Here is a 115343-nt window from a genome sequence, read left to right as displayed (position 1 = left end):
TAATATGATGACGAGAAGTGTTGAAGGAACGTATAAGAGATTTGTCCATTTTGTTACTCAAAACAGGAAAAAGTCTTTTGAAGAGATTGATAATGTCGGGGGTGGTAGAGTATGGAGTGGTACCCGCGCTAAAGAAATCGGACTGGTAGATGAACTGGGAACGTTGAATGATGCTGTAAAATTTGCCGCACAAAAAGCAGGGTTGAAATCTTATAACGTAGATTCTTTCCCTAAGAAAATGTCTCCATTTGAGCAGATTTTCAAAGACCTTAACGAGGAAGATGTTTCTGCCAGAGTTATTAAGAGTAAAATAGGTAAATCCAATTATGAGATTTTACAACAGATTACAGATAAAAAATTACAGTCTGAAGTAAAAATGGAAATGCCTTACCAAATAAGAGTTAACTAACTAAATTATATTGTACACAAAAATCCCGGATCTGAATTTCAGATCCGGGATTTTATTTTTTTATCAGCATCAGCTAGCTTTTCTTCGTGGCCATTCCGTAGATCCAGAGGACAATCAAAGCGCCTCCGATTGCCAGAATCCAGCTTCTAGGATTCCAGAATGATTCAACATCTCCCCAGTGTAGAATATAAACTCCAATAGCTCCTCCTACAAATGCTCCCACAATTCCGAGGATAATAGTAATTAGCCATCCACCTCCTTGTGTTCCCGGCATAATCATTTTAGCAATTGCACCTGCAATAAGACCAAATAAGATCCATGTTAGTATTCCCATAGTTGCAAATTTTTTAATTGTTAATATTTATAAAATTGGTTTGTTTGCTAATATAAGAAAAACATGATATAAATCATCTTTTCTTGAAGAATGAGTCTACAAATTCCGTACCATTAAAAAGCTGTAAATCCTGCATTTTTTCGCCTACACCAATATATTTTACCGGTATTTGGAACTGATCGGAAATACCAATTACAACTCCTCCTTTAGCGGTTCCGTCTAATTTGGTTACAGCCAATGCGTTAACTTCTGTTGCAGCCGTAAATTGTTTTGCCTGTTCAAATGCATTTTGTCCTGTAGAGCCATCCAATACTAATAAAATCTCATGAGGAGCATCAGGAATCACCTTTTGCATCACTCTTTTGATTTTTGAAAGCTCATTCATCAGGTTGATCTTGTTGTGAAGTCTTCCTGCGGTATCAATAATCACTACATCTGCATTTTGAGCAACAGCACTTTGTACTGTATCAAATGCTACAGAAGCAGGGTCAGAACCCATTCCTTGTTTTACAATCGGAACGCCCACTCTTTCACTCCAGATCGTAAGCTGATCTACTGCAGCCGCTCTGAAGGTATCGGCAGCTCCTAATACCACATTTCTACCCTCTGATTTGAACTGGTGAGCCAGTTTCCCGATAGTTGTCGTTTTTCCAACACCATTTACTCCTACTACCATGATGACATAGGGTTTTTTGGAAGTATCAATATTTCCTGTTCCTGCATGAGGGTTTTCAAGAAGCAGTCCTGAAATTTCATCACGAAGAATTTGATCCAGCTCATTCACCCCCACATATTTATCGCGGGCAACACGCTCTTCGATTCTTTGTATGATTTTAATGGTAGTGGAAGCACCTACATCAGATGCAATAAGCACTTCTTCAAGATCATCCAGAACTTCATCATCTACTTTGCTTTTACCGACTACGGCCTTCGTCATTTTTTCAAAGAAACCCTGACTGGATTTCTCCAATCCTTTATCTAAAGTTTCTTTTTCTTCCTTTTTGAAAATATTTTTAAACCAACTCATAGTTTTAGTTTATTCTTATTTGTTTTTAATTACTGCTGTAGCTTCTACTTCTATAAGTACATCGTCTCTGAAAAGCCTGCTGACTTCTACAAGGCTGCTTACGGGAGGGTTTTGAATATTGACATACGCATCTCTCACTTTTCTGAAATCAGGGGTTTTAGAGATGTCTCTGATAAAGATTCCCATCTTTACAATGTCTTTTCCGGTACCTCCATATTCTTTCAGTATATTTTCTATATTTCTGAAAATTTGATGTGTTTGTTCTTCTACAGTATTTCCCACCAGGTTGCCTTTTGAATCTAAAGGAACCTGTCCAGATAATAAAATCATTTTAGAACTGCCACAATCAATGCTTACTGACTGTGATAATCCTTTAATGTTGAAAACTTCTGGTGAATTTTTATATTCTACAGGGTTCATTGTTTTCTGGCTGAATGAAAATAGAAAAGTTACTGTGCAAACGAGAGCAAAAGCCTTTTTCATATTTTACTGATTAATAATCTGGTGAACAAAGATAACAAAAAAACTACCCAAAAGATGAGTGTTTTTTTTTCATTATAGATAAAATGTGGACTTGTTTTTCAAAAAAAGGCCTGTTTTGTATGGATTTATGCTTCCTTTTTTAGCTTATTTTCATTTACCTAGTTGCATGTTATAATTCTACCTGATCTCCAAGTCTTGCGATGGCAAATCCATTAGCCAAAACAGTTTTAGTTTGTTTACTATCGGGAATCAGGAGTTTATTGGTATGATTAAAATGGATAAAGTGAATTTTCTTTTTGTCCTGAGGTGCTAAGCCTTTAAACAACTCCATGCTTTCTACAACAAAGGGATGTGGGATTTCAGAGATGTTTCTGAATCCTACTTCCTCGGCATCATAAAATGTAGCATCTAAAAATGCATAATCTACACTTTTGATAAGATCTGCAATATTATGTTTCCAGGTACTCCACTTATCAATATCCGGGATGAAGAGGGCTTTTTTATTAGGTCCTTTAATAATATATCCTACTGTTTCTGAATATTCATCGCGGTGAGGAACCTGTATGGGAGTTACGTTGAGATGAGTACTAAGCTGTACCGGTACTTCATTCTGTATTTCCTGGATTGCTATATTATTCAATGTGACCAATTGTGACCAGGGTCCATTATTTTCAAGATATTTCTTAAGTCGTGGCATCGCATAAACCGGGACATTTTTGGAGTTCATCGCTTCTCTTCCTAAAAACATCAATCCTGTGTAATGGCCAATATGGGCATGGGTGATAAAGATTCCATCGGGTGCTGTTTTATTTAAAGTAGCGGACTGTTCTTGTAACAGCTGAACTTGTTGTGTGAAATCCGGACTGATATCAAAAATATAGTTTTTCTGAAAATCATGATCTATAATTCCTAAGGAAGTTATTTTTCGATCTTGCTTGGGGTTCTTCCAAAGGGAAGCACAGCATTCTTTCTTGCAGCCTGCCTGTGGTGAGCCTGCATCCTGTACATTTCCCAGCACAATAAGGGTTACACCTTTATTTTTTATTTTCTCCCCAGCATTTGCATTTGAGTGAGAAGTCTGACCAAAGAAGGGAAGGCTTATAAGCAGAAAGACGAGTGATTTCATTTGAATATTTTTAGTAATAGCAAAAAAACTACTCAAAAATATGAGTAGTTTTTTATATTGTCAATAAAGTATTGATTATTTTTTTAAATAACCGTCTACTTCGTCTGCATTCATTACTTTTTCTTCGAAAACGTAAGCTCCTGATTTAGAAGACTTAATCATTTTCACAACTTTAGTCATTTTTTTTGACTGACCGCTTTGTAGGGTTGCTACTACTTTCTTTGCCATTGTAAATTATATTTATAAATTACTTGATTTCTTTATGAAGGGTAGATCTCTTAAGAACAGGATTGTATTTTTTCAATTCCAATCTTTCTGTAGTGTTCTTTTTATTTTTTGTAGAAATGTATCTAGACATTCCTGGCATACCACTTTCTTTGTGCTCTGTACATTCAAGGATTACTTGAACTCTATTTCCTTTTTTTGCCATGATTTATTAATTCTTTTTAATCAATCCGTTTCTAGTAGCTCTTTCAATAGCTTCTTCGATTCCAATCTTGTTAATCACTCTCAATCCATGAGCTGATACTTTCAGTGTAACGTGCTTATCTTGCTCCGGAAGGTAAAACTTCTTCTCTAATAAGTTAATTTCAAAACGACGCTTCGTTTTGTTATTAGCGTGAGAAACGTTGTTACCAACCATTGCACGCTTTCCTGTTATTTGGCAAATTCTTGACATATCTCGATGTTCTTATTTGTATAATATTTGAGAGTGCAAAATAACGAAGAATTTTTTAGATAGACAAATCTTTTACAAAATATTTGCAAATAAGTGATTGATTAATAATATTGAATTTTAAAATAGCCGAATTTCCAGAATGTCCCAGAAAATCAGGGCTGATATATTTCATACAGGCATTTTTTTAAGCTGAGAATTTAAAATCCTATCTTTGTTTTTAATTAATCTAAATAAAAATAGAGTGAAGAGAATTTATATTTTATTGTCTATACTTCCCGTTGCTATAACAGCTCAAAATTTCACGGAGATCCAAACCGGAATGAATAATTTCTATTATTCAGCGGCTGATATTGCGGATATAAATAATGACGGAAAGCTTGATATTGTGCTGAATGGAGCCATAGATTCTGATGGAGATGGAAATGTAGATACCACGTACAATGAAGTGTATAAAAATAACGGAACCACATTTTCTCCCTATGCAGGTCTTGATGGAGGAACACACCTGGGAGACATCAAATTCATCGATTATAATAATGACGGATTAATGGATATTATTTCTACCGGACTGAGTTATATGGATGTTGTAAATTACAAACACTATCGCTTTAAAAATACCGGGACAAATTTTGTATTGGAGGAAGAATTCCCAGGGAAAATCTACGGTTCTATGGAGGTTTTTGATTTTAACCATGACGGAAAACCGGATTATGCCATCAATGGGACTCAGTATCTTGACGGTCTTGGATTCAGGAATACCCTTGATTTTTATCAAAATACAGGGACAGGTTTCACAATCACTGAAAACTGGATAGACGGGACTCAAAACGGAAGCTTTAAAATGGTAGATCTAAATAATGACCACCTGCTGGATCTGGTTATCATAGGGTCAGATGTGAATACTGTACCGGTATCCCGGGTCTATATGAATCAGGGAGGAACATTGGTGCATACACAAGATCTTGAGCCTGTGGCAGGAGGTAAAATTGATTTTGCAGATTTTAATGCTGATGGGTTTCAGGATATTGTAATCATCGGGAAGGATGAAAATGACAACGGATATTTTGCTGTTTTAATGAATGACGGAACAGGAGTGCTTACACCACAGCTTCTTAGTATGCCAGATATTTCCGATGCGTCGGTTAGTCTTGGTGATTTAAATAATGACGGATATTACGACTTCATAGTTTCCGGAAATGAAAATTACAATGCTTTTGTAAAAACATACCTATATAACCCGAATACTCAGCAGTTTGCCGAAGAAACACCAACAGGTTTACATGGTCTGGGCGGTCCGGGAGTAGTACAATTATTTGATTTCAATAATGATAATCACCTGGATGTTTTATTGGGAGGATTCGACTGGGCAGCATCAGATTTGCCTTCATTGACAAAGGTTTTTAAAAATATTTCTGTTAAGACCAATGCAAAACCGACAGCACCTACTCAGTTGAATATGACAAAAAATGGAAACCGTTTTAATTTTACATGGAGTGGAGCATCTGATGATACAACACCGCTGAATGTGCTACGTTACGAAATTAAGGTAGGATCAACGCCGGGAGCTCAGGATATTGCCAGATATATGGTCACTACACCATCCTGGTTTCTTGATCTTGACCCGTCTATTCAGAATGTATATTGGAGTGTAAGATCAATTGATGCCTCAAAAGTGTATTCTGATCCTTCTGCTGAAAGTACATTGGGAACAAAGGAAATAAATACCGGTAAAAATCAATTGGCGATCTATCCCAACCCTGTATCGGATAAAGTATATATTAAAGGTGAAAAAGTTTCTGAAGCTGAACTCTATTCAATGGATGGAAAGAAGTTGAATATTACTTTAAATAGTGATCAGTCTATCGGAGTTTCACACTTACCCAAAGGAATATATTTATTAAAACTGAAGATAAAAAACGTAATAACCACGAAGAAACTTACGATTAAGTAATTGAATCATTCTATCTTCTATGTATGAGAAAAGCCAGACGTCCAGCTGGCTTTTCTTTGTTTATACTCATTATTTTAAGTCATAATAATTGAATTGTACAGAATAAAAAAGCCTGCGTTATCAGCAAAATCTGTGAGAAAATAGTAATCTCACAAATCCGGCTGATAACGCAGGTATTTATGGTGATGCATGTGGAATTAGTGCAATTTGTGGTTGAAAATTACGCTTTCTTTGTTTTTGATTTAAACCTTTCAATCAGATAATAAAACAATAAAAATCCTAACGCAAATATTGAAAATCTTGAAAGAAGATCTCCGGCTCTCGTATAGAATGTCATGGTATCATACAGGTTTACTTTAGCAAATAAAGCCGTTTGATCTCCGTAAAAAGTATCCGCTTCTACTTCACCTTTGGCATTGATATGAGCAGAAATACCACTATTAGCTGCGCGGGCAATTTCTCGTCTGGTTTCAATCGCTCTCAATCTTGCATAGGATAAAAGCTGTTTGTGTCCTTCTGTTACGCCCCACCATGAGTCGTTCGTCATAATACCCAGGAAGTTGGCTCCTTTTTTTACATAATCCGTGACAAATTCTCCATAAATGCTTTCATAACAGATGATCGGAGCTATTTTTCCTTTGTTATAAGGGTTTGAAAAGGCAACTCTTTCCTTATCTGTACTCAAAGAGGCTACTGTTCCACCTAAATTCAGCATAGCATCCCCCAAAAGAGGTTTTAAAACACTCATGTAAGGAAAGATTTCAACACCCGGAACCAGTTTTCCTTTGTGATAGACCTGTACTTTCTGATTCGGTGTAAGTTGAATAGCAGTGTTATAACTGGCTACCCAAACTCCCTGATTGATCTGATATGCTTCTTTGGGCATTGTTGAAGAATCAAAGTATAAATGATGTGATGAAATTCCGGTTGCAAAAACAGATCCCGGATGTTTGGATAAAAATCCTTTAATATTATTTAAAAGTAAACTCTTTTCGAAACCGGTTTCAGAGATAGAACCTCTTCCCGGAAGGGCCGTTTCGGGAGCAATATAGTAATCAATCTTAACAGTGGAATTCTTTTCAGCAAGTGCTAAAAGATCATTCTCAATAGTCAAGCTGTCTTTGGAGTATTTTTCGGCATATGGGTCAAGATCCGGCTGAAGCATCAGAACGTTAACCTGTCCTGATGGTTTTTCATTAAAATTATTGTATTTGACCAACGAAATAATCATTGGAACTGCAATCAGTCCCAGAACAATAGAAGAGTTCCTGATCAGATTTTTTCTTTTTCTCCCGGCCTCAAACGTTCTGAGGGTATAGAATATTAAAACGTTGATTAATAAAATCCAGAAGCTTCCCCCGGTTGCTCCTAAGGTATCATACCATTGAATCAGCTTTGGATATTCTGAAAATACATTTCCTAAATTCAGCCACGGCCATGTCAGTTCCCATCCCAGATGAAACTTTTCAAAACTCATCCAGATAGCTATTAAAAAGCCTAATCCCCAATAGGTTCCCTGTGCATTTTTATACCAATGGTAACACTGGAAAACCAAAGAATATAAAAGAGAATTAACCAGAACCGGAAATATTACAGCCATCATAGAATGACTTCCATCCGGATTCTTTGAGCCGTACAACCAGCCTGTAGTCACAATATTCCAGATGACAAAACAGAGATAGGAAAGTCCAAAAACCATCCAGCTTTTTCTTTTATAATCAGAAAATTTTGAAATTCCATGTTCCATCATCAGAAGAGGAACGAGGGCGAAAAATATAAAAAACGGAACTCCATAAGTTGGCCATGAAACCGACAGCAGCATTGCTGAAATAAGTGTAAGTAGAACGTATTTCATTAAATTATTTTAATATACAAATTTAATGTTTTTGAAATGAATATCTTAGCTCTTGATGTTAAAGAAAATTTATAAAATTATCATTATTCCTTACACCTTATTTTTGCTGTACCTGATGTTTCTGGGGATGGGCAGGTTCCAGTATGAAGATAATTTAATTACCGTTGAACCTGTTTTTTCCACGATAAAATTTATTCAGGGTACTCATGAATGGAAAAATATAGTGATGATTGTTCTGGGAAATGTTATCATGTTTATTCCGTTTGGATTTTTAGGCTGGGTTTTTCCTAAGTTCAAAAATCTTAAAACCTTACTTTTTACTTTTATTTCAGCGATCGTCATTGTGGAAGCGCTTCAATATTTTACCCGAATGGGAATATTTGAGGTAGACGATATCCTCCTGAATACTTTTGGAGTGTATTTGGGTTGGCTGCTGTGTAAAGGGGTTGAAAAAAGGTTTAGTTATTAAGTTCTTTAGCTCGTTTTTCGGCGTTGAGAATTCCCAGTTTTAAAATATCTTTAAAACTGTTTTCTTCAAATGTCTTTAACGCAGCTTCTGTTGTACCACCTTTTGATGCTACATCTTTAATTAATTCTTCGAGGCTTTTGTCGGAATTGTTAATCAAATGGTATGCACCCAGCATCGTTTGTTTTACAAAAAGTTTAGATAAATTTTCTTCAATTCCCATTTCCATTCCTGCCTTAATCATCGCATCAATGATGTAATAAAAGTAAGCCGGGCCGCTTCCTGATAGTGCGGTGACTCCATCTAAAAGTTCTTCGTTTTCTAAATATACAGATCGTCCCGTACTGTTCAGTAATCTTTCAATGTTGATTAACTGGCTGAAAGAAATACCATCTGCAGCGGTATAACCGGTGATTCCCATTCCAAGAAGGGTAGGAGAGTTAGGCATTGCTCTTACGACCAAAGGGTGGTGTAACGATTTTTGAATTTTTTCAATGTTGATCCCGGCCATAATGGATAATACCATTTGGTTTTCTTTTAGTTTAAAATGAATATTTTGAGCAACCGTTTGAAAATCCTGAGGTTTTACGGCAATGATAATCAGATCGGCATCGAGTTCTCTGACTTCTTCAAAGGTTGAAATTTTTGATTTGGGAAACTCTTCGGCTATTTTGGGAATTTTTGATTCGCTTCGTATAATCAGATGAAGGTTTTCCGGTTTGATCAATTCGTATTTTAAAAATGATTTTGAAAAGGAAAGTCCCATATTGCCGGCTCCAAGGATCGCTATTTTCATATTGTGCTTATATTTTTAGCTAAAATAATGATTTTATGGATAAAGCGGAAGTTGTGTGCGTTTTGTTGGTGAACGCAAAGACGCAATTAATATTTATTATGCTGCTTTAAGGCGCAAGAAAACCAAGGGTTTTCAGCAAGTGTTGTGTGTTACGACTTTTACCACGAATTATTTTATTGCAATCTGCGTTATTTGCAAAATCTGCGTGAAATAAAAATTATCGGTATTCTTGAATTTTATCGGAGATAAAATCTTTGCGCCTTACAACAGAATTATAAGTTGAAATTTCGCGTCTTTGCGCTTTTCCAACAGATAAATACCTTATTATGCACAATAAAAAAGGTGAATTTAACATTGAATTGCTTTTGTGTTTTGTTGGAAAAGCGCAAAGGCGCAATTAATATTTATTATGTTGCTTTAAGGTGCAAGAAAACCAAGGGTTTTCAGCAGGTATTGTACACTGTAGCTTTTTTATAACGAATTATTTTATAAGTGAATTTTTGAGACTGAAAAGGGTTTCTCGCAGATTACGGAGATAACGCAGATCTTTCTTCATGGTATCTGCGCTATCTGCAAAATCAGCGTGAGATGAAAATTATTTGTATTCTTGAATTTTATCGGCGATAAAATCTTTGCGCCGTACAACAAAATTGTAGGTTGAAATTTTGCGTCCTTGCACTTTTCCAACACCTAAATACTTGATTATGCACAATAAAAAAGATGAATTTAACATTGAATTGCTATTGTGTTTTGTTGGAAAAGCGCAAAGGCGCAATTAATATTTATTATGCTACTTTAAGGCGCAAGAAAACCAAGGGTTTTCAGCAAGTGTTGTGTGTTACGAATTTTACCACGAATTATTTTATTGCAATCTGCATTATTTGCAAAATCTGCGTGAAATAAAAATTATCGGTATTCTTGAATTTTATCGGAGATAAAATCTTTGCGCCTTACAACAGAATTGTAGGTTGAAATTTTGCGTCCTTGCGCTTTTTCAACAGATAAAGCCCGTAAGAATAAAAAAGACTGCATTCAATATTGAATCAGTCTTGTATTTTTTAAATGATATTTACTTCCCGTTCCAGTTCTATTCCGAACTTTTCTTTCACGGAGTTGATGATTTCCGTGGAAAAATCAAAAATTTCTTTTCCGGTTGCATTTCCTGTGGCATTAATGATAACCAATGATTGTAGTTTATGAGAAGCAACATTTCCGATTTGTTTTCCTTTCCATCCACATTGTTCAATCAGCCATCCGGCAGGAACTTTTACCACGGCTCCATTTGGATAGCCCTGAATGTTTTCAAATTTTTGTTTTAAACTTTCAAACTGTGCCAGAGGAATAGTCGGATTCTTAAAAAAGCTTCCTGCATTTCCGATTTCTTTAGGATCCGGTAATTTGCTCTGTCTGATATTGATCACTGCCCTGGAAACATCTTGAATGGTGGGATTTTTAATTCCCATATTTTCCAGTTCGGTTGTTATCGCTCCGTAGTCTGTTTTGATAAGATGGTCTTTTTGGGTCAGTTTAAAAGTGACTTCCAGAATGACATATTTCCCTTTCCCTTCTTGTTTAAAAATAGAATCTCTATAACCAAACCTGCACTGTTCAAGATTAAATGTTTTGATCTCAAGACTTTCTATATCTAATACCTTACAGTTTACAAAGAGATCTTTAATTTCAGTTCCGTACGCTCCGATATTTTGCATAGGAGATGTTCCTACATTTCCAGGAATTAAAGAGAGATTTTCCAGTCCGCCATAATTTTTCTGAAGACAATACATCACGAATTCATGCCAGTTTTCTCCAGCTTTTGCCGTTACAAGGACCTCATTTTCATTAATAATTTCTTCGGAAATACCTGTAAAGTGTAATTTAACTGCAAGACCTCCAAAGTCTTTTGTCAGTAAAATATTACTTCCTCCCCCCAGGAATAAGACCGGAAGGATATGGAGATTTGAAAAGTTAATAGCGTCCTTTAATTCTTCAATAGTATTAACTTCAGTGAAATATTTAGCTTTGGCATCAACGCCAAATGTATTGTAAGGTCGTAAGGAAAAATTTTCTTGCATGTTTTATTTGTATTCTTTGGGAAGAATGTTGTCTAATCGTTCTTTAAACTGTTGAAATTGCTTGTAATGGGTGGGATCTGCAAAAGAATTGACGTAGATATGAGCTTTTTTTGGAGTGCGTATCTGAAATGTTTCATCAATTCCGTCCACCGATTGCTGGCTCGGAGAACTTTTTATATGATCAAGATCTTTAACATTAATGGAAGATATAAGAAACTTCCAGATATCCGAATTGATGGATGAAGCCCATTCCTGATGAGTCGTATTGGCTGTAGCTCCCTTTTCTGCAAACACAGAATCTTTTGTGACTTTAATAATCTTATATTCACCCAAAGTTCCGCCGATATGAGAAACACTGATAAAGGTTATTTCATTCGGATTTTTAGAAACAGCGGGTTGTGGGGTCTTTTTTGTATCACAAGAAAAAGATGCCGACAGCAAAAGAATCGAAAACAGAATTTTCAGATGGATATTTTTTGTTGTCGGCATCATATATAATTTACAGGCTAAATTCTTCTCTGTACTTTTTTAAAGCTTCTTTCAGAATTTCAGCACTTCTTTTTAAATCATCTTCTTTTAATACGTAAGCAATTCTGACTTGTTTTTTTCCTAGTTCAGGATCGCTGTAGAATCCTCCTGCAGGAGCAACCATAATGGTTTCATTATTCAATGAATATTTTTCAAGCAACCATTGTGCAAATTTCTCAGTGTCATCTACCGGAAGTTCAGCAACACAGTAGAAGGCACCTTTTGGCTTAGGGCAGATTACTCCAGGAATAGCATTCAAAAGATCTACTAAGATATTTCTTCTGTGGGTATATTCTTCTCTTACAGCTCTGATATAAGGGCCGTCATTCTGGTGAGCTGCTGTTGCTGCGATTTGTCCCAAAAGAACCGGGCTCAGTCTTGCCTGTGCAAAAAGCATTGCTGCATTACGGATTTTGCTGGAACGGGTTACCATACATCCGATTCTTACTCCACACATAGAATAACGCTTGGATTCTGAGTCGATAATGATACAGTTTTCTGCCAGTTCCGGGAAGTCAAGCATTGATACTTGTTGCTTTCCGTCATATACATATTCTCTGTATACTTCGTCTGAGATGATAACGATATCGTATTTTAAAGCAATTTCTGCAAGCTTCTGAAGTTCTTCACGAGTGTAAAGATATCCTGTAGGGTTACCTGGATTACAGATGATGATCGCTCTTGTTTTTTCTGTGATTTTCTTTTCAAATTCCTCAACAGGAGGTAAGGCGAAACCTGTATCAATGGTAGAGGGAACTGCAACTACATTCACATCAAATGTGCTGGTGAAACCATTGTAGTTGGCATAATAAGGTTCAGGAATAATGACTTCATCTCCTTCGTCACATAATGTGGAAATCGCAAAGTTAAGTGCTTCGGAACCTCCGTTGGTTACCATGAAGTTATCAGGGGTCAAATCTGAAAAACCTAATGAATGATAATATTCAGTAAGGGCTTTTCTGTATTCAATATTCCCTTCAGAAAGCGCATATTCCAATACTTTTAAATCAATATTTTTTAAAGCATTTAAAGCTGTTTCCGGAGTTTCAATATCAGGCTGCCCGATATTAAGGTGATATACTTTTATTCCTTTCTGTTTTGCTTGTAATGCAAAAGGAACCAGTTTTCTTACCGGCGATGGCGGCATATGCAGTGCTCTGTTTGAAATATTCGGCATTGTTTAAAAATTTGTATGACAAAAATAAGATTTAATTTCTCAATAATAAAATTAAGAGACAAGAAGAAGTGTTTCATTGTTTTACAGAAGCCCTTTGTTAAACGGAAAATTCCTTTATGTTGAATGTCGATATTATGGTTGAATTTATTTTTAAGCTAATTATTTGTTATTAATAATCGTTTTATATTAATATTTTTCTTAATTTTCAAAACAAATGTGAATAATATGACAATAAATTTATTTTCTAGAGTACTACCTGTTATTGCTCTTTTTTCCGCATCTGCGATGATGGCTCAAAATTTTCAAACAATGCCGGTTCAGTCAGGATATACGGCAGATGTTATTGCTAATGGTATCGGTTCTTCTTTGAATTCCACTACAGTGGATGTAGACGGCGTTTCCTATAATTTTGTAGCAAGAGATTTTCAGCTTACGGCCGCAAGCACTCCTCTTACTTACGGTATTCCAACGAATGGGACGATTAATTCAGCTGTGGCTTCAACGCCAGGATTGACTTTTCAACTTGGAGATTTAAGTGGAAATAATTCCTTAAGAATTGCCACCAACACAGCAGGCAGCAATACGGGAACTATGGTATTTACAACTCCTGTGGCCGCTTTTAAACTGTATATGCTTTCCACGAGTGGGAGCGGATCTTCTACCGTAGACATCACCGTCAATTTTACGGATAATACTTCTCAGGTTTTTACCGCTCAAAGTATTACAGACTGGTATGGAGGAACCAATTTTGCTATTCAGGGAATAGGAAGAATTCTGAGAAATACGGATGTACTGGAAGCCAATAGTACCAACCCAAGACTGTATCAAACTGTTTTAAATATTGATGCGGCGAATCAGACTAAACCCATTCAAAGTGTTACGATAACAAAAACCAATAGTTCGGGTGTTGCCAATATATTTGCTTTCTCTGCAGATACCTACACAACTTGTGTTGCTCCAACCTTACAACCTGTATCCAATCTTACTTCCAACTCAGCTCAGGCTTCGTGGACGGTTCCTTCAGGCACCCAGGCGGCAAGCCATGATATCTATTACAGCACAAGTTCTACCGTCCCTAACAGTGGTACTACACCAAATTATCAGGGAGTGACAGGAACTTCTTATACGATAGGAAGTCTGGCATCAAGTACAACTTATTATTATTGGGTGAGAACAAATTGCAGTACCGGAACCAGCCAAAGTGCGTGGTCTTTCGCGGGATCATTTACAACATTGTGTGGTGCTATGGTGCCTGCATATACCAATAATTTCACCAGCTATCCGGGAACTTGCTGGGTGACTGCTCTTTCCGGTGGAACACCGGCAACAGGGCCTTCTGCAACTACATCATATTGGACACAGCGTAATTTTTTAAATACAGGCTCCAACGCATCAGCATCAATGAATGTGTATAGTGCCAACAGAACAGGCTGGCTTAAAACAGTACCGTTTGACCTTTCGGCGGGAGGGTATAGAGTGAAATTTAATTACGGGGTAACGACATATTCAGGAACAGCTGCTACCACGATGGGTTCTGATGATATTGTTAACTTCCTGGTTTCAGATGATGGAGGTACAACATGGACAATACTGGAAACATGGAATGCCAGTAAGACTCCTTCCAATACCTCTAACGTCTATTCTTATGATTTAGGAAATACGAGCCCGAATACTGTGTTTGCCTTTTACGGAACTTCAGGTGCCGTAAATGATTCTGCAGATTATAATTTCTACGTTGATGATTTTACAGTTGAAACTGCTCAACTTAGTACTTCGGAAGTGAAAAAGACAATTAGTAAAGTGAGTGTTCATCCTAATCCTTTTAAAGATATTTTATATTTGTCTGATACGAAGGATATAAAAAGAGTAACGGTAGGGGATGCTACAGGAAGAATTGTAAAGTCTGTTGAAGGTTCTGTAAAAGAACTTGATCTGAGTGCAATGAATACCGGATTGTATTTTGTAACCCTTTACTTTAAAGACGGTTCACAGTCTACAGTAAAAGCAATTAAAAAATAATTGTAAAGAAAAATAATTGTGAAGACAGTCATAGAATATGTGGCTGTCTTTTTTGTGAGAAATAAGAAAATGTATGATTTAATAACCTATTAAATTCGATGTTAATAAAATTATTATACATTTGCCCGAAAACTATAAAACCTATGAATAGACTGAAACTTTTTTTAATAACTCCAATATTCTGTATCCAATTTTCTAATGCTCAGCGAATTGATAAAGAGATTATTAGCTTCCAACTTTTAAAAGAGCCTGTTTTTGCTACAGAACTTGCTAGCAGGAACTATAAGATCACCGTACAGTCGCCCTATAATATTACAAAAGATGATGTTTTAAGGCAATCAAAAGAAGATTACCAGAGACAGGTAGATAATTATCAGACCAATGTAGAATCTGCCAAACTGGAACATACGGAAAGATTAAAAGATTACGATGCTGAAGTAAAAAAATTACAGGAAAAATATAAACTGGAATCTGCAGAATACAGCAAATTATCTGCAGTTGAAAAAATTGCAGCGACAAATGGAGCTCCGGTGTTAAGAATACCTTCAAGACCTGTTTTGAATATTCCTCCCGTACCGGTTTACAGACAACCCGACTTAAAAGATGCTTTGATCGTTGATAATAAGATCCTGGCTTCCCAGATGGATATCCTTGGTTTTTCTAAAGGTGGAAATTATCTGGATGTTACCATTGAAATGGAAAGAACCAATTTTCAGGATAATCAGGGAAAAACTTTTGCCAATCAGCCTACAAGAATTATCGGAAAGCAAAACGGAACTATAAAACTGGATAAAACATATTTTTCAGATTTTGCAGAAGTGGCAAGTGTTCCGACCAATGAAATCAACCTGAATGCTCAGGAAAAAAGATTTTTGCAAAGAACGATGGATCGTACGAGAAATATTCTTAATGATAATTTTGGATACCAGACCATCAATTCTACAGTAACGCTGGCAAGTGTAAAGAATAAAGGAGAATATGATGACCTGGAAAAGGCATACATCTATGTCACTACCAATTTGAAAAAACTTCAGGCAAAATCCGATTATGCACCGAATAAAGTCGCTATGGAAAATATGCAGAAGGGAATTGATATCTGGAAGAATTCTCTGACAAAGGTAAATTACCAGGATAAAAAAGCCGTTTATAACCAAAAGATCGGTGAGTATCTTTATTTTAACCTGATCAGATTACAGGTTGCTTTGGGTAATTATCAGGAAGCTGAAAAATACTTAAATGAACTACAGGAGCATTTGGTAGACATTAAATTATCCTACGATGCAAATCTTGAATTAAAAAGATTAGAAGAAAAAATCTATAATAACTAATAACTTAAAAATAACATGATTAAACAAATTATTGCTTCGGCATTAATTACAGCTTCTGTGTATTCTTTTGCACAAACAAAAGTGACGGAAGGAACAAAGTTCACTGTTGATGCCAACCTTGAAACCAATGATAAACTGGTGCTGGCAGATGATTACAATTCTTATATGTTCAGCGCAATCAATATAGACGGATTAATGAGAAACGTTTTTCCTCACAAAAAATTATTGATGAGAAAACTGGATCAGAATGGAAGTCTTGTGGATACCTACGTTAAAGATTATGCCAACAAAACAAACGGCGTACTTCACAACTATCTGGGGTCACAGCAGATTGATGATGATAAATTTGTAGCTTTTACAGAAGAATATTTTGGAAAAGAAAACAGAAAGGAAGTTTTCCAGCATGTGTTCAGTAAAAAAGATGGAACTTTTATCACAAAAAGTATTGCCAAATACAGCATTGAATCCACTAATAAATCAGGAACAACCTATGTTCTTTTTTCAGAAAACGGAAAATATGCTGCTGTTTTTAATGACAGATATTCCAACAAAAAAACGGATAATATCAATGATGTTCTGGTATTGGATCTGAGAACCCTTTCGCCAGTTTGGAACAAGGAAATTACCCTGAGTAATGATTATGTTGAAAAGTCTTTAACATTAACGAACTCCGGAAAGATCGTATTGCTGCGTAAGGCTGCCGGTTGGAAGGAAGCTTATAAACTGGAACTGGTTTCCAATAATGAAGATAAAGATCTTCCATTTGATGATAAATATATTCCTGAAAAGCTATATTCAATCAGTAAAAACGATAATGATTATCTGATTAGTTTTGGTAGAAAGAAGGCTGCCGTGACGATTGGAGCAAGCACTTTCGGGACTGTAATGTTCTATGATCTGAAATCAGGAAAAGCGGTCATCAGCAATACCAATCTTGGTGGTGATAAAGATATGAATGATGTGAAAGTGATCAAAACCATTATCAAAGGAGATGATATTTTGATGGCTATTCAGCAGGAAACTGTTACAAGACCATTACCCACAACGATGAATCGTTTTCCGGATCCTGTCTATAAACTGGAAGCAGGAATGCTGATGAAGTTTAATAAAGAAGGTGATGTGACGCAATTCGTTGCAACCGGAGCTTCCACGGGGAAAAGAATTCATGTAACCGAGGCAGGAAATAATCTTTATATTTCTACATTCTATCCTAAAGGTGCGTTTGGAAATACAGGATTTTCTATGAAGGTTTTTGATTTTGGCACTTTGAAATCTCAGGAAGTGAACCTCACTTATAAAGGGAGAAACTTTTTCCAAAACTTCGGATTTGCTGATGGTAATATGATTCAATATGTTCCGAATGTAAATAAAATGTTGTTCCTTGAAAAAAACGGGAAGGAAGTGCAGATGTTCAGTGTATACAATTTTATAAAATAATTGTATTTTAGATAAAAATAAAATATGCAGATTCAGGCAGTTACCATAGAAGATTACATTTCGAAAATTCCTGAAGAAAGACAGGAATCTTTTAAAAAACTTTTTGATACGATCAATGATAATCTGCCAAAAGGTTTTGAAGAAAATACCAGTTATGGAATGATAGGTTGGGCTGTTCCGTTAACAACTTATCCTGCAGGCTATCATTGTACTCCCGGTACTGCGTTGCCGTTTATTAATCTTGCCTCGCAGAAAAATTTTATAGCATTATACCATATGGGGTTATACTCAAGACCGGAACTTCTGGATTGGTTTGTGACAGAATATCCAAAACACTCGAAGAAAAAACTAGATATGGGTAAATCCTGCGTCCGGTTTAAAAAAACAGAAGATATTCCGTTTGAATTAATCGCCGAATTGAGTACTAAAATGACCGTTGATGACTGGATCAATATTTACGAATCTAACTATAAGAAATAAAAAAAGCCCTGAAATCATAGAGATTTCGGGGCTTTTTTGAATGAGGGCTAAGGTGGAAGCAAGAAGCTGGAAGTACTATTTGTGTTTATTGACTCCTTATCGTCTTTTAGAGAAGATTTTTTTAATTTAAAAAGGTTAATTAATTGGAGTCTTACTTATCGCCTGATTTTAAAAACTTTCTTTTTCCAGCTATTCTAAAACTCAATGTCCCAGATTCCTGTCCTGCGTTCCAGTTCAATCAAAGCAGCTGCATTATCTGCAAGTGCCTGGTAATAGTCTTTTCTTACATCATTATAAGTTCTTTGAGCATTCAGGACTTCGAGGATCGAGCTTTCTCCTCTTTTGTAACTGTAGGTGATTCCTTCCAATATACTTTTAGCTTCAGCAAGCATTCCGTTATGAAATTGCTTGACCTGTTTTTGAGTAGCCATATACTGTTGATAAGCCTGCATCACTTCAGCTCTTATTCCCTGTTCGATCTGTTGATACTCAACTTCTGCCTGTGAATGAGCCATTTCTGCTATTTTCAATCCTGCATTTCTCCTGTTGGAAAATTTTAATGGAATACTAAGACCTACCTTTACAGCATTTACTGTTGGGGAGGGAGCAATTTCATTCGTTGCTTCGGTATGTCGTTCAGCACCGGCACTCAGTCCCAGATCGATCATACGATTGGCTTTTTCAAGGTTGATCTGGCTTTTGGCGACTTGTGTATTTTGTTTGGCTGCCATTAAATCGGCTCTTTCATTCAATGCCTGCAGCATCAGGTCATCAATACTGAAATCTCTGTTGAATGCATTAAAATCACCATCAACATCTCTGCCTGTTATTTTGTTGTCACTTAGAAATACTGAGAGATTGGTTAATGCTTGTTGCTCGGCACTTTCAGCCTGATATACCTCATTCAGCAAGGATGCTGCTTCCAGTTTGCTTTGCTTTGATGTGACCAGTGATATGGTTCCTAAACGGTATCGGATACTGTCGGATTTTGCCAATTGCAGCATATTCTTGTAAGAATCCTGTTGCACCTCAAGTTGAGCCTTGGATTTTAAGGCATCAATATATCCTAAGCTCGCATCTGCTCTAAGGTTTCTAAAAAAGTCCTGCAGTTGTATTTTACTTAGCTCCGACTGGTTTTTCGCAAGATTTATCCGGGCTTTTCTTTTTCCTCCTAATTCCAGAGTCCATCCGATGGAGGAACCATAGACATAGCCCATGTTTTTATTCACACCGTTATTGGTGGTTTCTACTTCCAGTTGAGGATCAGGAAACATACCTGCAGTTTGAATAGCCGCTTCAGCCATACTTACGTTGTATTTCTGTGATGCATAGCCGAGATTTTTCTTTCCGACAAGGCTCAGGTATTCTTCAAATCGTAAAAGCTCTTTATCCTGCGCTTTTACCATTCCTGTCATACTCAGTACAGTGACTAATATGATGACAAAATGAATTTTAATCTTCATAGGTAGGAGTAAGTGCTTCATCTGATTCCAAATTTTGTTTTTTATTGCCACGTTCAGCCATAAAATAAATAGCAGGCAGAACGAAGAGTGTTAAAATAGTAGAGAACATCAGTCCGTAAACGATAACTGTTGCCAGTGGACGCTGTACATCTGAGCCAATTCCTGTTGCCAGCGATGCAGGGAATAAACCGATCACGGCAACGGTGGCTGTCATCAGTACCGGCCTGAAACGATCGTGAGCTCCTTTTATCACAGCATGTTTCAAGTCATGTCCTTTCTTACGCAGGTCGTTGATATGAGAAATCATAATCACACCATTCTGAATAGCAACTCCAAACAGAGCAATGAAGCCAACAGCCGAAGATACGTTAAGAGACATACCCCGGATATTGAGTGCCAGCATTCCACCAAATAATGCCAATGGAACAATAGACATCAGTACCAAAGCCTGCTTAAAGTCTCCAAATGCACCATACAATAACAGAAACATGATGGCCAATGCCAAAGGAACGATAAATGCCAATCTGGAATAAGCCCTGTTTTGGTTTTCGAACTGACCGCCCCATTTGATCGTATATTTCTCATGATCATATTTTATATCTTTCTCAATTTTATCCTGAGCTTTTTTCAGGAAAGATGAAAGATCGGTGCCTCTGAGGTTGAGTTTTACCGTGAGATGGCGTTTATTCATTTCTCTGGTAATAGTGCTTTCTCCGGTACTCAGTTTTACTTCTGCCACCTGGGATAAAGGAATTTTGGCTCCTGTTGCTGAGGTAAGCATGAGGTTTCCGATTTTGTCGGGAGTGTCTCGACTGTCTTCAGTGTAACGGCAGGAGATATCATAAACTTTGTTACCGATAAAAATCTGAGAAATGGCTTTTCCGCCCAGAGCGACTTCAATAAGGTCCGCCACATCAGCAACATTCAATCCGTACTGGGCAATTTTATCCCTGTCAGCAATAATCTGTAGCTGAGGTAATGGGGGTTCCTGGTCAATGGCAAGATCGGCAGAACCTGGAATTTTGTTCAATGTAGAAAGTATATTTTCGGCAATTCTTCTGGTTTCTTTGAAGTCTTCACCATATACTTTTACGACCAGCTCACTGTGGGCTCCGGAAATTTTATCCATTACCCCGTCGATCATCGGTTGCGAAAATCCGACGGTGAATCCCGGCATATCTTTATAATCAACAGCGAGCTCTTTAATTAAATCTGCTTTGGTTTTTCCTGAAGGCCATTCGCTGTACGGTTTTATTCCGACGGAAACTTCGAAGTGAGAGGCTGTCCATGGGTCGGTTCCATCATCATTTCGGCCGGCCTGAACCATCATATAAGTGATTTCAGAATGTTTTAAGGTTCTTGCCCGTAAAGTATCACTCATCTCTTTCGCTTTTGCCAGAGAAATACCCGGCGGAAGCTGTACTTGTAGCCAGATGGAGCCTTCATCAAGCTCAGGAAGGAAATCTTTTCCTACCGAATAGGATAAAATTCCTGCAGATAATAAAACGATACTTACCGGCAGAATAACTTTTTTAGGAGCCTGCATGATTTTCTCTATTCTTTTTCCATAGGCATTACTTATTTTTTCCAGCCATTTGTTATGATATATTTTTTGTGGTTTACGGTAGATCACATAAGCCAGACCGGGAATAAGCAGCAATGCAACGGCAAGTGCTCCCAGTAAAGCATAACCTACAGTGAATGCCATTGGGGTAAATAATTTTTCTCAACTCTTTCGAAAGCAAACAATGGAAGATAGGCCGTGATAATAATGATCGTGGAAAAGAAGATTGGTTTGGCAACTTCAACAACCCTTTTGGTAATGCTTTTTTCCTCCAGAGCTTCTTCAGGATTATCTTCTCTTTTTTTAAGAATCGTTTCCAGCATTACAATGGCCCCGTCTACAATAATTCCGAAGTCAATAGCACCAAGAGAAAGAAGGTTAGCGGGAATATTCGTAAAATGCATCAGGATAAACGCAAACAATAAAGAGAGCGGAATGGTGATTGCCACTAATAAAGCTCCCCGCCAACTGCCCAGAAAAACAATCAATACGATAATGACCAGCACGATTCCTTCGGTAAGCGTGTGAGAAACTGTAGTAAGAGTTGTTTTTACAAGATCTGTTCTATCCAGAAAAGGATGAATCTTTACTCCGGCAGGAAGTGTTTCATTATTTAATTCTTCAATGGCTTCGTGAACGCCTTCCAGAACCTGAGAAGGATTTTGCCCTCTTAATAAAAGTACGATCCCTTCAACGCTTTCGGAATAATTGCGTTTTCTGTCGGTATAGCCCAGAATTCCTTTTCTTTCAAGGTTTCCATATTTTAATGTTCCTACATCATTCAGAAATACAGGAACTCCGTTTTCGGTTTTTACCACGATTTTACCGAGGTCATTCAATTCTTTTACAAGACCTATTCCACGGATAACATAAGCGAGATTTCCCCGGGGAAGCATACTACCTCCGGCGCTGACATTATTTTTAGAAATAGTTTCTGTGACCTCAGATAATGAAAGTCCATATTGTTCAAGTTTGTGAGGATCCAGCTCGATCTGAAACTGTGTGGTAATTCCTCCGAAGTTGGTGACATCGGCAACCCCTGAAACCTGTTTGATACGGGGAATGATGACAAATTTTTGTAAATCTGTCAATTCACGCAGGCTGTGGTTATTACTTTCGATAATATAACGGTATACTTCGCCGATGGGAGATGTTAGTGGATCCAGCCCCGGTTGTGCCCCGTAAGGAAGAGTTACATCAGATAACCTTTCCTGTATACGTTGTCTCGCCCAATAATCATCAACACCATCATCAAAAACCATTGTGATAATAGAAAGTCCAAAAGTACTTTTGCTACGCATCACATGCATCCCCGGAAGACCATTCAATGAACGTTCTAATGGAATAGTAATTTGTTGCTCCACTTCTTCAGCAGCAAGCCCCGGAACCTGGGTGACCACCTGTGAGGTGACATCAGCGATATCAGGATATGCTTCTACTGATAATTTTGTCCAGGAATAATAGCCAAAGAAACCGAGTAATAGAAAGAGGGCGAGCATCAGCCATCTTTTCTGTATAGAGATTGTAAGTAATTGCTTCATAGTTCTCAAGTTTTGTATAAAGTTTTTAGAAGAAACAGAGGTTCTGTCGGTTCTTTATACATTTTTTAATATCGTTTACATTATTTAGCATCAAGCATATAGATTCCACCTTCTGTCATAATTGTTTCTCCTACCTTTAATCCCGAGGTAATTCTTACTGTTTTCTGATCTGTTTCTCCGGTCGTAACCGAACGTTTGGTAAATTGATTTTTCCCGGTTTTTACCCATACATATTGTGAACTGTCCTGTTGCATTAATGCGGTGACAGGAATCATAATTGTTCTTGTAGGAGTGGTGGAGAAATTAACCGTGGCGTACATCCCCGGTTTTAATTTTCTGTCCGGATTATCGCATTCAATAAGGACTTTTATACTTCGGGTGTTTTCATCCACGATTTCATTAATATGATATACTTTTCCGGTAATATTCCGATCAGGATAAGCACTTACCTTAACGGAAACATGATCTCCCGTATTTACAAACCGGATGTCTTTTTCTTTTACATCCCCGGAAATCCAAACCTTGGACAATTCTGCGATGATCATAACCGGATCAGCATCTCCTTTCAAATATTGACCGTTAACTATTTTGTTGGAAATAATTTCCCCGCTGATCGGTGCTCTTACAATAAGTGGTCTTCCGATACCACCTCCTTTGCTGTTGTATACTTTCAGAGCTGAAGAGGCGTTGGAGAGGGATGTCTTTTTATTCTTAAAATCCGTTTCTGCTTCATCCAGCTCTTTCTGAATTCCCACTCCATGCTTTACCAGATCTTGCTGACGTTTGTAGTTTTTCTCGGCAAGCTGTACATCGTTTAAAGCATCAGTATAATCTTTCTGAACTGAAAAATAATCGGAAGAAAGAATTTCAAAAAGAGGGCTGCCTGCCGAAATATTCTGCCCCAACTGAATGAAAGATTTAGTGATCCTTCCCGAAAAAGGACTTGCAATTTCGGCATAATGATTAGGAATAGCCTGAATCGTTCCTGCGGATACTACACCGTCACTATGTTCCTGTTCAGCTACGGTTTCGGTTTTTATTTTTTTGAAAACAGGATTGTTTTCAGGAACAATGACGTCATTGCCTTTGATCAGGAGGTCGTGATCCTGAGGGGTTTCGTTTTTGGAGTTTTTACAAGAGGTAACCAATGCCAGAAGGATCATTGTTAATACTGTTTTTCTCATATAAGATGTTTATAATCACTAATTTAATTTTTCTATAGTATTTCAATTTAAAGTGATATTTTTTATGAAATATCTATAATCATAGTTCTTTATTGTTGCAAAAGTATTTTCATCCTTTGTAATAGTCTGTTAGAGAACCTTTAAAAAGCTATTAGAAAACTGTTAGAAAGGATGATTTGAATTTTACAGCCACTGTCCGAATTTTTTAATAAACCATTGCTTAACGAACTGAGTGAGGATACAATAACCTGTAAGAATTCCTATCAGATAAGGGAAATAGCTTAAAGGCAACGGTTCCATCTTCAGATATACAGCAATAGGACTGAAAGGAATCAGAATTCCGATGAGCATGATTAAACTGGTTAAAGCAACGACAGGCGTAGCAGCCCAGCTTTGAATAAACGGAATCTTTTTTGTTCTGATAATATGAACGATCAAGGTCTGGGACAGCAAGCCTTCCACAAACCAACCGGTCTGAAACAAACTCTGATGTTCGGGAGTATTGGCTTTGAAAACAAAGAACATCACAGCAAACGTTACATAATCAAAAATTGAACTCAAAGGACCGATATACAACATGAACTTTTTGATACTGTCGGCTTCCCATTTTTTTGGTTTTTCCAGAAAATCTTTGTCCATCGTATCCCATGGAATGGAAGATTGTGAAATATCGTAAAGTAAGTTCTGGGTCAGAATCTGCAGCGGAAGCATGGGTAAAAATGGAAGAAGCGCGCTGGCTCCGATCATGCTGAACATGTTCCCGAAATTGCTGCTGGCTGTCATTTTGATATATTTAACGATATTTCCAAAGGTTCTTCTGCCATAGATTACACCACTTCGCAACACCATTAAATCTTTCTCCAGAAGGATAATATCTGCACTTTCTTTGGCGATATCAGCTCCTGTATCTACAGAAATGCCCACATCAGCTTCCTTGATGGCTGCCGCATCATTGATTCCGTCTCCCATGAATCCTACGGTGTGCCCCTTCGATCTTAATATTTTTACGATACGTTGCTTTTGTAATGGATTTACTTTAGCAAAAACAGAGTACATATCCATATCTTTACTGAGTTCCTCATCGCTCATATGATCCATGGTGTCTCCCAACATAATCGTGTTGATTGGAATTCCTACATCGTGGCATATTTTTTTAGCAACAATATCATTATCACCTGTCACAACTTTCACTTCAACACCTAGCTTGTGCAATGCTTTTATACTTGGTTCTGCAGAAGGTTTCGCAGGATCCAGAAATCCTATAAATCCGGTAAGAATAAGATGATCTTCATCTGCGACAGAGTAATTTAAAGCGTGGTTTCCATCAAATTCTTTAATAGCTACTAATAATACTCTCAGCCCTTCTGCATTAAGCTTCTCAGACATTTTGATGATTTGCTGTTTCATAAGATCGTCCAGCGGGACAATATTATCATTTTCAATATGTAAACTGTGGTCTTCCCCGGGATCCAAAGCATATTTGCATAGAGAAAGCATTTCTTCTACTGCTCCTTTAGAGATCATGAGGTGTTTACCTTTGGAGGTATTGAGGATAACAGACATTCTTCTTCTTTCAAAATCGAAAGGAATTTCATCTACTTTCAGGTACAATTCATCTGCTTTCATCAGGTTATGAACTTCTGCATGGTCGAGAACAGCCTGGTCTAGTAGATTTTTAAGTCCGGTCTGGTGAAAACTGTTGAGGTAAGCCCATTTCAATACTTCATCATCTTCGATACCCCGAACGTTGAGGTGGGTTTCCAATACAATTTTGTCAAGTGTCAGTGTTCCCGTTTTATCGGTACAGAGAATATCCATTGCTCCTATATTCTGAATCGCATTGAGTCGTTTAACAATCACTTTCTTTTTACTCATGTTAACAGCTCCTTTGGCAAGATTTGCAGTAACGATCATGGGTAACATCTCAGGAGTAAGGCCTACGGCTACAGCGATGGCAAATAATAAAGCCTGCATCCAGTCTCCTTTTACAAATCCGTTGATCAGGAAAATAACCGGAGTCATAATCAGCATGAACCGAATGAGAAGGAAGCTTACTTTATTTACTCCGATATCGAATGCTGTTTCAGGTCTTTTGGAAACCAGACTTCTGCTGATGCTTCCGAAATACGTGAATATTCCGGTGTTTGTAACAACAACAGTGGCTGATCCGCTCACTACATTTGTCCCCATGAAACATATATTTTGCAGAGTGAGCGGGTTTTGATCTTTAGCATCCCGGATAGGGAATGCATTTTTTTCTACAGGTAACGCCTCTCCTGTAAGAATAGATTCGCTGATAAAAAGATCTTTGCTTTTCAGAATTCGGCAATCGGCAGGAACCATATCTCCGGCTGAAAGAATAACCATATCTCCGGGTACTATTTCAGTAATTTCTATTTCTTCGCTTTCTTTAAACTTTCTTTTGGTAAGGCAGCTTGTTTTTACCATTTTCTTTAAGGCTTCAGCTGCTTTATTGCTTCTGAATTCCTGGATAAATCTTAAGGTTGTACTAAACAGAAGCATTACCGAAATAATGATACTGGTACTAAGATCTTTTTCATTAGCAGGAGCCAGGATAACATCAATAAATAATGAAATCACAGCAATACATGCCAGAATATAATTGAAAGGGTTGAAAAAGGAATGGGCAAATTGTTTCAGCCACGAAGGTGCTTTTTGCATAGCAATTTCATTCTTACCATAAATTTTCAAACGATCTTTTACGGTATTTTCACTAAGTCCTTCTTCAGAAGTTTCCAGCATGGCGTAAACCATTTTTTCGTTCTCTGATGCAGCTTCTTTCAGTTTTACAAGAGCTGCTGAATTGAGATTTTTGTTGGTGGATTTTTTTAACATCGTTTCGATTGTTGTTTCAAATGTTATAAATCATTTTCAGTACCTATAATTTCCCAGCTTACCTTGATGACTTTATCTTCAATAGTCAGCCGGCTTACTGTTTTTTCCATAAAACTGTCCTGTGGAGTAGAAGCATGAACTTCTGCTGTAATGATGGCGTTTTCAGGAATACCGTTGTCATCGCTGGTAAGGGATTTTAATAATATTTTATCATTTCCGCTCAGAGACTGCATTAGCTGGACACGAATGTGGTTTTCTACTTCACTTTTGCATTTTATAGTGAGTAGATATTCGGTGTAATGGCTTCTGCTGCTGATAGTATTGCCAAGCTGGAGGCCTAATGGGCGAAGAATGAGATGAGTAAGGATGATAAAACTACTGGTTATAGCAGCTTCCAGAGGGTATCCCATTGCACTGAGCGCTCCTACAGATGCGGAACACCAGATTGTAGCCGCGGTATTGAGACCCCGAACGGTAAGTCCATCTTTCATAATAACGCCTCCGCCTAAAAAGCCAATACCACTTACAATATAAGAAGCGATCCTGCCAGTAGCATCACCTCCAATTCTGATGGAAAGTAAAACAAATGCAGCAGACCCCAGACATACCAGTGTATTGGTTCGCAGTCCGGCACTTTTCTGACGCCATTGTCTTTCGAAACCAATACTGGCGCCAAGAGCAAATGCTGTGAAGAGACGAAGTGTAAATTCTAATGTAGTCATGATCTTTCTGTTTTATAGCACCCAGCCCGTATACAGAAAGATATACTGTTGAATGCTTAGTTATTGTAATAATGTGACGGGATCGGTATCCATAGTGGGTTTTATTTGCTGCAAAGGTATTCTTCCTTGTAGAGAGGAGCTGTTAGAGAAGTCTTAGAATGTTATTAGAAAATTATTAGAAAAGATATAATTAGGCCTTGTAAAATAATAGGTGTATTTTTGATAGTATCAAATGATACTATAGCTCATGAAGCCACCTTATCAGATAACAAGTGAAATTTTAATGTTAATTGCTTCTATTTCGGAAAAAATCGGAGAAATCAATGCATCACTTTTATATAAGCGTGCTACAGAATTAAGGAAAAAAAACAGGATTAAAACAATTCAATCGTCGCTTGAGATTGAAGGGAATACACTTACAGAAGAACAAATTACCGCATTACTAGAGAACAAAAGAGTATTGGCACCTCAAAAAGACATTCTTGAGGTTAAAAATGCGATTAAAGTTTATGACTATCTTAATCAACTTAATCCTTATCGAATACAAGATTTAGAAAAAGCCCATTCAATTTTAATGAATGGTTTAATTGAGGTTCCTGGTAAATTAAGAACTAAAAATGTGGGGATTGTAAAAGGATCTAAAATTGAGCACATTGCTCCTGGTGGTGCAATGGTTAAAGGTTTAATAAAAGATCTTTTCGATTATTTAAAGAAAGATGATGACTTGCTATTGATAAAAAGCTGCGTTTTTCATTATGAGTTTGAATTTATTCATCCATTTATTGATGGAAACGGAAGAATGGGCAGATTATGGCAAACTCTGATTTTGATGCAACAGTATCCGGTTTTTGAGTTTTTGCCTATTGAGAGTTTGATAAAACAACAACAAAATGTATACTATAACAAGCTTTCCGAATCAGATAAAAAAGGAAATTCTACTCCTTTCTTAGAATTCATGCTTAGAATTATTTTAGATGCTTTAGAAGAAGTTTTGCAGTCACAAAACATTACGCTTCGTACTGAAGACAGAATTTATTTATTTAAAGATAAAGCAGGACCAATCAGATTTAGCAGAAAAGATTATTTGCAACATTTCAAAAATATATCTGCTCCCACAGCCAGTAGAGATTTGCGATGGGCTGTTGAGCAAGGTATTATAAATAAATTTGGGGAACAAAGATTAACGGAATATCAGTTTTTGTAAAATTTGCTTTGAAAAGTATGCTCTATAAACAAGTTGATATCTGTATCCATTGTAAAAGATAAAATTTCAATACATTTGAAGCAAACCACTTTATATTATGGATCCCTGCAATTTATAATTTATAGATACGTTTGTTTTTATCCCCGGAGATTCTGGCTTAAGGGACATTTTTTATGAATTATAAGTTTTACAAATGAAAAAATCAAATATAGCGATACCTGCGACGCTTTTGGCGATCATATGTGTGCAAGGTGGAGCTTCTATTGCAAAACAACTTTTTCCGGCGATTGGTGCTATAGGTACAGTCAGCTTAAGGATTGTACTTTCAGCTGTTTTACTCACTTTGATTAACCGGCCGAAATTTTTGGAATTTACCCGACAAAAATGGCAATATTGTGCGATGTATGGTGTTGGTCTGGCGGCTATGAATCTTATTTTTTATATGGCCATTCAACGGATTCCATTGGGGTTGGCTGTTACGGTAGAATTTGCCGGACCTTTATTTCTGGCCATTGCATTATCCCGTAAGCTGCTGGATGTTGTCTGGGCATTATTGGCATGTGTTGGGATATTGCTTATTGTGCCATGGCAGAATGATCATGTAGATCTGGTAGGGCTTGGGCTGGCTTTTCTTGCCGGAATGTTTTGGGCTGGTTATATTGTGATGGGTGGAAAAGTAGCTAAGATAATGGATGGAAGAGATGCTGTTACCACCGGAATGTTGTTTGCAAGTCTGGTAATCATTCCTTTTACGCTGTGGGATGGTGCCGTGTTTAATCTTACCCCTACTATTTTTGTAAAAGGTTTGGGAGTGGCCATCTTATCGAGTGCATTACCATTTTCTTTAGAAATTATGGCTTTGAAGAGGCTTCCGGCAAAAACATTCAGTATTCTGATGAGTCTGGAACCTGCATTTGCTGCGCTTTCGGGATTAATTTTTCTGGCAGAAGAGTTAAGTTTTTTACAGTGGATCTCCATCGCATGTGTGATAACAGCAAGCATTGGAACTACTATTTTTAGTAAAGTTTCGGGTAGCTAAAATTATTATAAACTTTATTAAAAAAGATTATAGAAATGATCCGGCTATGGAAACAATTTGAAATATTAAAATGTATTAGGCATATCAATAATGGTTGAGGAACTTTCGATCATTATTGATATGTTCGATATAGGAACCATTTTTAGTCCTATGTTAATCCTTATTATCTGGCCACCAGCTTGTACCATCGCATACAAAGTCTATGAATTGAAATCTATTATTACTGCCTTGTATATTTAATGTAGAACCATTATAAGACCAACCCGATGGTGCACCTGCATATGCTGGGGGAGCAATTCCGTTTATAGTAAAATTAATACCTCCTCCATATACATAGAATCTTAATGTTTTACCTTTAAATGCAGAACTTGGAGTTGGAAGAGTTAAATTATGTGATTGATCTACAAAATAGACATCTGATACCTGATTTGGAGAAAGATTAGTCATATTTGTAGTACCATTCCAGCTTAATTCTCCTCCAAATTTTGAAGTTGTAGAAATAACTTTTTGGATATTCCCATTCTGATCAGTCGTTAAATAATAGTCATTACTATTTCCTTGTGGAATTGTACGAACCCTTAGATTTCCGTTGACATCTAAAGTAGATGTAGGAGAGGATGTATTAATCCCTATCTGTGCTAAAAATAATTGAGGTAATAACAATAAATAAATAATCTTTTTCATTTTACGTGTTTTTTATTTTTTATCTTCAAAAATAATAAAATTCACGCTTTTAATGATTTTATTTTGTGTTTTTGTATGTATTTTGTGATATTATTTAATTTTTTAATATATTAAATTGGTTTTTGTTGTTTTTATAATATAAAACGGTAATTTGCGTTAAAAATAGATTATAGATCAAAAGAATTTACACTGTTATTTTGTTGTCTAGTTTAATAATAAATTTAAAAACAGTTGTGTTTTTATCCGAAAAAGCAACAATATAGGCATTATGAAGTTTCGTTATTTTCTCAGTTAGATAGAGTCCTATTCCATACCCTTTTTCTTTTCTGGAGGTTTCACTTCTGTAAAAAGGTTCGAAAATATGCTCAAGATCTTTCTGTGAAATGATGATTCCCGTATTGACGAAATTGATATGCAGGGCGTTCTTTTGTATTTTTACATCAATAAGACATAAATGTTCCGGTGAATATTTACATGCATTATCAATCAAATTATTAAAGGCTACCTGCAGCAGATATTCATTTCCCTGAATGACAAGTTGGTGCTCTTCCACGTCATGATCTATATTCAATGAAACTTTGTAGGCTGCATTTTCTTTCGTTGTTTTGGCATATGATTCCAGGAGAACTTCGTCAAGACGTATTTCGGAAAAACTGATTTCATTAGGATCATAGCTTGCTTTAGCCAGATCCATCAAACTGTTGGAAAGCTTAGCCATATTTCTGGCATCATCCAGTGCGTAACGAATGGTTTGCTGATATTCTTCCTTGGTCTGATCCTTTTCAGAAGCCAGTTCCAGTTCGGCAATGATGGCGGATAATGGGGTTCTCAGCTCATGTGAAATATTGGAAACAAAGTATTTTTGAGCATCAAACGAATTTTCCAGACGTTCCAGCATTTTGTTGAAATTCCCGGCCAGTTCATTGAGCTCATCTTTTTCACCGGTGGTTTTTAATCGTAACTGTAACTTTCCGGCAGTAATTTTTTTGATTTGATTCACCATTTCACTAAGCGGACTTAATGCTTTTTTTGAAAGCAATATTCCCGCAAGATAAATCAAGATCAAAATGCTGATGAATGCTATAATGCTAATAGTAAGAAGGTGGGTAAGATAGTCATAACCATATTTATCGTAGGAAGCAGCGGTAACGGCATAGGTCTTTCCATTATAATGATACACCATCCCGATCACCTGTAAGTTATCCATAAAGAAACTGATTTTCTTTTTCCGGAATATCCGGGAAAGCATCTCGGGAGTTTCCTTTACATAATCTACTTTGGCATCGTCATGGTAGATCAACCGGTTAGTAGTATCGTAGATGGCTACCTGAACTTCATTAAGGGTTCGGTTGTTGTTTTTATACAATTTGTGCATCTCTTGCTCGGGCAATGAACTCTGAAAAAATAGATCGGCCTTGGCAATCGCTTCATTTCTTAATTCGCTGTAGAAAGATTTTTCCCTGGCTTCTTTTGATGAATAATAAATAGAAATACTGTAAACACCCAGAAGCATAGCTGTGATTAAAGTAAAAAGCAGGGTAAGCCTTGTTCTTATTTTCATCTTTATATTTTTAGTTCATCTATATAATGCCTGTTTCGTAGTCTTTCTTCAGGATAAATCCCATTCCTGCTTTGGTATGAATGAGCTTCGTATCAAAGTCTTTATCTATCTTCTTTCGTAGATAATTAATATAAACATCAATAAAGTTGGTTCCTGTATCAAAATGAGTTTCCCATACTTTTTCAGCAATTTCGCTGCGTGAGAGAACCCGCTCCGAATTTTCCAGCATAAACTTAAGAAGATTAAACTCTTTGGGCGTTAATTTGATAGGAGTGTGATCACGGCTGACTGTCTTCTGTTCAAGATTCATCTCAATACCTTCGTATTTTAGGATAAAAACTTTTTGTTGCGTCTGCAGAGAAAATCGTTTCAGGAGAACTTTAATCCTTGCTACCAGTTCACGCAGCTCAAAAGGTTTGGTCATATAATCATCAGCACCGGCATCGAACCCTTCCAGTTTATCATCCGTAGTTCCGAGGGCGGTGAGCATCACAACGGGAAGGTTGGGTTTTAATGCTTTTATTTCATTGCAAAATTCAAGACCGCTTTTTTTAGGTAAAACAATATCGGTTACTACCAGATCAAAATTGGTTTGTAACGCCAGTTTCAAACCCGTTATTCCATCATAAGCCGTTGTTACTTCAAATTCAGCTTCCCGAAGGCCTTGCGTGATAAGTTTTGAAAGTCTGTCGTCGTCTTCAACTAGTAAAATATGTGGCATAAGAATGTTTGGAATGTTTTTGATTGATGTGAAGAATATCAATAACTCAATACTTTCCACAAATGTAATAAATTCTATTTTGTAATTTTGAAAACGAAATAATACTCAATGCAGGAATTTAAAATATCTTTTTCCCAAAACATAAAAAAAGTTATCGTGACAGGAACTCTGTTCTTTTTGATTTTACTATTAATAAATTGCAGCGCCACTCAAACGTCAAAGCTTAAAAATGGTGACTTATTGTTTGTTACCGCGAAAGAAACCGGACTTTCCGGTGCGATCAACAATGTAACTCAAAAGCAAAAAATAGCTTCTTTTGATCATATCGGTATCCTGGAAAAACAGGGAAGTACAATGTTTGTACTGCATGCAGCTCCAAAAGGCGGTTCTCAAAAGCAAACCTTACAAGAATTTCTCAAAGATCAGGAACAGGATGAGCAGAAAGTAATTGTTTACCGTTTAAAACCCGAATATCAGAAATCAATTCCGGCTGCTATTGAAAAAGCCAATCTCATGCTTGGGAAACCTTACAATTTTAATTATATCCTGGATGAAAATTCATACTATTGCTCAGATTTTGTTGAAAGAGCCTTTAGAAAAGATCATATTTTCAAATTGGAACCTATGACTTTTATAGATCCTAAAACAGGAAAGATCAATCTATTCTGGGAAGAGTTTTATCAAAAGAAAAATATAAAAGTGCCGGAAGGAGAGCCCGGTTGTAATCCTAACGGACTGGCAGGTTCAGAAAAAATAGAAAGAATTAAAGAACTGTAAATAGAGAAGAGAAGCTGATAAGGCTTCTTTTTTTTGTTAAAATTTAAAAAATATTAGTCTACTAATTTGGTGGACTAATATTTTTTTATATTTTTGTCACAGATTTGATGCAGAAAGCAATATGATCTGAATATGTTTAATCCCAAAATGTTTAGCAATGATTACACCTAATCCTAGCCTGCAGGTTTTACAAAATAAATTAAACCTGCCAAAAAAAGAATTGATTCTGGAAATAGAGTTGAATGGCAAAATGAAATTTGAACATTTAATGAATACCATCTACAATCAATTCGGGATTTGCCACAGAGTGTTATCAGCAAATGTGGAATATGTGAACGGATATAGTTTTGGTACGGTACAATTATACATTAATGTCAATTCAGAAGATTTTCAGCAACTTGATTTTTATCTGAATAAAAATAAACTTTTGAGTACAACAGTGGAGTATACCTGCAGAAAGTACTTATAAGGAGATTCATATAGTTTTAATTACGAAAGTGTCTGGTTTCTGATCGGGCACTTTTATTTTTTTATCAGATTGAAAGTAAGGCTAGAACATAAAATCTACAAAAAGGAAAATTGATGTGGATATTCGAGTTGAAGATGTAAAAATTCCATTCCTCCGGAGGGGTGGCAAAAATTCAAAGAATTTTTGACGGGGTGGTTTATAAAGCAAACAAAATCAATTTTACACAAAGTTTTACAGATTGGTTAACAAAAAAGCGCTCAGATGACTCTGAACGCTCTATGGTAATAAAAATAAGTTTTTAAATTCTTTCAATATCTGCACCAATGGCTCTTAGTCTTCCATCGATATTTTCATATCCTCTGTCGATTTGCTCGATATTGTGGATAATTGATTTTCCTTCTGCAGAAAGAGCAGCGATCAACAGTGCATTTCCAGCTCTGATATCCGGGGAAACCATGGTCGTTCCTCGTAACGGTGCTTCCTGGTTTAATCCGATGACAGTTGCTCTGTGTGGATCACATAAAATGATCTGAGCTCCCATATCAATTAATTTATCTACAAAGAATAATCTGGATTCAAACATTTTCTGATGAACCAGAATACTTCCTTTCGCCTGAGTAGCTACTACCAGAATAATAGATAATAAATCCGGAGTGAATCCCGGCCACGGAGCATCCGAAATAGTAAGGATTGAACCGTCAATAAATTTCTGAATTCTATAATGATCCTGAGCAGGAATGTAAATATCATCACCTCTTTGCTCAAGCTCGATTCCTAATTTTCTGAATGTATTTGGAATAACTCCTAATTGGTTCCAGTTTACATTTTTGATGGTAATTTCAGATTTTGTCATGGCGGCAAGACCAATCCATGATCCTATTTCTACCATATCGGGAAGCATCGTATGCTCAGTTCCTCTCAAATAATCAACTCCTTCAATCGTCAGAAGGTTAGATCCGATTCCTGAGATATTGGCCCCCATTCTGTTTAGCATTTTACACAATTGCTGAAGATAAGGCTCACATGCCGCATTGTAGATTCTTGTTTTTCCTTTGGCTAATGCAGCAGCCATTACGATATTTGCAGTTCCGGTTACAGAAGCTTCTTCCAGCAAGATGAATTTTCCTCTAAGCTCTTTTGCTTTTAAAGAATAAAAATATTCCTCTTCATCATAATTGAATTCAGCACCCAGTTCTACTAATCCCTGAAAGTGAGTATCCAGTCTTCTTCTTCCGATTTTATCACCTCCGGGAGTTGGCATATAAGCTTCTCCATAACGAGCTAACATCGGACCCATCAACATAATCGAACCGCGTAATTTGGCACCGTCTTTTTTGAATTCGTTGGATTTTATATAATCAAAATTAACTTTATCCGCTTTGAAAGTATAATCTCCCTGTCCGTTTTTAGTAACCTTTACTCCGAAGTCACCCAGAATTTCAATCAGTCTGTTGACATCGTGAATATCCGGTATGTTTTTAATTCTTACCTCTTCGTCAGTTAATAAAACCGCACATAGAATTTGTAAAGCCTCATTTTTGGCTCCTTGTGGAGTAATTTCACCCTGCAGTTTTTTCCCTCCTCTTATCTGAAACGTTCCACTCATTACTTTCTGTTTTTATGATTATTGTTATGCCTTTTTTTGTTTGTTTGATTTTTGTTATTGCTGTTGTTGTTATTACGGTTGTTATTATTGTTATTGCTTCGGTTGTTATTGCTGGTATAGTAAATCTTACTTTTTTCAAGCGAATCAATTCCCGTAAGGTCCAGTCTGTTTTCAGATAATTCCTTCAGATGACGGAAGATGACATCATCTGTTACGTGTTCCTTATTATATACATTATAAGATTTCTTCATATTATTGGCAATTACTTCGATCAGGGCTTCTTTCTCGTCGCCCGGCTCCAGTTCAATTGCTTTTTCTATTAATTGAAGAATACTTTTTCCGTAAAACTTAAAGTCACCTTGAAGTTTTGGATATTCCATTCTTTTTGGTTTTTCTGCCAGTTGCTCCATGGTAGGAAAAGGATAAGGAGATTCTACATCCAAATCATACTCTGCCAGAATAAAAAGATGATCCCAAAGTTTATGTTTATAATTTTCTTCGTCCCGAAGTTGTGGGTTTCTCTGACCCATAAAATCGATAATGGCCATAGCCATTTCGTTCCTTTCCTCTTTAGAAGAAAGTTCTTTACAGCGCTCAACCAACTGTTGTATAATTCTGCCGTATTCCGGCATATGAAGCTGAGTTTTTTGGGTATTGTATTCCATAGTATGCAAATATATGCATTAAAAGAAAAATTGTTTCGAGAATCTTGAAAATTTATGATTTTTTAATGAAAATGTAAGACACTTATTTTAATTGATTTTTTGAAAAAAGTAAAAATATTTCACTTAAAAATGAATTTGTTTTCAATAAAAATGTAACTTGGGTAGTAGATTCATAATTAAATAAGGCTATGAAAAAAATATATTTTCTTCTTCCTGTAGCAGCTTTAGCACTGGTTACCTCTTGTCAGGGTAATGATGAAATACTCAATAAGTCTCCGCAACAATTGGAAGTTCATGATAAAATTGTGAACGTGACGAATCATGATGGGAGACCATTCAGTACAGGAAAAGGATCGGGATCGATATCAGGGAAATTTGTAGCTGGTCCTGGTGGCGGAGTTTTAATGCAGGGGTTTTACTGGGATGTCCCTGAAGGTGGAACCTGGTGGAATACCATTAAAGATAAAGTAACCGCATGGTCCAATGCCGGTATTGGAGCGGTATGGCTTCCACCGGCTTCAAAAGCCCAGAATGGAGCCTTATCCATGGGATATGATCCAACCGATTATTATGATTTTGGAAATTTTAATCAAAATGGAAGTATAGAAACCCGTTTCGGATCCAGAACAGAGCTGGAAGCCTTCATTACAAAAGCACATGCTGAAAATATGCAGGTGTATGCCGATATTGTGATCAATCATAATAGCGGAGGCCAATCTGAAGCAAATCCATATACAGGAACCAATACCTGGACTGATTTTTCAGGAATTGCTTCAGGAAAATTTCAAAGAACTTACAATGACTTTTATAAAAATGCCTACGGGAATAATGATGAGGGTTCCTTTGGAGGATTTCCGGATCTCTGTCACGCCAATCCGCATGTACAAGACTGGCTGTGGGGAAGAGATGATTCAGTAGGAAAATACTATAAAAATGTGATGAAGTTCGACGGCTGGAGATTTGATTACGTGAAAGGTTTTGGGCCTTGGGTAGTCAATACCTGGAATTCTAAAGTAGGTGGGTTTTCTGTCGGAGAATTATGGGATTCTAATGTCAATACACTGGAATCATGGGCGAATAATGCAAACAGTTCCGTATTTGATTTTGCCGCTTACTATAAAATGGATGAAGCCTTTGATAATGGCAATTTAAATGTATTAAACGATGATATGATGTGGAAAAGAAATCCATACAAAGCCGTAACATTTGTTGCCAATCATGATACAGATATTATCAATAATAAAATGCCGGCCTATGCCTATATCTTAACCCATGAAGGATATCCGACAATTTTTTACAGAGATTATGAAGAATGGCTGAACAAAGATAGAATGAATAATCTGATCTGGATTCACAACAACAAAGCGACCGGAACAACCTCTATTTTATACACCGATAATGACGAATATATTGCAAGACGTAACGGCTACAACGGAAATCCGGGTTTGGTAGTGTATATTAATACCTCTTCAAGCTGGCAGGAAAGATGGATTGAAACCAACTGGAGCAGCCAGCAGATCAAAGATTTTACAGGAAGTTCAAGCTGGTATCCGACGACGCAAGGTGATAAGTGGGTGAAAATCCAGTGTCCCCCAAATAGTTATTCGATATGGTCGTTGAATTTATAAGCAAGAAAGGATGATGGATGGTTGATAATAGATGATTGATAATAGATGATTGATAGTGAGATCGTAAATACCCCCTTATTACCCAATCTTTGTCATTTCGACGAGGGAGAAATCTCATGATAGATTCTTCAAAAAACTTGACATTCTTTATACCTGAATAAACTTCTTCTTTTGCTGCTGATCCGGCAAGTAGCATTTCTGATTCGCCAGTTTCATTCTGTTTCTGGAAATAAGATCATATACTTTATCGCTTAAAAATGAAGGGAGAATCTTTCCCACAAAAGAAAGTTTGTAGATTCCGCCTAATAAATCTGCAATCTTCAGTACAGCTCTTGATTTGATGAAATAGTAGTGCTGAGGTTTCCAAAGGTACATCGTATTAAACTCTTTTGTTTCCAATCCTCTTTCAGACAAAAATTGCTGTCCGAAATCAGATTGCAATGAAGCAAACATAAATTGATCATTCTTATCTTTCTCCAGAATCCATTGCACCCAGAAATTACAAACTCCGCAGTCTCCGTCAAAAAATACAATATGCTTGTTCTTCCAATCTTCCATGATTTCTATTTATTGAACATAATTCCCCTTTCAGTATCTTCTTTTGCCATTTTGAAGTATTTGATAAGTTGAGCGCGCTGATCGTCCGTTAGTTTGGCATCCTGATGTCCCAGATAATAAGATTCCAGCGGCATTTCTTTTTTCTCAACCATTTCTATACATTCTTTCAGTTTATCAAGTTGCCTTTTAGGTTCATATACTGCAAAGGTAGAAAAATTAAGATGTTTCCTGCCTTCATTAATATGGTTTTTCAAAAACCATGAAGGGGGTGCAATATTGGAATACCACGGATATTTTGTTTCATTGGAATGACAATCGTAGCATGAAGCCCGGATAATCCTGGCAATAGGATCCGGCGTTTTTTTTATTTTCAGAAAGTCCATTCCGGGAGTAGGTGCCGGATTGGTTTTGTCAATCGGGAAAAACTGGATCATAATGAATGCCACGAGAATGATAACTAATACTTTTTTCATAAGGCAGGTATTTATGTTCTGGAATGATAAAGATAGATAAATTAATTTTTAAAGTAAAAATGAGCTAAGGACAAGGACTGGAAGCGGAAAATATGGAGTTCGAAGTACTGAATCACTTTTTTACAACGGACCTTCTTTTTTAAGAATAATGCAAGAGTTTTTTGGTTGGAGCTATTTGAAGTCAAAGTTTAGATCTTCTTTTTCTAACCATGCCAGTGAGTGTTGCAAAGTTGTTTTTCAATCTACAATAACTTCCTATTTCTATCTTTCCTCTTCCTTCTGCTGCTTACATTGAGTAATTCTAAATAGTGTTGATTATATACAGGTTGACCTAAAAAATGATTAACTTAATACCACAATTATGTCTCGGTTCGGATGGCGTTGGAAATATTATTTTATAGTTTTTAACTATCGTTGAAATAATTATTAATAGATTGTATTTATTGAATAAGCGTTGTAAGTTTGTCATGTTCTTACAACAAATAAAATTACTAATCAATATAAAAAATAAATAAACGACAATGGAAAAAGATTTGAATGACATCAGTAAATGCCCGTTTCACAACGGAACTATGAAAAAGAGTGTAGCAGGTGGCGGAACTCAAAATCAGGATTGGTGGCCCGATCAGCTAAGGGTAGATCTTTTGCGCCAGCATTCATCACTTTCTAATCCTATGGACAAGGATTTTGACTATGCAGAAGCATTTAAAAATCTGGATCTTGAAGCTGTAAAAAGAGATCTTCACGCCTTAATGACGGATTCACAAGATTGGTGGCCGGCAGATTTTGGTCATTATGGACCTTTGTTTATCCGTATGGCCTGGCATAGTGCCGGAACCTACCGTGTAGGAGACGGAAGAGGTGGTGCAGGTGCAGGACAACAGCGTTTTGCTCCTTTGAACAGCTGGCCGGATAATGTGAGTTTAGATAAAGCAAGAAGATTATTATGGCCTATTAAACAAAAATATGGCAGAAATATATCATGGGCGGATCTTTTAATTCTTACCGGAAATATAGCCCTTGAATCTATGGGATTCAAAACATTTGGATTCGCAGGAGGACGTGAAGACGTCTGGGAACCGGATTCCGATATATATTGGGGTTCAGAAAAAACCTGGTTAGGAGGTGATCTGCGTTATGCACACGGTTCTGAGGGTGTTGTAGAGGGGCATTCTGCGGTTCTTCCTACTGATGATAATGCAGACGGGGATATTCATTCAAGAAATCTTGAGAAGCCATTGGCAGCAGTACAAATGGGATTGATCTATGTAAACCCTGAAGGACCGGATGGAAATCCTGATCCTATTGCAGCTGCTAAAGATATTCGTGATACTTTCGGACGTATGGCGATGGATGATGAGGAAACGGTAGCTTTGATTGCCGGAGGACATACTTTTGGTAAAACCCACGGTGCAGGACCGGCAGATAACGTCGGTAAAGAACCTGAAGGAGCAGGAATTGAGCAGCAAGGACTTGGATGGGCAAGTACTTATAAATCAGGAAGCGGAAGAGATGCTATTTCCAGTGGTCTGGAAGTGACCTGGACAGAAACGCCAACAGAGTGGAGCAATTATTTCTTTAAAAACTTATTTGAAAATGAATGGGAATTAACAAAAAGTCCGGCCGGAGCCCATCAATGGGTAGCAAAAGGCGGTGCAGAAATTATTCCTGACGCATTTGATTCTTCTAAAAAGCACAGACCAACGATGCTGACCACGGATCTTTCATTGAGACTCGATCCTGTATACGAAAAAATTTCAAGACATTTTTATGAAAACCCTGATGCGTTTGCCGATGCATTTTCAAGAGCATGGTTTAAACTTACTCACAGGGATATGGGACCTCGCGCCCGCTACCTCGGCCCGGATGTTCCTCAGGAAGAACTGATCTGGCAAGATCCTATTCCTGAAGTGAATCATGAACTGGTAGATGCTAATGATGTACAAACTCTTACATCTAAACTCTTACATTCTGGATTAAGCATTTCTGAACTGGTCTCTACGGCATGGGCTTCTGCATCAACTTTCAGAGGAAGCGATAAACGTGGTGGTGCCAATGGCGCAAGAATAAGGCTGGAACCTCAGAAAAACTGGGAAGTCAATAATCCTGCACAATTGCAAAAAGTGCTTGGTGTACTGGAAGGAATTCAGAAAGAGTTCAATGATGCTCAGATTGGAGGAAAGAAAATATCGTTAGCCGATCTTATTGTTTTAGCAGGAAACGCAGGGGTAGAAGCCGCTGCCAAAAATGCAGGACAAGACGTGAAAGTACCTTTTGCTCCCGGAAGAATGGATGCTTCGCAGGAACAAACCGATATTGAATCTATGGGGTATCTTGAACCTTTTGCAGACGGATTCCGTAATTATCTGAAAAGAAAATTTACCGTTTCAACAGAATCATTGTTGATTGATAAGGCTCAGTTATTAACGCTTACAGCTCCTGAGCTAACTGTTTTGGTAGGAGGGATGCGTGCATTGGATACTAATTTCGAAGGTACAAAACATGGAGTATTGACCAGTCGTCCCGGTGCTCTTACCAATGATTTCTTTGTGAACCTTTTGGATATGGGAACCCAATGGAAAGCGATGTCTGAAGATAAAGAATTGTATATGGGAAGCGACCGTTCAACAGGTCAGCCAAAATGGACAGCCACACGTGCAGATCTTGTTTTCGGTTCCAATTCTGAACTGAGAGCCGTTGCTGAGGTATACGGAAGTGCTGATGCGCAAGGGAAATTTGTAAATGACTTTGTAGCGGCATGGACCAAGGTGATGAATCTGGACCGCTTTGATCTGATCTGATCTGATCCATATAAAGAAGGTGATTATATGCAATTTTATAGTAATACTGATGTCTTAGTTATTATGCCTCTGTCATTCTGAATACAAACTGAAGGTTTGCGAACGTAGTTCAGAAGTGAAATGAAGAATCTGCCATATATGAGATTCTTCCTTCGTCAGAATGACAATGCTGTAAAATTATATATAGTCTCCATAAAGAAAAATACTAATGAAGACAGCAGTGATGCTGTCTTTGTTTTTTGAGTATCTTGGCAATTAAAACAAATCAGCTATGCATACCAAAGAACTCATCAACAGAGTCGTTTCCATTAGATTAAAAAATAAAGCCCTCCTTGAGGGAATAGTGATTGATGTATCGGAGGATTGGTATTATTTAAAATATATTGCTGTTGACTATGTAATGGATGGCTTTGTACTGATCAATCGAAGATATATTAATCAGGTTGAAATACCGGATGATAGTGGTTTTAAAGAAAATATAATGAGATTAAAAGGGAGTATTGATGGAGAAAGCCCCAGTCTCAATATAGATAGTCACGTAAATTTACTATTGGATCTACAGTTTAAAAAGAAGATGATTAAACTGGAACTTAAAAATCCGGATAAATGCTACATTGGTAAGATCAATCTTGTCCGGGAACATTCAATTAAAGTTCATTTATTCAGTTGGAATGCCAAGTGGCTGGGCGTAGAAAGTTTTTTATTTAAAGAAATAAGAGCCATTTATTTTGATAACGATTATATCGATTCTTTACAACTGGCATTGCCTGTAATTTCAGATTCTGAGTGAAATTTATCTGCTAAATTACAATATGTATTTCCTGATAACTACGATTGCTTTTCTGACTTCAGCTTCATAATTTCATCAATTAATAAAGGGATCATATTCCTTGCCATCGCAATAAAATCCTGATCCTCGGGTTTTATGTTTGTAAACTCTATGTTATAGTCTCTGTCCTCCTCTTTACCCGTCATGATAAAACTGGAACCTGAATTAAAATCTCTACCTTCAATATAAGAAGTCCAGGGAGAAGCGGTTGCTTTATTGCATATTTCAAGAATATTTTTTAACTCTAATTCTGTCATAGTTTATAATTAATTGCAATGTTATTTTCAACTTATCGTAGGTAAAGATAGAAAAGGAGGGAGCTTATGGGAAGTAATTATTAAAAAAATGCCACACGAAAGGATTCGTGTGGCAGCGGGGGGTAAGCTACCAAAGTCTGCTAAAGAACAAATCTATTTTGTTTATAGTGAGAACGAACGAGGCACTCACACTAGAGGGGACTTTGCTCAGTGTTTTTTTAATTCTATAATCTTTTTATAACAATTCTCCCCGTTGTGGTAACCGAAGCAAAGTACAATATTCTCATCTTTTTTTTCAAAAAAAGTAGTATAGGTCATATCGATATCATTCACATCTTCTGGAAAGGCAATTAAATCTTTATCTAAATTTAAATAAAAATCAGAAAACTTTATTGAAGAACCATCTAATTTATATTTCGAATTGTAATTCAATAATTCCTTCCCCTTTATATTGTAAATCACTCTGTTATACATTCCATCCTTTTTAATTGTTAGAGTGTCATATGTATTCTTGTATGATATGGGTGAATATTTCCCATATATATCTTCATTACTAATATTTTGGCACGAAAATAAAAAAGGTAATAAAATTAAACTTATACTTTTTTTCATATTTATTAAATTTAAGATGTTCAATTTAGAATCTAGGTTTTGTTAATGTAGATGGCGGTGTTATAGCTTGTTTAAAAACGTTCTTTAAGGTTGGGTTGACTGCTTTTTGTTGAACTTCGGAATTGCTTTCAGTCCATATATAATTCTGATATGTATTTCCAAAGCTATTTACCTTCCCATCGGTTCTTTCAAAATTATTTACTGGTAATCTATAAAACAATGATTCTTGTGACTTAGAATCAGTCATTAAGAAAAGTGTCTCATCTGCTAATTTATACCAAGATACATTTGATCTTCCCCACATTTGCTCATACATATCAAAATTTGCTGTTATGGGGTTAGCTTGAAGATAATTCATTTTGACAACTCCTTTTGAATTTTTTGAATTTAGTACATCCTGTCTTGCTAAAGAAGAATATGGAGACGATACCTTATTTAGAGAAGCAACAGGTCCATCATTAGAATCATTAAAATCACTAAATAGACTGCGAGCAGGTCCACTTCCTCCAAGATATTCACCTGTTATAGTTCCCCATCCTACATCTTTTCCTCTATGAGTATAACCACTAATAATAGATTCTCCGCCTTTAATAATATTTGAAGCTCCAGTTTGTCGACTAACTACTTTAGTGTCTCCATTTCTTTGATGGTAAAAATCTATTTTATTTCCACCTAAATTACTAATCATCTTGCCATTCTTATCATACTCATTAAATGGTTCTCGTCCATCAGGATCAATAAATCTTATTGGGTTATTAAATGCATAGTTATAAGGACTATGCCTTGTCATCTTTTCAGCCAACGGATCCACCACGCCCCATCTTCCCAAGTCCGGCATATACATTCTCGCTCCATAATCATACATTCCCGTCTCTTGCAGCTCTTTCCCATTATACTTGTACTGATACGCATCATTCCCGCTCAAAGTATTATACCCTTCATGCTTTAATCCAAACGGATAGTAATTGCTTTCCTCAATGATCTCTATTTCCTGATCCGCCGTTCATGTAGCTTAAGCGTACATTTCCTAAGTGATCTGTATAATTGTAAATATACTTATTTTTGAATTGTTAAAATAACAAAATGCCACACGAAAGGATTCGTGCGGCAGCGTTAGGTATTTGAAAATAAAAGCCTCGCTATTGCGAAGGTTTATTTTTTATGTTGGAAACGAGCGAAGATATTAAATTATTTAAATACTATAATTAATGCCATAATAAAAAGGATCACATATATAAAAATAGGAATTAAGGGATAATATATTTTATCATATTTTCTTTTCTTATAAAGTATTATAAAAAACAATATAGAGACAAAAATGTTTCCAAACACCAATATTGGGATGATATTAGTATGAAACTCGTAATATAATTTTCTATTTAGATCATATTTAAAAACAAAATGAAATATCAAATAAATAAAAATATTTACTAAAAAGAACAGTAGTGGTATAAATTGAATTTTATTTTTCATTTTTCATTATTTAATAACCGGTAAAATTAAATCCATCAAAAATGGACTTTTGGTCTGCAGCAGTATCTCCCATATTTCCTCTCATTAATTCATTTAAATTTGAACCAAATTTAACTGCATCTTTATCAAAACCATTTAAATGCATCCATCCTCCCCACATATAATTTCCTCCATCATATAAATTATACAATGTGTTAGATTCTCCAAATCTAAAATAGTCAGTTGTTTCATTTAAAGTGTCTTGCCAAGGTCTTCTTCTATCGGTATTATATTCTGGATATATATAATTAGGACCTAATGCAGATGTAGCAAAATCGGCTTTACCATAAGATTCTTTTTTAGCTATACCCAGAGCTGTAATTTTATGACTCATAGCGTTATCCGAATCGCCCATTCTTAATGCATCTTGAGCTTTCATATTATATCTTAATGCATCAAAACCAGCAGTTTTCATAAATTGAACTAAACGTCCTTTAGATATTTGATGGTATAGCTGATCTCCTTTATAATATTTTCCAGGTTTTAGACTATTTTTATCAACTTCTTTAGGATCATTAAAAAACAATTGCTTCCCTTTTTCATCAAAAAATCGATTGGGCTTATTATTATGCACAATATTTGTTATCTTACCTTTGCTATTAACAGTAATATCATCAGAAGGAACGAAGCTGTCATTAATAAAATCATTTATTGTCCATTGTGCAAGAGGCTTTCGTCCATCCGGATCAATAAACCTTATAGGATTATTAAACGCATAATTATAATGAGAGTGACGACGCATTTTCTCTGCAAGAGGATCTACCACACCCCATCTTCCAACATCCGGCATATAGAATCTCGCGCCATAATCATACATTCCGGTCTCCTGAAGCTCCTTCCCGTTGTACTTATACTGATAAGCAGTATTCCCGCTCAAAGTATTATACCCTTCATGCTTTAATCCAAACGGGTAGTAATTACTTTCCTCAATGATCTCTATTCCTGACCCGCCGTTCATGTAACTTAATCGTACATTTCCTAAGTGATCTGTGTAATTGTAAATATACTTATTTTTTACATAATCAAAGTAGCCTTCTGAGGTTGGGAAGAATTGTAATGTATTGTTCTCATACTGGAAACCGGTCAGATAATCTACGACTTTACTTCCTGCGGTTTTTTTCACCTTTACTCCATCAGCACTGTATAGATAAGATGTATTGCCTTGTGGAGAAAGGATATTTTGAGGCAGGTTCAGATAATTGTACCGGATGGTGAGTCCTTTATCTTCCTGAACGGTCATATTCCCGTTATCGTCGTAAGCAAAGGCTTTTCCTCCAATAGGATATCCTGAAGGGTTTTCAGAAATATCACGTACTTTGGTTAAGCGGTTTCCTGTGTACTCGTATGCCAGATCATCCATGTTTTCGGGAGCGGTATATCCTGGGAACTGTCTGCCTTTTCTTTTCAAACTACCAATATTCCCATTGAGATCGTAGGTCAGGGTTTCGGTATATTCTCCCCGGTCTAAGTTCATGGCATCCCAAAGGCGGCCTTCTTTCAGTCGGTTTAAAGGATCATATTCGTAGGAATAATTTCTTAGTACGGCATCAGTTTGGGTGATCCAGGCTGCCTGGGAAATATTTCCGTTGTATTTGGCCGTTCCGCTGAACTGGGCATTAGGATTGTTGTATCTTAACTCGTATGCAAAAAGCTTGGTAAGCAAATTGGAAGGCTCGTTAATTTTGGTCAGCCAACCCCGGATGTTATAGGCATAATTAACACTTTGTAACGGGCTTCCTGTGGTGTTTCCTACATTTTTAGTCTGCAGTTGTCCCAGCTCGTTATATACATTCTCGGCAAGAAGTTCCTTGTTGGCTCCATTTACCTGATGCCAGTGTCTTACCATTCTTTCCTGATGATCATACTCAAAAGATTCTTTAATACTGATCTCGGTATCATTCTGAGTTCTTTTATGAAAACTAAGCGTATAGTTTGGTTTTCCTGAGAACTTCAGCAGACTTTCCGTTCTCGCATAGCCACCCAGATGGTTGATTGAATGCGATCCTATCGCCCTTCCTTTGAGGTCATAATAGGTATAGTTTTTTGTCCAGTTATCATCTTCAATATTTTTCACCAGGCTGACAAGAGGAAGGCTATTGGTACTTCTTCCGTCAGAGGTTGGTGTTGCCGTTAAAACAGGTTCTCCCTGTATTGTAGCAGGAAATGAAGGATTGAAACTGTATCCCGGATAAGAGTCATAATAATTCAAAGACAATAAGGTAACCCAGGTAGGAGACTTAGGATAGGTGATGTCGGAATTACTATAATACACATCCATTCCCTGTCTGTTAAAAAATGAAGAATTTCCCCGATCTACACTATTGCTGCCAAATGTATTGGCTTCAGTTTGTTCCTGAGACCTTGTTCCGCCGGTGTTTATCCCTGTATAGGCCACTCTTCCAAATTTATCGTATTTGGTATACAGCCAGTGACCTTTTGCATTTAAATTGGCATCCTGGGTAGCTACTAATCTGTCTTGCTTATCATAGACCATGTATTCCCAGCCTTTTCCCGGAAGCTTTTTCTCTACCAGTCTACTCCTTCCGTCATAGCGATATTGATAACACAGATCACTCAGTAAAGTCTCTGTAATGGGTTTGTTGATTGCCTGAGGTGGAAGAACAAAAGCCAGCTGGTTATATTCATTATATACATAGTAGGTGTCTACATGGGTGTAAACATCCAATACTTTTCTGACGAGTATGGTTTGGCCTTGTCCGTTTTTAAATTCAATAGTTTCATTTCCTTCTTCATCTTTTATCGTGTTTTTATATAGCTGATTGGGTAAGTAGGTTGGAGAAGGAGCTAAACTCAATACCGTTTTAGTGGCTCCATTCTCCCATGTTGTAGAGGTAACATGTTGATATACTTCACCAGCTACATTGGCATCATATCCAAAGGTAACCGGCTTATTCTGCCAATCGGCTCCTGGATTTTTAACATTTAAAACCCGGTCAAGAGGGGAGTTTTCCAGTGTTTTATGAGTAAACGGAGATGAATCATTAATCCCATTGGATTGATAATAAGCAGTAGCACTGCCTTCTACTCCGGACTGGATATTCCCATTTTGTGAAGATATGGGTACGGGAAGCCAGGAATCTACCTGACGGCCAAAATTGTCATAAGGAATGGAAGTAACAAGATCCTTTCCTCCAGGGGTGGATTTGATGCCGATATTTTGCTTGGGTCTTCCCAATCCGTCAAAGAACTGGATGTTTTGTATCTGTTGTAATGCCGGATTTGAAGTCGTGGTGGGAACCAGGTATTCCCGGGTATAAATATAATTTTCACTACCGGATATATTGGTCGTGGGATCTACCGTCACAGGAACATACGGGTTGTTCCCTGAGTTATTGGTGGATCCCAGATAGCCTCGGAAGGTTCCGCTCGCAGAACCGAAACTGAATCCCGGGAGCAGCCGTATGCTGTGGGGATCTGAGACCTCTGTATTAGGAGTGGGTGAGGAATTCAGAACGATCTGGCCGTAATGAAGCACACTTCCTGCTAATAAAAGGATTGAATATATTTTTTTATTCATGGTTGTTTAGTTAGTAGGCTTTAGGGTAAGAAATTGCTTTTTTAGCTGTTCTACTTCCTGATGTAGTTTTTTAAGTTCTGCATTTTCTGTTTCCAGTTGCTGGATTCTTTCCTGCTGATTTTTCAGTTGTTTGTTTTGTTCGATGCTGTATAAAGTCAGTTCTTCAACTTTTTGCAACAACTGAATCTGGAAGCTTCCGATGTTCACTCCTTCTTTTTCCATTACTTTTGCGGAAGCAATTTCCGGAAGGTGTTTTTTCTCTTTGATATGTTTCTCCACATCTTCTAATTTGGGAAGATCGTAAGTACTTTCAAAAACGAAATCGGCAGTTGGAGTATGGGTAATTTTAATTTCTTTGGCTTCCAGTTTTCCATTCAACAGGGCGTTTCCGTTGGGAGAAATCTTCAGAAGTTCATTCATAGTTACCGGAGAATTGAGGGCAACTTGCTGGGATGGCGTAGCTACAAATTTAAATCCTTCATTATCCAGAGTAACTGCGGCTTTTACAAAATTCAATGTTCCGTTACTGGATAGCCATCCTAAATTTGCAGGGTTCGATTTTACTCCAAAGCTCATATAGGTAGATGCTGAGCTTCTGAGGGATCCCCAGTTATTCAGAGAACCGTCTACATATCGTATGGCAAGAGCATTGATCCCTTCTGTACCGCTACTAGCTCCGGTCATAATATTTCCCGAAATATCAAGTCTTTCAACAGGCGCAGAGGTTCCGATTCCTATATTCCCATCCTGAAGGATTGAAAATCTTTCAATAAGGTTGGTAGCACTGGTGTTATCATTCACTAAAATCGAGAATTTGGAACCATATTTATTTCCTGTCTCTTCTGTAGCGGTTATTCTTGCCTTGGGTGAATTCTGGTATCCTGCAAATTCTAATGTAGGATATTTGGGATTGGAAGAAGAAGCACTTGATCCTCCAGTGGAGATTGTTATTTTACCTCCGTTTTGATCACCGACCTCCAGATTGGAATGTGGATCCTGAATACCAATTCCTACATTTCCATCTTTGAATATCTGGATTCCCTTTCCCGCTGATGTTTCCATTCTTATCCCTCCATGCCAATTGATTTTAAGACCATCAGAATTTTGAACAGGATAATGACCTATGGTATAGTTGACAGGATCTGAGTTGCTATATAATTTATCAAATGCGATTTCCTGAGCGTAAGCAACAGAAGCTAATGTTAATGCTATGGTTGAAAATAATCTAGTCATAATTTTTGTTTTTTTATTGTTTGTAGTTGTATTTAAATTCTTTTAATAAGTTGCCATCTGCATTGATCACTTTTTCAAGTCTGCCTGCAGAATCATAGAGATAACTCTCTCTGATTCCTGATGGTGGGGTGATGCTTCTGACTCCAATGAGCGGATCATAGCTGTAGGTAGTGATTTTATAACCGGGTAAATTGTCTTTGAATGTTTTGAAAGCATTCAACAAATTCGTTTCATCATTATTTGTTCCTGCTGTGGCATCCGTCTCAGAAGCCGCGACAATAGCATTGATAAAAGAAGAATTAATATCTGCTAATTTTGCATTTTCAATTTTGGCAATAGGCTGAGTTTGATTGTAACCCCAGATGATTGTTGTTGAGATACCATCTTTGGTGGTGTATTGTTGGAGGTTGCCTTTAGCATCGTATTTGTCATAGGTGGTCTCGGTGGTAGATAAAATACTTTGTGCATTTTCAATATCGAAGGATCTTACTAATAATGGCAGTACCAAATTTCCAGTTTGTATAGTTGGAATAGAGGTGTTATAAACGGTTTCTGTTTTTGATAAAATTTTTGTTATACCGTTAATTGTTTTTGAGCTAATTGTTTCTAATGGAGTATCTAACTTATTAAGCAATGTAAGTGCTGTATTATTTGTATCTTGCGGGTATTTATTATAAGATGTTATTAAGTAATTACCATCAGGAAAAGTTGTCTTTTGCTCAGTTAAATACAAATGTTTTGGACTATTATATAGGTATTCTGTTTTGCTAATCAATTTTTTGTCGTTCAGATATTCAATAACCTCTTTATATGAAGGTCTGTTAATTGAGTTTAATATCTGGACAGTGAATACTTCCTTTTTAGGAATATAATATCCATTATTGTTTTTTTCAGTAGTTCCTATTTTAAAAATACGAAACTTTGAATCAATAGCTTTATAATTAGCATAATTATAATTTTCTTCAAGTAGTTTTACTCCGTTATTATCGTAAATATATTTGTGACTGAGTGTACCTCTTCTATTGTCAAAATCAGTGTATGATCTGCCAGGATAAAAAGAATGTTTAGAAAAAAAAGAATCATTTGAGTATTCATACTCATTAGGATATTGGTTGGCATCATTAAAGATATACTCAGTCTTACCATTACCCTCTATCTCTTCAATTACTCTAGCATATCCTACATAAGAATTTTGAGTTAATTCAATATTTGCTTTACTATAATTGTAGGTTTGGAAAGTAAGATTTTTATTTCCAGAATTCCATAACATTAAATCAGCTATTTTAGGAAAGTTTAAAATTCCTCCGGAGGATTTTCCATTTGTTGTTGTGTACTTATATTTTTTAATAATTTTATTTCCTTTTTCATCATCCAATATTTGATGTTTAATTCTTGCACCAGGAGATAATATATCAAAATTGTAAAAATTAAACATATTGTTCTCATAATCAAATTCTGCACTTCCACCAGTTGGATATGTTATTTTAGTTAATAACCCATTTAAAGAGTAGTTTGTAGGTGAAATATTAACTTCACCATTAATTTTAATAAATTCATTTCCAATAAATGCATTACTTTGGAAAGGGATAATGGAAAGTCTTCTTTTATTTGGTGAAAAAGTAAAACTGGGAATATTAGTTGTTGAATTAGATTGTCCATTATAATATCCCATAAAATCTTTACTTTTTGAATCTATACGTGGAATGTTGATTGATTCATTATATTTAAAAGTATAGCCTTGTGTTCCTTGCGGATTTATTTTTAGGTCATTTATTTTATCTAATTTAAGTCGATAACATTTTGTATCCATTGTTTCAGGTAAACACCCGGCATCAGAACTTTTGAAGTAGGAATAATTAAAGGAATAATGTTTAATTATATCTCCAGCATTGTTCTTAACTTTTATCTCTGTTAATGCTTTAGGATTAATTTTATCCTTTCTTTGTAAATCGTAAAAAAATAAAACCTCTCCTTTTTCCCAAGTTATTTTATCTAAGATTTGTTGTTGAGTAGTTTTGTACATGTTCTCTGAAAATGGATCAACACCTTTCCATAAGACATATTGTGGGTCTTCATTGTAATTGTTAGGAGGGCCGGCTACAGGTGTGTCTTTAGCTCCCCAAAATGGACCAGTATTTGCAATGAAATTATAATAGACACCTGTTTCTAGATTATTATAAATTTTATTTACTTCATTAATATCTGTCTTTGCTAGATCCATATAGTTTAATTGCTTTTCGTATTCAAATGTAAATACAGGCTTATATGTGAAATTAACCTCTTTATTATTGGTATCTTTGATTCTATCTAAATGCCAAGCACCTTTTTTTATTTTATAAGTACTTCCAAAATGCCTTAGATTAGGATAACCTACATGATTATCTCCTCGCCAATAACTACTATTTATATCGTAGAATACTGGAGCAGACTCATTAATATCAAATGTTGAAAATTGATATTTAATTCCTTTTTCATTACTTATATTAAAATTACCATAATCAATGCTTTTAGTACGCATAAGCCCTGGAAGTCCGTCAAATCCTCTTATTTGGTAGATTGGATTATCAGCGTTTACTCCATTGTTAGAACTAGAAAAAATATAGCTATATTCAATGTTTGGTACAGCATCTTTATAATTAAATCCGGCAAAATCTTTTATAGATTCAACATTAAAATTGTTATAATAAACATCCTCTATTTTGACTGAACTTCCATCTAAAAGAATAGCTTTATATGGTTGTAAAGGACTGTATTGGCTGAAGTTTCTTTCTAAATGAAAGCGGCTGGAAAGACCTGGAGCTTGAACTAAAAATAAATCTGGTAAAGCATCATCGCTGAGATTAGAAAGTATTGAGCCCTGAATACTTGAAAGTTTATCACTAAGTCTTCTGAGATATCCTAATCTTAAGACTTTCGCCTCAGTAAATTGGAGATTTATATCATCGCAAGTTCCATTATTTCTACATGGTGTGATCTCTGCTTCAGAATCAAAATCATGATCATCAATGTCTCTTACAATCTTTGTGAGACTTCCACCAGACTGAAGGCTCCATCCCCATCCTACATTCGATGCTATTTCTTCAACTTTATTAGCCCCAATATCATATTTTAAGCTGATAGGGATTTCAATATCTCCGGTTTTAATTGTATAAAGTGGAATTTCAACGTCGGGTTTTCCTGTATATAGATTAATGGGAAGGAAATTAACTTTATGAAATAAAGAGACTTCAGGAGTCGCTATTAATCTGTTGAAAGAATCTTTTTTATCAAAAGTTGATGGTATAGCCATCACATCTTCAATTTGACCAAAACTATGTTGAAATACTACTAAAAAAAATATTATTGCTGTATTTTTCTTCATATTTAATTTTTTATCAATTTAGCATTCGCCGTTTTATCACTATCCGTTTTTATCACCACCAAATAAGCTCCCTGCACCAAAGCCTGTGTATTAATCTTAGTTACTTTATTCTTTGTTTTCAAGCTCTGAAGCTGTCTCCCACTCATATCATAAAGTAAAATATCCGCTTCCTTAAAATCAAAACCGATTTCCACATACGCATAATCTGAAACAGGATTTGGATAAATCTTGATATCATATTTTGCGATCAGTTGATCTACTTGCTTGTCGCCCAACTTTATAATCTTCCAGTTTTCCTTTCCTAGTTCTGTAGCACTTGTTCCGGCTAATATGATCGAACCATCTCTGTTTAATTTCAGGTCTGCCAGTCTTTCCTCTTTTTGTCTGGATTCTCCATTTACATGTTTTCTCCATTGCTCATTTCCGTTTCCATCCAAATACAACATCCAGAAGGTTTCATCGTCTTTTTCAACTCTTCCTTCAGACTGAGTGTAGCCGCCTAAAAGAATCCCTTTTGTAGACTCCCCGCTGATCACATTCATTCCCATTAGAATATCTCTTTTTCCAAAGGTGTAGGATTTCTGCCATTGTTCATCACCTCTTTCATTCAAAGAGATGAGCCACAGATCAGTTCCATCTTCAATACCTACTGATTTATTTCCCGATCTTTCCGATCTGGATTCTCCACCGATAATGAAACCGTTTGATGTTAAGGCTAAAGTTCTGATGTGATCATCACCTTCACCACCAAAGTTCTTTTCCCATTCAACTTTACCGTTTTTATCCAGTTTTACGATCCAGTAATCACCCTCACCAAAATTGCCGCTGGCTTTTGGCATCTGGCTAATGGCTATTGAGCTCGATTTTGTACCAGACTGCTCTTTATTGCTCATTACTGATTGCTGATTGCTAATAGCAGTGCTTCGGGAATAAATTCCCAGTAACGCTCCTCCGTCTTTAGTAGGAATCATTTTCTCCACTTCGTCTAAACCTCTTCCTCCTAAAATCAATTGAGAAAGTTCTTTTCCATCTTTGTCAAGCCTGGTAATCAAAACATCTTTTGAACCATACCCTTTCAATTTAGAATCCTGAGCGGAGACGAAGGATCCGGCAATAAAGAATCCCAAATCTGTGGTTTGAATAACTGCCCGGGCCTCTTCATCAGAAGAGCTTCCCAATGTTTTTTGCCACAACTCATCACCAAACTCATTGATCCTGATGATCCAGATATCAGATCCTCCTTTCGAATCCTCTTTTTTATCAAGTCCTTTTCCTGAATAAGAAGTTCCGGCAAGCAGGAACCCACCATCCTGAGTGGTTACTGTAGATGATAAATAGTCGTGGTTTTGTCCTGAGAAATACTTTTCCCAGACCTGCTCACCTTGCTGATTGAGTTTTACCAAATGAAAATCATAACCGTTATTGAGCCGCTGGCTGCTGGTATTTGACGATTGGCTTTTTGACTGGATAGAACTTCCAGTAATAAGGTATTGCTGATCTATAGTTGTAGTGACCTGGCTTAAGAAATCCTGGGTAGAGGATTTAATGTCTTTGTGCCAAACGACTTCCTGGGCAGACAGACCCCAAAATGCACATAAAGTATATGCGCCGAGATAAAGTTTCTTCATTCCCGTGTTGTTTTTTAATTTAAATTTTTGCGAATTTAACGTTTTTTAACGCTCTCCCAAGCTCTTGTTAAAGTGAATTAATATGAATTATATCACAGGCTTAAGGCTTAATATTAAGGTTAAAATTGATTAATGCGAATTTATTAATGTGGTACGTCAAAACTTGTCGTGTTTATTAATCATTTTGCTTTAAAAACGAAAAAATAATTAAGATTGGAAAAAATGAAAAAAATGAAAATTTGAGTACTTACAATAGTCAGAATGAAATCAAGGTATAAAAAATAAGAAGAAAAATGAATGAATAGATTCTCCAAGGCCACGTGCAATCAAACAGCTTCAGCGACACCGTCGCCTCTCTTAGCTCCCTTCTAATAAGTATACAATCACAAAAACTTTGCGTTTTAAAACTTTAGTATACAGCTTATAAAAAGTATTGGATATTTTTTAGTTCAGATTTGTTGAGCTCAACCTTTTGAATCTGGTTCGGAATATTTAAAAACAAAAAAACCACCCTTAAAAAAGAGTGGCTTGTAGACCCACAGGGATTCGAACCCCGAATGACGGTACCAAAAACCGGAGTGTTACCGTTACACTATAGGTCTGTTTCATTTTGGTTCTGCGAAATTATAGAAATTATTTGAAATATAAAAATCAAAATTAAAGATTAATTAACGTCAGCGTACTGATAGAAGCTTTACTCGCTGATATCCAAATATTTATTTTATCAGATTTTTTTGAAAAAATATGTTTCCAAATGCTACACTATATTCTAAATAATCACTTTCTATATTGTATTCAGATTACCATCATAATTTCTCTGTTGAAAGTAACCTCCAGCCTTATTCCTCCAGCTTCCTGATTTTATATCTGTTAAATAATAAAACCTTATCTTTGCAAAAAATTGGGCTCCAAAAGTTGGAGTAACCCATTAATAACATATCCTGAGCATAGCAAAAGGATTATTAAACATTTTTTATGTCAAATATTGTCGCAATCGTTGGGCGCCCCAACGTAGGAAAATCCACGCTTTTTAACCGATTATTAGAAAGAAGAGAGGCTATTGTAGATTCTACAGCCGGTGTAACCAGAGACCGTCACTACGGGAAATCTGACTGGAATGGAGTAGACTTTACCGTGATCGATACCGGAGGTTATGATGTAGGTACCGATGATATCTTTGAAGAAGAGATTCGTAAGCAGGTACAATTGGCTGTGGAGGAAGCAACTTCTATCATTTTTATGATGAATGTGGAAGAAGGACTTACCGATACTGATTATGAAATCTACAGACTTTTAAGAAGATCCAATAAACCGATTTATATTGTTATCAACAAAGTAGATTCCTCAAAAGAAGAGCTTCCGGCAACGGAATTCTATCAGTTAGGAATTGATAAATACTACACACTTTCTTCTGCAACAGGTTCCGGAACTGGAGATTTGTTGGATGATATCGTTAAAGATTTCCCGACTACAGAATATAAAGATCCTTTCGAAGGGTTGCCAAAAATTACCATTGCTGGTCGTCCTAACGTAGGGAAGTCTACCATGACCAATGCATTATTGGATGTAGAAAGAAATATTGTAACAGACATCGCAGGAACAACAAGAGATAGTATCCAGACATTATATAATAAATTCGGACATGAATTTGTACTGGTAGATACTGCCGGGATGAGAAGAAAGTCGAAAGTAAATGAAGACCTTGAATTCTACTCCGTAATGAGATCGATCCGTTCTATTGAGTATTCTGACGTGGTAATCATCATGGTAGATGCAACTCAGGGATGGGAATCTCAGGATATGAACATTTTCGGATTGGCACAGAAAAACAGAAAAGGAATTGTAATTCTTGTCAACAAGTGGGATTTGATCGAAGACAAGCAAACCAACACCATGCGTGACTTTGAAAAATCAATAAAAGACAAGATCGGTCAGTTCCAGGATATTCCAATTCTATTTGTATCGGCTTTAACGAAGCAAAGAATTTTGAAAGCCGTAGAAGTAGCGATGGAAGTTTATGATGACCGTAAGAAGAAAATCAAAACTTCAAAATTAAACGAAGTGATGCTTCCGATTTTTGAAAATACACCACCACCGGCGCTTAAAGGAAAATATATTAAAATTAAATATTGCGTTCAGCTTCCTACTCCGTCGCCGCAGTTTGTATTCTTCTGTAATCTGCCGCAGTATGTGAAGGAACCATATAAGAGATTTACTGAAAATCAGCTGAGAAAAGAATTTGGGTTTACCGGAGTTCCGATTGAAGTGTATTTCAGACAAAAATAATAGAACAGTGTTCATCAAAAATCTGGTAAGTTTTCTTACCAGATTTTTTTTATTTAATTCGAATAAAAATCTTTGAATAAGGACTGAATTCTCAGTACTGGAAACTTCCGGAATCCAGCTTTTTCTCCCCGCTTTTTATAGCCATTTCTCAAAGACCAATCTCACCGGTCGGTAACCCTGAGAGGCAAGCCATCGTTGCATCGTATCATTATTACAAAGGGTATAACGGTATATTTTTCGGATTTTATAATCAGCATATGCTTCTTCAAATGCTTTGTTGAGAGCTGAGTAGATGCCATGTTTTCTATATTCTTTTTTAACATAGCCTTCGGAAACATATAAATCATCCTGATCACCAAGTTCAAAATTACTGTCATCCTTCTCATCAACATACCCAAATATAAAACCAATGGCTTTTCCATCGATTTCTGCAATAAGAAAAGTTCCGTCATTTTCATCCTCACATTCTGCCATAAAGCGGAGATAGTTGTCTCTGATCAGACCCCAATCTGCAGTTTTATCGTTCATTTCTTTTTCCGAAACATGAAGCTCACCTACCAGTTCATCTACGATAGGGAGATTTTCAGTGATTTTTATTTTTCTGATGGAATAATTCATATTGATATTTTTACTATTTAAAAAAATGATCAGACTTATTTCAATTCTCGGACTATTTTCCCCTCAACGGGCTTCCGTACCACGAAGTATTGTCGGAAAGGACTTCACCTTTCATCACCAGGGAAAGCGGATCAATCATAACATTGTCACCAATTTCACTATCGTACAAAATAATTGTTCTCGAATTGATGGTGGTTTGCTTTCCTATTTTTACACTTCCTACTTTCATAATCCGGTCTTCAAACAAATGGGTTTGTGGGCCACAATCTTCATTCAGCATGGTTTCATCACCGATAGAGACCATATCAAACTCTGTAATGTCGGTGGTATTCAACCAAACTCTTTTTCCGATTTTTACACCAAGAAAACGCATAAAGAAGGGGAGCCACCAGGTGCCGCGCAGAAAATCCAGAAAGAATTGTACGGGAAGAGCTTCATATATTGTAGTAATTCCTTCGCTCAGCCATACTTTCAAGCTGTACATAGGCATTTCAGTTTTCTTGTATTTTCCTATAAAAATCCATTTCAACAATACGGTAAAGAAAAAAGAAGGAAGAGCAACGATTCCTAAATAGTAAAAAGGGGATAATATTAAAAGGTAGTAAATTTTTCCTTCTAAATAAGTACTGGTGTAGGCAATAAATAACACACTGCAGATAATGACTATAGTTTGTGGAAGAATAATCCGGATTCCTTCTACAATAGCTCTTGCCAGCTTAAGTTTGAAAGGTGGATCGTAAGTAAGGTTACTTTTAAATACATCCGATTTTTGCCTCGAAGGAAGACCGATAGGAGGTGATCCAAACCAGTCTTTTTCTGATGAATTCTGCAGTTGTTCTTCTGATGGGGCTTTACTTAATACCCCAATCAGCATATTATCTCCCAGCTCATATCCCTGAGGAATCAATCCGCTGTTCCCGACAAAACTGTTGTTCCCGATACTTGTTTTGGATAAAATTAATTTTTCATTTCTTACGTCATGTTCCCCAAGAATAACAGCATCTGCAATAAAAGAACCCTCTCCAATCTCCAAAAGGTGGTGTGATACATCGCTGGCTGTAGAGATCTCGGAATTTTTGCCGACTTTCGCACCCATCATTCTGTAAAATTTACTGATATAAATGGAAGCAAAAAGAGGATGAACAATGATTAATGATAAGTTGAAAATCTGATCTTTTACCCACTTTTTATAATAGGTGAAACTGTAGACAGAGTAGACTCCAGGTTTCATATTGTATTGTAAAAGCCTTGTTAATATACTAACCACAGCAATAAACAGGAGAATATAGATGGTGGAAAGAATAGGAGCCTGCCATAAATAATAGAAATTATAGTCTGCAGAACGATCATCAAGATAATACAAGGTATAAAGGGTAGGCGCTAAAGGCAAAACAATAAGAAGAGGAAAGAAAAATAAGGAACATGCATAAATTAAAGCAAACCGGTTTCTTTTCTTGGCTGATGAAAGCGTAGGGGTTTCTATTTCCTCACCTGTTTTTACTCTTACTTTCTCCGCGGGACTTCCGTTCCATACTTCTCCGAAGCCGATTTTCTGTCCCTCATTAAGGCAACTTAAGTCCTGTAGTTCCCCGAATTTTTCAATAACGGTATCCCCACATACGATGACAGACGACCCCAGATACGAATGCGCTTTAATATGAACTTTTCTGATTCGTAATACCCCATTTTCAACAGAAGCGTTGTCAATGCTGCACCCGGAACTGGTATTCACATTCTCATCAATCGTCACAAGATCTTCTGCGGCAATAGGCAGCAAACTTAGCTGTGCACTCGGATGTACTTTTACTCCAAGTAATTTTAAATATTTCGGGTACAGAGGAGTTTCTACGATAAATTCAGAAGGCATCAGTCTTTTGACTGTTTTCCATAGCCACCATCTGAAATAATACCAGCCCCAAAGCGGATAATCTCCTTCTTTTATTTTTCCGATCACCAGCCATTTTGTTAAAACAATAATGATGGAATAAACCGGTGGAATTAGCGTGTAAAGTAGAAAAGCACTTAACAAGGCATAATGCAAGCCGTATCCATTAATCTGAAAATAATAATAACTCAAATAAGGAAAAAATATCTGAATACTTAACAAAGCAAATACTGCCATTAAACTCGCCGTTTGTGCAATATTACAGGCAATATACTGAAACGTAGAGACCCTTTGAAAAGGTTCCTGCTGCTTTACTTCCTGTGTCTTTTTATTTTTAAGACATTCTGAATAGGCCGACAAAGGCCGATTTTCATAGATTTCTTTTAATGAAGCCGTGGGAATTCCTGCTTTTTGGCGCAAATGCGAAACTAAAGTAGCGGCAAGCAGAGAGTGGCCTCCCAAATCGGTAAAGAAATCCTGGGTAAGGTTAATCTCTTTTCCCGGAAAAACCCATCTCAATGTTTGAAGAAGTTTTTCCTCAATCGGCGCTTCTAAGTCAATATGTATATCATCATTTTTTTCATGAAGTGAAAAACTTTCAGGAAGCGGAAGACGTTTTCTGTCGATTTTCCCGCTCGGCATTCTTGGCATTTCATGCATTTGAACGATAGAAATAGGAACCATGTACGGCGCTAAAAATTTAGCCAGCTCTTTCCGCATTCCATTTTCATCAAATGAAGAATCGTTGCTCATTACGGCATAGCCTACAAGCTGTCCCTGCCCGTTGGAATCTTCTTTTACAGCAACTGCTGCAGAAGATACGTCCGGTAACTGATTCAGGCGGGTTTCTATTTCTCCAAGCTCAATTCTGTAACCCCGCAATTTAATCTGGTCATCTATTCTGCCCTGGAAATCAATAAAACCATTTTCACGAACAATAACGGCATCACTGGTCTTATAAATAGTATCTCCAGGAAGTTCCGGAAAAGGATTGGGTAAAAACTTCTGAGAGGTCAGTTCGGGAAGATTAAAATATCCTTTACTGACTCCCGGTCCGGAAATAATCATTTCACCACGCTCACCTCTGGGAACGATATTCATATTCTCATCAATGACAGCGATATGATAGTTGGGAAGCGGCGGCCCGATTGTAAGTTCATCCTCACTGCTTAGTACAGCCATATTGGAAGAGACTGTCGTTTCAGTGGGGCCGTAGCTGTTAATAAATATCCGGTATGGTTTTGCCCATTTTTCCTGTACTTGCTTTGTACAGGCTTCTCCACCGGTATTGATAAATCTTATGGCAGGTACTTCATCAATGATGGCCAGAATACTCGGAACAGCATGAAGTACAGTGATCTTATTTTCTGTTAAAACGTGGCTAAGCTCATCAATAGCTTTTACCGTTGTAGCATCAGCAATCCAGATCGTTGCTCCGGCAAAAAGACTGATCCAAACTTCCTCACACCACATATCAAAAGACACTGAAAACCCCTGATAGATAGTGTCTGTGTCTCGTATCCCTATAAAATCCTGTTCAGACCGGATCAAATGGCAGATATTCTTATGTGAAATAGGAATTCCCTTAGGGTTTCCCGTGCTTCCGGAGGTAAACAAAACATAAGCCCAGTCGTCCGGTGTGATGTGTACATCTGAAAGAGTCACGGTGTTTTGAGGTTGTGGAGCAATTTCTAAAGGTGAACAATGAATATGGGCATCTGTATCTGAAAAATAGGTTTTCACCTGAATGTCTGTAAAAACCTTCTTTATCCTGTCTTCGGGCATTTCTCTATCCAATGGAATATAAGAAGCTCCTGCCTTTAAAATACCAAGGATGGCAACAGGAAGTTCAAGGCTTCTGGGATACCAGACTCCAACGCGGTCACCAGGTTGTACACCTTGATTTTGAAGTTGAAGCGCAATAGCATTACTCCAGCTGTCCAGCTCAGCGTAGGACAATTTTTTATCTTTAAATATAAAGGCTGTTTTATCCTTATATTTTTCAAAAGTGGGAACCAATAGCTCAGGTAGAGTTTCGTATTGTGTCAACTCCGGGCTGATCTTTCCTAATATTAGGCTTTTCATCATTAGATATGTAAAATAAGTGTTGGGAAAATTATATAAATATACTTTATTTCCATTTATCGGCAAACCGCAAATTCGTTTTTTAGTTGTAATTTTACGGCGATAAATATCGACTAACTGTAATTAAAAATTTAAGATCTTAATGCTTACTATATTATCAGAAAATTTTTCTCTTGTTAATGAATGGATTAATGAACTTCGAAACGTTGAAGTTCAGCATGACCGAATGAGATTCCGCAGAAATATGGAAAGAATCGGAGAAATCGCCGCTTTTGAAATAAGCAAAGGATTGGAACAACGAGAAGTTGAAATCCAAACTCCTTTAGATACCATAAAAAGCAGAGAAATCGCAGTGCAACCGGTTATTACCACCATCTTGAGAGCCGGAGTTCCATTGTTCGAAGGGATTCTTAATTATCTGGACAGAGCAGACTGTGGCTTTGTAGCGGCCTATAGAAAGCACGATGCCAATGATTATTTCTCTATTAAGCAGGATTACCTTACCTGTCCAAACATTGAAGGAAGACCTTTGATCGTTGCTGATCCCATGTTGGCAACAGGAGCATCTTTAATTGAAGCAATCAAAGACTTGCTGACAAACGGGAATCCAACTCAACTTCATATTGTAGCGGCAATTGCATCAAAACAAGGTGTAAAAACAATTCAAAGCGCATATCCCGATGCCCATATTTGGGTAGGAGCTATCGATGAACATCTGACTTCAAAAGGGTATATTACACCAGGATTGGGGGATGCAGGAGATCTAAGCTACGGCGAAAAACTTCAACGATAATCTAAGAAAGATTCCAGAAATCTTTTATTAAGCCAAATAATAAATCAGGTCGTACTTTATCCAATGGATGTTTTGTATCCGGAAGTACGGCCAGTTTTGCATTAGGAAGGCTTCGGTATACTTTCATACTTTCTTCCAGTGCGACCATATTGTCTTTATCTCCAACCATAATCTGAACAGGAATAGTAATGCCTGACAGATGATCTTCCAATGGAGGTCTTTTTCCTAAATCAATCATCAAATCAGCAATGGCAGGAAGTAATTTTTTCCACTTTGAACCATGCTGTGTTTCTAAAAGTTGGGCATACTGAGGTACTTTTTCAAGAATAATATCGGGATTAAGCATTTTGCTTTCCTTTATAGCCTGTTCCTCCGTCCACTCAAATTTTGTTCCTAATGTAATCACGGAATTGACGTTGTCAGGATGTTTCATCGCATAACAAAGGGCAACGTAACCTCCCATGCTATGTCCCAGAATATGAACATCGGTTAAATTATGTTCTCTGCAATAATCAGATAATTCACTGGTGTATTTTTCTATACTGATCCCATCTTCAGGAAGCTCTGTGTTTCCGTGTCCGGAAAATAAAGGGGTGTGAACGTTGAAATATTGGGAAAATGTTTTCAGATAAGGATTAAATAGATCACTGTGGCCTAAAGCACCGTGCAATAAAATCAAATTTAGCATTGCTATTTAGTTTTTCCGAAAATTAAGAAAAAGAACTGAAAGAGAGAAATGGTTTTTGAAGGAGGAGTGGGAGTGTAGGAGTGTTTGGGAGTTTGAGAGTAGAAGGGTATGAGAGTGAATATTAACTTTAAATATCTAGAACCCGGAACCTTTCCATCATTATGCATCTACCGCCATTACCAATACGCTTACTTTATTGTCACCGGCATTTAAAATTTCCCACGCAATAGATGAAACGGTATTTCCTGTCGTGAAGACATCATCAATCAGAACAATATGTTTTCCGGTTATAGGTTTTGTAATGGAAAATGCATTACCTGCTGCCAGCCTGTGCTTTTTATCTTTTAAAGCCTGTGCTTTTGAATAATGATTTCTCTGAATAAGTTCATGATCAAACGGGATTTGATAAAACTCAGCCAGAGTTTCCGTAAACAGATGAAGCTGGTTGTAGCCTCTTTCCTTTAATTTCTTTGGATGAAGCGGTACACTTACCAGCAGATCAGGCTTGTGATTTTTAAAGTCCAGACGTTCTGTGACCCACTCCGCGAGAATTTTTCCGATTTTTTCTCTGCTTCTGTATTTCAGTTCGTGGATGATGTTACGGCTTAAATTTTCCTTTTCAAATTGAATTAAAGCATAGGTATGTTCCACGGGAAAGAGTAATTTACATTTCTCAGTGATTGGATTACTTTCAAAATAATCATAATGTGTAAAATGAATCTGGTTACAGCATAGATCACATACCAATACTTCAGGATCAATAATCCTGTTGCAATGAATGCAGCGGTTAGGAAACAATAAGTCCAGTATCATCGTGTGTTTTTGTTAAAGGTAAGAAATGTATTTCAATTGCAGATTCAAAATCTCTCAAACCCTCTCACTCTCAAACGCTCAAACACTCCCAATCCAAACCTTATTTCTCAAACTCCTTCCTGATTTTCTCAATAGAATTTTTCATGCTGAGATTAAAATGTTCTTTTTCCAGACGAACCGGAGGAGCCTGCCTTACTTCACAGTCTGCAATGCTGCAAGATTCGCAGGTAACGCCAACATTGATTGTTTTTAAAGACGGAGATTTTACAAAATTGATTTTTTTGATCGTCTGGGAATTCAATAAAATACCAAGACAATAGCTTCTGTTGCTGCCATCAGAAAAAGGATTTTTTTGTGAAGTAGAAATAACCAGATAGCTTATTCCCTGATCCTTATAATGAGAAATCTGAGCGTCGGTTAATGTTTCATTTTCCTTTAAGTGATACATGTTTTTTACGGCAATCCACCTTCTGCAATAATGCTCATTGGTGGCATTGGCATGAGGGGCCTGTTGGTGATTCAGGTGCAGTTCTTTTAAAATCTGGATTTTATCAGAGCCTTTCTTTTTTACCAGGCATAAATAAAAAAGATCTTTAATCCCCATTTCAGCAGAAAGGATGTTGGTCAGCCGGTAATAAAAAGTCTCAGGAGAATGAGTGAAACTGTTGATAAGATCTCCAAAGTTTTGGGGTTCCCATGTGTTTTGTTGAAGAAACTCCGACGTTTTTTCAAGAACTGTATTTTTTGAAATTAATAAAGCTCCGGCAAAATAAGAAGCATAGAAATTATTTAAAATCTCTTCGAAACTTCCGAAATCAAGCCATGAATAAGTGTTGGGACGAATTTTTAATTCCAAAACATTGAATCCGATTTCTTTCGCTAAAATAAATGTTTTCTGATCCCTTTCAAGTTTTTGATTGAGCAGTAGTAATTTTTTCTCCGGAATGAATAAAGAACGAAGATTATCCAATGTTCCATACTGTTCAAAATTTTCAGATTGAATTGTATAGTTAAATTTTTCCAGAAGAATCTTTTCAAGAACATCAGACTCGAGGCTTTTGTCAATTTTTAATTGATTTTCCTCGATAAACTGGCTGACTTTCTCTTCGATTTCAGGAAAATAATTGTCGTACAACTCCTGAAATGATCTTAAAACGGCAAAATAAAACCTTTCCTTTCCAAGATTATAATTCTGAGAAATCTCGATCAGGGCATTAATAAAAGCTGTTACCTTTTTGGGGGCATCACTGATAATGCTGATGAGGTTGTTTTTATTAATCCCGAATAAATCAAGAGGAACCTCTTTGAAAAAGTCCGATTGCAGAATTTCGTTAAAAGGAGCCAGGTTTTTATCAAGCTTTGTCGAAACCAGATCATCGAAAGTACAGTTCAGAGCTTCTGAAAGCTGAATAATCTTATCGTGTTTAGGATATTTCTTCCCGTTTTCAATTTCGTTAAGATAAGATTTTGATAATCCGGTTTTTACAGCAAGATCCTGCAGTGACCAATTTTTCTTTTGTCTCTGTTGCTTTAATTTCAGTCCGAAAATGGTTTTGATAAAGTCGCTATCTGAATTCATTACTCAAATATAAATAATAAGATGCGATTATTCGCATAATAATTTTTTAATATTTTTAGCGAACGTTCGCTGATTGTGAATTTTTTTATTTATGTTTGTAACATAGAATCACAAAATCAATATGTTATGGAAACAAAGACTCAACTAATAATCAAGGCGCAAAAGCCGTTTGAAGAAATTTTCACTCCGGATCTGACAGATTTTTTGATTGCCCTCCATCAAAAATTTAATTCCGGAAGACTGGAACTTTTAGAAGAAAGAAAAAAAACTCAGCAGGAATTTGACCAAGGCATTCTTCCGAAGTTTTTAAAAGAAACCGAAGAGGTCAGAAATGGAAACTGGGTTTGTGCCTCTTTGCCGGCAGATCTCTTGGACAGACGAGTTGAGATCACAGGGCCTGTTGACCGAAAAATGATTATTAACGCTTTAAATTCCGGAGCTTCCACATTCATGGCAGATTTAGAAGACAGCAGTTCGCCTACCTGGCAAAATTGCGTGGAAGGGCAAATTAATCTTTCAGACGCGGTAAACAGAACCATTGATTTTGTAAATGAAAAAGGTAAGAGTTATCAGCTTAATGAAAAGACTGCCGTTTTACTGGTTCGTCCACGAGGATTGCACCTTCCGGAAAAGCATATTGAAATTGATGGTGAAATAACTTCAGGATCATTGACTGATTTTGGGATTTATTTTTTCAGAAATGTAAAAAAGCTGCTGGAAAACGGAAGTGGACCCTATTTTTACCTTCCAAAACTGGAACATTATAAAGAAGCCCGCTGGTGGAATGATGTTTTTGTTTTTGCCCAAAATTACCTGGGAATTCCACAAGGAACCATTAAAGCTACGGTTTTAATAGAGACAATTACAGCTTCCTTTCAGATTGATGAAATTTTATTTGAATTAAAAGAACATAGCGCCGGACTGAATTGTGGAAGATGGGATTATATTTTTTCTTTCATTAAAAAATTCAGAAACCTGCCGGAATTTATAGTTCCGGACAGAGACCAGGTAACGATGACTTCACCTTTTATGAGCGCCTATTCTAAACGGGTTATCGAAGGATGCCACAAGAGAAATGTTCATGCGATTGGAGGAATGGCCGCGCAAATTCCTGTGAAAGATGACGATGAGGCAAACAGAATTGCTTTCGAAAAAGTAAGAAGCGACAAAGAAAGGGAAGTGAAAAACGGACATGACGGAACCTGGGTGGCCCATCCGGCATTGGTAACGGTTGCCAAAGAAATTTTTGATCTTCATATGCCTTCAAAAAATCAGATTGATAAAAAAGTTCAATATCATATTCAGGAAAGTGATCTGCTGGAAATTCCCAAAGGCGGTATTACAGAAAAAGGAGTCCGGAAAAACATCAATGTTGGCATTCTCTATCTTGAAAGCTGGCTGATGGGAGTCGGTGCAGCAGCGATATACAATTTAATGGAAGATGCCGCCACTGCAGAAATTTCACGAACGCAAATCTGGCAATGGCTGAAAAATGAAGCAGTTTTAAGTGATGACAGGGTATTAACCCGCGCTATGGTTCTGCAATGGGAAACCGAAGAAATGGAAAATATTGAAAAGTATGTAGGTGAGGCCCGCTTTAAAAACGGAAAATTCAACCTGGCTAAAGAACTTTTCAATGAGTTGATTTTCTCTGAAAAATTTGAAGAGTTTTTAACCCTAAAAGCATATCCTTTTATTTAATTGAAAATTGTAAACTGATAATGATTTGAATAACCGACCATTAACAAATCTAGTAATTACCAAAAAATAACAAAATCCAAATATTATGAAAACAAAACAAGAACAAATCCAGGCTATAGAGCAGGATTGGCTTACAAATCCCCGTTGGAACGGTATCAAAAGACCGTATACTGCGGAAGAAGTTTTAAAACTTCGTGGTTCCTATAAAATTGATTATACCATCGCAACGGAAATGTCCGAAAAATTCTGGGATAAATTAAATAACCAGGATTTCGTTGCAGGATTGGGTGCACTTACAGGGAATCAAGCAGTACAGGAAGTCGATGCCGGGCTGGAAGCGATTTATCTTTCAGGATGGCAGGTAGCGGCAGACGCTAATCTTTCCGGAGAAATGTATCCTGATCAATCTTTGTATCCGGCGAATTCAGTTCCTTCTGTAGTGAAGAAAATCAATAATGCTCTATTAAGAGCCGATCAGGTACAGTCGGTGAGCGGAGCCGGAAATAAAGAATATCTTGTGCCGATCATTGCTGATGCGGAAGCAGGATTTGGAGGAAATTTAAATGCCTTCGAATTGATGAAACAAATGATTGAAGCAGGTGCTGCGGGAGTGCATTTTGAAGATCAGCTTTCTTCTGCAAAGAAATGTGGACATTTAGGAGGAAAAGTATTGGTTCCTACGCAGGAAGCCATTAATAAATTAGTTGCCGCACGTCTGGCAGCCGATGTTTTAGGAGTTCCAAGTCTTATTATTGCAAGAACAGATGCAGATGCAGCAGATTTACTGACATCAGATATTGATGATCGCGACAAAAAATTTGTAACAGGCGAAAGAACTTCTGAAGGATTTTATGTAGTTAAAAATGGAGTAGAGCAGGGAATCGACAGAGGATTGTCCTACGCTCCTTATGCAGATCTGATTTGGATGGAAACCTCAAATCCTGATCTGGAGCAGGCAAGAAAGTTTGCGGAAGGAATCCATGCAAAATTTCCGGGAAAGATGCTGGCTTATAACTGTTCGCCTTCATTCAACTGGGCAGCAAAGCTAAGTGTTGAAGAAATGTCTACTTTCCGTGAAGAGCTGGCAAAAATGGGTTACAAGTTCCAGTTTATTACATTAGCAGGATTCCATGCTTTGAATACGGCGATGTTTGAATTGGCTCTTGCTTACAAAGAAAAAGGAATGGCAGGATATTCAGAATTACAGGAACGTGAGTTCGCTTTGCAGCAAAAAGGCTTCAGAGCAGTAAAACACCAGTCTTTTGTAGGAACAGGATATTTTGACGAGGTACAAAATATTGTTACGAATGATTCTTCAGCGACCGTGGCAATGAAAGATTCTACGGAAACTGCACAGTTTCATTAGTCATTTTTTCCATATTTTTTGATGTGAACCTTCTCATTTTTTGGGAAGGTTTTTTGTGATTAAAATACCATAAGATTTAAGAAACAGAACTTATCAAAAGTTTTTTGGTTCCCTAAACGAACTTTGTTTTGAATGCTTTTGTTTGAATTATTAGAAAATAATTATAGTAAATAGCTGTTATTTAATTAATTGTATGCTATTGGGGTTAAAAAATAAATTTTGATAAGTTGATACCAATTAATAAGTAAATTACTACATATTATTCATGGCTGTACCTTTTTGAAATTTAATGGGAGATGTTTTTAAGCAATATCCTTTAAAAATGAAAATTAAGTACTAAACCATATAATCATGAACAACGAAAATTTTGACACTGTTGAATTTCTTTACAAAAACTTTACATATCCCTTTCCCGTATTAAAAAATCCCCATGCTGATGACCTGCAGGAGATTACTGATGATCAATGGATTGATGGAGAATATTTATGGATTTATAAAAACAATCCTGAATTACGTAAAAAGTATAAAAAGACTAAAACAGCTCATATTGCAGCTTATTTTTCACCTATAGCGTCCTTTGAACGTCTCAAACCTATTGGTAAACTAATGCTTTGGGCGTTTTATAATGATGATCTCTATGAGCAAAGTGAGTCTGATAATCTTGAAATAGTAAGAACCCAGTCAACTGCTATATTGAATGGGGAAATGGAAGTTTCTGCCTCAACTATCCCTTTGAGCGGGATGTTAGCTTCATTACGGTATGAGCTATTACAATTTGTGCCGGAAGCATCCATTTTTCGTCTTAGTGAAATGATTGATACGTATTTTACGGGATTGGAAGCAGAATTGAAATATAAAAAGAAGCAGCAGTTTCCAACAATAGCCGAATGTGTCGCTCTGAGAGAGAAATCAGTTTGTTTGTATCCTTTTATGCAGCTTATAGAAGTGGGAACCGGGGTTGTATTACCTGAAGAGGTTTATGAACATCATGTTATTAAGCGCCTTCAGGTGTTGATATGTCAAATGACAGTTTATTTTAATGAAATACAATCGCTCAGGAAGGATGAGGCTACCGGATGTATTTATTATAATGTCGTAAAAGTTATCCAGAATGAATACAAAATGACACTAGAAGAAGCCTGTCTGGAAAGTCTGCGTCGTCATAATGAGGATCTTGAAGAGTTTATACGTTTACAAACTTCGCTTCCGGATTTTGGGATATGGCAGGAAGCTGTTGCCAACTGGGTTCAATTAATGAGTATGTTTCTCAGTGGCTGGAAAGATATTTCTGCCCATCTTGACCGTTATAATGGAACTTCATTTCCAAGTGCTTTAGAACTTCAGAAAAGATTAAACGAGATCTGATAATTGAATAAACCATCAGAATATCGATATTTTTATGCAGAATAATAAAGAAATTCTGAGATTTAAAATGCCTGTTTTTTTATCGAAAAATCCTTTATCTAAGGTTGTTTTCGGCTATGTTAATTCCAAAAAATAAAAATAATAGATAATTAAAAAATAGAATTATATTTGGGAGCGAAAAAAATTATTAAAATGAATTTAATTAAAGTACTCTTTATTACTGCAGGATTAACATTAACAGCCAATGCTGCAAAGGCTCAACAGAAAATAGGTAGCGTAAATACCGATGATATTTTTGCTAATTTATCTGAAGTGAAAACAGTTTCTTCCACAATTGAAAGTTTTACTAAGTCTAAACAGACTGAAATTGAAAAATTAATCGGTGAATACCAAACTAAGCTGAAAACGGCACAGGATAAAGAAAAAACAATGACCGAAGCGAATAAAGAAGCGGTAACTAAAGAACTGATGGCTGCACAAACAGACCTGGATGCTTTAGGAAAAAAGATTGAAGGAGCAAGAGGTCAGGCAGCTAAAGAGATTTCTGCAAAACAAGCTGAGTTATTTACGCCTATACAGCAAAAAGTACACGGTGCTATTTCAGCTGTTGCAAAAGAAAAAGGGATCAGCTATGTATTTGATACGGCTACACAGGGTGCCAACAATCTTGTGTATACAGACGGAAGTGAAGATATTACAACTTTAGTTAAAACTAAATTAGGAGCTACGGCTACAGCCTCTAAACCGGCTTCCAAAAAGTAAATTATAATTTCAATATACTAAATATTGCAGAACGGAATCGGATGAAAATCTGATTCCGTTTTTTTTAAGACAAAATTTGGTGTTTTATTTTTGTTGGATTGGAAAAGTGTTGTTTTTAAGTTATAAATTTGAGCAAATTTTCAGAAAGATGGGTTTAATGTATGAGAAACAAATCCGGGTTACGGAGGAACATATTGATCAGAATAACCATGTGAATAATGTACAATATGTGCATTGGGTAGAGGAAGTAGCTGCAGAACACTGGAATCTTTTAAAGCATACAACAGAATATGTAAATGATGTATGGATGCTTTTGGATCATCATATTCAATATAAAAAGCAAGTGTATCTGAATGATGTGATTACAGTTAAAACCTATCCTCAGACTCCGGAAGGTGCAAAGCAACCCAGAAAAGTTGAATTTTACTGTAATGATGAATTGGTAGTAGATTCAAGTACGCTTTGGATTTTATTTGATCCTGAAGCCAAGAAAATTAAGAGATTGGAAAAGGATTGGCTGGAGAAATTGATTTAAATGATAGAGAATGAAAACCAGGTTAAGAAAAATAATTGTCAATGACACAGAGTATTTGTACTTAGTTAAAGATCAATATCACCCCGGAACAGAAACCAATACGCTAACTGTGAAAATATTTTTAATCGGTCAAAAACAAACCCCGCTTGTTATTAACTTTATGACCCGCGACCATTATATTGTGGGACAACCTTTAAAATCTGGAGTTGAATTAATGAATACAATTACAAACGTAACTGAAAATATAAATCTTAATGAACCTAAGTATATTCGGCAACTCATTATAGTGGGGCAAAAAAATGGCTGGACAGGAAACAATGTGATAGAATTACAAAGTGGAATTAGCTATTTGTTACAGCTGGGTTTTGAAACAGATCAATTATTATAATCAGTTCAATGTAATACAATAAAAGCAACAACTGTCTTTATAAAGAAACATTACGATAATAACCATGAAACAAACTATTTTAGTTATACTTTTTTTAAGTTTTTCATTCTTAGGATACACCCAAACAGCAGAACAGTCAAAAGCCATTGACAGCTATATAAAAAATGTTATTCAAATCAATGAAATTCCCGGGATGGCCGTTGGAGTTGTAAAAAATGACAAAGTAATCTTTCAGCAATATTATGGAAGAGAGAATCTGGAAAGTGATAAAAAAGTGAATTCCAATACCATGTTCAGGATATATTCCAATACAAAGCTTATGTCAAATATTGGTACTTTTAAACTTATTGAAGAAGGAAAATTGTCTCTGGAAGATAAGATTTCAAAGTACATAGACAATTTACCAAAGGGATGGCAGAATATACAGGTGAAAAACCTTCTTTCGCACTCCTCAGGGCTTCCGGATATGGCTGATGCTAAAGACCTTCCGGAAAAAGCTACCAATAATGAAGTCATTAACCGATTGTCTAAAGAAAAAATGGAATTTGAAACGGGAGATCATTATCGGTATAATCAGACCAATTATCTGTTGATTGCCATGATTATTGAAAAAATAACAGGAAAATCTTTTGAAGACTATATCCTGGATAATCAATTTCCGGATGCAAAGAACCACGTGGTTTTTTCCTCCAATTCTGTAGAGAAAATTCCTAACAGGGTAGGAAAGTACAATTATAATTCAACAAAGAAACAATACGAAAAACTAATGGTTATTGACGGGTTGAGATCTCATTCCAGCAATGGATTAGCAGTTACTCTTCCTGCCTTTTTACAGTGGAGTATTCATTTTAGCAAAAATGATTTTTTGAAACCGGAGACTAAAAAAATAATGTGGCAACCGTTTAATTACAAAAACAACGGTTGGGAATTCGCTCACGGCTGGGAAATTACAGATGCTAATACGATAAGATCATACGGTTTTTCCGGTGGAAATGTAAGTGCGTACTCAATTTTTCCGGAAAATAATATGGCTATAGTGGTTATGTATAACGGAAATAAAGGATTCCCGGTGATGTACCAGATGATTAATCATATTGCCGGAATTATGGATAAACACCTGATGAATCCATATGCCCTGACGGAAGAAATTACGATTGCTGAGCCTTTCGTTCATCCGAATCTTAAAAAAGAAGTGTATGGATACAGGACAGAAAATGATAAAGTAGTCTTTTCCTACCGGTATCCTAAAGGTGTGAGTCCAGAATTTATCAATACAATTTCAGTTGCCGGAGCTTTTAACAACTGGAATCCTGAAGATAAATCATATCAACTGGTTTTAAAAGATAAAAATAAGTTTGAACTCGCATTGCCAAAAACGCAGTTTGAAAAAGGAAAAACATACGGATTTAAATTTGTGATGAATAAAAACGGTTGGCTCACTGTGCCTTACAACGCCAGCAATATTGATGGAACACAGGATAATAATTTAACCTTAAGAATTGATTAAAAACATCGGTAAAATAAAGAGTCTTTTCTGTGTTCAACTGTTTTGTCCTATCTTTGCAGTATGATACGTATAACAAAAATTTTTACATTCGAAACAGCTCACGTACTGTACAATTACGATGGGAAATGTAAAAATATGCACGGGCATTCCTATAAGCTGTTTGTAACAGTGAAAGGTAAGCCCATTAATGATATGGAAAACCCTAAAAACGGGATGGTGGTAGATTTTGGAGATATCAAAAGTATCGTAAAATCTGAAATTGTAGATGTATGGGATCATGCGGTTCTTCTTAATGCTTTATCTCCGCACAAAGAACTGGGTGATGAGCTTGAGCAGAGAGGACATAAAGTAATTTATTGCAGCTTTCAACCGACTTGTGAAAACATGCTGTATGCCATTGCTTCAAAAATAAAATCAAAACTTCCTGAAGGAATTTCCCTTGCCTATCTTAAACTTCATGAGACAGAAAACTCTTATGGAGAATGGTTTGCAGAAGATAATCAATAATTTTATTCAACAAAACTCAGAAGGTGTTAAAAACTACAATTAATTTAGAACCTGGAAAAAAGGTGTACTTCGCTTCAGACCAGCATTTTGGTGCTCCTACTCCAAAAGAGAGTAAGGTGCGTGAAGAGAAGTTTATACGCTGGATGGATGAGATCAAGGAAGATGCACAGGTTTTGTTTTTGATGGGTGATCTTTTTGACTTTTGGCACGAGTGGAAGCATGTGGTACCCAAAGGATATGTACGGGTTCTTGGAAAGATTGCAGAGCTGAAAGACAGAGGAATTCATATTTATTTCTTTGTCGGAAACCATGATTTGTGGATGAAAGATTATTTGGAAGAAGAAATCGGATGTACTGTTTTTTATCAGAAACAATATTTTGAAATGGGCGGCAAACAGTTTTTACTGGCTCATGGCGACGGTCTCGGCCCCGGAGATAAAGGATACAAGAGGATGAAGAAGTTATTTACCAATCCTATAGCGCAATGGTTCTTCAAGTGGCTTCATCCTGATATTGCCATGAAAGTTGCATTGTATCTTTCTCAAAAAAATAAAATGATTTCCGGAGAAGAAGATAAAGCGTTTCTGGGTGAAGATAAAGAGTTCCTGATCATCTATTCTAAGGAAAAGTTGAAAACAGAAAAGATTGATTATTTCATCTATGGACACAGGCATCTGCCAATGGTACTTGATATGGATCCGGATTCAAAATATATTAATCTGGGTGACTGGATTTCTTATTTTACCTACGGCGTTTTTGAAAAAGATTTTGAACTCAAGGTTTTTGAAAAATAAGACAAAAAAAAATTACCTCCTGAGAGGTAATTTTCGAATAGACCGAAACCTATTCTTTTTTTAATCCATATTCCGAATAAGTACTTGCAAGAAGTTTACCAAAATGCGACTGTGGTGTTAAAAATTTATTAATTAATATTCTATTTTCTGTTAACTGCTTTATAATGAGGTGGTAATAATGATCAAGAAACTATGAAATTGGAAAATATATTCAACATACAAACAGAGCAGGATTTCCTTGAAGCATCATTGGAAACATTTCGTTATCAATACGAAAATGTTGAGATATACAGGAAATTCGTTGACTTTTTAAAAATAAACCCTGATGAGGTTGACAGTCTGGTGAGAATCCCTTTTCTGCCTATAGAAATGTTTAAAAACCATCAGATTCTGGATAAAAATGTGACCACTGATCTGTTTTTTCAAAGTTCAGGGACAACCCAGATGAATCTTTCGAAACATCATATTGCTGATCCGGGTTTATATGAGGAAAGTATTTATAAAAGTTTTGAACAGTTTATTGGCAAACCTGAAGATTTTATTTTTCTCGGATTGCTTCCAAGCTATCTTGAAAAACAGAATTCATCATTGATTTACATGGTTGATTATCTGATGAAAAAATCAGGAAAACCGGAAAACGGATATTTCCTTTACAACCATGCCGAACTTTTTGACCTTTTGAATCAATTGAAGGATAAAAAGGTGATTCTTTTTGGAGTTTCCTTTGCCCTGTTAGACTTTTTGGACTATTGTCATGCTGAGAAGAGTGAAGACTCGCTAAGTTTTCTTGAAAACTTAACCGTGATTGAAACCGGAGGAATGAAAGGCCGAAAAGAAGAAATGACAAAAGACGAACTCCTTAAAATCCTAAAAGACGGTCTTAAAACAGATAAAATATATTCCGAATATTCTATGACAGAATTGCTGTCACAGGCATATTCAATGGGAAATAATGAATACGAATGCCCCAATTGGATGAGGATTATGGTAAGAAATGCTGAAGATCCTTTCTCCTACGAAAAAGAGGGAAGAACGGGAGCCATTAATATTATTGACCTTGCCAATATCCATTCCTGTTCTTTTATTGCTACTCAGGATCTGGGAAAAATAACAGGCGATACATTTCAGGTATTGGGAAGAATAGACCACTCTGATATCCGTGGTTGCAGCCTTTTGGTGAGCTAAAAACTTTAACTGTTATGGATTTGTTGTCGGGTTTTAAGAGTGAAATCAAACGTTTAAAGTTTAGCATTTAAAATTGATAACTGTCAGTTGTTGGTTTTACTCTTTTTAAATCTCTCATCTCTTCGTCTATTATCTATTATCTATTATCTATTATCTTAACTCTTCACATCATGATCAAAATAGAAGAACTTGTTCACGCTTATATTCATTCTCATTGTGACTTTGAGAAAGAGCTTGTTCTTACGAATTATTTTCAGGCAGACTGGGAAGCTGATATCCTCATCGTTGATGCAGAAGGGCTAAGTCATGAAATTGAAATCAAATTTTCAAAAAGTGATTTTAAAAATGATTTTAAAAAATCCTATATCAACAGAGAGACGGGCGAGACATTTTTGAAACACGATAAAATTTCGTGTGGTGATTATGTTTGTAATGCATTCAGTTTTTTGCTTCCGATGGGAATGGTAGAGGCTAGTCTCATTCCTGAACATTGTGGAATTATCGAGTTTTATCACAATGCAGACACCTGGGAAACGGAATTTTATTTAATTCGTCCACCGAAAAAACTTCATGAAGATTCTTACTGGAAGTTAAATGATAAAGATCTTTTTATCAGAAAAATGGCTTTAAATCTGCTTCAGCGTAAAATGGAGATCAAAGGAAAACTGGAAGAACTTATTTTTAAAAATCCTTTTGATATAAAAAAAAGAAAATAGAAGCTCTGTCGGAATACAGGGCTTTTTTGATGCTTTCTTTTTGTATATTAGCGAGGATGATGATATTGTTTACGAGTGAGCTATAAATAATATTATACTGCCGTAAATGGTTATTGTTTTATATAATTTTCATTGAGATTACTTATTATTGAAAAAGGAATATGGAAGATATTATTTGTCCTTACCCTTGGGATTGTGGAAAAACAATTGAAGCCAAGAAGCTAAGCAAACATGATTATGACTTTCTATACAATGCATCCGAAAAGAAAATGACTTTTATGATCATACATTGCCCGGAGTGTTCAAGGGAGTTTAAGTTTAATACAGTACAATGGAAATCAGATAAGTTTGGATATTCTGATCCCAATATCACTATTGAAACAAAGAAAAAAACAATAAAACAACTGACAACTATTCTGGATCGAGCAAAAGTTGAAATCCCCTTAGCCTATTTTGATTACTTGATCAGTCGCAAATTCGATCCTCAAATTTCAATTTTTTCAAACGAAGAGAACTTTAATCTGTATGATCTTAACCAGCTTTGTGAAAAAATAAATGTTGACGGAACGTCTTATCTTACAATTAGCCAATTAAAAGGGTTTGCAAATTCATTAATAGAGGTCACTGGTGGAATCTCTTCAAAAGGTCAAGATTTGAACTATAAAGATATTTCGAATTGTTTAACAATAGGTTCAGAAGGTACAAAGCTTTTATGTATAGATTACAGAGATGGGAATTCTTTGTGGGTTTTTCATCCTGATGGTGGGGATATTGAAAGTTTATCAGTAACATTAGAAAATATTATTGAGAGGCAGAATCTGTATAAATGATAATTTTCTAGTATGTCTTTACTAAACAGTCACTCATTTCATATTTTATTTTTAGAATTTATATTGATACCATGAGATTAGGACAGATTATTCAATTTATTAGTATTGTTGGACTGACAATTTCTTGTTCAGTGAATAAAGATTTTAATCATTCAGAAAAAATTAATAAAGCAGAGCTGGTAGTTAAAAGTGATTTCAAAAAATACTTTGATGAATGCCATGTAGAAGGCTCGATTGTGATTTATGATAACAACAGGCGCAAATGGTTTTTGTCTGATACTGTTAATGTGAGAAAAGAAACATTGCCTGCTTCTACTTTCAAAGTCATTAACCTATTAATTGCATTAGAAACCAAAACCATTCAGGATGAAAATGAAATGGTAAAATGGATAGGAAAGACAGATACTTTGAAATACGGCTTTAGACCTGATATCTACCATGATATGACGGTAAAAGAAGCGTTTGAGGTATCAGCGGGTTGGGTGTTTGTAGAATTGGCAAAGAAGATTGGTAAAGAAAACTATAAAAAGTATTTGACACGGGCTCATTACGGAAACCTTGACCTATCACAGACAGATCCTGATTTCTGGAATTTTGGAAAATTTGGAATTTCGCCTTTCAATCAGGCCGAATTTATGAAGAAACTTTATACAGAAGAACTTCCGTTTTCAAAAAGAAATATTGAAATCGTAAAAAGAGTAATGATCACTGAACAAAATGAAGATTTTACCATTAGATCGAAAACAGGCTGGACAAGAGACAATGGAATGAATACCGGCTGGTGGATAGGGAGTATAGAAAATAAGAATGGTACTTATTTTTTTGCAACCAGACTCCTGCAGGATAGAAAGGCAAATGGATCAAATTTTGGATCCTGTAGAAAAGAAATTACAAAAGCCATCTTCAAGGATCTGAGTATTCTAAAATAAAATTGTACACCAGCTTTTTCAGCCTAATAATGGGGTTTTTATCCATTATTAAAAATTTCTGATTTTACAATTGTTGTAAAAAAAAAATAAACTATCTCGATCGAGATAGTTTATTTTTTTAAAAATTTATCTTTAATTTAATTAATCAGCAATTTCCGCAGTATCTCTCTGAAGTAAGAATTTGTAGATCAATCCGCCTACAATTCCACCCAAAATAGGGGCTACCCAGAACAACCAAAGTTGTGACATTGCCAATCCACCTGCAAAAACAGCCTGAGAAAGAGATCTTGCAGGGTTTACAGAAGTATTGGTGATTGGAATAGAAATTAAGTGAATCAAAGTAAGAGCAAGACCGATCGCGATCCCTGCAAACTTACCATTAGCCCATTTATCCGTAGCTCCCATGATCACAATAAGGAAAAAAGCGGTTAATAAGAATTCAGCCAGGAATGCTGCTCCCATACTAAATGCTTTTCCGTTGTAGACCGCTTCTCCGTAGAAGTTAGTGGCAAAAGCTCCGGGTTTAGAAAAATCTACCACTCCAGCTCCGTTAAGGATTGTATACAGACATCCTGCAGCAACGATTGCTCCAAGACATTGTGCTACAATATAAGGGATAAGATCTTTCGCGGAAAATCTTCCACCAGCCAAAAGTCCGAAAGAGACAGCGGGATTAAAATGCCCTCCGGAAATATGCCCTACGGCATAAGCCATTGTTAAAACCGTAAGACCAAAAGCAAGGGCAACTCCTAAAAGTCCGATACCAATGTCTGGAACACCGGCCGCGAAAACAGCACTTCCGCAACCTCCGAAAACAAGCCAAAATGTGCCGAAAAATTCAGCAAAAAGTTTTTTTATCATGTTGTTTATTTTTAAAATGCATCTCAAATGTAAAATTTATATCTTAAAGTAAAAAGATAAATCTGAAAAAATATTTCAAAAATAAGAGAAGAAAGATTACAATTTTGATAATTTGGTTTAATGTTTGTTTGGGATTTTTGCAGATAGTTTTATTATCAAAGTTGAAAGATATAACATAAACGTTTTATTCTTCATTAGTAATTTAAAAGGGTAGTTAATGAAAAAGTTTCTTTGTGTGGTCTTCGTACCTTTTATTTATAGTCTACATTATTCGCAGACAACGAAAAAAGCTTTTCCGTGCTATGATCTTACCTCTGTGTTGAAGGTAGAGCCTACTGCATTATATAAGCCACATCTTGATGCTTCAAAAAGTTTTGGAGTACAGTTGCTGAAAGATTCCAAAACAGTACAAAAGTATATCACTAAAGGAAAATTTCATAAGATTAAAAAAAGTGGAAAAGGCTATCGTATTCAAAGACTTGATTACAGCAGACCTTATATGGTTTCCAAAGCAAAAACTACATTAGAAAATATGGGTTCCAAATTCAGTAAAAATACCAAAGGAGGAACATTTACGGTGTCGTCAATTACCAGAACGTTGGAAGATCAATGCAGACTCAGAAGAGTGAATTCCAATGCATCTTTAGGGATAAGTTCTCACAACTACGGAAATTCTTTTGACATCTCTTATATCAGATTCAATGATGTTCTCAAATACAATCCGAAAATGGAAGCGGCATTAGAGAAAATTTTAAAGCATTATGCCGATGCTGGTAGAATTTATTACATCAAAGAAAAGCAACAGAGTTGTTATCATATTACAGTGAGAAATTATTAATTAAAATTCTTACTTGCATAACATGTGTAGTTTGTATATTTTTATACAACTTAAAAATGCCATGATTATGACAATATTAAACAGTGAAGATTTCATGCTTCGTAAAGACGATTGCAGAACAGCAATGGATCAATGGAGTTTACATCTATCTAATTATCCTGAACTTGAAAAACTGATTCCTACCAACTACATTTTTGAAATAGGGGACGGACATCTTGACTGGATGAGGAAAAATAGTGGATATGAAGAATTTTGTGTAGCAATGGGAATTTATGATAACCAGGTTATTATTATTCTCGTTCCTATGGATGAAAAAGGCCACAGAAAAGATTTGGACGAGTTTCCTTGCAGCCTTCTTTGTCCGCTGGAAAATGATCTGAAACTTCAGGAGATACAAGAATATACGGTCGTTAAAAATGCTCTCCTTTCCAAAGATCTTCAAAATATTGATAAAAATGCCCTAATGACTTTTCCTATAGCCAGCAAACCTGTTCTTGAACAGGATAAAGCCCTGGATGCTATTGAAAAGTGGAGAAATGAGGGGATGGATTGGTTTTATAAGGAATGTACGGATTACAAAGGATCGAGAATATTTACCAGATTTTATGTGCCTACCGCAGATTTATGCCTTTCCAATATGGGGTTGAAAAAAATCGTATGCTCATTCGGATTAAGATACAATGATGTCTATGGAAGAATGTTGGTAACTCTGGTGTTTATTTCTTTCCTTGAAAATCTTCAAAATACAGGAAGTAGTGCATTAACTGAGGCAAATACCTATGATTGGGCAAAACCATGCCCGCCGGTTTGCCGTATACCAGGTTTTGATTTTTAATGTAATAGTAAAATAGGAATGGCTGATTTTTATAAGGCAATTTTATTCCTGAATTATGGTCTGCTTCTATCTGTTATCGTTTTAGGAGCAGTCAAATATAATATGTTAGATAAAAAAGAGAAGCGATATTTTTATTGTATTGCTTTTCTTTTTTTTATTGAGTTGCTGAATCTTATTTTGCCTTATGTTTTCAACCTCAATGATACGTCATTTCTCTACCCTTTATATATTGCAGGTGAATTTTTTTTATTGACAAGTTTATTTATCAGAAAATTAGATTGGCCGAAATATTTTCCTGGAATTACTGCATTGCTGGCCGTCGGTTTTATGATCTCAAAATATGGGTTCAATTACCCGGGTAATGCTGATATTGCCAAAGTAGTCTCTAATATTATCATTATTAGCCTGTCCGGATTTACATTAATCAGAGAGATTAAAGACACTTCTGTACAGAATCGTTTCCTGCTGGTAGATGCCAGTATTTTCTTTTACTATTCTGTTTCAGTATTTTTCTTTATTATTCAGCATCAGATCCCGGATCTGTCTGAAAACGATTATTATATGATTCTCAGTGCCAATAATATTCTTTCGAGTATTTTGTACTGTTCACTACTATACACCTTTGCCAGATTAAAGAAGTAACTTTAAATATTAACCTGTTGATCCTTATAATTGTTACCATAGCAGTTATAGTATCTTTTATTCTGCTTGCTTACAGGGCTTTCATCAGTAGAATCATGAAAGAAAAAAATGCTCAATATGAGGCAGAAGTTCTTCACCAGAAAAGATTAGCGCTCGAAAATATAAAGGCTCAGGAAGAAGAAAGAAAAAAGATTGCCGTAATGATTCATGATGATATAGGAAATCGGCTCAATATTCTTTCTCTTTGGCTTAATAATCTCGATACACAGGGAGACGAGCTGATTAAAAAAAATATCTATGGCCAAATGTCTTCGCTGATAGATGCAGCCAGAGGCATTTCCCATTCACTGTACCCTGTAAATCTCGAATCGGTAGGCCTGGTACTCTATGTGGAAGAATTAATAGCCAATCTCTCTCATAAAATCAACATTTCTATGCAGGTTATGCACGGATATGAAAAGAAAGACATTTTTGTTGAAGTACAGTTGTACAGGATTATTCAGGAATTTACAACCAATGTAATCAAACATTCAACAGCTACAGATCTTTGGATTTACATGAAAGATTATGCAGAGAATATGGTGATTGTAATTTCTGATAACGGCCAGGGATTCGAGTATGAAGAGGTGGAAAAAGGGATGGGAATCAAAAATATTGAGTCCCGCATAAAATCAATGAATGCCACCCATAAATGGAAAAAAACTTTTTTAAATAAAGGAAGTCGTTTAATCATTAAAATACCAAAACATAATGAGTTCCCAAATCAAAATAGCCCTGATTGATGATGAACAGCTGATCCTGGAAGGGGTAAAAATGCTGCTGTCAAATGAAAAAAACATATCGGTCTCCCTTACCGCTGATAACGGTCCCGATTTTATACAACAGCTCGAACAACTGCAGGAACAAGATTTTCCTGATATTGCGCTTGTTGATGTTCAGATGAAACCGATGAACGGTTTTGAGCTGGTAGAAATTCTGAAAGAAAAATATCCGGAGCTTAAAATTATCATCCTTTCTTCCCATTACAAGACTTCGATCCTCGGATATATGGTGAAGCTGGGCGTTTCTGCCTTTCTGCCTAAAAATTCAAATAAGAAAACATTTATTGAAGCCATTACCATGGTTGATAAAAATGGAGTTTACTTTACTGCTGAAGATCATCAGATGTTGTTTACTTATATGAACAGCTCCGCAAAGAAAAACTCCCTCTTTGATACTGAAGATGAACTTTCCGAACGAGAAAAAGATGTGGTAAAACTGATCTGTCAGGAATTTACAAACAACGAAATCGGAGAAAAACTTTTTATAAGTCCCAGAACAGTAGAAAGTCACAGGCAAAGAATTCTGGAAAAGATCGGAGCCAAAAATACAGTGGGAATAGTTATTTATGCCATTGTCAACAATATTTACTCACTCGAAAAAATATAATCCATTCCGTAGAAATACGGAATTTTTTATTTGGTACTTTTCACTCTAGCTTAGCTTTCTTTTCTTCTGTTATTTTGAAATGTCTCGTTTAGGGATGTTAGATGAAAAAAAATGCAGACAAGATCTGTAATCTATAAAAAATAAAAGCATGAATGAAAGTAGAGTGATTTCCGTCGGGATTTTCTTTGACGGTACAGGAAATAATGGAGTAAATGCTCTTTCTCCTGACAAGCCAGTGAATAACAATGAAAGTTACTTTGGTGCCTTTACCAATATCTATAAATTATACAGCTTATTTAACGGAGATGAAAAAATATATATTGAAGGAATTGGTACGGTAACAGGAAGTGAAGATAACAATTTTGCGATGGCAACATGTGCCAACCCTCCCTATGGAAACGGATATTCTGCCGATGACAAACTTCAGAAAGCAGATGATTTTGTCCGGACTTTGATAAAGGATCAGACTGCAGAATATCATTTTTATATCTATGGATTCGGAAGAGGAGGCATGCTGGCGAGAACCTTTTGTAATCAGCTTTTTACTCATTATTCCTACATCAATTGTACAATTAGGTTCTTAGGTGCTTTTGATACCGTAGAATCCAAACCTTTTAACAATTACAACCTTAAATTATCTTACCGGATTGAAAATACACTTCATATCTGTGCAATGAATGAAAGCAGATTCTTTTTTCCTCTTACAGGCATTTTCGAAAATTCAAATATGATGAAAGATCAGAAGTCTGAAGATGAAAGATCCGTATGGAAAGAGATTTTTGTCCCGGGAGCTCATGCCGATATCGGAGGTGGATATTTGGAAGGGCCGCAGTCGGTGTATATTTCTACCGATTTTGTAAATATCGATGATTTGGAAAATTATGTTTCAGACATACGAAATGCAAAAACTGACGGCCAGGGAAATAAAATCTGGGATGATCTTCTTTCAGACTATCAGATTGAAAGAAATAATGTTTTTTCACAGGCATATGTTTGCAGAAATAGAGTCTATAATGATCTTTCAAAAGTATATGGAAAACTGATGCTCGAAGAAACAAATGCAATATCCGCTGTTTTTAGCAAAGAGATAGATTTATATTTTGAAAAAGATATTGAAAAGCATTTTTCACTGAATCACCTTTATCAGGATCTTAAATATTATATTAAAAATCTTGAGGTAAATCACAGACCGGTCTACAATTATAAAAACCTTGCAGATTATATTCATATTTCAGCCAATTTTGGATTATACAGCGATACATTGTTGAAGAGATCAGACAATGAAATTAATGCTGAATTAATCAACAACGGTTTGAATGTTTCCAGCAGTACCTCCGTAGATCATGAGAACCAGACAAGACTTTCCATAGAGCTCCATCTGCCGGAAGACAGTTTTGTAGCAGACTTTCTGTACGGAACCAACGTTCCTAACAACGATATCTGGATTCGTTCCATTTTAAAAACTTCTGCACCCATCAAGGTAAATGAAATTAATAATTAGCCTCAAACACTTCTCAGTTTTAAATTTAGGTTAGGGGACATCTTGTAAGGTGTCTCCTTTTTTATAACCCTCCTTACAATCAAATGGGTATAACTACTGAATTTTTATTTTGGTGTTTTATACTGTAGTTTTTACTTATTTATTCCCGTTACTTTGAATTGTTCATTTGAAGCTTCAAACATAATATGAACAAAGGCGGATTCTGAAAAGCCTAATCATAAAAAGAGTAAGAATACCAAAGACTAAAAACATGGAAAAGACACTTATCAAAACAGCAGCAGCTACAGTATTCTCAATTGACTTCGATTTTACATCAAGTGACCAGAAAGCAATTTTACAATACCTGCAACAAAACGGTTATAAATTAATGGGCTACAAAGGAGCTTCAGGTCCTAATCAGGTTTCTTCAGGAGTACCGGCCTGGTTTGCTGTAAGCTATCAGGAGATGTTCGGAACAGTAGAAATTGATTATGAACCAAAATACAAGGTATACGTTTTCAATAAATCCACGATCGGTACAAATACCACGATTCAAATGCAGGCATTATCAGATGAAGTTCCTTTAGGTACTGCTGTAACTTTCCACCAGGATGGTTCCTTTTCAGCTACTTCAGGAGCTCCGGCAGGAATAATTACAGTAAAAAATGAGCGAGGCTCAGGTACTTCAAACATTACAGTAGGGCTTGCTGCAAAAGTAAACGGACAGTTTCTACCTTTCTGTGCATTTACATGTACTCCGCAAGGATCTGTGAGCATGGAACCTAATGAAAAAGTAGTTTTATTTGCAGCTCAAACAAGTATGACTTCAGGATCGGTTACAGGTAATGCAACCGCACCTGGATGTAACTTCGTATTCAGCGCTCAGAACATACAGTATAACTTACAGATGATCGCAGGAACTTATGGTATCGAAAGTGTGCCGGGAACAGCACCTGTAAATCCGGTATCATCAGGAGAATCATTGACTCAGCTATTGAATATTTTCTAAAAAATAAATTTTCCCGAAGGATCATTTTCCTTCGGGATTTTATTATGGACACTACATTAAACATCTATTTTGATAAAAAGGGAATCAATTATCTGGGCAGTACCAACCAGATGGTAGGCATCATCAGATCCTATCCGGGAATGGCTGATTTTAAATTTATATGTCTGGCATTTGAACCTTTTATTAACAATAACCAATGTGTCTTTTCAGATTGCTGGAAAGCTGTGGTGAGCAGAAACGCACCACAAAGTATGACCGTCTATCAAGAAAATGATTCCACAGACGCACAGTACGGGAAAAGGTATGCCGTTTCAAATAGTGGCTTTTTTGGTACACCCGAAAATTGTCCTTCTGATGTTATAGGAATAGCTAATGCCTCTAATTCTGTCTTATATCCTGGAATTTCACAGAAAATAAATGATGGATATGGGGTTTGCGATGCCAATATGGCTTCTATCAATACCATCAATTATTTTGATTACAGTGACGAGCTATGGCTTTTTACAGCGAGTGGCATTGCTTCCAATATGGCCATTCCTTCTTCTCTTTTTGTTCCTTCCTTTAATAAGAGCAGAGGTCTAACTATGAATAAATACCTGCCCTTCATTTTTACCGATGATACGGATGTGTATTTTGACTCAGCTACTAATTTGTTCAAATTGGGGAGTATTCCTCAAAAAAAATAAATGTCATGGAAAATGCAACTATTACCACAGAGGATTATCTGTATGCACTGGGGCAAAATAATTTGGTGTATAATGATGATTTCCGTTATTTCAGTAATCAGACATCAAAAAACGGAGCAATCATTTATGGAATTCCGGATGGCTGGTTATATATTGATAATGGAGCAAACGGGAAAATCTCTTTTGATTCAAACTCCAGCCAGTTGGTTATTCTTAAAAGCCAGACTTCCGATGAAATGACCTTCAGGCAGGCTCTTCACGAATTTCCAAGATGGAAACAGATGTTGCCGGGAGAGACAGCTGCTGCTCAGGTTATTTTAAATTTAAAAGTAAACGGAGAAGTAACAGTGCAGCTATCGGATGGTATTGATTCCAGTTCGGTAACAGTATCTCAAACAGGAGACCATGAACTCAATCTGCAACATAAAATCAATCCTTCGGCAACGAAACTTATTCTTACTATTTCTTCAAAAGTTCCCAATGCAGAAATAAGAATCTCCTATTGTTGTACAAATTTGGGATTAATTGCTCTTAAAAATCTTCCATGCATTATTCAGGGAGTAATTGGAGAGCGCCGACAATACATAGCCACTGAATTTGCTCCCGAAGGAGAATTTTCATTGTGTACTGCTCCCATTGAACTGGACACCAATTATACAAGATTAAATTCAGTGCTGAATTACCGTTTCGGAAAGGGACCCAACGGATTCTCAATGTTGCTTGATATGAGAGGATACTTTAGCCGTGCGTGGAATAACCAGGCCGGAGTAGATATGAATGCTACGGAAAGAAAGGCTCCGGGAACCGGAACGATCACAGGAGATCATGTGAGTACTTTTGAAAATGATATTTTTAAAAAGCATGATCACGGGCTGAAGTTTTCCACAACAGCAATGATTCCTCCCGGAAACGGACCCACTCCTATGAGTATCATCGATACAAAAAGTAACTCAAGAACAGATGTAGAGGCAGATGGGTTGGAAACAAGACCTAAAAATATTGCTGAATTGTATACCATTAAATGGGCCTGATTCACAGATAGAATTGTTTTCAATCACAAGAAAAACCAATCACAAATTATTTATTAACCCAAAAAACAAAATATTATGTTAGTTTCAGCATGGCTTCAAAAAGCAAACAAACTTTTAGATACTTGTAACTATGAAATCAGTATCAAAAATGGAAGTAAACCCATTACAATGGCTCAGGCTACCACTTTGAATGAATTGCAAAATGATATAGGATCTCATCATTCCATCAAACAAGTTAAATATAAAGAGGCCGCAGAAAGCCTCGTAGAAATGATTGCAATGGTAGAAGCGGGGCAGAAAACACCGCCGCTTATTGCCGGATAAATTCTATACAAATTCATATTTTTTAAAGAAAGAGCTGTCAGTTTTAAGGCAGCTTTTTTTTATTTCTCGCCTATTCATTTCTTTTTACGTATTTTTGCAGCCGAAAATTCATTATTCATTACTAATTATTAATTACAATGCTTTCTGTTCAAAGTTTAGGATTACATCATTCGGGAAATTATTTATTTCAAAATGTCAATTTCACCATTAAAAAGGATGATAAAGTAGGTCTGGTAGGTAAAAATGGAGCGGGGAAATCCACTTTATTGAAAATGCTATCGGGAGAAATCAACTTCTATGAAGGAGAAGTGATCACTGAAGGAAGTGTTACCGTTGGTTTCCTGAAGCAGGATCTTGATTTTGTAAAAGGAAGAACCGTTTGGAATGAGACGATGCAAGCCTTTGAGCAGATCAATGCCTGGAAAAATGAGCTTGAAGAAGTAAATCATCAAATGACTGTAAGAACCGACTACGAAAGCGATTCTTATACGGATTTGATTAATAAAATGACCGAGCTGAACGATCTTTTGATGAACCATGATGCCTATAATCTTGAAGGTGATATGGAAAAAGTATTGTTTGGTCTTGGATTTAAAGCCGATGATTTTCAAAAAATCACCGATGAGTTTTCAGGAGGATGGAGAATGAGAATTGAATTGGCAAAACTGCTTCTTCAAAAGAACGACATTATGCTTCTCGATGAGCCTACCAACCACCTGGATATGGAATCGATCATCTGGCTGGAAAACTTCCTGAAAGACTATCCGGGAGCAATTGTTCTGGTAAGTCACGATAAACAGTTTATGACAGCGGTTTGTAACCGTACTTTCGATATCAATAATAAAAAAGTTGACGACTACAAAGCCAACTACACAAAATATCTTGTCATGAGAGAAGATCGCCGCGAAAAGCTGATTCAGGCTAAAAAGAATCAGGATGCGGAGATCAAGCAAATGGAAGATAACATCAATAAATTCCGTGCAAGTGCTACAAAGGCATCTTTTGCGCAGTCATTGATTAAAAAATTAGATAAAATTGAACGTATTGAAGTTGATAACGAAGACGTTTCAAAATTCAATATCCGTTTCGTACAGTCTATGGTTCCGGGAAAAGTAATCTTCGAAGCAGAAAACCTTGGAAAAGCTTACGGCCAGAAGCAGATTTTTGATGATGTGGATTTTATTGTTCAGAGAGGAGACAGAATTGCTCTTTTAGGACAGAACGGACAAGGAAAAACAACTTTGGCTAAAATCCTGGCAGGAGATATTAAAGATTATTCAGGAGTATGGAACCTTGGGCACAACGTAAACATCGGATATTTTGCGCAGAACCAGGAAGAGGTTTTAACGCCTAACAAAACGGTTTTGGAAGAAGCAGAAGATGCCGCTACGGAAGAAACTAGACCTAGAGTAAGAGACTTATTAGGATCTTTCTTATTCCAGGGAGATGCTGTTACGAAGAAAACGAAAGTACTTTCCGGAGGAGAAAGAAACCGTCTGGCACTTTGTAAGTTGTTACTTCGTCCTTTCAACACGTTGATTATGGATGAGCCTACCAACCACCTTGATATTCAGTCTAAGGAAATTATTAAGCTGGCATTGCAGAACTTTGAAGGTACATTGATCGTCATCTCTCACGACAGAGAATTCCTTCAGGGGCTTTGTGATAAGATCTACGAATTCCGTGATGGTAAAATGAAAGAATTCCTGGGAGATATCAACGAATATCTTGAATACAGACAAAAGGAAACAATCAGGGAAATTTCTGCCGAAAAAGCGAAACTTCACCAGGAAGACGTTAAACCGGCGCCAAAGAAAGAGGAAGAAAAGCCAGCTGTAAGCAATAGTCAGGCGTCCAATATAGTCAGTAAAGAACAGAAGAATATTCAGAATAAAATTAAAAAAGTAGAAGAAAAAATTTCAGAACTCGAAACTAAAATAGAGGAAATGGAAGCTTCTTTTGCGAAGGAAAACCCTTCTGATGAAACCTTAGAAAAATATAATAAATCAAAAGAAGAACTTGATAGTGCCCTACAGGAATGGGAGTATCTGGGAACTCAACTTGATTAAGTTAAAATATAAAGCTTCATAAACTAAAATTTATGAAGCTTTTTTGTAACAGAATCCTATTCATTTCTACATATTATCAATAATCATAAAGTAATTTAATGAAAGTTTAAGGAAACAATTAAATTATTTTCATAATTTTGAAGCATGATTTTTAAAGAAAGCAGAAACCTGAAGAGTTTTATCTCCAAGCTATTGTTTGGGGTATACTTCCTTGCGCTGCTTTCTCAAAGCTTTCACCACCATGATTCTGTAGACTATTTTAAGTCTTTTAATCTTAAAAAAACAGAAAATACAGTAACGAAAGCAGCTAATAAAGAGAAAGCTGGCGATTGTTTGGCCTGCCATTTCTTGGCGACCGGCCATACGTTAGCTCCTGAAGAATTTAGTTTTACTTTTGAGCACTATACTCATGAAGTAAAGCAAATTATTGCGATTCAGGAGAAAATCTGGTCTCAGACCAAATTCAATTTTCAACTTCGGGGTCCTCCCAGTATTTCATAATTCATAGATTCTTTTTGGGTGTAAAGCTTGCGCTTTAGCATTCAACGTATAATGTTTAAAGTTGTTGAAAAACAGCTATCGGCTTGTAATTGATCATCATATTTTATTAAAAATCAATGACTATCGTCGCATTATCAATGAATGAAGCTTTTTACATTGTATACGTTACGTTGTACAATTAAACCAACCCATACAACAAATTTTAACGAAAATGTACCCGATTAAAAAGGTACGCAATCAATCTATTTACAATGAAATTGATATATTGCCTGCTGCTGATCTTTTGTGGATCAGTATTTACAAGTGCACAGAAAACCTATACTGTACAGGGAACCGTTCATGATTTTCACGATAAAACTCTGCTTGAAAATGCAGTAGTGAAAATCGGAAACTATACAGCAAAAACAGATCAGAAAGGTAAATTTTTGATCAATAAAATCCCTGCAGGGAAGTATACACTCATTGCCAAACATCCTGATTGCAATGATTATACTGAAAATATAGAAGTTGATCAGGATGTACATATTACGATAACTCTCGAGCATCACAGCAACGATATCGAAACGGTGACGATCCATGGAAGTCATAAAAATAACGGATCACTCGTTGTAAAAACGCTCAATAAATCTGATATAGAGAAAAATTCTACCGATAACCTTGGAAATATTTTGTCTAAAATTTCAGGAGTGACTGCGTTGAAAACCGGAAATAATATTTCAAAACCTGTCATTCATGGACTTTATGGAAGCCGTATCAGTATTATGAATAATGGTGTACGTCTTGCCGAACAGGAATGGGGAGTAGAACACGCACCCAATGTTGATATCAATAATTTTCAGCATATTGATGTGATTAAAGGAGCATCAGCTTTGAAGTATGGAAGCGATGCTATTGGAGGAGTTGTAGTTATGGAACCTGAAATTTTTCCTAAAAAGGATACTATCAAAGGTTCAGTGGGGCTTACCGGAATTTCTAATGGAAGAGGTCTGGGACTAGATGTAGATGTAGCCAAAGTTTGGAAAAACGGATGGGCTGTGAAATCCGGCGGAAGCATTAAGAAGTTAGGTGATCAGAGCGCTCCCAACTACAATCTGAAAAATACAGGAATGGATTTTTCATCATTCAATTTTACGGTACAGAATAACAGCTATGAAAAAGGAATTTCCTTTGATTATTACCTGACCAATCAGAATATTGGAATTTTAAGAGATTCGCACGTCGCAACATCGGAAGACTATGACAGGGCAATGACTGCAAATCCTCCTGTTTATTCAGGTAGATTCAGTTATGATATTGACAATCCGAGACAGGTTGTCCAGCATCATATTGCGAAGCTTTCTGCTTTCAAAAGATTTGAAAATATTGGAAAGCTTTCAGCAACTTATAGTTATCAGTACAATCACAGACAGGAATATGACATCAGAAGAGGAGAGTTGAATGACACTCCTTCTCTCGATCTGGAACTGATGACCCATCAGTTTAATATTAATGATTTATTAGAAAGAGAAAAATGGTCTTTAGAAACCGGAATTGATGCGAGTTTTCAAAACAATTATTCAGATCCTGCAACAAAAGCAAGACGTCTGATCCCGAACTATGATAAATATTCTGCAGGGGCGTATTCCGTTTTCAAATATAAAATTTCTCCGGAATTCAATTTTGAAGCGGGAGTGAGATATGACTTCACTCGTTACGATGTTACCAAATGGTATGATAAAAGTGACTGGGAGAAATTATATGCAAATGCATACCCGCAATTTTATGTGAAAACCAATCAGAACAGAGTTCTGACGCGTCCTCAGCTTAATTATAATAATGTTTCTTTCAATGCAGGTTTGGAATATCGTCCTAATGCTAATTTTGATTTGAAGTTCAATTATGCAAAAGTGGGAAGATCGCCCAATGTTGCTGAATTATTTTCAGACGGATTGCACCATTCTGCGGGAGTTATTGAAACAGGAGATATGACGTTGAAAAACGAGCAGGGACATCAGTTTAATTTAAATATAGACTCAAAATTCAATGTTCTGAAAGGGCTGAGTGTCTCTGTAAACCCTTACTTTTTCATTACTAAAAATTTCATTAATGAAGTTCCCGTTGGTATTAAAGCTACGATCAGAGGAGTATTTCCTGAATGGGTATATCAGCAAATTGATGCCAAAATGTATGGTGTGGATTTGGATGTTAATTTGAAATTGACAGATAACCTGACCTATGTTGGAAAGGGCAGCTATGTATATGGCCAGGATGATACCCACAACGAACCATTGATTTTAATGATGCCGCCGAATTTTTCAAATGCATTACAATTCAAAAAGCAGGAGTGGAATAATTTCTACTTCACTGTCGAAAATCAAACGTTTTTAAAACAAACCAGATTCCCGATTCGAAATGCACCGTTGGAGCTTTATGTAAATGGTGAGTTGGTAGATAAAGAAATTGATCTCAGTACTCCACCAAGTGCATATTCTCTGTGGAATATCCAAGCGGGAATCAATATTAGTAAAAACCTTTCTGCAGGACTTATCGTAAACAATCTTTTCAATACTTCATACAGAGAGTATCTGAATCGTCTGAGATACTTTGCGGATGAGCCGGGAAGAAACTTTATTTTAAACTTTAGATATAGATTCTAAAGATTTCAAAAAACAATTCAATCAAAATTTTACAATTTTAAAATTATTAAAAATGAACAAACTATTCAATACTAAAAATATTATCAAATTATTAGCTGCTTTATTTATTACTATTACTGTTGTTACTTCTTGTCAGAGAAATGGATCTGCGGAAGAAGACGATCTTCCTCAGGAAGAACTTACAAATATTGTTTTATTAGTAACAGATGATGCAGCCGGAACAACTCAAAGTTATGATTACAGTATCGGGGCGGGAGGAACTCCTACCATTCCCCTTAAAGATGGAAAAACATATACTGTTCAGGCAAAGTTCAGAAATGGAAATGAGGATGCTACACAGGAAATTATAGATGCTAAAAATGAACACTTTTTGATTTTTGATTTTCCAAAATCTAACATTACTGTAGAAAGAGTTGATGGAAGTGATCTTAGAAATGACGGAAAAAGAGTTGGTTTAAGAACAAAATGGACTGTTGTAAAAACGGTTGACGGAACAGCACCGTTATTAAAATTAACCCTAATTCACTCACCTCAAAGTGTAAACGAGGCAAAGTCTGGTACAGCCTGGGGAAGCGTAGTTGGAGGAGAAACTGATGCAGAAGCTAAATATAACCTAAGTAATTAGGATTAATTAATCTTGTTTGGGCCACCGGAATTTTCCGGTGGTTTTTTATTTAACAATATTTGGCGTTATAAGTTGACTTTAAATAGGTGATTTTCATAAAAAATTCATATTTTTGCAACCTAAAATTTTAATCAATAATGAAGGTTACCGCACAAAACCATGATGACGTAAGTGCATTGCTTACAGTAACATTGGAAAAATCTGACTACAAAGAAAAAGTAGAGAAGCAGTTGATTAATTATGCTAAAAATGCGCAAGTTCCTGGATTCAGAAAAGGGAAAGTGCCTTTGAGTATGGTTAAAAAACAATATGAAGCAGGTATTGCATTCGAAGAAATCAACAGACAGGTTTCTGATGCTTTGAACAACTATGTTAACGAAAACAAACTAAGATTAGTTGGTCAACCTGTTCCTCAGCCAGTAAACGAATTCGATTACAACGCTGATCAATTGGAAGTTGCTTTCGAAGTAGGGTATGAGCCTGCATTCACTATAGATTTAGCTAAATATGAAGCACCTCACTACAAAGTAGAAGCTTCTGATAAAGAAATCAGCAAGAGTATTGAAAACATGCAGAAGCGTTTCGCTGAGCAGGTTCCTCAAGATAAAATCACTAAAGATTCTTATATCGCTTTAGAAGTTTCTCAGGTAGTAGAAGAAGATGCTGAAGGAGAACACCACCACCACCCGAAAAATGTTACAGTTACTGCTGAGAACAAAGAAGCTTTCAAATTGGTAAAAGGTTTGAAAATGGACGGGTCTGTAAAAGTAACGAAAGAAACTCTTGCAGGTGATGAAGAATTAGCTAAAGAATTAGGATTCAGTAAAGAAGAAGTTGAGCACCTACACCACAATGAAGTAGAAGTTAAAGTAAAAGACTTCCATTCGTTAGACTTAGCTGAGCTTAATCAGGAATTATTCGACAAAGTATACGGAGAAGGAAACATCAAGTCTGAAGACGAGTTGAAAGACAAAGTAAAGACTGAATTAGACGAGTATTTCCAACAAAATGCTGATGTTCACTTTGTGAATAAAGTATTAGAGCAGGTAACAGAGAAAGAAGAAGTAAAACTTCCTGAAACGTTCCTTGTGAAGTGGTTAATGTTCTCTAACCAGAACATTCAGTCTGAGCAACAAGCTGCAGAAATCCTTGAAGCAGAGAAAAACCAGTTGAGATATCAGATCATCGAAGGAAAATTGATGACTGATAACGAAATCAACCTTGATTATGCTGATGTATTGGCACAAGCTGAGCAATTAGTGAAAAACCAATTGGCTATCTACGGAATCCACCACCTAGGTGATGAAGAGATTCAGAAATATGCTGTTGAGATGTTGAAAGATCAGGAGCAGGTAAGACAAATTTCTTCTGAAGTTGCTATGGCTAAATTAAAAGATGTAATTCTTGAAAAAGCAAGCAAAAAAGAAACTAAAATTTCTCACGACGAATTTTTAGAAGAACTTAAAAAATAATTATACTCCGATATAAATATTTCAAAACCGTCAATTCTTTGGCGGTTTTTTTATGTTAAAATTATAGCCGTTTGAGCCGTCCATCATTCATCATTTATTATTCATCACTTATTACTCATTACTCATCATTGATCTATGTCCGCCAATATTCCTATATTTACCCTTTAAACTTATTATATAATATGAAAAAGATCATCATTCCATTTTTCTGTGCCGTACTTTTTTCCGTGCCGGCTGCAGCTCAGAAGAAAGATGCCGCTTCTGCTAAGACAGATGCCGTAAAATCGAAATTATCGCCTAAAGAAGTAATTGATAATTATTTCAAAGTATTAGGCGGAAAGGACAAGTTGGAGGCTGTAAAATCTATCGTTACCGACAATACTATCAGTGCTCAGGGGATGGAAATCACTATGACCACTAAAAAAATGGGAAATAAATTCAAATCTGTACAATCATTAATGGGACAGCAAATGGTTCAGTTGTTTGATGGTGAAAAGGGATACTTTGATCAGATGGGAACCAAAACCGAGATTCCGGCCAATAAGATTGCTGACTTTAAAAAAGGAAGACCCGTTGATGCATTAGCTTTTGATGCAGCAAGTTTCCAAACGGTAACCGTAGAAAAAGTGGACGGAAAAGATTATAATGTCCTTACATCTGATAAAGGAAAGTTCTACTTTGATGCGGCTACAGGTCTTTTATACAAATCGATAGCAGGAGAAGGAAACGTAACGATAAAAAGCTATATGACAGTAGACGGACTGCAGTTCCCGGGTGAAGTAGAAGCAGAAGGAGCAGGACAAAAAGTGAATATCAAAACCACGAAAATTGTTCTTAATTCCGGAGTAACGGACGCAGATTTTAAATAAAAATCGAATACAATACAGGAAAAGCCGGAAGATTCCGGCTTTTTTTATGAACTATCATTAAAAGTTTAACGATAGTTTAGAACTATGATTTTCCTTAGTCTACGAATAATATATACTTTTGTACCGAAAAAGATGACATATGAAGAAAAGATTATTTTCAATGGCGGTTTTCTGCCTGATCTCCTCAAGCATTTTCGGACAAAATATTCCTTTAGACCCTTCCGTAAAAATGGGTACCCTTTCGAACGGGATGAAATATTATATCAGGAAAAATGCACTTCCGGAAAAGAAAGTAGATTTTCGTTTGGCGATCAACGCCGGATCTATTCTTGAAGATGAAAATCAAAGAGGGCTCGCTCACTTTATGGAGCACATGAATTTTAATGGAACCAAAAACTTTCCGGACAATCAATTAGTAGATTTTCTACAATCAATCGGAGTGAAATTTGGACAGCATCTTAATGCCTACACTAGTTTTGATGAAACCGTTTATATGCTTCCCGTTCCATTGGATAAACCGGCAAATCTGGATGCCGGATTGAAGGTGATGGAAGATTGGGCATTTAATGCAACTCTTTCTGATGAACAGATTAATAAAGAAAGAGGAGTTGTATTGGAAGAACTTAGATTGGGCCTTGGTGCAGATAAAAGAATGCAGGATAAATATCTTCCAAAACAATTGTATAAATCGCAATATGCAGAAAGACTTCCGATTGGTAAAAAAGAAGTACTGGAAAATTTCAACCCGGACTTGCTCAGAAAATTTCATCAGGATTGGTACAGACCGGATCTGATGGCAATTATAGTCGTGGGAGATATTAATGTAGAAGAAGTTGAAAAGAAGATAAAGGATAATTTTGGTAAGTATAAAAAAGTTTTACACCCAAAAGAAAGAAAAAGTTTTGATCTTCCGAATCACAAAGAAACCCTTGTGGCCATTGAGACAGATCCTGATGCAACCAGTTCGGGAGTACAATTTATAATTAAAGATACTGAAGCCTATAAGCCGGATGTAACGGTGGAGCAATATAATCAGCGCATTGTAGAAGGTCTTGTGAATATCATGTTGAACAGTAGGTTGGGAGAACTTATTAACTCAACAAACCCTCCGTTTACCTATGGTTCGGTGTATCATGGTGGAACGTATGCGAGAACAAAAGAGGCTTTCCAGGGAGCTGCAGCTACCAAAGATGGCGATCAGCTGAATGCATTGAAAGTTCTTTTACAAGAAGTTGAAAGAGCCAAAAGATTCGGGTTTACACCATCTGAACTGGAAAGAGCAAAAATACAGATCCTTTCTTCTTATGAATGGGCTTATAATAATCGTGATAAGAATGAAAGCAATGAACTGATCGGTGGATATGTCGATAACTTTCTGAGACAAGAGCCGATGCCGGATATTACCTGGGAATATAATCAGGTTAAAAAGTTTTTGCCTGGTGTAAGTCTCGCACAAACAAACGAAATCATTGGTAAACTAGTAAAAGATGATAGCAGAGTAGTGGTGATTACAGGCCCTGAGAAGAACAATATTACGATGCCAACAGAAGCTATGGTTCTGGATACATTTGAGAAATTAAAATTAGCTGATCTCAAGCCATACCAGGAAAAAACTAAAGCTGAGAGTTTGGTAAAACCTTTCAAGTCTGAAGGAAAAATTACGAAGACAGAAACGGACGCAAAACTTGGAACCACAACATGGACTTTAAATAACGGAGCAAAAGTTACTTTTAAGAAAACTGATTTCAAAGATGATGAAATTGTATTTGCAGCATTGGGTTTAGGAGGTAGTTCAATAATTCCCGATGCTGATTACAGCAAAACAGAATTTGCTTTCGATGCTTTATTGGAAGCCGGATTAGGAGGTCTCTCCAAAACTGATCTTACCCATTATCTGGCAGGCAAACAAGTGAGTGCAAGTTCCTATATCAGCGGAATGACAGAAGGGGTTTCAGGAACAAGTTCTAAAAAAGATCTAAAGACGGCTATGGAGCTTATATATGCTTGTTTTACAGACTTAAATTACGATCAGAATTCCTTTAATGCTTATAGAACAAAAAAGTCTGCGATGCTTACTCATGTGGAGTCGGATCCGGAATATTATTTTTCCAACGAATATGCAAAGTTTGTCAATCAGAAGAATCCAAGATTTATCGGGCTTTCTCCTACAGAAAAAGATTGGGCTAATACAGACTATAAAAAAGCATATGACATCTACAGACAGAAATTTGCCAATGCAGGTAATTTTCACTTCTATTTTGTAGGAAATGTTGATGAGTCTCAGCTTAAAAGTGAAGTGCTGCATTATATTGCCAGCCTTCCTGCAACAGGAAAATCTTCTACTTTTAAAGATACCGGTTACCGACCTATAGAAGGTGAGTTTACAAAAGTGTACAAAAAAGGGAAAGAGCCTAAAAGCCTCATAACGATTTCTTACAGCGGAGAAACTCCATACAATGAAAAAGAAGCATTTGCCCTGTCGGCACTTGGAGAAGTTACAACAATTAAAGTTCTTGAAAAACTCAGAGAAAATGAAAGCGGTATTTATGGCGGAGGAGCAAGCGGAGGCTTAAGTAAAATTCCTTACGGCAGCTATAGCTTTAGCATCAATTTCCCTTGTGGACCTGAAAATGTAGACAAGCTTACAAAAAGTGCTCTGGCTGAACTTCAGAAACTTATTGATAAAGGTCCAGAACAAAAAGATCTGGATAAATATAAAGAAGGAGAATACAACGAATATAAAACAAGCCTTAAAGATAACGGATTCTGGTTGCAGGGAATTGCCCAAAACCAGGTAGACGGAAGTGACCAATATGCTATTCTGAACTATCAAGATAAAGTAAAAGCACTTACGGTAAAAGACCTGCAGGATGTTGCGAAGAAATATCTGTCTAAAGGCAGAAAGATTGCCATTCTTATGCCGGAAGATGGATGGGAAAATGCAAAAACAGCTGAACCCGATTTCAATGTTACAAATGGAACAGGAGTTAAACAATAAGTTTTACCTGTCTATCAATAAAAAGCCGCAGAAATTATTTTCTGCGGCTTTTTATTTCAATTCAAATCCTGAACGGTTAAGAACCATATTCTTTTTTCCATTCTTCAGCAACTCCGCTCAGAACAGTATAAAATTCTTCACCGTACTTTCTGATCAATGGTGTTTTTAAGAACTTATATACAGGAACCTGAAGTTCTTTTCCAAGCGTACAGGCATCACTGCATACATTCCATTCATGATAGTTTAAAGCCGTGAATGCAGAATATTCTGTAACACGGATAGGGTACAGGTGACAGGAAATAGGTTTCTGCCATTCTACTGCGCCGTCTTCATAAGCTTTTTCAATACCACATTTGGTAATTCCTTTTTCATCAAACGTTACATAAGCACATTCGCGGTCCTCCACCATTGGAGTAACATACATTCCGTCGTGCGGATCAGTAGTCCATGTTCCCTGTTCTTCAAGGGCTTTAACGCCTTCCTGAGTAAGATAAGGTTTTATTTTATCAAAAATACTGTCCAATATTTCAAGCTCGTCTTTATCCAACGGAGCTCCTACATCTCCTTCCACACAACATGCTCCCTTACATTTGGTAAGGTTGCAAACAAATTCTTCGGAAAAAATTTCCTCGGAAATCAATTTATCGTCTATCTGAATCATAATTTTTTAAAATAAGTCAAAAACTGTACCCGCTTTAAAGGTAAGTAAACTAATAATGATAAGCCATAAGCCGGCCTCCTGCATCCAATATTTGGGTAAAAATCTCATCATTCTGCTCAGAATAATACTTGAAGGAAATGCTAATAACAGCAGATATTCATAGTTTTTATTCATGTAAAGAATAATGGTAGCAAGCTGCGCCAGGGAAAAGACCAGCAGAAAAGTATATTTGTATCTGCTTATCGGGCTTTTCTTATTATAGTTTTGAAAATGGTCATATACTGCATAAATAAGCATCAGAATAACCGGAATTAAAGGCAATAGTTCCGTATAATCTGTGACAGGCTTCATCCTTCCGAAAGGAAAGTAATCGATATTCCAGGTGGTGAACTGAACAAAATACATCACAGAAAAGTAGCTGAATGCAATCATCACAATTCCCAGAAGAAATCTGAACAGGTTTAATCCTATTTTGGCAGAAGTTGCAATTACGTGAATGATCACAAAAACAGCCATTGGCCACGTGGTGGGAAGGAAAATAAAGTTCAGTGCCACAATTGCTCCTACCAGCACATAAGATTTTTTTCTGATGTCTTCATCTGCACTGGTGAGAAGAAGAATGAGAAATGAATTCGTAAGCAATGAAACCGCTATTCCTATGTCCAGATTTCCGGGATATAACCCAAAAACAAAACAGGTATATAAGAATAAAGGAAGATGAGTCTGATAATTAAGAGCAATACTGTGAAAACAAAAATATCCCAAAGCAATTCCCAGAAAAGTTATTCCGGCAATAATAGCTTCATAAGTGTTGAAATTCAGTATGTTAAATATTATTACTACTAAAAGAAGAAAACCAATATAAACAGGAATTGAAAAAATATTGCTTTCTTTTGAAAGTAATTTAAACATTTTTTATAAATTTGTACAAAGTTAATTTAAAAAAGGAAAATAATGACGTCTTTCTTTCTATTCTTAAGCAAAGTTTTTAAATGGAGTTTCGGTTTCTTTGATACTTTCGGTAATGTGTTAAACTGGATTTTATTTACAGTTTGCTGTGTACTATTTACTTATTGGTGCTATGTACTGGTGGTAACATTAGGTGGCGACAAAGATAAAGACTATTATTCTCCAACGGAAGGTAAGAATCCTTACTATGATCCGAATATCTATAAAAAAGAAGGTTAATTAATTGGTTATATAGTAAAAAACCGATCAAATAATTTTATTTGATCGGTTTTTTTATACTAACGATTAAAATTTTCTTTTCTTAGTCGTGGATAGGAAGTACCAGAACCGGGATGCTGGAACTCTTTGTAATTCCTTTGGTAAGGCTTCCTACAAATACATCATAAATTCCACTTCTTCCGTGAGATCCCATTACAATATAATCTGCATTTTTATCCTTAGCGTGTTCCAGAATTATATCCTTGGCAAGCCCTTGTTTTAAAAGGTGTTCACAATCGATATCATGAGCAATGATTCTTTGTTCAATTTTATTGAGCTGAACCAGTTCTTCTCTGATTTCATTGGCCTCTACCTCCGGAAAATATTGAAATCCCATATCACCGATGGCAAAGCCAATATCCGATGGCGCTACATGGATCAGGTAAATTCTGCCGTTAAGCTGTTTTGCAAATTTTATGGCACCTTCCACCAATTGGTCTGTCTTGTCCCCAAAATCTACGGGCAATACAATATTTATCATAACCTTTCATTTTGTTACCTAAAGATATGAAAAATTTGCTAAAGATTGATGTTAAATACTTATAATATTCGGATATCAAGGATTTTTTCGTCCTCAAGGTAAGCTTCCAGAATATCATTTTCATCCACTCTTCCAACCCCTTTTGGTGTTCCCGTAAAAATAAGGTCACCCACTCTCAAAGTAAAATATTGGGAAGCAAAAGCAATAATATCATCAATATTGAATATCATCTCCTTTGTATTGCCATCCTGAACCTTTTGTTTGTTTTTTAAGAGTGAAAATGACAGGTTTTCAAGATTATAATTTTCCTTTTTAAAGAAATTTCCAACGACAGCAGAACCATCGAATCCTTTGGCAAGCTCCCATGGAAGACCTTTCCCTTTCAGTTCACTTTGAAGATCTCTGGCCGTAAAATCTATTCCCAGGCCAATTTCTTCATAATGTTTATGGGCAGAATCTTTCTGAATGTACTTTCCGCCTTTTGATATTTTTACAACCACTTCCAGTTCGTAATGGATATCATTCGAAAATTCAGGGATATAAAAATCATTTCCCTTCAGTATTGCGGTATCCGGTTTCATAAAAATAACAGGATTCTCCGGAACTTCATTTCCTAATTCTTTCGCATGTTCACTATAATTTCTTCCGATACAGATGATCTTCATAATTCTTTATTTATTTGTCGGACTCCGTCATTGTGAGGAACGAAGCCATCTTCTTATTAATCTAAATGTTTTATCTTTTACTTATTCGTGGGAAAACTCATTTCCACAATAGTAGCATTTGAACTTATGACTCGTTAAAAAAGATATCCCAAAAAAGCTTGTAGCGCTGTCATCTCTGTAGATATGATTGGAGCCACATTTCGGGCATACAAAATCAAATTCGGGATCAGTAATGGTGTGCTCTACCTCAAGAGAAAATTTTTCATTCTCATTATAATCCTGAAGAACCTCTTTTGCCTTTTCTACATCATCTTCAAAGACCTGAAGCTGTATTCCGCCTACGGCTTGCGATAGCAGCCAGTCAGATTGTATCAACTGTTCATTCGCAATAAAACTGTTGATCCCATTTTCTGCCAATATCTGTTTATCCCTGTTGGCTTCAAGGGCAGTTTCATAAAATTTAAAACGAACCAGGTTTGACATTTCTTAAAATTTACTTGAGAGTTGAATCTTTGTAAAAACCTTCTTGGTGTACAGCGGAAAATCTGCATTCTGAAGCCATCCGAAATATCCCAGATCCTTTTGGAATACAGCTTTTACTCCCTGCCCTTTATACTTTCCGAAGTTGAAGACCGCTTCCATTTTCTCATTGTACCCGATAAATCCGGCAAGGTCCGCATTTTTATTATGGAAAGTAAATTCACTTAACGGAGCAATCTCATTGGGAATATCATCATATTTTCCCACCTGAGCATCCAATACTTCAAAAGTGGCCATCACATCCGCTTCTGCAGAGTGTGCATTTTCCAATGTTTTTCCACAATAAAACTGATAAGCAGCTCCTAGATTTCTAGGCTCTTTTTTGTGGAAAATAGTTTGTGCATCTACCAATTTGAATTTGCTTAAATCAAAATCCATTCCTACTCTTAAAAGCTCTTCGGCCAATAGCGGAACATCAAATCTGTTAGAATTAAACCCTCCGAGATCTGTCCCTGCGATCATTTCCATCACTTTAGAAGCGATGTCTCTGAAGGTGGGTGCATCCTTTATATCTTCATCATAAATTCCGTGGATCTCACTGGATTCTTTCGGAATCAGCATTTCAGGGTTTACACGCCATGTTTTACTTTCTCTGGATGCATCAGGGTTCACCTTTAAAATACAAATCTCAACGATTCTGTCTTTTCCGATGTTTGTTCCTGTAGTTTCCAGGTCAAAAATACAAAGCGGTTTATGGAGTTTTAAGTTCATGTTGTGTTGATAATTAATAATTTGAAAATGTGTTTTATTTAAAAATGATGTTTTTAACTTTTATCATTCTATTTCAGTTGTTTCTGAAAAATCAGAGATACCAATATATAATAAATAACGAGTAGTGGAATTCCCACAATCTGAAACAGGGCAAGAATTGCAATCCCGCCTACCAGTAATGCTATTTTGGGATAATTGTCTTTTAATGCTTTAGATTTAAACTTCATCGCAATCATTTTGACAGGACTTATCAGAAGGAACGAAGTAACCAGTGTGAGTACAACAAGCCATAATTCGTTCTCAAACAAGAAAGCGAAATTTCCTTTTTCCTTAAAAGCATAATATAAACCAAACAATAAAACGGTATTGGTAGGAGTATTCAGTCCTTTAAAATAATATCTCTGTTCCTCATCAAGATTGAAAATCGCCAGTCTTAAGCAAGAAAAAGTCGTTGCAGTTAAACCGATATACTTGACTTCAAACGGTAAATGGAATCCGAGTAATTGTGATCCGAAAGGCTCCAATGCTTTATACATAGTAAGTCCGGGAATTAATCCGAAACTCACCATATCAGCAAGAGAATCCAGCTGAAGTCCCAGGTTTGAATTTGATTTTAAGGCTCTGGCTACAAAACCATCAAAAAAGTCGAAAACAGCGGAAAGAATAAGACAAATCGCTGTTGTCTGATAATCTCCTAAAATAAGATGTATCGCCCCTATACACCCTGCAAATAAATTAGCCAGGGTTAGGGCATTAGCCAGGTTATTCTTTATAAAATTCATAGATACAAAAATAAGGAATTAAAACTTAGGTTGAATAATATCCAACACTGGTTATAGATCAGAATTTTTTAATTCATCACATGGAGAATTTCAGACTATAAAATGGGAGGCTTAAACAATAGCAATCAAAACATTGAGTGATAATTTTGTTTCTGAAAAACAATCTGTTACATCTCAATAGATCCATGATGGGTTGTTCTTGTTTAATTAAATAAATGAATGATGAAAAAAATTATAGTCGTAGAAAGAGGTTTTGCTGGAGGTGACCTCGATAAAAAGAAAACTAATAATGTACCTTATATATCTTCGGAACTCACGTTGGGCACCAGTTATTTGGGAATTTTTGAGAAACTTATTTCGATAATGCTTCTTATTGCCGTGGTTTGTGCGGTTTATATTTCTTTGACAAATTCTGAATATTTTGAAAAACTTGTTGAAGAAGATGGTTTTTATGAAAACCTTACCGCTTTATTTTTGTTTCTAAGCAGTTTTACCCTGGCTCTGAAATTCCTGAAATTGCAGTCATATTATAGTAAAGCTTGGAAATTTGGAGTGATGTTAATGGTTGCAGGACTTTTTTTTGGAGCCGGTGAAGAAATCTCCTGGGGACAAAGAATATTTAATATCCAGTCTTCAGAATTTTTTAAAATTAATAATGCACAGCAAGAAACAAACCTGCATAATCTGGTTGTAGGAAAGGTAAAATTAAATAAACTCATCTTTTCCAATGTGTTGTCAATTGGCTTTGGATTCTATTTTCTGGTGCTTCCCATCTTGTGGCTCAAGGTTTCAAAAGTAAGAGCATTCATCAATAAGTTCGGAATTCCGGTTGCAAGACCTGTTCATATTCTGATCTTTCTGATGGCTACACTGCTTATTCTTATCCTGATTAGCAGTTCCAAAAAATGGGAGGTTTGGGAATATGCTTTTGCACTGATCATGTTCCTGATCGTGTATAATCCCATCAATACAAAAGAAATTTTTTCAAAAAAATAATAAAACAATAGCCGTGAAGCAATTGTTGATGCCATGTACAAACTCCTTATCATATGAAAAATGAGAAACAACTATTTTATTTATTAATGGTGGCTGTCGTCGTTCTTCTTTTCGTCCATTTAGGAAAATTGTATGTGGATATTATGGAGGCCAGAAACTTTGTTTCTGCAAGAGAAATGGTAGAAGAAGGACATTGGATCTTTACGACGATGAATGGTGTTCCAAGGTACGAGAAGCCACCATTTCCAACCTGGATGAGTGCGTGGACAGGAGCTCTCTTTGGCTGTGGAAATATATCTGCCTTAAGATTTCCGGCAGCACTATCCTCTCTGCTGCTTGTTGTTTACTTTTATAAAATTGTCAATTTTCTTTCTGACAATAGGCGTTTAGCTACTATATCGTCTCTTGTTTTAATTACAAACTTTCTGGTAATTTATGTCGGAAGACGAGCCAACTGGGATATCTATAGCTATAGTTTTATGATTATCGGGATCTATTATTTTATTTTAGCACTGAAAGAAATCAGGACGATACCTAATTATCTGTTTGCAGGGCTATTTTTCGGATTGTCAATACTGAGCAAAGGTCCTGTCGGTCCTTATGTAGTGCTCTTGCCTTTTTATCTGGGATATAGTATTGTTTTTGGATGGCCAAAATTGCAGAACATAAAAGGGATAGTTTTATGTGCTCTTTTTGCCGTCTTTATTGGCTTTTCGTGGTATTTTTATATCTACTTTTCTGATCCGGATACTTTTCTGGCCGTAATGGAAAAAGAAGCCACTGCCAGAGGAAACCGGGATGTAAAACCATTTACCAGATATTTAAGTTTTCCTGTACAAACCGGTGTTTGGATTTTTTACAGCGTGATAGGACTTATTTACCCAATGTTGATCAAAAGAGTGAAGCAGCCCAAAATCTATTCACTTTTCTTTTACTGGACTCTTTTTTCACTGATTTTATTATCATTGATTCCTTCAAAGAAAGAACGTTATCTCTTTCCAATGATGATACCGCTGGCAGCTACTACAGGCTATTATCTTCAATACCTTTTTCAGAGTTTTAATTTAAAAAGATGGGAACTCAATTTGAATACAATCATATTTACTGTACTTGCAATCGTATCTCTGTTTTTTTCAATAGGAGTTTACTTTCTGCCTCTGGAAACTGATATTATGACCGTTTTGTTTTCTATTACCACCTATCTTACCGGTATCGGAATCCTGTATTTTATATATGGGGACAGAAATTTTCAACATGCGTTTTGTGTCGTTATTCTACTGGTAATCGGAACAGGAATTTTTGGTATTCCTATTCTGGATGAGATGCTCAGCAATAATAAGAAATTTAAAAGCCTGGTTACGATCAAAGAAAAGATCCGTCAGGAAAATCTAAAACTATACTCCTATGCAGAATATTCACCGGAAGTTTGGTTCAGATACCAGGAAGTGATCCCTGAGATAAAACCTGGAGATTCACTTACCTATCCTGTAGAAAAAGAATTTTATCTCACGATGAACTCCAATAAGACTGAATTATTGAAACCTTTTAATCAGTTAGGCTGGAAGTCAGTCTACGTCGGAATGTTTGACGACAATGAGGAGGCTCCTCCTTCCAAAAACTATTCAGATAGAAAAATACATTACCTATATAAAATCACAGCTTATGATGAATCTAGACCAATCCTACTCAATTGTAATTCCACTTTATAACGAAGAAGAGAATGTCTCTTTGCTCATTGATGCTATAGAAGGCATTATGGGAGGTTTCCGTTATGAACTGATCCTTGTTGATGATTTCTCCACTGATAGAACGGTGAAGATCATTAAAGATATTGCCGCTTTTCACGTCGTTTTAATAGAGTTGAAAAAAAATTACGGCCAAAGTTCAGCGTTGATGGCCGGCATAGATTATGCTTCCGGAGATTATATTATTACTATGGACGGAGATCTGCAAAATGATCCGTCTGATATTCCGATGATGATTAATAATATCAATGAAAACGGATATGATCTTGTGGTGGGAAAACGTCGGAAGAGACAAGATAACCTCTTGAAAACTTTTCCTTCCAAAATCGCTAATTTTATTATCAGAACAACGACAAAACTCAATGTCACGGATCATGGATGTGCTTTGAAAATTTTTACCAGAGAAACGGCAAAAAAACTTGATTTATACGGTGAGTCACATCGTTTTATTACCCTTCATGCCTATATTAACGGAGCAAGGATTGCTGAAGTGCCTATCAAACACAGGGCAAGACAATTCGGGGTTTCCAAATATGGGATCGGAAGAACGACCAAAGTCATCAATGACCTGATTTTACTGCTATTTAATCAAAAATATCTTCCGAAGCCCATTTATCTGTTTGGAAATATAGGAATTGCCACTTTTATAGCAGGAATACTGATCAATACTTATTTGTTCATTGAAAAGCTCATGGGATATCCAATCGGTGGAAGGCCTTTACTCATCTTGGGAATTTTGTTGGTTTTTGTAGGAATACAGCTTTTCACAACAGGGATTATTATAGATCTGCTGATGAAAACCTATTACGAATCACAAAAGAAGCGACCGTTTAATATCCGAAATGTATCTGTTTTTTGAAAAAGCTCAGAAAGATTTCTTCCGTTATGCTGAAGGTAGGTGTTAGCGGGGTATTGCTCTATTTTGTTTTCAGAAAGATTCCATTTTCTGAGATCGGAAAGCTTATTAAAACCAGTAATCCTCTTTTTTTGATTCTGGCGTTAGGCGTTTTTGGTCTTTCTCAGATGATTTCATCTCAGAGATTGTTGTTATATTTTCATGCCCAGAACTTTTTGATTCATAAGACGGATAATTTTAAACTTTATCTGTTGGGAATGTTTTATAATTTCTTTATTCCCGGAGGAGTAGGCGGTGATGCTTATAAAATTTATACACTTCATAAAAAATTCAGATGGAATATAAAGAAACTGACCAAGTCGGTATTTTGCGACAGGATTTCCGGATTATTTGCCATCATTCTTTTGATTGAGGGATTAATGACGATGATGTTGAGCGGTGCCCTGAAGCTATTGATCATTCCAATAGTCATTACTACCATCTTTTTGGCTAGACTTTTTTTTAGAACCTATTTTCCTCAATTTAAAAATATATTTTACCAGACATTACTATATTCATTAAGCGTACAGGTGCTTCAGCTGGTTTCAGTGTATTTTATTTTAAAATCATTGATGCAGGTTGATGGTATGGTGTTGTATTTTGTGGTCTTTCTGATCAGTTCCACACTCAGCATTATTTCTTTTTCCGGAATTGGTGTCAGAGAATGGCTTTTTATGAAAGCGGCACAGTATTTTACCTTTAATCCTGATATTTCAGTTTCTGCTGCAGTTCTATTTTCTTTCATTACAGCTATTGTAGCTTTTGCCGGTCTTTGCTTTTATCATTTTAAATATAAAACAGATACCTATTCCTCGTAAACTGAAAATTATTCTTTTTAGCGTTTTTTTATTTTAATAATTTTAATTTCCTTTGCATGTCATGAAAAAGGAAATTAGAAAACAGGAAATTCTGGTTTTATTGTACAGAATTTTTTTAGCATACTTTTTTTATCAGATCGCAAGACTTTTATTCTGGTACTTTAATAAAGACCTGATAAAAGTTGATTCCGTTTCAGAGTATATAAAGCTGGCTTATCATGGTATAGCTTTCGATACCACTGCGATTTTATACGTTAATGCACTATTCATACTTCTGAGTCTTTTGCCGTTGGTAATCAATACCAAAAAAGGCTTTCAAAAAGTTCTGTTCTGGATTTACTTCATTACCAATGGGGTAGCATACGGAATGAATTTCGGAGATTTTATTTATTATAAATTTTCGCAGGCCAGGCTTACATCAGCAGTATTTCAGGTAGCCGAACATGAGTCTAATGTTTCCCAGACGCTGATGATTTCCATAGGACAGCACCCGTTTGTCTTTATCTGGTATGTTATTTTAATGGCCCTGTGGGTATTTTTATATAAAAAGATAAAAATAGAAGAAAGGAAACCTGTGCAGCTGATTCCGTACTTTATTTTTTCCATACTTACCTTATGCATCACAACAGTATTGGTGGTAGGAGGGATCCGTGGAGATTTTAAACACAGTACAAGACCTATCAATATGGTGGATGCTACCCGGTTTGTAGCTAATCCTCTGCAAGGAAATGTCGTTCTTAATAGTACTTTTTCATTCTTCAGAACTTTAAATACCAATAATTTTAAGGAAGTTCATTTCGTTGATGAAAAATATATTGATGAAAATGTCCAACCTTATAAAGTATATGATCGCAAAGTTGAAAACCGTCCCAACATTGTTATTTTCATTGTAGAATCTTTCGGAAGAGAATATTCCGGAGCCTTTAATAAAGAGAAAAATATTAAAGACTATGTTTCCTATACTCCGTTTATGGATAGTCTGGCCGGCCAGAGTCTTATTTTTCCTAACGCATTTGCCAATGGGAGACAATCTATCCACGGCATGAGCAGTGTGTTGGCAGGGATTCCCAGTCTTACAGATGCTTTTACGGGTTCACCATATTCTAACCAGAAAATACAGTCTATAGTTTCTGTTTGTAATGATCTTGGGTACGATACCTCTTTTTACCATGGCGCACCCAATGGTTCTATGGGATTTCTGGGATTCGGTAATATCTTAGGATTTAAGCATTATTTTGGAAAAACAGAATACAATCACGATGAGGATTTTGATGGAATGTGGGCAATATGGGATGAACCCTTTCTTCAGTATTTTGCCAAAAATGTAGGAAAGAAGCAGCCTTTTATGACCACTGTCTTTACCGCTTCTTCACACCACCCTTTTAAAATTCCTGAGAAATATAATGATAAGTTTAAAAAAGGGAAAATAGAAATGCATGAACCGATACAATATACGGATTATGCCATTAAAAAATATTTTGAAACGGCTAAAAAAGAACCTTGGTTCCACAATACAATCTTCGTGTTTACAGGAGATCATACCAATCAGATTTATTATCCTGAATATGAAAAAGCAATGAACCGGTTTGCCGTTCCATTGATATTCTATTCCCCTAATCCGGATTATCAGTTAAAAGGAGTAAACCCTGAAATGGCACAACAAACAGATATTTATCCTACTTTGGCAGATCTTATCGGATACAATAAACCCATAAGAAGCTGGGGACGAAGTCTGGTAAGTGATAAGGATTATTCTTCTATTATTGTGAACTCTGACGGAAGCACAGAACAGTTTATGATCGGGAATTATATCTATCGTTTTGACGGTAAAGATATCGTAGGGGTATATGATAAAGCTGATTTAGGACTTGAAAAGAACCTGATCAAGGAGCTTAAAACTCCGGAAGTAGAAAAAGGAAAGCAAACTGCAAAAGCCTGGTATCAGGATTATATGAACAGGGTGATTAACAGAAAGCTGAATTAAATATAAAATCTGGAGGGCGGAATTTTTTTAAAACGGCAATAATAACTTCTCTCCTCCAACCTTAAATCATTTTGCTTTTGAGCAGTCTTCCATAGCCTTTATGCTTTGTATAACAAAAGTTTTTGTTTGTTGAAAATTAATTTATATTTTTATCAATACATAGATAAGAATATTGTATTGAAATTAAAACTATAAGAAATATGAAAAAATTATTATTAACATTCGCGCTTTCTTTATTCGGTGTGCTTACTTTTGCACAGATAGAAGGCAAGTGGAAAACAATAGATGACGAAACAAAACAGGCAAAATCTATTGTGGAGATATTTAAAAAGTCAGATGGGAAATATTATGGAAAAGTTTCTCAATTGTTGATAAAACCTGCTGATCCCAATTGTACACCTTGTAAGGATGACAGAAAAGGAAAACCAATTTTGGGATTGGAAATCATCAGAGGATTACAAAAAGATGGAGATGAGTTTACAGGCGGAAGCATTACTGATCCTAAAACAGGGAAAACGTACAAATGTACAATTACACGAAGCGGAGATAAGCTGAATGTAAGAGGTTACTTAGGACTATCTTTATTAGGAAGAACCCAGGTTTGGGAGAAAGCTAATTAATATAAGTTTAAATAGAATTTTAAAGCAGCATTTCAGAAATGAAATGTTGTTTTTTTTTGAAAATATCTGTAACGAAAATAAAATCTTCCCACTTATAATATATGAGCACAGAACAGGAGAAGACTTTTGTAGATTTTTTTAAGCCCAATCAACGGCTTATTCATAAAATATGTAAAATATATACCAATAATCCCGAAGACCATCAGGACCTTTTTCAGGAAATAACCATCCAGTTATGGAAATCTTTTTCAGGATTTAAAGGAGAAGCAAAATTTTCTACCTGGATGTATCGTGTAGCTCTGAATACAGCCATTGCTCTGTTCAGGAAACCTCAAAAAAAGAACATGCAGACCTCTGAAATAGATGTTTCGTCTCTGAAAATGGAATATGAAGATTACGAAGATGATGAACATAAACTGAAGAAGATGTACAAAGCAATTTATGAATTATCTGATGTAGAAAAAGCTTTAATAATGTTATACCTGGAAGATAAACCTTACAAAGAGATTGGTGACATTCTGGGAATCACCGAAGGGAATGCAAGAGTGAAAATGAACAGAGCAAAAAACAATTTAAAAAATAAAATAAGCACAAAATAATATGGAAGAACTGGAATTATTAAAAAAAGACTGGAACAAAGGTACAGGTGAGTTTAAAGAGTATTCTGAAAACGAAATTTTTAATATGATAAAAAATAAATCAGTTTCTATCACCAAAACATTACTGATTATTGGGCTTATAGAAATTTTGTTGTGGACTGTCTATGGCTATATAGACTATCGGTTCCCCTATATTAGAATGGGATTGTTTGTAATTTTTACAATACTTGCTGTGCTTCTGTTTCGTGCCATGAAATCCGGGCAGAATAGTACTACATTGATGAAGAATATTTTAAACTTGAGAAGGATAATATTGGGGTATGCATGTCTTTCAGTACTTTTTGCTCTCATAGATAGTATCATTCGTTTTGACCATGATACCAGAGATTTTATGGCAGGAGCAAAAGACGGATGGAATGCGGGCCATCACATTAAGGGGCCACCAAGTAACCCTGAAACAATGGTACCTGAAATGGGGAATTATGTGATTTTTGGAGTTGTCACGTTGATTGGGTTTTATCTTCTATATGTGGTTTACAAAAGGACTTATGGTAAAATTCTTGTTGATCTTAGAAACAACTACAAAGAATTGAGTAAACAGGAAGAAAACGGTTTTAAATAAATTAATATTAAGTCCTTCCACTCAAATGAGATGCCTTTTTATTATGTGTATAATAAAAAAACACTATTTTTGTAGTCTAAATTTTTCAAGAAAATATGGCAGAATATACTTTTCGTGAGGTAATTGCACAGGCAATGAGCGAGGAAATGCGTAAAGACGAATCCATCTATCTGATGGGGGAGGAAGTTGCAGAATATAATGGTGCATATAAAGCTTCAAAAGGAATGCTGGATGAATTTGGTCCGAAAAGAGTAATTGACACTCCAATTGCAGAGCTTGGATTTACCGGGATCTCTGTTGGTGCAGCAATGAACGGTAACAGACCAATCGTAGAATTTATGACATTCAATTTCTCTTTGGTAGGAATTGATCAGATTATCAATAACGCGGCTAAAATCCGTCAGATGAGTGGCGGGCAGTGGAACTGTCCAATCGTTTTCCGTGGCCCTACTGCTTCTGCAGGACAATTAGGAGCTACTCACTCTCAGGCTTTTGAAGGTTGGTTTGCCAACTGTCCTGGTCTTAAAGTAGTAGTACCTTCTAATCCTTATGATGCAAAAGGATTGTTGAAAACAGCGATCCAGGATAATGACCCGGTAATCTTCATGGAATCTGAGCAGATGTACGGTGATAAAATGGAAATTCCTGAGGAAGAATATTACTTACCAATAGGAAAAGCTGATATCAAGAGAGAAGGAAAAGATGTTACTTTAGTTTCTTTCGGTAAAATCATGAAGTTGGCTATTCAGGCAGCTGAAGATATGGAAAAAGAAGGAATCTCTGTTGAAGTGATTGATCTTAGAACCGTTCGTCCTCTTGATTTTGATACAATTTTAGAATCTGTAAAGAAAACAAATAGATTAGTTATTTTAGAAGAAGCTTGGCCGTTTGGTTCAATTTCTTCGGAAATTACATACATGGTACAGCAAAAAGCATTCGATTATCTGGATGCTCCAATCAAGAGAATTACCACTCCTGATGCACCTGCACCTTATTCTGCAGCATTATTTGCAGAGTGGTTCCCTAAGCTTGAAAAAGTAAAAGAGGAAATTAAAAAGGCGATGTACGTAAAATAGTAATAGAAAAAAACTTCCGAAAGGAAGTTTTTTCATTTATTATATTCATGAAGAAAAGTTCTTGACGTCATAAAATTAGTATAAATTTGCGCGTTTAAAATAAATAAGCTGACATGGCAGACGTTACAGAAGATGGTTATCATTTTGATATAAAAAAACTTTCTTTTATTGGAGTTTTAGTTTCTCTCGGAATTGTTTTTGGAGATATAGGAACCTCACCGCTTTACGTAATGAAAGCGATTGTAAATGCAAGGAATCAAGGGAGTAATATGCCCTTTAACGAATATATAGAAGGAGCACTTTCCTGTATTATTTGGACACTGACCCTTCAGACTACCATCAAATATGTGATCATTGCTCTAAGAGCGGATAACAAAGGAGAAGGAGGTATTTTAGCCTTGTTTTCACTAGTTAGAAACCTCAAAAAAGGATGGTTGTATCTTATAGCAATTGTAGGAGCAGCCGCACTTATTGCAGATGGCGTGATTACGCCGTCGCTTACAGTGATGTCGGCCATTGAAGGTTTGGAAATTTATAATCCCCATACGCCTGTTGTTCCTATCACCATTGGAATTTTGATTGTAATCTTTGTGGTACAGCAATTCGGAACCAGCTTTATCGGGAAGTTTTTTGGCCCTGTAATGGTGGTCTGGTTTTTGGTATTGGGCGGTTTGGGAGTAATGCATTTAAGCGAAAATTTTGAGATTTTAAGATCTTTCAATCCTTATTATGCATACAAGCTTATTGTAAATTCACCAAGTGCAATCGTTATTTTAGGTGCAGTCTTCCTTTGTACTACCGGGGCAGAAGCTCTTTATTCAGATTTGGGACACTGTGGTGCCAAAAATATAAGAGTAAGCTGGGGCTTTGTAAAGGTTATGCTTATTCTAAACTATCTTGGGCAGGGAGCATGGCTTCTGACCAATTACAGCAAGCCTGGATTTTCTGTAGTAAACCCGTTCTTTGGGATTATGGAAGAGTGGATGATTATCCCGGGTGTTATTTTAGCAACTGCAGCAGCAATTATCGCCAGCCAGGCGTTAATTACAGGTTCTTTTACCATTTTCTCAGAAGCAATGTCTCTTAACTTATGGCCTAATCAGAAAATTGATTACCCTTCAGGGGTTAAAGGGCAGATGTATATTCCAAGAATCAATTGGGGACTTTTGATCTTGTGTATTATTGTAGTACTGCATTTCAGAGAATCGGGAAAAATGGAAGCGGCCTATGGTCTTTCCATTACAGTAACGATGTTGATGACAACAATTCTACTTATTTTCTGGTTATTGAAACATAGAATAAGTAAAGTCTTAATATTATTCTTTGCTTTGACGTATTTGTCTATTGAACTAGGGTTCTTTAGTGCCAATATTATCAAATTCATGGAAGGAGGTTGGATTACAGTTGTATTAGCCGGTTCCATAGGATTATCTATGTATGCCTGGTATAATGGTCGACTGATCAAGACAAGATTTATCCAGTTTGTAAAAATTGAAAAATATGTTTCTATTCTTAAAGATATGAAACTGGATGAAACTATTCCGAAATATGCAACCAATCTGGCTTATTTGAGCCGTGCAAAAAGAAATGATGAGGTAGAATCAAAAATTATTTATTCCATCATCAAAAAACAGCCAAAAAGAGCAGATCATTACTTTATTTTAAGCATTGTCAATCAGGAAGATCCATATACATTCAAATATACGGTAGATGAAATTCTGCCTGGAACGGTTTATAAAATTAATTTCCTTTTAGGATTTAAAGTAGACCGAAGAATCAATGATTATTTTAATATGGTGCTTAAAGATTTAATGGCAGAGGAAACCATTCCTTCAAGAAGCAGCCATCCGTCTTTAAGAGCTCATAATATACCACCGGATCTGAAATATGTGATTATTGATAACACCTATATCAACGATATTCTTTTGACTGTTAAACAGAAGATTATCCTTAATATCTACAACTTTGTTAAGTATATAGGAAGTGATGACTTTAAGGCTTGGGGAGTGTCTTCTCACAACGTTGAAGTAGAATCTGCACCGATCACAGAACTGACTGTTTATGACAATAAGATCGAACAATCTGGTTACTTCCGACACAATTCCTGATCCAGGGAGCGTGTAACCATACTATCTATTTAAATAAAAATCAATAAATTTGTAGATAATTTTTTTAATGGATACAGTACAAAAAGAAAAGAATATAGCTTTGATCAAGGATGTTTTAAGAAATTACCTTTTAGAAAAAGGGTTCAGAAACACTCCTGAAAGATATACGATATTGGAAGAGATTTATAATATGGATCATCACTTTAATGTTGATGACCTGTATCTTCTGATGATGCAGAAGAAATACCATGTTTCTAAAGCAACCATTTACAATACTATTGAGATTTTCCTAGATGCAGGTTTGATCCGTAAGCATCAGTTCGGAGAAAAAACATTGACCTCTTCATCTTATGAGAAGTCTTATTTTGACAAACAACATGATCACCTGGTGATCTACAAAAAAGATTCTGATAAAGAAATTGAAGAAATTATTGAATTCTGTGACCCAAGAATCCAGGGAATCAAAGAAGCCATTGAAGAAGCTTTTGGCGTAAAAATTGATTCTCATTCGCTGTATTTCTATG

Annotated in this window: 100 protein-coding genes, 1 tRNA gene and 2 pseudogenes (2 of these 103 running past the window's edge); 58 read left to right on the top strand and 45 right to left on the bottom strand. The window is 36.2% G+C overall.

The features are described 5' to 3' along the window. Positions 1 to 409, top strand: the final stretch of a protein-coding gene (gene sppA / locus EG342_RS01085) for a signal peptide peptidase SppA (RefSeq protein ID WP_103292114.1). It extends 1346 nt beyond the left edge of the window; 409 of the gene's 1755 nt are visible here — the last part of the coding sequence; its start codon lies off the left edge, out of view; it ends in the stop codon at positions 407 to 409. A gap of 73 nt (positions 410 to 482) precedes the next feature. Here sppA and EG342_RS01080 read toward each other — a convergent pair whose 3' ends face one another. The 7 genes from EG342_RS01080 to rpmB form a co-directional block, all read right to left on the bottom strand. Then, positions 483 to 743, bottom strand: a complete 261-nt coding sequence (locus tag EG342_RS01080; RefSeq protein WP_103292115.1) for a GlsB/YeaQ/YmgE family stress response membrane protein — start codon at positions 741 to 743, stop codon at positions 483 to 485. A gap of 73 nt (positions 744 to 816) precedes the next feature. Then, on the bottom strand, positions 817 to 1770 hold the full coding sequence (gene ftsY / locus EG342_RS01075) for a signal recognition particle-docking protein FtsY (protein ID WP_103292116.1): 954 nt from the start codon (positions 1768 to 1770) through the stop codon (positions 817 to 819). 15 nt (positions 1771 to 1785) lie between these two features. Next, entirely contained in the window at positions 1786 to 2253 is a 468-nt protein-coding gene (locus EG342_RS01070; RefSeq protein WP_103292117.1) for a RidA family protein, read from the bottom strand. A 169-nt stretch (positions 2254 to 2422) separates the two neighbouring features. Then, positions 2423 to 3379: an MBL fold metallo-hydrolase gene (locus EG342_RS01065; RefSeq protein WP_103292118.1), complete on the bottom strand. Its 957-nt coding sequence runs from the start codon at positions 3377 to 3379 to the stop codon at positions 2423 to 2425. A 75-nt stretch (positions 3380 to 3454) separates the two neighbouring features. Continuing rightward, positions 3455 to 3607 (bottom strand): DUF4295 domain-containing protein, encoded by a 153-nt coding sequence (locus tag EG342_RS01060; protein WP_073175385.1) that lies wholly within the window; start codon positions 3605 to 3607, stop codon positions 3455 to 3457. Between the two features lie 19 nt (positions 3608 to 3626). Beyond that, complete coding sequence (gene rpmG / locus EG342_RS01055) at positions 3627 to 3809, bottom strand: 50S ribosomal protein L33 (RefSeq protein WP_027373683.1); 183 nt, start codon at positions 3807 to 3809, stop codon at positions 3627 to 3629. Between the two features lie 6 nt (positions 3810 to 3815). After that, positions 3816 to 4058, bottom strand: coding sequence for a 50S ribosomal protein L28 (rpmB, locus tag EG342_RS01050; RefSeq protein WP_002976757.1), 243 nt, complete (start codon positions 4056 to 4058; stop codon positions 3816 to 3818). 241 nt (positions 4059 to 4299) lie between these two features. Here rpmB and EG342_RS01045 point away from each other — a divergent pair, with 241 nt between their 5' ends. Next, positions 4300 to 6009 (top strand): T9SS type A sorting domain-containing protein, encoded by a 1710-nt coding sequence (locus tag EG342_RS01045; protein ID WP_246008709.1) that lies wholly within the window; start codon positions 4300 to 4302, stop codon positions 6007 to 6009. A gap of 220 nt (positions 6010 to 6229) precedes the next feature. Here the strand turns inward: EG342_RS01045 and lnt are convergent, their stop codons facing one another. Next, a complete protein-coding gene (gene lnt / locus EG342_RS01040; RefSeq protein WP_103292119.1) occupies positions 6230 to 7864 on the bottom strand; it encodes an apolipoprotein N-acyltransferase in 1635 nt (544 codons plus the stop codon). Positions 7865 to 7919: 55 nt separating this feature from the next. Between lnt and EG342_RS01035 the strand changes: the two genes are divergently transcribed. Further along, the gene (locus tag EG342_RS01035) at positions 7920 to 8333 is read left to right on the top strand and encodes a VanZ family protein (RefSeq protein ID WP_103292120.1); all 414 of its coding nucleotides are present in this window, start codon (positions 7920 to 7922) and stop codon (positions 8331 to 8333) included. Here the strand turns inward: EG342_RS01035 and proC are convergent. The 4 genes from proC to EG342_RS01015 all read right to left on the bottom strand — a co-directional run bounded on the left by proC (position 8323) and on the right by EG342_RS01015 (position 12903). Next, a complete protein-coding gene (gene proC / locus EG342_RS01030; RefSeq protein WP_103292121.1) occupies positions 8323 to 9126 on the bottom strand; it encodes a pyrroline-5-carboxylate reductase in 804 nt (267 codons plus the stop codon). The two genes, EG342_RS01035 and proC, sit on opposite strands and share 11 nt — an antisense overlap. A gap of 1058 nt (positions 9127 to 10184) precedes the next feature. Beyond that, positions 10185 to 11198, bottom strand: coding sequence for a UDP-N-acetylmuramate dehydrogenase (murB, locus tag EG342_RS01025; RefSeq protein WP_103292122.1), 1014 nt, complete (start codon positions 11196 to 11198; stop codon positions 10185 to 10187). A gap of 3 nt (positions 11199 to 11201) precedes the next feature. Next, positions 11202 to 11690 carry a hypothetical protein gene (locus EG342_RS01020; RefSeq protein ID WP_246008708.1) on the bottom strand — a complete coding sequence of 163 codons (489 nt, stop codon included), beginning with the start codon at positions 11688 to 11690 and terminating at the stop codon, positions 11202 to 11204. 7 nt (positions 11691 to 11697) lie between these two features. Next, a complete protein-coding gene (locus EG342_RS01015) occupies positions 11698 to 12903 on the bottom strand; it encodes a pyridoxal phosphate-dependent aminotransferase (RefSeq protein WP_103292124.1) in 1206 nt (401 codons plus the stop codon). A gap of 225 nt (positions 12904 to 13128) precedes the next feature. On the opposite strand from EG342_RS01015, the gene EG342_RS01010 reads away from it, so the two are divergent. The 4 genes from EG342_RS01010 (at position 13129) to EG342_RS00995 (ending at position 18167) form a co-directional block, all read left to right on the top strand. Next, a complete protein-coding gene (locus tag EG342_RS01010) occupies positions 13129 to 14922 on the top strand; it encodes a T9SS type A sorting domain-containing protein (RefSeq protein WP_103292125.1) in 1794 nt (597 codons plus the stop codon). A 143-nt stretch (positions 14923 to 15065) separates the two neighbouring features. After that, positions 15066 to 16250: a hypothetical protein gene (locus EG342_RS01005; protein WP_103292126.1), complete on the top strand. Its 1185-nt coding sequence runs from the start codon at positions 15066 to 15068 to the stop codon at positions 16248 to 16250. Between the two features lie 15 nt (positions 16251 to 16265). Further along, positions 16266 to 17687, top strand: coding sequence for a hypothetical protein (locus EG342_RS01000; protein WP_103292127.1), 1422 nt, complete (start codon positions 16266 to 16268; stop codon positions 17685 to 17687). A 24-nt stretch (positions 17688 to 17711) separates the two neighbouring features. After that, positions 17712 to 18167 carry a DUF1801 domain-containing protein gene (locus EG342_RS00995; RefSeq protein WP_103292128.1) on the top strand — a complete coding sequence of 152 codons (456 nt, stop codon included), beginning with the start codon at positions 17712 to 17714 and terminating at the stop codon, positions 18165 to 18167. 194 nt (positions 18168 to 18361) lie between these two features. On the opposite strand, the gene EG342_RS00990 is transcribed toward EG342_RS00995, so the two are convergent. From EG342_RS00990 to EG342_RS00970, 5 genes and pseudogenes are all read right to left on the bottom strand, one after another. Continuing rightward, positions 18362 to 19651 (bottom strand): TolC family protein, encoded by a 1290-nt coding sequence (locus EG342_RS00990; protein WP_246008707.1) that lies wholly within the window; start codon positions 19649 to 19651, stop codon positions 18362 to 18364. Then, positions 19620 to 22735 (bottom strand): annotated as a pseudogene (locus tag EG342_RS00985) (efflux RND transporter permease subunit). The gene EG342_RS00990 and the pseudogene EG342_RS00985 overlap by 32 nt, the downstream one beginning before the upstream one ends. Before the next feature lie 80 nt (positions 22736 to 22815). Next, complete coding sequence (locus EG342_RS00980) at positions 22816 to 23919, bottom strand: efflux RND transporter periplasmic adaptor subunit (protein ID WP_103292130.1); 1104 nt, start codon at positions 23917 to 23919, stop codon at positions 22816 to 22818. A gap of 183 nt (positions 23920 to 24102) precedes the next feature. After that, on the bottom strand, positions 24103 to 26775 hold the full coding sequence (mgtA, locus tag EG342_RS00975; protein WP_103292131.1) for a magnesium-translocating P-type ATPase: 2673 nt from the start codon (positions 26773 to 26775) through the stop codon (positions 24103 to 24105). A gap of 23 nt (positions 26776 to 26798) precedes the next feature. Beyond that, complete coding sequence (locus tag EG342_RS00970; RefSeq protein ID WP_103292132.1) at positions 26799 to 27497, bottom strand: MgtC/SapB family protein; 699 nt, start codon at positions 27495 to 27497, stop codon at positions 26799 to 26801. 247 nt (positions 27498 to 27744) lie between these two features. Between EG342_RS00970 and EG342_RS00965 the strand changes: the two genes are divergently transcribed. Next, the gene (locus EG342_RS00965; protein WP_103292133.1) at positions 27745 to 28701 is read left to right on the top strand and encodes a Fic family protein; all 957 of its coding nucleotides are present in this window, start codon (positions 27745 to 27747) and stop codon (positions 28699 to 28701) included. Between the two features lie 193 nt (positions 28702 to 28894). After that, positions 28895 to 29740, top strand: coding sequence for an EamA family transporter (locus EG342_RS00960; protein WP_103292134.1), 846 nt, complete (start codon positions 28895 to 28897; stop codon positions 29738 to 29740). Between the two features lie 153 nt (positions 29741 to 29893). Here EG342_RS00960 and EG342_RS00955 read toward each other — a convergent pair whose 3' ends face one another. From EG342_RS00955 to EG342_RS00945, 3 genes are all read right to left on the bottom strand, one after another. Continuing rightward, positions 29894 to 30424, bottom strand: a complete 531-nt coding sequence (locus tag EG342_RS00955; RefSeq protein ID WP_103292135.1) for a hypothetical protein — start codon at positions 30422 to 30424, stop codon at positions 29894 to 29896. 184 nt (positions 30425 to 30608) lie between these two features. Next, positions 30609 to 31985 (bottom strand): ATP-binding protein, encoded by a 1377-nt coding sequence (locus EG342_RS00950; protein WP_103292136.1) that lies wholly within the window; start codon positions 31983 to 31985, stop codon positions 30609 to 30611. A 19-nt stretch (positions 31986 to 32004) separates the two neighbouring features. Continuing rightward, positions 32005 to 32706: a response regulator transcription factor gene (locus EG342_RS00945; RefSeq protein WP_103292171.1), complete on the bottom strand. Its 702-nt coding sequence runs from the start codon at positions 32704 to 32706 to the stop codon at positions 32005 to 32007. Between the two features lie 156 nt (positions 32707 to 32862). Here EG342_RS00945 and EG342_RS00940 point away from each other — a divergent pair, with 156 nt between their 5' ends. Further along, a complete protein-coding gene (locus EG342_RS00940; RefSeq protein ID WP_246008706.1) occupies positions 32863 to 33483 on the top strand; it encodes a YiiX/YebB-like N1pC/P60 family cysteine hydrolase in 621 nt (206 codons plus the stop codon). Between the two features lie 157 nt (positions 33484 to 33640). Continuing rightward, on the top strand, positions 33641 to 33952 hold the full coding sequence (locus EG342_RS00935) for an NIL domain-containing protein (protein WP_103292138.1): 312 nt from the start codon (positions 33641 to 33643) through the stop codon (positions 33950 to 33952). A 298-nt stretch (positions 33953 to 34250) separates the two neighbouring features. Here the strand turns inward: EG342_RS00935 and murA are convergent, their stop codons facing one another. Next, positions 34251 to 35558: a UDP-N-acetylglucosamine 1-carboxyvinyltransferase gene (gene murA, locus EG342_RS00930; RefSeq protein WP_103292139.1), complete on the bottom strand. Its 1308-nt coding sequence runs from the start codon at positions 35556 to 35558 to the stop codon at positions 34251 to 34253. Continuing rightward, the gene (locus EG342_RS00925; protein WP_103292140.1) at positions 35558 to 36223 is read right to left on the bottom strand and encodes a DUF4290 domain-containing protein; all 666 of its coding nucleotides are present in this window, start codon (positions 36221 to 36223) and stop codon (positions 35558 to 35560) included. Before EG342_RS00925 ends, murA begins: the two co-directional genes overlap by 1 nt. Before the next feature lie 188 nt (positions 36224 to 36411). Here EG342_RS00925 and EG342_RS00920 point away from each other — a divergent pair, with 188 nt between their 5' ends. Further along, positions 36412 to 37851 carry an alpha-amylase gene (locus EG342_RS00920; RefSeq protein ID WP_103292141.1) on the top strand — a complete coding sequence of 480 codons (1440 nt, stop codon included), beginning with the start codon at positions 36412 to 36414 and terminating at the stop codon, positions 37849 to 37851. 147 nt (positions 37852 to 37998) lie between these two features. Here EG342_RS00920 and EG342_RS00915 read toward each other — a convergent pair whose 3' ends face one another. Beyond that, positions 37999 to 38409: a thiol-disulfide oxidoreductase DCC family protein gene (locus tag EG342_RS00915; RefSeq protein ID WP_103292142.1), complete on the bottom strand. Its 411-nt coding sequence runs from the start codon at positions 38407 to 38409 to the stop codon at positions 37999 to 38001. 5 nt (positions 38410 to 38414) lie between these two features. Further along, entirely contained in the window at positions 38415 to 38882 is a 468-nt protein-coding gene (locus tag EG342_RS00910) for a heme-binding domain-containing protein (protein WP_103292143.1), read from the bottom strand. 521 nt (positions 38883 to 39403) lie between these two features. Between EG342_RS00910 and katG the strand changes: the two genes are divergently transcribed. Further along, positions 39404 to 41683 carry a catalase/peroxidase HPI gene (gene katG, locus EG342_RS00905; RefSeq protein WP_103292144.1) on the top strand — a complete coding sequence of 760 codons (2280 nt, stop codon included), beginning with the start codon at positions 39404 to 39406 and terminating at the stop codon, positions 41681 to 41683. A gap of 271 nt (positions 41684 to 41954) precedes the next feature. Then, positions 41955 to 42473: a hypothetical protein gene (locus tag EG342_RS00900; protein WP_103292145.1), complete on the top strand. Its 519-nt coding sequence runs from the start codon at positions 41955 to 41957 to the stop codon at positions 42471 to 42473. Positions 42474 to 42511: 38 nt separating this feature from the next. On the opposite strand, the gene EG342_RS00895 is transcribed toward EG342_RS00900, so the two are convergent. The 8 genes and pseudogenes from EG342_RS00895 to EG342_RS00860 all read right to left on the bottom strand — a co-directional run bounded on the left by EG342_RS00895 (position 42512) and on the right by EG342_RS00860 (position 55255). After that, a complete protein-coding gene (locus tag EG342_RS00895) occupies positions 42512 to 42769 on the bottom strand; it encodes a hypothetical protein (protein ID WP_103292146.1) in 258 nt (85 codons plus the stop codon). A 207-nt stretch (positions 42770 to 42976) separates the two neighbouring features. Then, the gene (locus EG342_RS00890; protein WP_103292148.1) at positions 42977 to 43381 is read right to left on the bottom strand and encodes a hypothetical protein; all 405 of its coding nucleotides are present in this window, start codon (positions 43379 to 43381) and stop codon (positions 42977 to 42979) included. A gap of 718 nt (positions 43382 to 44099) precedes the next feature. Further along, a pseudogene (locus EG342_RS25665) lies at positions 44100 to 44445 on the bottom strand (RHS repeat domain-containing protein); the annotation flags it as partial. 419 nt (positions 44446 to 44864) lie between these two features. Next, on the bottom strand, positions 44865 to 48431 hold the full coding sequence (locus EG342_RS25415) for a DUF6443 domain-containing protein (protein ID WP_246008704.1): 3567 nt from the start codon (positions 48429 to 48431) through the stop codon (positions 44865 to 44867). Positions 48432 to 48437: 6 nt separating this feature from the next. Then, positions 48438 to 49664, bottom strand: a complete 1227-nt coding sequence (locus tag EG342_RS25410) for a hypothetical protein (protein WP_246008703.1) — start codon at positions 49662 to 49664, stop codon at positions 48438 to 48440. Positions 49665 to 49677: 13 nt separating this feature from the next. After that, positions 49678 to 53025 (bottom strand): RHS repeat domain-containing protein, encoded by a 3348-nt coding sequence (locus EG342_RS00870; RefSeq protein ID WP_103293899.1) that lies wholly within the window; start codon positions 53023 to 53025, stop codon positions 49678 to 49680. A gap of 2 nt (positions 53026 to 53027) precedes the next feature. Further along, positions 53028 to 54653, bottom strand: coding sequence for a T9SS type A sorting domain-containing protein (locus EG342_RS00865; protein WP_103293900.1), 1626 nt, complete (start codon positions 54651 to 54653; stop codon positions 53028 to 53030). Between the two features lie 531 nt (positions 54654 to 55184). After that, a tRNA-Gln gene (locus tag EG342_RS00860) sits at positions 55185 to 55255 on the bottom strand. Between the two features lie 373 nt (positions 55256 to 55628). Between EG342_RS00860 and der the strand changes: the two genes are divergently transcribed. Beyond that, on the top strand, positions 55629 to 56939 hold the full coding sequence (gene der, locus EG342_RS00855; protein WP_103293901.1) for a ribosome biogenesis GTPase Der: 1311 nt from the start codon (positions 55629 to 55631) through the stop codon (positions 56937 to 56939). 135 nt (positions 56940 to 57074) lie between these two features. Here der and EG342_RS00850 read toward each other — a convergent pair whose 3' ends face one another. Together EG342_RS00850 and EG342_RS00845 are read right to left on the bottom strand one after the other, a co-directional pair. Beyond that, a complete protein-coding gene (locus tag EG342_RS00850) occupies positions 57075 to 57557 on the bottom strand; it encodes a GNAT family N-acetyltransferase (protein ID WP_103293902.1) in 483 nt (160 codons plus the stop codon). A 52-nt stretch (positions 57558 to 57609) separates the two neighbouring features. After that, entirely contained in the window at positions 57610 to 61530 is a 3921-nt protein-coding gene (locus EG342_RS00845) for a Pls/PosA family non-ribosomal peptide synthetase (RefSeq protein ID WP_103293903.1), read from the bottom strand. A gap of 139 nt (positions 61531 to 61669) precedes the next feature. On the opposite strand from EG342_RS00845, the gene upp reads away from it, so the two are divergent. Continuing rightward, positions 61670 to 62320, top strand: a complete 651-nt coding sequence (upp, locus tag EG342_RS00840; protein WP_103293904.1) for a uracil phosphoribosyltransferase — start codon at positions 61670 to 61672, stop codon at positions 62318 to 62320. Position 62321: 1 nt separating this feature from the next. Here the strand turns inward: upp and EG342_RS00835 are convergent, their stop codons facing one another. The 3 genes from EG342_RS00835 to EG342_RS00825 all read right to left on the bottom strand — a co-directional run bounded on the left by EG342_RS00835 (position 62322) and on the right by EG342_RS00825 (position 65400). Beyond that, positions 62322 to 63008: an alpha/beta fold hydrolase gene (locus EG342_RS00835; RefSeq protein ID WP_103293905.1), complete on the bottom strand. Its 687-nt coding sequence runs from the start codon at positions 63006 to 63008 to the stop codon at positions 62322 to 62324. A gap of 159 nt (positions 63009 to 63167) precedes the next feature. After that, positions 63168 to 63821, bottom strand: a complete 654-nt coding sequence (locus tag EG342_RS00830) for a ComF family protein (protein WP_103293906.1) — start codon at positions 63819 to 63821, stop codon at positions 63168 to 63170. A 100-nt stretch (positions 63822 to 63921) separates the two neighbouring features. Then, entirely contained in the window at positions 63922 to 65400 is a 1479-nt protein-coding gene (locus EG342_RS00825) for a helix-turn-helix domain-containing protein (protein WP_103293907.1), read from the bottom strand. Between the two features lie 126 nt (positions 65401 to 65526). Between EG342_RS00825 and aceB the strand changes: the two genes are divergently transcribed. The 13 genes from aceB (at position 65527) to EG342_RS00760 (ending at position 77985) form a co-directional block, all read left to right on the top strand. Continuing rightward, entirely contained in the window at positions 65527 to 67101 is a 1575-nt protein-coding gene (aceB, locus tag EG342_RS00820) for a malate synthase A (protein WP_103293908.1), read from the top strand. An 85-nt stretch (positions 67102 to 67186) separates the two neighbouring features. Continuing rightward, a complete protein-coding gene (gene aceA, locus EG342_RS00815; protein WP_103293909.1) occupies positions 67187 to 68467 on the top strand; it encodes an isocitrate lyase in 1281 nt (426 codons plus the stop codon). A gap of 351 nt (positions 68468 to 68818) precedes the next feature. Continuing rightward, complete coding sequence (locus EG342_RS00810; RefSeq protein WP_103293910.1) at positions 68819 to 69832, top strand: terpene synthase family protein; 1014 nt, start codon at positions 68819 to 68821, stop codon at positions 69830 to 69832. Between the two features lie 192 nt (positions 69833 to 70024). Then, on the top strand, positions 70025 to 70594 hold the full coding sequence (locus tag EG342_RS00805) for an OmpH/Skp family outer membrane protein (RefSeq protein ID WP_103293911.1): 570 nt from the start codon (positions 70025 to 70027) through the stop codon (positions 70592 to 70594). Between the two features lie 157 nt (positions 70595 to 70751). After that, the gene (locus EG342_RS00800) at positions 70752 to 71129 is read left to right on the top strand and encodes an acyl-CoA thioesterase (protein ID WP_246008702.1); all 378 of its coding nucleotides are present in this window, start codon (positions 70752 to 70754) and stop codon (positions 71127 to 71129) included. 10 nt (positions 71130 to 71139) lie between these two features. Next, positions 71140 to 71517, top strand: a complete 378-nt coding sequence (locus EG342_RS00795; RefSeq protein ID WP_103293913.1) for a hypothetical protein — start codon at positions 71140 to 71142, stop codon at positions 71515 to 71517. 64 nt (positions 71518 to 71581) lie between these two features. Beyond that, entirely contained in the window at positions 71582 to 73024 is a 1443-nt protein-coding gene (locus EG342_RS00790) for a serine hydrolase (protein ID WP_103293914.1), read from the top strand. Positions 73025 to 73084: 60 nt separating this feature from the next. Beyond that, complete coding sequence (locus EG342_RS00785) at positions 73085 to 73531, top strand: 6-pyruvoyl trahydropterin synthase family protein (protein WP_103293915.1); 447 nt, start codon at positions 73085 to 73087, stop codon at positions 73529 to 73531. A gap of 23 nt (positions 73532 to 73554) precedes the next feature. Further along, positions 73555 to 74325: a UDP-2,3-diacylglucosamine diphosphatase gene (locus tag EG342_RS00780; RefSeq protein ID WP_103293916.1), complete on the top strand. Its 771-nt coding sequence runs from the start codon at positions 73555 to 73557 to the stop codon at positions 74323 to 74325. Between the two features lie 192 nt (positions 74326 to 74517). After that, a complete protein-coding gene (locus EG342_RS00775) occupies positions 74518 to 75510 on the top strand; it encodes a LuxE/PaaK family acyltransferase (RefSeq protein WP_185126927.1) in 993 nt (330 codons plus the stop codon). 170 nt (positions 75511 to 75680) lie between these two features. Further along, positions 75681 to 76226 carry a hypothetical protein gene (locus EG342_RS00770; RefSeq protein WP_103293917.1) on the top strand — a complete coding sequence of 182 codons (546 nt, stop codon included), beginning with the start codon at positions 75681 to 75683 and terminating at the stop codon, positions 76224 to 76226. Between the two features lie 161 nt (positions 76227 to 76387). After that, positions 76388 to 77056: a hypothetical protein gene (locus EG342_RS00765; RefSeq protein WP_103293918.1), complete on the top strand. Its 669-nt coding sequence runs from the start codon at positions 76388 to 76390 to the stop codon at positions 77054 to 77056. A gap of 71 nt (positions 77057 to 77127) precedes the next feature. Then, complete coding sequence (locus tag EG342_RS00760) at positions 77128 to 77985, top strand: penicillin-binding transpeptidase domain-containing protein (RefSeq protein ID WP_103293919.1); 858 nt, start codon at positions 77128 to 77130, stop codon at positions 77983 to 77985. Positions 77986 to 78126: 141 nt separating this feature from the next. Here the strand turns inward: EG342_RS00760 and aqpZ are convergent, their stop codons facing one another. Continuing rightward, complete coding sequence (gene aqpZ / locus EG342_RS00755; protein WP_103294023.1) at positions 78127 to 78843, bottom strand: aquaporin Z; 717 nt, start codon at positions 78841 to 78843, stop codon at positions 78127 to 78129. 220 nt (positions 78844 to 79063) lie between these two features. Here aqpZ and EG342_RS00750 point away from each other — a divergent pair, with 220 nt between their 5' ends. From EG342_RS00750 to EG342_RS00670, 17 genes are all read left to right on the top strand, one after another. Then, positions 79064 to 79684 carry a DUF5715 family protein gene (locus tag EG342_RS00750; protein ID WP_103293920.1) on the top strand — a complete coding sequence of 207 codons (621 nt, stop codon included), beginning with the start codon at positions 79064 to 79066 and terminating at the stop codon, positions 79682 to 79684. 67 nt (positions 79685 to 79751) lie between these two features. After that, positions 79752 to 80519: a hypothetical protein gene (locus EG342_RS00745; RefSeq protein WP_246008701.1), complete on the top strand. Its 768-nt coding sequence runs from the start codon at positions 79752 to 79754 to the stop codon at positions 80517 to 80519. Positions 80520 to 80537: 18 nt separating this feature from the next. Further along, positions 80538 to 81161 (top strand): hypothetical protein, encoded by a 624-nt coding sequence (locus EG342_RS00740; protein WP_103293922.1) that lies wholly within the window; start codon positions 80538 to 80540, stop codon positions 81159 to 81161. Positions 81162 to 81256: 95 nt separating this feature from the next. Continuing rightward, positions 81257 to 81943, top strand: coding sequence for a sensor histidine kinase (locus tag EG342_RS00735; RefSeq protein WP_103294024.1), 687 nt, complete (start codon positions 81257 to 81259; stop codon positions 81941 to 81943). Continuing rightward, entirely contained in the window at positions 81912 to 82589 is a 678-nt protein-coding gene (locus EG342_RS00730; protein ID WP_103293923.1) for a response regulator transcription factor, read from the top strand. The genes EG342_RS00735 and EG342_RS00730 overlap by 32 nt, the downstream gene beginning before the upstream one ends. A gap of 148 nt (positions 82590 to 82737) precedes the next feature. Further along, positions 82738 to 84090: a phospholipase effector Tle1 domain-containing protein gene (locus EG342_RS00725; protein WP_103293924.1), complete on the top strand. Its 1353-nt coding sequence runs from the start codon at positions 82738 to 82740 to the stop codon at positions 84088 to 84090. Between the two features lie 250 nt (positions 84091 to 84340). Continuing rightward, complete coding sequence (locus tag EG342_RS00720) at positions 84341 to 85078, top strand: hypothetical protein (RefSeq protein WP_103293925.1); 738 nt, start codon at positions 84341 to 84343, stop codon at positions 85076 to 85078. 44 nt (positions 85079 to 85122) lie between these two features. Then, positions 85123 to 85764 (top strand): hypothetical protein, encoded by a 642-nt coding sequence (locus tag EG342_RS00715; protein ID WP_103293926.1) that lies wholly within the window; start codon positions 85123 to 85125, stop codon positions 85762 to 85764. A gap of 5 nt (positions 85765 to 85769) precedes the next feature. After that, the gene (locus EG342_RS00710) at positions 85770 to 86795 is read left to right on the top strand and encodes a hypothetical protein (protein ID WP_103293927.1); all 1026 of its coding nucleotides are present in this window, start codon (positions 85770 to 85772) and stop codon (positions 86793 to 86795) included. Between the two features lie 75 nt (positions 86796 to 86870). Further along, the gene (locus EG342_RS00705) at positions 86871 to 87119 is read left to right on the top strand and encodes a hypothetical protein (protein WP_103293928.1); all 249 of its coding nucleotides are present in this window, start codon (positions 86871 to 86873) and stop codon (positions 87117 to 87119) included. Between the two features lie 137 nt (positions 87120 to 87256). After that, entirely contained in the window at positions 87257 to 89188 is a 1932-nt protein-coding gene (locus EG342_RS00700; RefSeq protein ID WP_103293929.1) for an ABC-F family ATP-binding cassette domain-containing protein, read from the top strand. A 144-nt stretch (positions 89189 to 89332) separates the two neighbouring features. Beyond that, the gene (locus EG342_RS00695) at positions 89333 to 89689 is read left to right on the top strand and encodes a hypothetical protein (RefSeq protein ID WP_164465138.1); all 357 of its coding nucleotides are present in this window, start codon (positions 89333 to 89335) and stop codon (positions 89687 to 89689) included. Between the two features lie 251 nt (positions 89690 to 89940). Next, complete coding sequence (locus EG342_RS00690) at positions 89941 to 92325, top strand: TonB-dependent receptor (protein WP_103293930.1); 2385 nt, start codon at positions 89941 to 89943, stop codon at positions 92323 to 92325. 52 nt (positions 92326 to 92377) lie between these two features. After that, positions 92378 to 92950, top strand: a complete 573-nt coding sequence (locus EG342_RS00685) for a hypothetical protein (RefSeq protein WP_103293931.1) — start codon at positions 92378 to 92380, stop codon at positions 92948 to 92950. 137 nt (positions 92951 to 93087) lie between these two features. Continuing rightward, positions 93088 to 94422, top strand: a complete 1335-nt coding sequence (locus tag EG342_RS00680; protein WP_103293932.1) for a trigger factor — start codon at positions 93088 to 93090, stop codon at positions 94420 to 94422. A 182-nt stretch (positions 94423 to 94604) separates the two neighbouring features. Next, on the top strand, positions 94605 to 95291 hold the full coding sequence (locus EG342_RS00675; RefSeq protein ID WP_103293933.1) for a hypothetical protein: 687 nt from the start codon (positions 94605 to 94607) through the stop codon (positions 95289 to 95291). A 139-nt stretch (positions 95292 to 95430) separates the two neighbouring features. Then, positions 95431 to 98289 carry a M16 family metallopeptidase gene (locus EG342_RS00670; RefSeq protein WP_103293934.1) on the top strand — a complete coding sequence of 953 codons (2859 nt, stop codon included), beginning with the start codon at positions 95431 to 95433 and terminating at the stop codon, positions 98287 to 98289. A gap of 76 nt (positions 98290 to 98365) precedes the next feature. Here the strand turns inward: EG342_RS00670 and EG342_RS00665 are convergent, their stop codons facing one another. Together EG342_RS00665 and EG342_RS00660 are read right to left on the bottom strand one after the other, a co-directional pair. Then, positions 98366 to 98950: a DUF3109 family protein gene (locus EG342_RS00665; RefSeq protein WP_103293935.1), complete on the bottom strand. Its 585-nt coding sequence runs from the start codon at positions 98948 to 98950 to the stop codon at positions 98366 to 98368. A 6-nt stretch (positions 98951 to 98956) separates the two neighbouring features. Then, positions 98957 to 99862: a DUF6427 family protein gene (locus EG342_RS00660; protein WP_103293936.1), complete on the bottom strand. Its 906-nt coding sequence runs from the start codon at positions 99860 to 99862 to the stop codon at positions 98957 to 98959. A gap of 42 nt (positions 99863 to 99904) precedes the next feature. Between EG342_RS00660 and EG342_RS00655 the strand changes: the two genes are divergently transcribed. Beyond that, entirely contained in the window at positions 99905 to 100138 is a 234-nt protein-coding gene (locus EG342_RS00655) for a DUF6341 family protein (RefSeq protein WP_103293937.1), read from the top strand. Positions 100139 to 100220: 82 nt separating this feature from the next. Here EG342_RS00655 and EG342_RS00650 read toward each other — a convergent pair whose 3' ends face one another. The 5 genes from EG342_RS00650 to EG342_RS00630 form a co-directional block, all read right to left on the bottom strand. After that, the gene (locus EG342_RS00650; RefSeq protein ID WP_103293938.1) at positions 100221 to 100658 is read right to left on the bottom strand and encodes a universal stress protein; all 438 of its coding nucleotides are present in this window, start codon (positions 100656 to 100658) and stop codon (positions 100221 to 100223) included. A 59-nt stretch (positions 100659 to 100717) separates the two neighbouring features. After that, positions 100718 to 101323, bottom strand: a complete 606-nt coding sequence (locus tag EG342_RS00645) for a fumarylacetoacetate hydrolase family protein (protein WP_103293939.1) — start codon at positions 101321 to 101323, stop codon at positions 100718 to 100720. Positions 101324 to 101404: 81 nt separating this feature from the next. Beyond that, a complete protein-coding gene (locus EG342_RS00640) occupies positions 101405 to 101806 on the bottom strand; it encodes a putative signal transducing protein (protein WP_103293940.1) in 402 nt (133 codons plus the stop codon). A gap of 3 nt (positions 101807 to 101809) precedes the next feature. Then, a complete protein-coding gene (locus tag EG342_RS00635; RefSeq protein ID WP_103293941.1) occupies positions 101810 to 102574 on the bottom strand; it encodes a 3'-5' exonuclease in 765 nt (254 codons plus the stop codon). Between the two features lie 68 nt (positions 102575 to 102642). Next, on the bottom strand, positions 102643 to 103356 hold the full coding sequence (locus EG342_RS00630; protein WP_103293942.1) for a CDP-alcohol phosphatidyltransferase family protein: 714 nt from the start codon (positions 103354 to 103356) through the stop codon (positions 102643 to 102645). 222 nt (positions 103357 to 103578) lie between these two features. Between EG342_RS00630 and EG342_RS00625 the strand changes: the two genes are divergently transcribed. The 11 genes from EG342_RS00625 to EG342_RS00575 form a co-directional block, all read left to right on the top strand. After that, the gene (locus tag EG342_RS00625; protein ID WP_103293943.1) at positions 103579 to 104352 is read left to right on the top strand and encodes a hypothetical protein; all 774 of its coding nucleotides are present in this window, start codon (positions 103579 to 103581) and stop codon (positions 104350 to 104352) included. Between the two features lie 53 nt (positions 104353 to 104405). Next, entirely contained in the window at positions 104406 to 106061 is a 1656-nt protein-coding gene (locus EG342_RS00620) for an ArnT family glycosyltransferase (protein WP_103293944.1), read from the top strand. Then, positions 106015 to 106956, top strand: a complete 942-nt coding sequence (locus EG342_RS00615) for a glycosyltransferase family 2 protein (RefSeq protein WP_317126833.1) — start codon at positions 106015 to 106017, stop codon at positions 106954 to 106956. Before EG342_RS00620 ends, EG342_RS00615 begins: the two co-directional genes overlap by 47 nt. Beyond that, positions 106953 to 107810 (top strand): lysylphosphatidylglycerol synthase transmembrane domain-containing protein, encoded by an 858-nt coding sequence (locus tag EG342_RS00610; RefSeq protein WP_123868009.1) that lies wholly within the window; start codon positions 106953 to 106955, stop codon positions 107808 to 107810. Before EG342_RS00615 ends, EG342_RS00610 begins: the two co-directional genes overlap by 4 nt. A 61-nt stretch (positions 107811 to 107871) precedes the next feature. After that, positions 107872 to 109794, top strand: coding sequence for an LTA synthase family protein (locus EG342_RS00605; RefSeq protein WP_103293946.1), 1923 nt, complete (start codon positions 107872 to 107874; stop codon positions 109792 to 109794). A gap of 200 nt (positions 109795 to 109994) precedes the next feature. Then, positions 109995 to 110414 carry a DUF2147 domain-containing protein gene (locus tag EG342_RS00600; protein WP_103293947.1) on the top strand — a complete coding sequence of 140 codons (420 nt, stop codon included), beginning with the start codon at positions 109995 to 109997 and terminating at the stop codon, positions 110412 to 110414. A 101-nt stretch (positions 110415 to 110515) separates the two neighbouring features. Next, positions 110516 to 111013: an RNA polymerase sigma factor gene (locus EG342_RS00595; RefSeq protein ID WP_103293948.1), complete on the top strand. Its 498-nt coding sequence runs from the start codon at positions 110516 to 110518 to the stop codon at positions 111011 to 111013. A 1-nt stretch (position 111014) separates the two neighbouring features. Further along, the gene (locus tag EG342_RS00590; protein WP_103293949.1) at positions 111015 to 111635 is read left to right on the top strand and encodes a hypothetical protein; all 621 of its coding nucleotides are present in this window, start codon (positions 111015 to 111017) and stop codon (positions 111633 to 111635) included. 95 nt (positions 111636 to 111730) lie between these two features. Further along, positions 111731 to 112711, top strand: coding sequence for a pyruvate dehydrogenase complex E1 component subunit beta (locus tag EG342_RS00585; RefSeq protein ID WP_103293950.1), 981 nt, complete (start codon positions 111731 to 111733; stop codon positions 112709 to 112711). Between the two features lie 113 nt (positions 112712 to 112824). Next, on the top strand, positions 112825 to 114819 hold the full coding sequence (locus tag EG342_RS00580; protein WP_103293951.1) for a KUP/HAK/KT family potassium transporter: 1995 nt from the start codon (positions 112825 to 112827) through the stop codon (positions 114817 to 114819). Positions 114820 to 114886: 67 nt separating this feature from the next. Beyond that, on the top strand, positions 114887 to 115343 hold the 5' portion of the coding sequence (locus EG342_RS00575; protein WP_027374694.1) for a Fur family transcriptional regulator. Its footprint extends 17 nt past the window's final position; 457 of the gene's 474 nt are visible here — the first part of the coding sequence; the start codon lies at positions 114887 to 114889; its stop codon lies off the right edge, out of view.

This window comes from Chryseobacterium lactis, from assembly GCF_003815875.1.
Taxonomy (GTDB): domain Bacteria; phylum Bacteroidota; class Bacteroidia; order Flavobacteriales; family Weeksellaceae; genus Chryseobacterium; species Chryseobacterium lactis.
Note: the sequence above shows the minus strand (reverse complement) of the source record. Positions and strands in the feature narration are given on the sequence as shown.

Bases quoted from the DNA above. Each gene is read 5' to 3' on its own strand.
- EG342_RS01080 (WP_103292115.1), bottom strand. From the start codon at position 743: ATGGGAATACTAACATGGATCTTATTTGGTCTTATTGCAGGTGCAATT.
- ftsY (WP_103292116.1), bottom strand. From the start codon at position 1,770: ATGAGTTGGTTTAAAAATATTTTCAAAAAGGAAGAAAAAGAAACTTTA.
- EG342_RS01070 (WP_103292117.1), bottom strand. From the start codon at position 2,253: ATGAAAAAGGCTTTTGCTCTCGTTTGCACAGTAACTTTTCTATTTTCA.
- EG342_RS01065 (WP_103292118.1), bottom strand. From the start codon at position 3,379: ATGAAATCACTCGTCTTTCTGCTTATAAGCCTTCCCTTCTTTGGTCAG.
- EG342_RS01060 (WP_073175385.1), bottom strand. From the start codon at position 3,607: ATGGCAAAGAAAGTAGTAGCAACCCTACAAAGCGGTCAGTCAAAAAAA.
- rpmG (WP_027373683.1), bottom strand. From the start codon at position 3,809: ATGGCAAAAAAAGGAAATAGAGTTCAAGTAATCCTTGAATGTACAGAG.
- rpmB (WP_002976757.1), bottom strand. From the start codon at position 4,058: ATGTCAAGAATTTGCCAAATAACAGGAAAGCGTGCAATGGTTGGTAAC.
- lnt (WP_103292119.1), bottom strand. From the start codon at position 7,864: ATGAAATACGTTCTACTTACACTTATTTCAGCAATGCTGCTGTCGGTT.
- EG342_RS01035 (WP_103292120.1), top strand. From the start codon at position 7,920: ATGTTAAAGAAAATTTATAAAATTATCATTATTCCTTACACCTTATTT.
- proC (WP_103292121.1), bottom strand. From the start codon at position 9,126: ATGAAAATAGCGATCCTTGGAGCCGGCAATATGGGACTTTCCTTTTCA.
- murB (WP_103292122.1), bottom strand. From the start codon at position 11,198: ATGCAAGAAAATTTTTCCTTACGACCTTACAATACATTTGGCGTTGAT.
- EG342_RS01020 (WP_246008708.1), bottom strand. From the start codon at position 11,690: ATGATGCCGACAACAAAAAATATCCATCTGAAAATTCTGTTTTCGATT.
- EG342_RS01015 (WP_103292124.1), bottom strand. From the start codon at position 12,903: ATGCCGAATATTTCAAACAGAGCACTGCATATGCCGCCATCGCCGGTA.
- EG342_RS01010 (WP_103292125.1), top strand. From the start codon at position 13,129: ATGACAATAAATTTATTTTCTAGAGTACTACCTGTTATTGCTCTTTTT.
- EG342_RS01005 (WP_103292126.1), top strand. From the start codon at position 15,066: ATGAATAGACTGAAACTTTTTTTAATAACTCCAATATTCTGTATCCAA.
- EG342_RS01000 (WP_103292127.1), top strand. From the start codon at position 16,266: ATGATTAAACAAATTATTGCTTCGGCATTAATTACAGCTTCTGTGTAT.
- EG342_RS00995 (WP_103292128.1), top strand. From the start codon at position 17,712: ATGCAGATTCAGGCAGTTACCATAGAAGATTACATTTCGAAAATTCCT.
- EG342_RS00990 (WP_246008707.1), bottom strand. From the start codon at position 19,651: ATGAAGCACTTACTCCTACCTATGAAGATTAAAATTCATTTTGTCATC.
- EG342_RS00980 (WP_103292130.1), bottom strand. From the start codon at position 23,919: ATGAGAAAAACAGTATTAACAATGATCCTTCTGGCATTGGTTACCTCT.
- mgtA (WP_103292131.1), bottom strand. From the start codon at position 26,775: ATGTTAAAAAAATCCACCAACAAAAATCTCAATTCAGCAGCTCTTGTA.
- EG342_RS00970 (WP_103292132.1), bottom strand. From the start codon at position 27,497: ATGACTACATTAGAATTTACACTTCGTCTCTTCACAGCATTTGCTCTT.
- EG342_RS00965 (WP_103292133.1), top strand. From the start codon at position 27,745: ATGAAGCCACCTTATCAGATAACAAGTGAAATTTTAATGTTAATTGCT.
- EG342_RS00960 (WP_103292134.1), top strand. From the start codon at position 28,895: ATGAAAAAATCAAATATAGCGATACCTGCGACGCTTTTGGCGATCATA.
- EG342_RS00955 (WP_103292135.1), bottom strand. From the start codon at position 30,424: ATGAAAAAGATTATTTATTTATTGTTATTACCTCAATTATTTTTAGCA.
- EG342_RS00950 (WP_103292136.1), bottom strand. From the start codon at position 31,985: ATGAAAATAAGAACAAGGCTTACCCTGCTTTTTACTTTAATCACAGCT.
- EG342_RS00945 (WP_103292171.1), bottom strand. From the start codon at position 32,706: ATGCCACATATTTTACTAGTTGAAGACGACGACAGACTTTCAAAACTT.
- EG342_RS00935 (WP_103292138.1), top strand. From the start codon at position 33,641: ATGATTACACCTAATCCTAGCCTGCAGGTTTTACAAAATAAATTAAAC.
- murA (WP_103292139.1), bottom strand. From the start codon at position 35,558: ATGAGTGGAACGTTTCAGATAAGAGGAGGGAAAAAACTGCAGGGTGAA.
- EG342_RS00925 (WP_103292140.1), bottom strand. From the start codon at position 36,223: ATGGAATACAATACCCAAAAAACTCAGCTTCATATGCCGGAATACGGC.
- EG342_RS00920 (WP_103292141.1), top strand. From the start codon at position 36,412: ATGAAAAAAATATATTTTCTTCTTCCTGTAGCAGCTTTAGCACTGGTT.
- EG342_RS00915 (WP_103292142.1), bottom strand. From the start codon at position 38,409: ATGGAAGATTGGAAGAACAAGCATATTGTATTTTTTGACGGAGACTGC.
- EG342_RS00910 (WP_103292143.1), bottom strand. From the start codon at position 38,882: ATGAAAAAAGTATTAGTTATCATTCTCGTGGCATTCATTATGATCCAG.
- katG (WP_103292144.1), top strand. From the start codon at position 39,404: ATGGAAAAAGATTTGAATGACATCAGTAAATGCCCGTTTCACAACGGA.
- EG342_RS00900 (WP_103292145.1), top strand. From the start codon at position 41,955: ATGCATACCAAAGAACTCATCAACAGAGTCGTTTCCATTAGATTAAAA.
- EG342_RS00895 (WP_103292146.1), bottom strand. From the start codon at position 42,769: ATGACAGAATTAGAGTTAAAAAATATTCTTGAAATATGCAATAAAGCA.
- EG342_RS00890 (WP_103292148.1), bottom strand. From the start codon at position 43,381: ATGAAAAAAAGTATAAGTTTAATTTTATTACCTTTTTTATTTTCGTGC.
- EG342_RS25415 (WP_246008704.1), bottom strand. From the start codon at position 48,431: ATGAATAAAAAAATATATTCAATCCTTTTATTAGCAGGAAGTGTGCTT.
- EG342_RS25410 (WP_246008703.1), bottom strand. From the start codon at position 49,664: ATGACTAGATTATTTTCAACCATAGCATTAACATTAGCTTCTGTTGCT.
- EG342_RS00870 (WP_103293899.1), bottom strand. From the start codon at position 53,025: ATGAAGAAAAATACAGCAATAATATTTTTTTTAGTAGTATTTCAACAT.
- EG342_RS00865 (WP_103293900.1), bottom strand. From the start codon at position 54,653: ATGAAGAAACTTTATCTCGGCGCATATACTTTATGTGCATTTTGGGGT.
- der (WP_103293901.1), top strand. From the start codon at position 55,629: ATGTCAAATATTGTCGCAATCGTTGGGCGCCCCAACGTAGGAAAATCC.
- EG342_RS00850 (WP_103293902.1), bottom strand. From the start codon at position 57,557: ATGAATTATTCCATCAGAAAAATAAAAATCACTGAAAATCTCCCTATC.
- EG342_RS00845 (WP_103293903.1), bottom strand. From the start codon at position 61,530: ATGATGAAAAGCCTAATATTAGGAAAGATCAGCCCGGAGTTGACACAA.
- upp (WP_103293904.1), top strand. From the start codon at position 61,670: ATGCTTACTATATTATCAGAAAATTTTTCTCTTGTTAATGAATGGATT.
- EG342_RS00835 (WP_103293905.1), bottom strand. From the start codon at position 63,008: ATGCTAAATTTGATTTTATTGCACGGTGCTTTAGGCCACAGTGATCTA.
- EG342_RS00830 (WP_103293906.1), bottom strand. From the start codon at position 63,821: ATGATACTGGACTTATTGTTTCCTAACCGCTGCATTCATTGCAACAGG.
- EG342_RS00825 (WP_103293907.1), bottom strand. From the start codon at position 65,400: ATGAATTCAGATAGCGACTTTATCAAAACCATTTTCGGACTGAAATTA.
- aceB (WP_103293908.1), top strand. From the start codon at position 65,527: ATGGAAACAAAGACTCAACTAATAATCAAGGCGCAAAAGCCGTTTGAA.
- aceA (WP_103293909.1), top strand. From the start codon at position 67,187: ATGAAAACAAAACAAGAACAAATCCAGGCTATAGAGCAGGATTGGCTT.
- EG342_RS00810 (WP_103293910.1), top strand. From the start codon at position 68,819: ATGAACAACGAAAATTTTGACACTGTTGAATTTCTTTACAAAAACTTT.
- EG342_RS00805 (WP_103293911.1), top strand. From the start codon at position 70,025: ATGAATTTAATTAAAGTACTCTTTATTACTGCAGGATTAACATTAACA.
- EG342_RS00800 (WP_246008702.1), top strand. From the start codon at position 70,752: ATGTATGAGAAACAAATCCGGGTTACGGAGGAACATATTGATCAGAAT.
- EG342_RS00795 (WP_103293913.1), top strand. From the start codon at position 71,140: ATGAAAACCAGGTTAAGAAAAATAATTGTCAATGACACAGAGTATTTG.
- EG342_RS00790 (WP_103293914.1), top strand. From the start codon at position 71,582: ATGAAACAAACTATTTTAGTTATACTTTTTTTAAGTTTTTCATTCTTA.
- EG342_RS00785 (WP_103293915.1), top strand. From the start codon at position 73,085: ATGATACGTATAACAAAAATTTTTACATTCGAAACAGCTCACGTACTG.
- EG342_RS00775 (WP_185126927.1), top strand. From the start codon at position 74,518: ATGAAATTGGAAAATATATTCAACATACAAACAGAGCAGGATTTCCTT.
- EG342_RS00770 (WP_103293917.1), top strand. From the start codon at position 75,681: ATGATCAAAATAGAAGAACTTGTTCACGCTTATATTCATTCTCATTGT.
- EG342_RS00765 (WP_103293918.1), top strand. From the start codon at position 76,388: ATGGAAGATATTATTTGTCCTTACCCTTGGGATTGTGGAAAAACAATT.
- EG342_RS00760 (WP_103293919.1), top strand. From the start codon at position 77,128: ATGAGATTAGGACAGATTATTCAATTTATTAGTATTGTTGGACTGACA.
- EG342_RS00750 (WP_103293920.1), top strand. From the start codon at position 79,064: ATGAAAAAGTTTCTTTGTGTGGTCTTCGTACCTTTTATTTATAGTCTA.
- EG342_RS00745 (WP_246008701.1), top strand. From the start codon at position 79,752: ATGACAATATTAAACAGTGAAGATTTCATGCTTCGTAAAGACGATTGC.
- EG342_RS00740 (WP_103293922.1), top strand. From the start codon at position 80,538: ATGGCTGATTTTTATAAGGCAATTTTATTCCTGAATTATGGTCTGCTT.
- EG342_RS00735 (WP_103294024.1), top strand. From the start codon at position 81,257: ATGAAAGAAAAAAATGCTCAATATGAGGCAGAAGTTCTTCACCAGAAA.
- EG342_RS00730 (WP_103293923.1), top strand. From the start codon at position 81,912: ATGAGTTCCCAAATCAAAATAGCCCTGATTGATGATGAACAGCTGATC.
- EG342_RS00725 (WP_103293924.1), top strand. From the start codon at position 82,738: ATGAATGAAAGTAGAGTGATTTCCGTCGGGATTTTCTTTGACGGTACA.
- EG342_RS00720 (WP_103293925.1), top strand. From the start codon at position 84,341: ATGGAAAAGACACTTATCAAAACAGCAGCAGCTACAGTATTCTCAATT.
- EG342_RS00715 (WP_103293926.1), top strand. From the start codon at position 85,123: ATGGACACTACATTAAACATCTATTTTGATAAAAAGGGAATCAATTAT.
- EG342_RS00710 (WP_103293927.1), top strand. From the start codon at position 85,770: ATGGAAAATGCAACTATTACCACAGAGGATTATCTGTATGCACTGGGG.
- EG342_RS00705 (WP_103293928.1), top strand. From the start codon at position 86,871: ATGTTAGTTTCAGCATGGCTTCAAAAAGCAAACAAACTTTTAGATACT.
- EG342_RS00700 (WP_103293929.1), top strand. From the start codon at position 87,257: ATGCTTTCTGTTCAAAGTTTAGGATTACATCATTCGGGAAATTATTTA.
- EG342_RS00695 (WP_164465138.1), top strand. From the start codon at position 89,333: ATGATTTTTAAAGAAAGCAGAAACCTGAAGAGTTTTATCTCCAAGCTA.
- EG342_RS00690 (WP_103293930.1), top strand. From the start codon at position 89,941: ATGAAATTGATATATTGCCTGCTGCTGATCTTTTGTGGATCAGTATTT.
- EG342_RS00685 (WP_103293931.1), top strand. From the start codon at position 92,378: ATGAACAAACTATTCAATACTAAAAATATTATCAAATTATTAGCTGCT.
- EG342_RS00680 (WP_103293932.1), top strand. From the start codon at position 93,088: ATGAAGGTTACCGCACAAAACCATGATGACGTAAGTGCATTGCTTACA.
- EG342_RS00675 (WP_103293933.1), top strand. From the start codon at position 94,605: ATGAAAAAGATCATCATTCCATTTTTCTGTGCCGTACTTTTTTCCGTG.
- EG342_RS00670 (WP_103293934.1), top strand. From the start codon at position 95,431: ATGAAGAAAAGATTATTTTCAATGGCGGTTTTCTGCCTGATCTCCTCA.
- EG342_RS00665 (WP_103293935.1), bottom strand. From the start codon at position 98,950: ATGATTCAGATAGACGATAAATTGATTTCCGAGGAAATTTTTTCCGAA.
- EG342_RS00660 (WP_103293936.1), bottom strand. From the start codon at position 99,862: ATGTTTAAATTACTTTCAAAAGAAAGCAATATTTTTTCAATTCCTGTT.
- EG342_RS00655 (WP_103293937.1), top strand. From the start codon at position 99,905: ATGACGTCTTTCTTTCTATTCTTAAGCAAAGTTTTTAAATGGAGTTTC.
- EG342_RS00650 (WP_103293938.1), bottom strand. From the start codon at position 100,658: ATGATAAATATTGTATTGCCCGTAGATTTTGGGGACAAGACAGACCAA.
- EG342_RS00645 (WP_103293939.1), bottom strand. From the start codon at position 101,323: ATGAAGATCATCTGTATCGGAAGAAATTATAGTGAACATGCGAAAGAA.
- EG342_RS00640 (WP_103293940.1), bottom strand. From the start codon at position 101,806: ATGTCAAACCTGGTTCGTTTTAAATTTTATGAAACTGCCCTTGAAGCC.
- EG342_RS00635 (WP_103293941.1), bottom strand. From the start codon at position 102,574: ATGAACTTAAAACTCCATAAACCGCTTTGTATTTTTGACCTGGAAACT.
- EG342_RS00630 (WP_103293942.1), bottom strand. From the start codon at position 103,356: ATGAATTTTATAAAGAATAACCTGGCTAATGCCCTAACCCTGGCTAAT.
- EG342_RS00625 (WP_103293943.1), top strand. From the start codon at position 103,579: ATGAAAAAAATTATAGTCGTAGAAAGAGGTTTTGCTGGAGGTGACCTC.
- EG342_RS00620 (WP_103293944.1), top strand. From the start codon at position 104,406: ATGAAAAATGAGAAACAACTATTTTATTTATTAATGGTGGCTGTCGTC.
- EG342_RS00615 (WP_317126833.1), top strand. From the start codon at position 106,015: ATGATGAATCTAGACCAATCCTACTCAATTGTAATTCCACTTTATAAC.
- EG342_RS00605 (WP_103293946.1), top strand. From the start codon at position 107,872: ATGAAAAAGGAAATTAGAAAACAGGAAATTCTGGTTTTATTGTACAGA.
- EG342_RS00600 (WP_103293947.1), top strand. From the start codon at position 109,995: ATGAAAAAATTATTATTAACATTCGCGCTTTCTTTATTCGGTGTGCTT.
- EG342_RS00595 (WP_103293948.1), top strand. From the start codon at position 110,516: ATGAGCACAGAACAGGAGAAGACTTTTGTAGATTTTTTTAAGCCCAAT.
- EG342_RS00590 (WP_103293949.1), top strand. From the start codon at position 111,015: ATGGAAGAACTGGAATTATTAAAAAAAGACTGGAACAAAGGTACAGGT.
- EG342_RS00585 (WP_103293950.1), top strand. From the start codon at position 111,731: ATGGCAGAATATACTTTTCGTGAGGTAATTGCACAGGCAATGAGCGAG.
- EG342_RS00580 (WP_103293951.1), top strand. From the start codon at position 112,825: ATGGCAGACGTTACAGAAGATGGTTATCATTTTGATATAAAAAAACTT.